At 66.7% G+C, this 81,973-nt stretch carries 74 protein-coding genes, 2 tRNA genes, 1 rRNA gene, 1 pseudogene and 1 riboswitch (1 of these 79 only partly in view); of the genes and pseudogenes, 31 read left to right on the forward strand and 47 right to left on the reverse strand.

The features are described 5' to 3' along the window. On the forward strand, positions 1–1,422 hold the 3' portion of the coding sequence (locus FEZ61_RS20850) for a response regulator (protein WP_173150293.1). It extends 1,353 nt beyond the left edge of the window; the window shows 1,422 of its 2,775 coding nt (coding positions 1,354–2,775); its start codon lies off the left edge, out of view; the stop codon is at positions 1,420–1,422. Here FEZ61_RS20850 and FEZ61_RS20855 read toward each other — a convergent pair. After that, positions 1,406–1,801, reverse strand: a complete 396-nt coding sequence (locus tag FEZ61_RS20855) for a hotdog domain-containing protein (protein WP_017641065.1) — start codon at positions 1,799–1,801, stop codon at positions 1,406–1,408. The two genes, FEZ61_RS20850 and FEZ61_RS20855, sit on opposite strands and share 17 nt — an antisense overlap. A gap of 151 nt (positions 1,802–1,952) precedes the next feature. Continuing rightward, positions 1,953–2,094, forward strand: a riboswitch (S-adenosyl-L-homocysteine riboswitch). Between the two features lie 22 nt (positions 2,095–2,116). Between FEZ61_RS20855 and ahcY the strand changes: the two genes are divergently transcribed. The 3 genes from ahcY to FEZ61_RS20870 all read left to right on the forward strand — a co-directional run bounded on the left by ahcY (position 2,117) and on the right by FEZ61_RS20870 (position 6,474). Next, positions 2,117–3,523, forward strand: coding sequence for an adenosylhomocysteinase (gene ahcY / locus FEZ61_RS20860; RefSeq protein WP_173150295.1), 1,407 nt, complete (start codon positions 2,117–2,119; stop codon positions 3,521–3,523). Between the two features lie 52 nt (positions 3,524–3,575). Further along, complete coding sequence (gene metF / locus FEZ61_RS20865) at positions 3,576–4,412, forward strand: methylenetetrahydrofolate reductase [NAD(P)H] (protein ID WP_017641067.1); 837 nt, start codon at positions 3,576–3,578, stop codon at positions 4,410–4,412. 184 nt (positions 4,413–4,596) lie between these two features. After that, complete coding sequence (locus FEZ61_RS20870; protein ID WP_173150297.1) at positions 4,597–6,474, forward strand: DEAD/DEAH box helicase; 1,878 nt, start codon at positions 4,597–4,599, stop codon at positions 6,472–6,474. A 210-nt stretch (positions 6,475–6,684) separates the two neighbouring features. Here the strand turns inward: FEZ61_RS20870 and FEZ61_RS20875 are convergent, their stop codons facing one another. The 3 genes from FEZ61_RS20875 to FEZ61_RS20885 all read right to left on the reverse strand — a co-directional run bounded on the left by FEZ61_RS20875 (position 6,685) and on the right by FEZ61_RS20885 (position 8,110). Beyond that, the gene (locus FEZ61_RS20875) at positions 6,685–6,972 is read right to left on the reverse strand and encodes a PA4642 family protein (protein WP_017641069.1); all 288 of its coding nucleotides are present in this window, start codon (positions 6,970–6,972) and stop codon (positions 6,685–6,687) included. Positions 6,973–7,088: 116 nt separating this feature from the next. Further along, positions 7,089–7,559 carry a WbuC family cupin fold metalloprotein gene (locus FEZ61_RS20880; protein WP_173150299.1) on the reverse strand — a complete coding sequence of 157 codons (471 nt, stop codon included), beginning with the start codon at positions 7,557–7,559 and terminating at the stop codon, positions 7,089–7,091. Further along, positions 7,556–8,110 carry a hypoxanthine-guanine phosphoribosyltransferase gene (locus tag FEZ61_RS20885; RefSeq protein WP_017641071.1) on the reverse strand — a complete coding sequence of 185 codons (555 nt, stop codon included), beginning with the start codon at positions 8,108–8,110 and terminating at the stop codon, positions 7,556–7,558. The genes FEZ61_RS20880 and FEZ61_RS20885 overlap by 4 nt, the downstream gene beginning before the upstream one ends. Before the next feature lie 257 nt (positions 8,111–8,367). Between FEZ61_RS20885 and upp the strand changes: the two genes are divergently transcribed. Together upp and FEZ61_RS20895 are read left to right on the forward strand one after the other, a co-directional pair. Continuing rightward, a complete protein-coding gene (gene upp / locus FEZ61_RS20890) occupies positions 8,368–9,006 on the forward strand; it encodes a uracil phosphoribosyltransferase (RefSeq protein WP_017641072.1) in 639 nt (212 codons plus the stop codon). Then, a complete protein-coding gene (locus tag FEZ61_RS20895) occupies positions 9,003–10,274 on the forward strand; it encodes a uracil-xanthine permease family protein (protein WP_026083846.1) in 1,272 nt (423 codons plus the stop codon). The genes upp and FEZ61_RS20895 overlap by 4 nt, the downstream gene beginning before the upstream one ends. A gap of 19 nt (positions 10,275–10,293) precedes the next feature. On the opposite strand, the gene FEZ61_RS20900 is transcribed toward FEZ61_RS20895, so the two are convergent. Together FEZ61_RS20900 and FEZ61_RS20905 are read right to left on the reverse strand one after the other, a co-directional pair. After that, positions 10,294–11,349 (reverse strand): ferrochelatase, encoded by a 1,056-nt coding sequence (locus FEZ61_RS20900; protein ID WP_017641074.1) that lies wholly within the window; start codon positions 11,347–11,349, stop codon positions 10,294–10,296. Then, positions 11,346–12,254 (reverse strand): TIGR01777 family oxidoreductase, encoded by a 909-nt coding sequence (locus FEZ61_RS20905; protein ID WP_173150301.1) that lies wholly within the window; start codon positions 12,252–12,254, stop codon positions 11,346–11,348. Before FEZ61_RS20905 ends, FEZ61_RS20900 begins: the two co-directional genes overlap by 4 nt. A 65-nt stretch (positions 12,255–12,319) precedes the next feature. On the opposite strand from FEZ61_RS20905, the gene FEZ61_RS20910 reads away from it, so the two are divergent. The 4 genes from FEZ61_RS20910 (at position 12,320) to FEZ61_RS20925 (ending at position 16,866) form a co-directional block, all read left to right on the forward strand. Beyond that, positions 12,320–13,417 carry an NAD(P)/FAD-dependent oxidoreductase gene (locus FEZ61_RS20910; RefSeq protein ID WP_173150303.1) on the forward strand — a complete coding sequence of 366 codons (1,098 nt, stop codon included), beginning with the start codon at positions 12,320–12,322 and terminating at the stop codon, positions 13,415–13,417. A gap of 125 nt (positions 13,418–13,542) precedes the next feature. Beyond that, positions 13,543–14,514, forward strand: a complete 972-nt coding sequence (locus FEZ61_RS20915) for a DUF523 and DUF1722 domain-containing protein (protein ID WP_093254280.1) — start codon at positions 13,543–13,545, stop codon at positions 14,512–14,514. A gap of 10 nt (positions 14,515–14,524) precedes the next feature. After that, positions 14,525–15,448 carry a MerR family transcriptional regulator gene (locus FEZ61_RS20920; RefSeq protein WP_160924123.1) on the forward strand — a complete coding sequence of 308 codons (924 nt, stop codon included), beginning with the start codon at positions 14,525–14,527 and terminating at the stop codon, positions 15,446–15,448. Further along, positions 15,445–16,866, forward strand: coding sequence for a deoxyribodipyrimidine photo-lyase (locus tag FEZ61_RS20925; RefSeq protein WP_173150305.1), 1,422 nt, complete (start codon positions 15,445–15,447; stop codon positions 16,864–16,866). Before FEZ61_RS20920 ends, FEZ61_RS20925 begins: the two co-directional genes overlap by 4 nt. Before the next feature lie 28 nt (positions 16,867–16,894). Here the strand turns inward: FEZ61_RS20925 and FEZ61_RS20930 are convergent, their stop codons facing one another. The 6 genes from FEZ61_RS20930 to hemA all read right to left on the reverse strand — a co-directional run bounded on the left by FEZ61_RS20930 (position 16,895) and on the right by hemA (position 22,289). Then, positions 16,895–17,422 (reverse strand): acyloxyacyl hydrolase, encoded by a 528-nt coding sequence (locus tag FEZ61_RS20930; protein ID WP_017641080.1) that lies wholly within the window; start codon positions 17,420–17,422, stop codon positions 16,895–16,897. Positions 17,423–17,574: 152 nt separating this feature from the next. Beyond that, the gene (gene murI / locus FEZ61_RS20935; protein ID WP_173150307.1) at positions 17,575–18,366 is read right to left on the reverse strand and encodes a glutamate racemase; all 792 of its coding nucleotides are present in this window, start codon (positions 18,364–18,366) and stop codon (positions 17,575–17,577) included. After that, positions 18,359–19,114, reverse strand: coding sequence for a molybdopterin-synthase adenylyltransferase MoeB (locus tag FEZ61_RS20940; protein ID WP_173150310.1), 756 nt, complete (start codon positions 19,112–19,114; stop codon positions 18,359–18,361). The genes murI and FEZ61_RS20940 overlap by 8 nt, the downstream gene beginning before the upstream one ends. Beyond that, positions 19,108–19,938 (reverse strand): peptide chain release factor N(5)-glutamine methyltransferase, encoded by an 831-nt coding sequence (prmC, locus tag FEZ61_RS20945; RefSeq protein WP_064309303.1) that lies wholly within the window; start codon positions 19,936–19,938, stop codon positions 19,108–19,110. Before prmC ends, FEZ61_RS20940 begins: the two co-directional genes overlap by 7 nt. Positions 19,939–19,941: 3 nt before the next feature. After that, positions 19,942–21,024 (reverse strand): peptide chain release factor 1, encoded by a 1,083-nt coding sequence (prfA, locus tag FEZ61_RS20950; RefSeq protein WP_017641084.1) that lies wholly within the window; start codon positions 21,022–21,024, stop codon positions 19,942–19,944. After that, positions 21,021–22,289, reverse strand: coding sequence for a glutamyl-tRNA reductase (gene hemA / locus FEZ61_RS20955; protein WP_017641085.1), 1,269 nt, complete (start codon positions 22,287–22,289; stop codon positions 21,021–21,023). The genes prfA and hemA overlap by 4 nt, the downstream gene beginning before the upstream one ends. A gap of 245 nt (positions 22,290–22,534) precedes the next feature. On the opposite strand from hemA, the gene FEZ61_RS20960 reads away from it, so the two are divergent. From FEZ61_RS20960 to FEZ61_RS21000, 9 genes are all read left to right on the forward strand, one after another. After that, positions 22,535–24,259, forward strand: a complete 1,725-nt coding sequence (locus tag FEZ61_RS20960) for a tetratricopeptide repeat protein (RefSeq protein ID WP_173150312.1) — start codon at positions 22,535–22,537, stop codon at positions 24,257–24,259. After that, positions 24,259–24,876: a lipoprotein insertase outer membrane protein LolB gene (lolB, locus tag FEZ61_RS20965; protein ID WP_166655919.1), complete on the forward strand. Its 618-nt coding sequence runs from the start codon at positions 24,259–24,261 to the stop codon at positions 24,874–24,876. The genes FEZ61_RS20960 and lolB overlap by 1 nt, the downstream gene beginning before the upstream one ends. Further along, a complete protein-coding gene (gene ispE / locus FEZ61_RS20970) occupies positions 24,873–25,733 on the forward strand; it encodes a 4-(cytidine 5'-diphospho)-2-C-methyl-D-erythritol kinase (RefSeq protein ID WP_173150314.1) in 861 nt (286 codons plus the stop codon). The genes lolB and ispE overlap by 4 nt, the downstream gene beginning before the upstream one ends. 25 nt (positions 25,734–25,758) lie before the next feature. After that, positions 25,759–25,833: transfer RNA gene (locus tag FEZ61_RS20975), tRNA-Gln, on the forward strand. Between the two features lie 41 nt (positions 25,834–25,874). Beyond that, entirely contained in the window at positions 25,875–26,816 is a 942-nt protein-coding gene (locus FEZ61_RS20980; protein ID WP_017641089.1) for a ribose-phosphate pyrophosphokinase, read from the forward strand. A gap of 122 nt (positions 26,817–26,938) precedes the next feature. Next, positions 26,939–27,562 carry a 50S ribosomal protein L25/general stress protein Ctc gene (locus FEZ61_RS20985; RefSeq protein ID WP_017641090.1) on the forward strand — a complete coding sequence of 208 codons (624 nt, stop codon included), beginning with the start codon at positions 26,939–26,941 and terminating at the stop codon, positions 27,560–27,562. Between the two features lie 34 nt (positions 27,563–27,596). Continuing rightward, entirely contained in the window at positions 27,597–28,181 is a 585-nt protein-coding gene (gene pth, locus FEZ61_RS20990) for an aminoacyl-tRNA hydrolase (protein WP_173150316.1), read from the forward strand. Between the two features lie 37 nt (positions 28,182–28,218). Beyond that, positions 28,219–29,319, forward strand: a complete 1,101-nt coding sequence (ychF, locus tag FEZ61_RS20995) for a redox-regulated ATPase YchF (RefSeq protein ID WP_017641092.1) — start codon at positions 28,219–28,221, stop codon at positions 29,317–29,319. A 172-nt stretch (positions 29,320–29,491) separates the two neighbouring features. After that, entirely contained in the window at positions 29,492–30,403 is a 912-nt protein-coding gene (locus FEZ61_RS21000; protein WP_173150318.1) for a LysR family transcriptional regulator, read from the forward strand. On the opposite strand, the gene FEZ61_RS21005 is transcribed toward FEZ61_RS21000, so the two are convergent. Together FEZ61_RS21005 and FEZ61_RS21010 are read right to left on the reverse strand one after the other, a co-directional pair. Continuing rightward, a complete protein-coding gene (locus FEZ61_RS21005) occupies positions 30,376–30,660 on the reverse strand; it encodes a hypothetical protein (RefSeq protein ID WP_064309315.1) in 285 nt (94 codons plus the stop codon). The two genes, FEZ61_RS21000 and FEZ61_RS21005, sit on opposite strands and share 28 nt — an antisense overlap. A gap of 106 nt (positions 30,661–30,766) precedes the next feature. Continuing rightward, positions 30,767–31,954 carry an MFS transporter gene (locus tag FEZ61_RS21010; RefSeq protein WP_173150320.1) on the reverse strand — a complete coding sequence of 396 codons (1,188 nt, stop codon included), beginning with the start codon at positions 31,952–31,954 and terminating at the stop codon, positions 30,767–30,769. A gap of 102 nt (positions 31,955–32,056) precedes the next feature. On the opposite strand from FEZ61_RS21010, the gene FEZ61_RS21015 reads away from it, so the two are divergent. Further along, the gene (locus FEZ61_RS21015) at positions 32,057–32,932 is read left to right on the forward strand and encodes a LysR substrate-binding domain-containing protein (protein ID WP_173150322.1); all 876 of its coding nucleotides are present in this window, start codon (positions 32,057–32,059) and stop codon (positions 32,930–32,932) included. Positions 32,933–33,429: 497 nt separating this feature from the next. On the opposite strand, the gene FEZ61_RS21020 is transcribed toward FEZ61_RS21015, so the two are convergent. From FEZ61_RS21020 to FEZ61_RS21055, 8 genes are all read right to left on the reverse strand, one after another. Then, entirely contained in the window at positions 33,430–33,798 is a 369-nt protein-coding gene (locus tag FEZ61_RS21020; protein ID WP_068385040.1) for a hypothetical protein, read from the reverse strand. Between the two features lie 105 nt (positions 33,799–33,903). Then, the gene (locus FEZ61_RS21025) at positions 33,904–34,812 is read right to left on the reverse strand and encodes a LysR substrate-binding domain-containing protein (protein WP_173150324.1); all 909 of its coding nucleotides are present in this window, start codon (positions 34,810–34,812) and stop codon (positions 33,904–33,906) included. A 68-nt stretch (positions 34,813–34,880) separates the two neighbouring features. Further along, entirely contained in the window at positions 34,881–35,504 is a 624-nt protein-coding gene (ycaC, locus tag FEZ61_RS21030) for an isochorismate family cysteine hydrolase YcaC (protein WP_017641105.1), read from the reverse strand. Positions 35,505–35,552: 48 nt separating this feature from the next. Further along, complete coding sequence (locus FEZ61_RS21035) at positions 35,553–37,148, reverse strand: MFS transporter (RefSeq protein ID WP_173150326.1); 1,596 nt, start codon at positions 37,146–37,148, stop codon at positions 35,553–35,555. 11 nt (positions 37,149–37,159) lie between these two features. Continuing rightward, entirely contained in the window at positions 37,160–39,001 is a 1,842-nt protein-coding gene (locus tag FEZ61_RS21040; protein WP_064309321.1) for an amidohydrolase, read from the reverse strand. A gap of 165 nt (positions 39,002–39,166) precedes the next feature. Then, positions 39,167–39,985: an alpha/beta hydrolase gene (locus tag FEZ61_RS21045; RefSeq protein ID WP_064309322.1), complete on the reverse strand. Its 819-nt coding sequence runs from the start codon at positions 39,983–39,985 to the stop codon at positions 39,167–39,169. After that, on the reverse strand, positions 39,982–40,611 hold the full coding sequence (locus FEZ61_RS21050) for an antibiotic biosynthesis monooxygenase (protein ID WP_064309323.1): 630 nt from the start codon (positions 40,609–40,611) through the stop codon (positions 39,982–39,984). Before FEZ61_RS21050 ends, FEZ61_RS21045 begins: the two co-directional genes overlap by 4 nt. Beyond that, positions 40,608–41,033: a DoxX family protein gene (locus FEZ61_RS21055; RefSeq protein ID WP_017641110.1), complete on the reverse strand. Its 426-nt coding sequence runs from the start codon at positions 41,031–41,033 to the stop codon at positions 40,608–40,610. The genes FEZ61_RS21050 and FEZ61_RS21055 overlap by 4 nt, the downstream gene beginning before the upstream one ends. Positions 41,034–41,320: 287 nt before the next feature. On the opposite strand from FEZ61_RS21055, the gene FEZ61_RS21060 reads away from it, so the two are divergent. Next, positions 41,321–41,728: a DoxX family protein gene (locus tag FEZ61_RS21060; protein WP_064309324.1), complete on the forward strand. Its 408-nt coding sequence runs from the start codon at positions 41,321–41,323 to the stop codon at positions 41,726–41,728. Positions 41,729–41,764: 36 nt separating this feature from the next. On the opposite strand, the gene FEZ61_RS21065 is transcribed toward FEZ61_RS21060, so the two are convergent. After that, positions 41,765–42,685 (reverse strand): LysR family transcriptional regulator, encoded by a 921-nt coding sequence (locus FEZ61_RS21065; RefSeq protein WP_068385054.1) that lies wholly within the window; start codon positions 42,683–42,685, stop codon positions 41,765–41,767. A 97-nt stretch (positions 42,686–42,782) separates the two neighbouring features. Between FEZ61_RS21065 and FEZ61_RS21070 the strand changes: the two genes are divergently transcribed. From FEZ61_RS21070 to FEZ61_RS21085, 4 genes are all read left to right on the forward strand, one after another. Continuing rightward, positions 42,783–44,006 (forward strand): MFS transporter, encoded by a 1,224-nt coding sequence (locus tag FEZ61_RS21070; RefSeq protein WP_173150328.1) that lies wholly within the window; start codon positions 42,783–42,785, stop codon positions 44,004–44,006. A 162-nt stretch (positions 44,007–44,168) separates the two neighbouring features. After that, positions 44,169–44,891, forward strand: coding sequence for a pirin family protein (locus tag FEZ61_RS21075; RefSeq protein WP_173150330.1), 723 nt, complete (start codon positions 44,169–44,171; stop codon positions 44,889–44,891). 80 nt (positions 44,892–44,971) lie between these two features. Beyond that, complete coding sequence (locus FEZ61_RS21080) at positions 44,972–45,562, forward strand: VTT domain-containing protein (RefSeq protein ID WP_017641115.1); 591 nt, start codon at positions 44,972–44,974, stop codon at positions 45,560–45,562. 115 nt (positions 45,563–45,677) lie between these two features. Then, positions 45,678–46,118: an AraC family transcriptional regulator gene (locus FEZ61_RS21085; protein WP_026083850.1), complete on the forward strand. Its 441-nt coding sequence runs from the start codon at positions 45,678–45,680 to the stop codon at positions 46,116–46,118. Between the two features lie 621 nt (positions 46,119–46,739). Here the strand turns inward: FEZ61_RS21085 and FEZ61_RS24715 are convergent. The 19 genes and pseudogenes from FEZ61_RS24715 to iolC form a co-directional block, all read right to left on the reverse strand. Beyond that, positions 46,740–47,432 (reverse strand): annotated as a pseudogene (locus tag FEZ61_RS24715) (winged helix-turn-helix domain-containing protein); the annotation flags it as partial. 181 nt (positions 47,433–47,613) lie between these two features. Continuing rightward, positions 47,614–48,567, reverse strand: a complete 954-nt coding sequence (locus tag FEZ61_RS21090) for a GlxA family transcriptional regulator (protein ID WP_173150332.1) — start codon at positions 48,565–48,567, stop codon at positions 47,614–47,616. A 218-nt stretch (positions 48,568–48,785) separates the two neighbouring features. Continuing rightward, positions 48,786–49,904: a metallophosphoesterase gene (locus FEZ61_RS21095; protein WP_173150334.1), complete on the reverse strand. Its 1,119-nt coding sequence runs from the start codon at positions 49,902–49,904 to the stop codon at positions 48,786–48,788. 98 nt (positions 49,905–50,002) lie between these two features. Further along, positions 50,003–51,295, reverse strand: a complete 1,293-nt coding sequence (locus FEZ61_RS21100; protein WP_173150336.1) for an MFS transporter — start codon at positions 51,293–51,295, stop codon at positions 50,003–50,005. Continuing rightward, positions 51,296–52,213 (reverse strand): aldo/keto reductase, encoded by a 918-nt coding sequence (locus FEZ61_RS21105; RefSeq protein ID WP_173150338.1) that lies wholly within the window; start codon positions 52,211–52,213, stop codon positions 51,296–51,298. Positions 52,214–52,513: 300 nt separating this feature from the next. After that, entirely contained in the window at positions 52,514–53,569 is a 1,056-nt protein-coding gene (uvsE, locus tag FEZ61_RS21110) for a UV DNA damage repair endonuclease UvsE (protein ID WP_017641122.1), read from the reverse strand. A 319-nt stretch (positions 53,570–53,888) separates the two neighbouring features. Beyond that, positions 53,889–55,157 carry a DUF445 domain-containing protein gene (locus FEZ61_RS21115; RefSeq protein ID WP_068385072.1) on the reverse strand — a complete coding sequence of 423 codons (1,269 nt, stop codon included), beginning with the start codon at positions 55,155–55,157 and terminating at the stop codon, positions 53,889–53,891. A 49-nt stretch (positions 55,158–55,206) separates the two neighbouring features. Beyond that, positions 55,207–56,316: a Gfo/Idh/MocA family oxidoreductase gene (locus FEZ61_RS21120; RefSeq protein WP_173150340.1), complete on the reverse strand. Its 1,110-nt coding sequence runs from the start codon at positions 56,314–56,316 to the stop codon at positions 55,207–55,209. 234 nt (positions 56,317–56,550) lie between these two features. Then, positions 56,551–57,576 (reverse strand): ABC transporter permease, encoded by a 1,026-nt coding sequence (locus FEZ61_RS21125; protein WP_133861581.1) that lies wholly within the window; start codon positions 57,574–57,576, stop codon positions 56,551–56,553. A gap of 60 nt (positions 57,577–57,636) precedes the next feature. Next, positions 57,637–59,190, reverse strand: coding sequence for a sugar ABC transporter ATP-binding protein (locus FEZ61_RS21130; protein WP_173150342.1), 1,554 nt, complete (start codon positions 59,188–59,190; stop codon positions 57,637–57,639). Between the two features lie 442 nt (positions 59,191–59,632). Continuing rightward, complete coding sequence (locus FEZ61_RS21135; protein WP_173150344.1) at positions 59,633–60,559, reverse strand: sugar ABC transporter substrate-binding protein; 927 nt, start codon at positions 60,557–60,559, stop codon at positions 59,633–59,635. Between the two features lie 129 nt (positions 60,560–60,688). After that, entirely contained in the window at positions 60,689–60,859 is a 171-nt protein-coding gene (locus FEZ61_RS21140) for a hypothetical protein (protein ID WP_173150346.1), read from the reverse strand. 111 nt (positions 60,860–60,970) lie between these two features. Then, positions 60,971–62,065 (reverse strand): Gfo/Idh/MocA family oxidoreductase, encoded by a 1,095-nt coding sequence (locus tag FEZ61_RS21145; protein ID WP_173150348.1) that lies wholly within the window; start codon positions 62,063–62,065, stop codon positions 60,971–60,973. A 42-nt stretch (positions 62,066–62,107) separates the two neighbouring features. Then, complete coding sequence (locus FEZ61_RS21150; protein WP_173150350.1) at positions 62,108–63,118, reverse strand: Gfo/Idh/MocA family oxidoreductase; 1,011 nt, start codon at positions 63,116–63,118, stop codon at positions 62,108–62,110. 43 nt (positions 63,119–63,161) lie between these two features. Next, the gene (gene iolD, locus FEZ61_RS21155; RefSeq protein WP_173150352.1) at positions 63,162–65,099 is read right to left on the reverse strand and encodes a 3D-(3,5/4)-trihydroxycyclohexane-1,2-dione acylhydrolase (decyclizing); all 1,938 of its coding nucleotides are present in this window, start codon (positions 65,097–65,099) and stop codon (positions 63,162–63,164) included. 13 nt (positions 65,100–65,112) lie between these two features. Then, positions 65,113–66,612, reverse strand: coding sequence for a CoA-acylating methylmalonate-semialdehyde dehydrogenase (locus FEZ61_RS21160; RefSeq protein WP_173150354.1), 1,500 nt, complete (start codon positions 66,610–66,612; stop codon positions 65,113–65,115). Positions 66,613–66,660: 48 nt separating this feature from the next. Further along, positions 66,661–67,476 carry a 5-deoxy-glucuronate isomerase gene (gene iolB / locus FEZ61_RS21165; protein WP_173150356.1) on the reverse strand — a complete coding sequence of 272 codons (816 nt, stop codon included), beginning with the start codon at positions 67,474–67,476 and terminating at the stop codon, positions 66,661–66,663. Between the two features lie 12 nt (positions 67,477–67,488). Next, entirely contained in the window at positions 67,489–68,391 is a 903-nt protein-coding gene (gene iolE / locus FEZ61_RS21170) for a myo-inosose-2 dehydratase (RefSeq protein WP_173150358.1), read from the reverse strand. A 25-nt stretch (positions 68,392–68,416) separates the two neighbouring features. Then, positions 68,417–70,354: a 5-dehydro-2-deoxygluconokinase gene (iolC, locus tag FEZ61_RS21175; protein WP_173150360.1), complete on the reverse strand. Its 1,938-nt coding sequence runs from the start codon at positions 70,352–70,354 to the stop codon at positions 68,417–68,419. Positions 70,355–70,584: 230 nt separating this feature from the next. Here iolC and FEZ61_RS21180 point away from each other — a divergent pair, with 230 nt between their 5' ends. Both FEZ61_RS21180 and FEZ61_RS21185 read left to right on the forward strand, forming a co-directional pair. Continuing rightward, positions 70,585–71,499 carry a MurR/RpiR family transcriptional regulator gene (locus tag FEZ61_RS21180; protein ID WP_173150362.1) on the forward strand — a complete coding sequence of 305 codons (915 nt, stop codon included), beginning with the start codon at positions 70,585–70,587 and terminating at the stop codon, positions 71,497–71,499. Between the two features lie 109 nt (positions 71,500–71,608). Next, a tRNA-Met gene (locus tag FEZ61_RS21185) sits at positions 71,609–71,685 on the forward strand. 422 nt (positions 71,686–72,107) lie between these two features. Here the strand turns inward: FEZ61_RS21185 and otsA are convergent. Both otsA and otsB read right to left on the reverse strand, forming a co-directional pair. Then, a complete protein-coding gene (otsA, locus tag FEZ61_RS21190; protein WP_173150364.1) occupies positions 72,108–73,559 on the reverse strand; it encodes an alpha,alpha-trehalose-phosphate synthase (UDP-forming) in 1,452 nt (483 codons plus the stop codon). A 1-nt stretch (position 73,560) separates the two neighbouring features. Next, positions 73,561–74,319, reverse strand: a complete 759-nt coding sequence (gene otsB, locus FEZ61_RS21195; protein ID WP_173150372.1) for a trehalose-phosphatase — start codon at positions 74,317–74,319, stop codon at positions 73,561–73,563. A gap of 127 nt (positions 74,320–74,446) precedes the next feature. On the opposite strand from otsB, the gene FEZ61_RS21200 reads away from it, so the two are divergent. Then, positions 74,447–74,980, forward strand: coding sequence for a hypothetical protein (locus FEZ61_RS21200; protein WP_068385117.1), 534 nt, complete (start codon positions 74,447–74,449; stop codon positions 74,978–74,980). A gap of 14 nt (positions 74,981–74,994) precedes the next feature. Here FEZ61_RS21200 and rimI read toward each other — a convergent pair whose 3' ends face one another. Beyond that, complete coding sequence (rimI, locus tag FEZ61_RS21205; protein WP_017641143.1) at positions 74,995–75,447, reverse strand: ribosomal protein S18-alanine N-acetyltransferase; 453 nt, start codon at positions 75,445–75,447, stop codon at positions 74,995–74,997. Further along, the gene (locus tag FEZ61_RS21210) at positions 75,444–76,274 is read right to left on the reverse strand and encodes an energy transducer TonB (protein WP_173150374.1); all 831 of its coding nucleotides are present in this window, start codon (positions 76,272–76,274) and stop codon (positions 75,444–75,446) included. Before FEZ61_RS21210 ends, rimI begins: the two co-directional genes overlap by 4 nt. Before the next feature lie 171 nt (positions 76,275–76,445). On the opposite strand from FEZ61_RS21210, the gene mksB reads away from it, so the two are divergent. The 3 genes from mksB to mksF are packed head-to-tail and all read left to right on the forward strand — an operon-like array spanning position 76,446 to position 81,161. Continuing rightward, entirely contained in the window at positions 76,446–77,708 is a 1,263-nt protein-coding gene (gene mksB, locus FEZ61_RS21215; protein WP_017641145.1) for an Mks condensin complex protein MksB, read from the forward strand. Next, positions 77,698–78,363, forward strand: a complete 666-nt coding sequence (mksE, locus tag FEZ61_RS21220; protein ID WP_173150376.1) for an Mks condensin complex protein MksE — start codon at positions 77,698–77,700, stop codon at positions 78,361–78,363. Before mksB ends, mksE begins: the two co-directional genes overlap by 11 nt. Then, a complete protein-coding gene (mksF, locus tag FEZ61_RS21225) occupies positions 78,360–81,161 on the forward strand; it encodes an Mks condensin complex protein MksF (RefSeq protein ID WP_173150378.1) in 2,802 nt (933 codons plus the stop codon). The genes mksE and mksF overlap by 4 nt, the downstream gene beginning before the upstream one ends. 491 nt (positions 81,162–81,652) lie before the next feature. Here mksF and rrf read toward each other — a convergent pair. Next, positions 81,653–81,768 (reverse strand): 5S ribosomal RNA (rrf, locus tag FEZ61_RS21230). Positions 81,769–81,973: the final 205 nt, after the last annotated feature.

Below are 81,973 nucleotides of genomic sequence, written 5' to 3' on the forward strand. Positions count from 1 at the left end.
GAGATCATCGACATCACCCGCCTGGAAAGCGGCCAGATCGAACTGGAAGAGGTCACCTTCGACCTCAATGCCCTGCTCGACGACTGCCTGGACATCTTCCGGCCCCGCGCCGAGGAACACCGCGTCGAACTGCTCAGCTTCATCCAGCCCCAGGTACCCCGGCGCTTCATCGGCGATCCCACCCGCCTGCGCCAGATCCTGCTCAACCTGCTAGAAAACGCCTTCCAGCGCACCGAAGAAGGCGAGATCCTGCTGGTGATCTCCCTGGAAGAGGCCACCGGCCAGGCGCCGCGCCTGCGCATCTCGGTGCAGGACAGCGGCACCCCGCTGGACGCGGCGCTGAGTCGCCAGCTGCTGTCCACCCACCTCAACAGCCGCGACTTCCTCACCGGCGATACCGACAGCCTGGATTTCGGCCTGATCATCGCTCGCCAGCTGGTGCTGTTGATGCAGGGCGACTTCGGCATCCAGAACAACGCCGAGGGGGGGTCGAGCTTCTGGATCAGCCTGCCCATCCCGGCCCAGGCCCTGGTGCTGTCGCGCGGCGACAGCGACTATCCGCTGCAGGACGTGCGGGTGCTGGTGGTCGATGACAACGAACTGTGCCGCAAGGTCCTGCAGCAGCAGTGCAGCGCCTGGGGCATGCAGGCGGTCACCGCAGCCTCCGGGCGCGAGGCCCTGGCCCTGCTGCGCACCCAGTCGCACCTGCGGGAATACTTCGACGTGGTGCTGCTCGACCAGCAGATGCCGGGCATGACCGGCATGCAGCTCGCCGCGCGCATCAACGAAGACGAGAATCTCAACCACGACCTGCTGCTGATCATGCTCACCGGCCTGAGCAATGCGCCGAGCAAGGTCATCGCCCGCAACGCCGGCATCAAGCGGGTGCTGGCCAAGCCGGTGGCCGGCTATACCCTCAGGGCCACCCTGGCCGACGAGCTGTCGCGCCGCGGCCAGCGGGTCAGCGAACCCGAGCCCCAGGAACAGCCCAGCGGCATTCCCAGCGACTTCCGCGTGCTGGTGGCCGAAGACAACAGTATCTCGGTCAAGGTGATCCGCGGCATGCTCAAGAAACTCGGGGTCGAACCTGACACCGTGAGCAACGGCCTGGAGGCCTTCGAAAAGCTCCAGCAGAACACCTATGACCTCATCCTGATGGACTGCGAGATGCCCTTGCTGGACGGCTTCGGCGCCACCCGCCGGCTACGCGCCTGGGAACAGCAGAATCACCGCTCGCGCACCCCGGTGGTGGCCTTGACCGCCCATATCCTCGCCGAGCACAAGGATCGCGCCCAGGAGGCCGGCATGGACGGCCACATGGGCAAGCCGATCGAACTCTCCCAGCTGCGCGAGCTGCTGCTCTACTGGGCCGAGCGGCGCCGACTGGACGTGACCCGTGGGGGGCTCAGGGCGAGTCCTTGAACCTGTCCTCGACGTAGGTGATCCGGGTCTTGCCGTGGGGCACCGGATTGCCTTCCTCGTCCAGGTTGACGAAGACGATCTTGTCGATGGTGAGGATGCTCTTGCGGGTGATCTTGTTGCGCACCTCGCATCTCAGGGTGATGGAGGTACGACCGAACTCGGTGGCGGTGATGCCCAGTTCGATGATGTCGCCCTGACGCGAGGCGCTGATGAAATTGATCTCCGAGATGTACTTGGTCACCACCTTGGGATTTTCCAGCTGCACGATGGCGTAGATCGCCGCCTCCTCGTCGATCCACTTGAGCAGGCTGCCGCCGAACAGGGTGCCATTGGCGTTGAGGTCTTCGGGTTTCACCCACTTGCGGGTATGGAAGTTCATCAGGGCTCCTTGAATTTCCGGGGGGGTTGAGCATCAGATCGGGGTGCGCACGGTAGATTCCGCCGGACCTGAGGCAGAGCGCCACCCTTTGGGTTTATCGCGATCCTCGTTATACTGCCCGCGCATCGCGGCCACCAGGCCGCTCCGCCTTCCGTTCGAGGGGCGCTGCAGCACGCTGCGTTATCCCATCCTAGCCAACCCGCCGCTGGCGCGGACCCTCGGCGGGCATGACGCCAGACGTTGTCAGGCTCGAGCGGAGCGTTATCAGAACGCATCAACGGCGCCCATTCGCACCTAACGAATGGAGACTCTTCAATGAGCGCTGTCCTCACGCCTGCCGCTTTCAACGATTTCAAGGTCGCCGACATCTCCCTGGCCGACTGGGGTCGTCGCGAAGTCATCATCGCCGAATCGGAAATGCCCGCCCTGATGGGTCTGCGGCGCAGGTACGCCGGTGAACAACCCCTGGCCGGCGCCAAGATCCTCGGCTGCATCCACATGACCATCCAGACCGCCGTGCTCATCGAGACCCTGGTGGCCCTGGGCGCCGAAGTGCGCTGGTCCAGCTGCAACATCTTCTCCACCCAGGACCAGGCCGCCGCCGCCATCGCCGCCGCCGGCATCCCGGTGTTCGCCTGGAAGGGCGAGACCGAAGCCGAATACGAGTGGTGCATCGAGCAGACCATCCTCAAGGATGGCCAGCCCTGGGACGCCAACATGGTGCTGGACGACGGCGGTGACCTGACTCAGATCCTGCACGACAAGTACCCCCAGGTGCTGGAACGCGTGCACGGCATCACCGAAGAGACCACCACCGGCGTGCACCGCCTGCTGGACATGCTCAAGGACGGCTCCCTCAAGGTCCCGGCGATCAACGTCAACGACTCGGTCACCAAGAGCAAGAACGACAACAAGTACGGCTGCCGCCACAGCCTCAACGACGCCATCAAGCGTGCCACCGACCACCTGCTGTCCGGCAAGCAGGCGCTGGTGATCGGCTACGGCGACGTGGGCAAGGGTTCGGCTGCCTCGCTGCGCCAAGAAGGCATGATCGTCAAGGTCTCGGAAGTCGACCCGATCTGCGCCATGCAGGCCTGCATGGACGGCTACGAGCTGGTCTCGCCCTATGTCGACGGCCTGAACGACGGCACCGAAGCCTCCGTGGATCGCGCCCTGCTGGGCAGGATCGACCTGATCGTCACCACCACCGGCAACGTCAACGTCTGTGACGCCAACATGCTCAAGGCACTGAAGAAGCGTGCCCTGGTGTGCAACATCGGTCACTTCGACAACGAGATCGACACCGCCTTCATGCGCCAGCACTGGGGCTGGGAAGAGGTGAAGCCGCAGGTGCACAAGATCCACCGCACCGGCCTGACCGTCGATCCGACCAACGACGACTACCTGATCCTGCTGGCCGAAGGCCGTCTGGTGAACCTGGGCAATGCCACCGGCCATCCCAGCCGCATCATGGACGGTTCCTTCGCCAACCAGGTGCTGGCGCAGATCCACCTGTACCAGGAGAAGTTCGCCGACCTGCCGGTCGCCGAGAAGACCGCCAACGTCACCGTCATGGTCCTGCCCAAGAAGCTCGACGAAGAGGTGGCGCTGGAAATGGTCAAGGGCTTCGGTGGCGTGGTGACCCGCCTGACCGAGGCTCAGGCCAAGTACATCGGCGTGACCCAGGAAGGCCCCTTCAAGCCCGACAGCTACCGTTACTGATGGCCAAGCCTCCCGCTCCCCGGAGCGGGAGGCTGCTCACGAGAGAGACGCCGTGAAACCCAGTCTGAGTTTCGAATTCTTTCCCTGCAAGACCGAAGCGGGCCACGAGAAGCTGATCGCCACGGCGCGGCAGCTGGCGGGCCACGGGCCGGAGTTCTTTTCCTGCACCTACGGCGCCGGCGGTTCCACCCGCGACGGCACCTATCGCACCGTGCGCCAGCTCAACGACGAGGTCGGGGTACCGACCGCGCCGCACCTTTCCTGCGTCGGCGACAGCAAGGCCAAGCTGCGCGAGTTGCTGCAGCAGTACCAGGAAGCCGGCATCAACCGCATCGTCGCCCTGCGCGGCGACCTGCCGTCCGGCATGGGCCTGTCCGGCGGTGGCGAATTGCGCTATGCCAGCGATCTGGTCGCCTTCATCCGCGAGGAGACCGGCGATCACTTCCATATCGAAGTCGCCGCCTATCCGGAAACCCATCCGCAGGCGCGCAGCTTTACGGACGACGTGCGCAATTTCGTGTACAAGATGGAGGCCGGTGCTGACCGCGCGGTCACCCAGTACTTCTTCAACGCCGATTGCTACTTCCATTTTGTGGAACGTGTCCGCAAACTGGGAGTCGAAGCCCCGGTGATCCCTGGCATCATGCCGATCACCAACTACAGCAAGTTGGCACGCTTCTCCGATGCCTGTGGTGCTGAACTGCCACGCTGGCTGCGGAAGCAACTGGAAGCCTACGGTGACGATACCCAGAGCATCCAGGCCTTTGGCGAAGAAGTCATGACCGCCCTCTGCGAGCGACTGCTCGAAGGCGGGGCACCTGGTGTGCACTTCTACACCCTGAACCAAGCGGAGCCGTGTATCGCCATCTGGCGAAACCTCGGTTTTTGAAGTCGGCCAGGCGAACTGGCGGCGACTTCGCCCAATCGTGATTACCGCTACCGGTCATCGCCCGACTCTTCATCCAGCGCAGGATGATGAGGGTGGGCGAGACGTCCGAAACCTTTCGGACGTCAACCGGCAGCGCAACCGCGCCCCCACGTCGGCGGGACGCCGACAGAGACAGGAACCCCGCATGTCCTTCATTTCCCTCGGTCTCTCCGAGGCCCTTGCCCGCGCCGTGGAAGACGCTGGCTACACGAATCCCACGCCTGTTCAGCAACGCGCCATTCCGGCCGTCCTGCAGGGTCGCGATCTGATGGTGGCTGCCCAGACCGGCACCGGCAAGACCGGCGGCTTCGCGCTGCCGGTGCTCGAGCGCCTGTTCCCCAACGGTCATCCCGATGGTCACCACTATGTGGCCAAGCAGCCCCGCGTGCTGGTACTGACGCCGACCCGCGAACTGGCGGCTCAGGTGCACGACAGCTTCAAGGTCTATGCCCGCGACCTGCCCATGCGCAGCGCCTGCGTCTTCGGTGGCGTCGGCCTGAAGCCGCAGGTCACCGCCCTGGCCAAGGGTGTCGATGTCCTCGTCGCCTGCCCGGGTCGGCTGCTGGACCTCGCCGGTCAGCAGAGCGTCGATCTGTCCGCCGTCGAGGTGTTGGTGCTGGACGAAGCCGACCGCATGCTCGACATGGGCTTCATCCATGACGTGAAGAAGGTCCTGGCCCGCCTGCCGGCGCAGCGCCAGAATCTGCTGTTCTCGGCCACCTTCTCCAAGGACATCACCGACCTCGCCGGCAAGTTGCTGCAGGATCCCGAGCGGATCGAGGTTACCCCGCCGAACACCACCGTCGAGCGCATCGAACAGCGGCTGTTCCGCATTCCGGCCAACCAGAAGCGCGCCCTGCTCGCCCACCTGATCACCCTGGGTGCCTGGGAACAGGTGCTGGTGTTCACCCGCACCAAGCACGGCGCCAACCGTCTCGCCGAGTACCTGAACAAGCATGGCCTGCCGGCCGCGCCGATCCATGGCAACAAGAGCCAGAATGCCCGCACCAAGGCCCTGGCCGACTTCAAGAGCAACGAGGTTCGCGTCCTCGTCGCCACCGACATCGCCGCCCGCGGCCTGGACATCGACCAGTTGCCCCACGTGGTCAACTTCGAGCTGCCCAATGTCGAGGAAGACTATGTGCACCGCATCGGCCGTACCGGCCGGGCCGGTCGCAGTGGCGAAGCCATCTCGCTGGTGGCGCCGGACGAAGAAAAGCTGCTCAAGGCCATCGAGCGCCTGACCAAGCAGAGCATTCCGGATGGCGACATGCAGGGCTTCGATCCGCAGTCCGTGCCGCCCGAGCAGCCGGAAGTGCGCGCCCCGCGCGAACCCCGTGGCAAGCCGCAGCAGAATCGCCAGAAGAAGGCCGACAAGCCGGCGCGCAGCGAAGGCAAAGGCCAGAATCAGGGCCAGAACCAAGGCAAGGCCGCCGGTAGCGAGCAGTCCGGCGCCCAGCCCGAGGGCGAGCGCAAGGGTCGTTCCCGCAATCGTCGCGACCGCCGCGATCGCGATGACGCCGGTCAGGCCAATGCGCAACCCAGCCAGGCCGTTGTGCAGCAGCCGCGCAATCGTGATCCGGAAGAATTTCTGGATGACGCCTACGACAACTTCGGCAACAGCGTCGACTACGTGAGTCCCTACCAGGGCAAGGGCCGCAAGGGTCCGCGCAGTGGCAACGGCGGCAACGCGCCGCGCGCCGCCACGACCGGCGGCCAGGGCCAGCCCCGTCAGGGTCAAGGCCAGGGCGCTGCCCGCGGTCCGCGCAGCCAGCAACAGCAGCAGCCCGGCAAGCGTCGTGGTCAGAACGGCCAGCCCCGTGCCGCCCGGCCCTATGAAGCCGCGCCCAGCGAGCCACGCGCCTATGCCACGGAAGAGCGGGCGTCGAACAAGCCGCAGCCGAAGATCGTGCACAAGCCGTCGCGTGCCGATCGCCTGCCGACCCTGGAGCAGCTGGAAGAGATGCCAAGCCGGCCGCGCAGCGAGAAGCCCGCGCTGCTGACCCGCAACCGCGACGCCTGATGGCCGACGGGCCGCTCAGGCGGCCCGTTCACCAGGCAAAAAGAAACCCCGCCATGGCGGGGTTTCTTTTTTAGGCTTGCTTGAGAAGTGGCCGAGCGAAGGTCAGGCAAGGCAAAAATCGGCGAGGAAGCGGAGTTTACACAGGGTAAATGAGCATTCCGAGCCGGTTTTTAACGCAGCATGACCGAGCGCAGGCACTTATCAACCGAATCAGGCGTGGGCGGCGCGCAGGGCGTCGATATAGGGCTCGGCCTGACGATGGCTGCGGATCAGTTCGATGAAGTCCTCGCCCTGGTCGTTGCGGGCATCCAGGTCGTAGCCGGCCTCGACGAAGAAGCCGACGAAGCGCTCGAAATCGTCCGGACGCAGGCCGCGATAGGCCTTGACCAGCTTGTGCAGAGACGCGGGGGTATCGTCCGCCGGTTCGACATCGAGGAACAGCCTGATCTGCTCGTCGCTGATCGCTTCACCGATGACCTGCTTTTTATCCTTGCGCATCCTTTGGCTACCTGTGCTGGGGGATTCTTTGGAGAAAAGGAGGACCGATTCTAACCCTGCCCCTCGCCTGCCCGCCAGTGACAAACCGTGGTGATACCGCGACCCTGGTCGAAAGTTCAATCGAATTGAGCGCGCATCCAGCTGCGATAGCGCTTGGCGTCGGGTGCACCCTCCAGCGGGGCCCAGGCCGGTCGTTCACCCTCGCCCAGCGGCACGAAGGGCCCGGCCTTGCATTCGAAGAACAGGCAGTCGCCGTCCAGGGCCACCAGCGCATGGTAGTGCCCGGGGGCGAGATCGACGCCCGGGCAACCGGCGCGCTGGGACAATTCGCGGCGCACCAGCACCTGCCCCTCGTCGCTGAAGGTCAGCAGCCCCAGCCGGCCCTGCAGCACCAGCAGACTCTCGGCCTTACGCGGATCCAGATGGCGGTGGGGCGGTATGTAGCTGTCTTCGCACATCCCCACCACCAGGCGATGGCAGGGCTCATCCATGCTGTGCAGGTTGTGATGGGCGCGCCGTCGCGGGCTGGCCGCCGCCTGCCGGAGCAGGTCGGCGAACAGCGCCTGATCGAACAGCCGCGCGGTCACAGCCCCTTTACGGCATAGATGCCGGGTGCGTTGCGCCAGTAGCCCTTGTAGTCCATGCCGTAGCCGAAGATGTAGCGATCGATGCAGGGCAGGCCGACGTAGGTGGCCTCCAGGCCCTTGACCTTGCGGTCGTGGGTCTTGTCGATCAACACGGCGGTATGGACCTCGCGAGCGCCGGCGTGGCGGCAGAAGTCGATGATGGCCTTGAGGGTGTGGCCCTCGTCGAAGATGTCGTCGACGATCAGCACGTCGCGATCGATGAAGGACACCTCGGGCTTGGCCTTCCAGAACAGCTCGCCGCCGGTGGTCTCGTTGCGATAGCGGGTAGCGTGCAGATAGGACATCTCCAGCGGGAAATTCAGCCGGGTGGCCAGCTTGCCGGTCAGGATCAAGCCGCCGTTCATCACGCAGAAGACCACCGGATTGCGCTCGGCGAGATCGGCGGTGATGGATGCGGCGAGCCGGTCGATGGCCGCTTCGACCTGGGCTTCGTCATACAGGCAATCGGCTTCCTGCATGACCTGGCGGATGTGGGCGAGATCGGCGGACATGGGGCTTCTCCGGGGGGGACGGGGCGCCGGCCTGATGGTTGGCGCGGATAAAAGGCGGCAAAGGTACAGACACCGCGGACCGATCTCAAGCGCCGCCAGGCGGCTACTATTGTCGCAGGGTACTGCCCACCTCGAGTCGGATGCTTTAATGTACCGCGGTTTTTTTGTGCGCCTGCCCTTCCTGCGGCAGGCCTTCGGGCCGCCGGTCGTACCGAAACCGTCCTCGATCCGCTGCCCTACCGTCTCTGGAGAATCCCATGCCCGTTCACGAAATCCGCCATCCGCTCATCCGTCACAAGCTCGGCCTGATGCGGCGCGCCGACATCAGCACCAAGAACTTTCGCGAACTGGCCCAGGAAGTCGGCGCCCTGCTCACCTACGAGGCGACCAAGGACCTGCCGGTGGAAGAGGTGGACATCGAGGGCTGGTGCGGCACCGTCAAGGTGGAAAAGATCTCCGGCAAGAAGGTCACCGTGGTGCCCATCCTGCGCGCCGGCATCGGCATGCTCGACGGCGTGCTCAGCCTGATCCCCAGCGCCCGGGTCAGCGTGGTCGGCCTCGCCCGCAACGAATCCACCCTGCAGGCCCACACCTACCTGGAAAAGCTGGTGGGTGAACTGGACCAGCGGATGGCCATGATCATCGATCCCATGCTGGCCACCGGCGGCTCCATGATCGCCACCATCGACCTGCTGAAGAAGGCCGGGGCCAAGGAAATTCGCGCCCTGGTGCTGGTGGCGGCGCCCGAAGGCATCGCCGCGGTCGAGGAAGCCCATCCGGACGTGCGCCTCTACACCGCCTCCATCGACGAGCGCCTCAACGAGCACGGCTACATCCTGCCGGGGCTGGGCGATGCCGGTGACAAGATCTTCGGCACCAAGCAGAAGGACGCCTGAGCGTGACCGCGCGGGAACCGCTCTGGCGGGAGATCGTGGTGGGCGCCCAGATGCTCTTCGTGGCCTTTGGCGCCCTGGTGCTGATGCCGCTGATCACCGGCATGGACCCCAATGTGGCCCTCTTCACCGCAGGCTTCGGCACCCTGCTGTTCCATCTGGTCACCGGCCGCCAGGTACCGGTGTTCCTGGCATCGAGCTTCGCCTTCATCGCCCCGATCATCGCCGCCAAGGCGGAATTCGGCTTGCCGGCGGTACTGGGCGGGGTAGTGGCGGCCGGCTTCGTCTACACCTTCCTCGGCCTGGCGGTGAAGGTGCGCGGCGTGGGCTTCATCGACCGCCTGCTGCCGCCGGTGGTGATCGCCCCGGTGATCATCTCCATCGGCCTGGGTCTGTCGCCGGTGGCGGCCAACATGGCCATGGGCAAGGCCGGTGACGGCAGCGCCCAGCTGGTGCCCTATGCCACGGCGATGCTGATCTCCATGCCGGCGCTGGTCACCACCCTGCTGGTGGCCATCTACGGCAAGGGCATGTTCCGCCTGGTGCCCATTCTGGCGGGCGTCTTCGTCGGCTACGCACTGGCCTTCGTCTTCGGCATCGTCCATACCGAGGGGATAGCCGCCGCGCCCTGGCTGGCGATCCCGGCCTTCGTCGCGCCGGAATTCCACTGGGGCGCCATCCTGTTCATGGTGCCGGTGGCCCTGGCGCCAGCCATCGAGCATGTCGGCGGGGTGATCGCGGTGGGCGGAGTGACCGGCAAGAACTACCTGAAGCAGCCCGGTCTGCACCGCACCCTGCTGGGCGATGGCCTGGCCACCTCCTCCGCCGGGCTGTTCGGCGGGCCGCCCAACACCACCTACGCCGAGGTGACCGGCGCGGTGATGCTGACCAAGAACCACAATCCGCGGGTCATGCTGTGGGCGGCGGGCTTCGCCATGGTGCTGGCGTTCGTCGGCAAGTTCGGCGCGGCGCTGCAGACCATCCCGGTGCCGGTCATGGGCGGCATCCTCTGCCTGCTGTTCGGCTCCATCGCGGTGGTGGGCCTGAACATCCTGATCCGCCATCAGGTGGACCTGTCCGAGGCGCGCAACCTGGTGATCGTCTCGGTGACCCTGGTGTTCGGCATTGGCGGCATCGTCTTCGGCAACGGCGAGATCGGCCTCAAGGGCATCTCCCTCTGCGGCCTGATCGCCATCGGCCTCAACCTGGTCCTGCCCGGGCACAACGCCTGGAAGAAGGATGCCGAACCGCCAGAGCGTCCGCTGCTCTGACGGCCAGCCCAGGATGCGGTTACGCCGGCATCCTGGGTTGTTCGATGGGCTGCGGCGGCAGTTCCGCCACCTCTTCGCACAGTTCCACCAGCGCCCGGGCCCAGGCCGGGTCGTCGTTGACGCAGGGAATCAGCACCAGCTCCCGGCCACCGGCTTCGATGAACTGCTCGCGGCCGCGATCGCCGATCTCCTCCAGCGTCTCGATGCAGTCGGCGACGAACGCCGGGCACATCACCAGCAGACGCTTCACGCCGGCCTTGGCCAGCTCGTCCAGCCGTGCCTCGGTGTAGGGCTCGATCCACTTGTCCTTGCCCAGCCGCGACTGGAAGGACACCGACCACTTGCCAGCGGGAATGCCCAGGCGCTTGGTCACCAGTTCGGCGGTGCGCTGGCATTGGCTGCGGTAGCAGACGGCCAGGGCCTTGGCGGTGACCTTGCTGCTGTCGGGCGCACGCAGGTCGTGGCTGCGATCCTTGACCAGCTTGCGGATGTGCCGCTCGGGCAGGCCGTGGAAGGACAGCAGCAGGTGGTCGTAGGGCTCCTCGAGATAGGGCTCGACGCTGGCCGCCAGCGCCGCCTGGTACTCCGGGCGATCGTAGAACGGCGGCAGGATCTTCAGCGTCAGCGGCAGCTGATGGGCCTCGATCACCCGCCGCGCCTCGACGATGGCGGTGGTGGTGGTGCTGTCGGCGAATTGCGGATAGAGCGGCGCATAGGTCACCTCGCGGATGCCCTGGCTGGCCAGGCGCTTGAGCACCGACTCCACCGAGGGCTCGCCGTATCTCATGCACAACTCCACCGGACCATGCCGCCAGAGGGGCCGCACGGCCTCCTGCAGGCGGCGGCTGAGCACGATCAGCGGCGAGCCATCGTCCCACCAGATCGACTCATAGGCCTCGGCCGAGGCGGCGGGCCGCTTGATCAGCACCAGGGACACCAGCAGCCGACGCAGTGGCCAGGGCAGATCGACCACATAGGGATCCATCAGGAACTGGTTCAGATAGCGCTTCACGTCGGGGACGTGGGGCGAATCGGGCGAACCCAGGTTGGCGAGCAGCAGAGCGTTGGTAGTCATCGTGAATCCTTGGCGGCGAGCAGGTCGGCCAGGGCCGCATCCAGCTCGGGATAGCGAAAGACATAGCCGGCGGCGAGCAGGCGCTCGGGCCGGGCGCGCTGACCACCCAGCAAGAGGATGGACAGCTCTCCCATCAGGCGCAGGGCGAAGGCGGGAATCAGCAATCGCGCCGGGCGCCGCAAGGCCCGTCCCAGCGCCTCGGTGAAGTCCCGGTTGCGCACTGGCTCGGGGGCACAGAGATTATAAGGACCCTGGGCGTCGCTGCGGTTGAGAAGAAAATCGATGGCCCCGATTTGATCCTGTAAATGAATCCAGGGCATCCATTGGCGTCCGTTGCCCAGGCGCGCGCCCAGGCCGAAGCGAAACGGCGGCAACAGCCGCAACAGGAAGCCGTCGTCGGCGGCCAGCACCAGACCGGTGCGCAGGTTGACCACGCGGATACCCAGTTGCTCGGCCTCGTTGGCGATCTGCTCCCAGGCCAGGCACAGCTCGCCGGCGAAGTCGGCGCCAGCCAGGCTGTCCGCTTCGCTCACCGGCTTCTCGCCGCTGTCGCCATAGAAGCCGGTGGCCGAGCCCGACAGCAGCACCGCGGGCTTCTGGCTGCGCCCACGCAGCCATTCGATCAGCCGCTCGGTAGTGCCGATGCGGCTTTGCCAGAGCTCGGCCTTGCGACTGCGGGTCCAGGGCTTGTCGGCGATGGGCGCGCCGGCCAGATTGACCACCGCATCTAGGTACTCGTCGCCCAGCGCCTCCAATTGAGCGATGCCGCGCACGCCGGGTCCGCACTCACGCGCCACCCGTGCCGGGTCGCGGCTGAGCACGGTGAGTTGGTGCCCGGCGGCCGCCCATTGGCGGCACAGCGCGCGGCCGATCAATCCGGTGCCACCTGTCAGCAGGATATGCATGTCGTCACTTCCTTCTCGTATTGCCCTGCCGCCCGGATGCATCTGAACGAAGGGAAGAGGATTGTTTGGTATGGTCGTGGGTCGAAAGATCCAGAACGGTTGCCAGTCGTAGCCGTAGAGCCCTTGCACGCGCAAACGTTCGACAAGGGCGAATCGTCAGACAAGCGAGGTCCATCATGACTGCCCCCATCGCCATCGTTGGCGCAGGAATAGCCGGACTTGCCGCAGCCCAGACGCTGATTCGCGCCGGGCAGCAGGTCCAGATCTTCGACAAGAGCCGCGGCAGCGGCGGCCGCATGGCCAGCAAGAGAAGCGAAGCCGGGGCCCTGGACCTGGGCGCCCAGTATTTCACCGCTCGCGATCGCCGCTTCATCGACGCCCTCAACGAATGGCGGCGGGCCGGTTGCGCGGCCGAATGGAATCCGGTGCTCTACCAGTATCGCGACGGGCGCCTGAGTCCGTCCCAGGACGAGCAGCCACGCTGGGTCGGGGTACCGCGCATGAGCGCCATCACCCGCCATCTGCTGGGCGACCTGCCGGTCACCTTCGACTGCCGTATCACCGAGGTCTTTCGCGGGGCCCAGCACTGGCACCTGCTGGACGCCAGCGGCGAGACCCACGGGCCTTTCGCCCAAGTCGTCATCGCCATGCCGGCGCCTCAGGCCACGGCGCTGCTCTCCAGCGTGCCCAAGCTGGCGGCCACCGTGGCCGGCGTCAGCATGGAGCCGACCTGGTCGGTGGCCCTGGCCTTCGCCACGCCCCTGCAAACCCCGGTGGAAGGCTGCTTCGTGCAGGACAGCGAACTAGACTGGCTGGCGCGCAATCGCTGCAAGCCCGAACGCGACACCACCCTGGACACCTGGGTACTGCACGCCACCAGCGCCTGGAGCAAGGCGCATCTCGACGCCTCCAAGGAAGAGGTGATCGAACGGCTGCATGGCGCCTTCGCCGAGTTGATCGGCTGCCCGCTGCCGGCGCCGAGCTTTACCCTGGCCCATCGCTGGCTCTATGCGCGACCCGCGCAACCCCACCAATGGGGCACCCTGGCCGATCCCGACATGGGCGTCTTCGTCTGTGGCGACTGGTGCTCCAGCGGACGCGTGGAAGGTGCCTGGTTGAGTGGTCATGAGGCCGCGCAGCAGCTCCTGGGTAGTCTGGACTAAGCGACGAAGCGCATACCGTCTGTAACCTGAGACGAATCTTTTGCCGAAGCCCCCTGTCGAAAGTTGCACCAAACTTGTACAAAGTAAAAATCCTTGTACAAGAAAATACACGACAGGGGATCTCCATGCTTGCCAACGCCTCTTCCAGCCTGCCCCGTCCACGCCTCGGCATCAGTGCCTGCCTGCTGGGTGACGAAGTCCGCTACAACGGTGGACATAAGGAATCCCGGCTCTGCAGCCAGACCTTCGCCGAGCATTTCGATTTCGTCCGGGTCTGCCCGGAGATGGCCATCGGCCTCGGTACGCCGCGCGAGCCCATCCGCCTGGTGGGCGATTCCCAGGCGCCGCGTGCCGTCGGCACCTTGAATCCCAGCCTGGACGTGACCGCCGCCCTGACCGCCTACGGGGAAAAGATGGCGGGCGAGCTCGCCGACCTGTCCGGCTTCATCTTCATGCAGAAGTCGCCCTCTTGCGGCATGGAAAGGGTCAAGGTCTATCACGCCAATGGCCAAGGCAGTGAAACCGACGGCCGCGGTCTGTTCGCCGCCGCCATCATGCGTCTACGCCCGGACCTGCCGGTCGAAGAGGCCGGTCGGCTGAACGATGCGGTACTACGGGAAAACTTCGTCACCCGGGTTTTCGCCCATGCCCATTGGCAGCAACTGCTGCAACAGGGTCTGACGGCGCGGGCGCTCCTGTCCTATCATTCGCGCTACAAGTACCAGCTCATGGCCCACGATGCCCATCGTGCACGGGCCCTTGGGCAACTGGTCGGCAGCATCGGTCAGCGCAATCTGGACGAGCTGGGTCAGGAGTATTTCAGCGGCCTGATGGCTGCACTGAAAAAGTGCGCTACCCGTGGTACTCACTGCAATGTGCTCTATCATCTCTTCGGTTATCTGCGCCGGGTCCTGAGCGACAGCGAGAAGCAGGAAATGCAGCAGCTGATCGAGCAGTACCACGAGGGCATCGTCCCCCTGGTCGTACCCCTGACGCTGCTCAAGCACCACTTCCGCCAGCATCCGGATCGTTATGTGAACGAGCAGGCCTATCTCCAACCGCACCCTGAACGTCTGAGTCTGCGAAATGCCATCTAGCGTCATTCCCTTGCCCTCACCGTCGAATGGCGAGGAGCAGGATTATCAGTCCGCCTTGCACGAAGGCTGGCTGCCCATCCGGGAAATCGCCCGGCGTACCGGCGTCAACGCCGTGACCCTGAGGGCCTGGGAGCGGCGTTACGGCCTGCTGGTCCCCAAGCGCACCCCCAAGGGACACCGGCTGTACAGCGAGGCCCATGTGGTTCGGGTGCAGCAGATCCTCGCCTGGATCGCCCGCGGTGTGGCGGTCAGCCAGGTCAAGGGCCTGCTCGACGACCAACGACCGGCAGCGGTGCCCAGCGATACGCCCTGGCAGGGCATCCACCAGGAGATGATGGACGCCATTGGCCGGCTCGCCTCGCGCGTCCTGGACGAGGCCTACAACCGCGCCGCCTCCCTCTATCCGCCGCGGGTGCTGCTGGATCAGTTGCTGTGGCCGTTGCTGCGGGAACTGGAGCGACTCAGCCAGGCCACCGACGACGGTCGCCTGCAACAGGTGTTTTTCCAGTCCTGGCTGCGCAGCAAGCTGGGTGCGCGGATCTACCACAGTCAGCACAGCCTGCGCGGTGCGCCGCTGGTACTGCTCAATCTCGACGAGACGCCGATGAATGTCTCGCTGTGGCTCTGCGCCTGGCTGATCAGCGCCACGGACTGTCCCGTCGAAGTGGTGGAATGGTCGATTCCCGCGGCTAATCTCGATCGCCTGGTCGAGCAGCTCGACCCGCGGGCGCTGATCCTCTGCCGTGACAGCCGTCCCGACAGCGAATTGCGTCGCCAGCTGCAGACCTTTGCCAATCGCCATGCCCGCCCCTGCCTGACCCTAGGTGCCCTGGGCGAATCCCTCACCGCCGACGCCGCCCCGGCGCGCAGTCCGGGCGAGGCTTTCGATCGCCTGCAGAGTGCTGGGCTGCTGCGTCAGGATCGGCATGCATGAGCCAGCTCGTCTGGTTTCGTACCGACCTGCGCACCCTCGATCACCCCGCTCTCCACGCCGCCGCCGAGCAGGGGCCGGTGGTAGCCGTGTTCCTGCTGAGTCCAGCCCAATGGCAGGCGCACGACGAGGCCGCGGTCAAGGTCGACTTCTGGCTGCGCAATCTCGCCGCCCTGGGCAAGACGCTCAGGTCCCTCGGCATTCCCTTGCTGATCCGCAACGCCGAGCGCTGGGCGCAGGCACCCCAGGTGTTGCTCGACCTGGCCAGGGAACTGGGCATCGAACACCTGCACTTCAACGACGAATACGGCGTCAACGAAGCCGCCCGCGATGACGCCGTGGCAGAGGCCTTCGATGCGGCAGGGCTGGCCGCCCATCGCTATCTGGACCAGACACTGTTCGCGCCGGGCACGTTACTGACCAAGAACGGGGGTTATTTCAAGGTCTTCGGCCAATTCAAGAAGACCTGCCTGGCGCGCCTGGAAACCGGTCTGCCAGCGCCCCTGCCTGCCCCCGGCAAGCAGCGGAAGGGCCCGCTCCAGGCCGACGAGTCGCCCAGCTCGGTCGGGGGCTTCGCTACCCCCTCGCTCGAGGTGCAACGGCTGTGGCCGGCCGGCGAAGAGGCGGCGCTGCAGCGCCTGGAAGCCTTCATCCAGGAGGATCTGGGCGATTATCACCAGGCGCGGGACATCCCCTCAGAACCCGGTACCAGCCAATTGTCGGCCTATCTCAATGCGGGAGTGCTGACGCCGCGGCAGTGCCTGCAGGCAGCGGTTCGGGCCAACGATGGCCTGCTCAGCGGCGGCATGCAGGGCGCGGCCACCTGGATCACCGAGTTGCTCTGGCGCGAATTCTATCGCCACGTGCTGGTGGGCTATCCCTGGGTATCGCGGCACCAGCCGTTCAACCGGGAGCTGACCGCCCTGCCCTGGCGCGACGACCCCGAGGGCCTGGCGGCCTGGCAACAGGGGCGCACCGGCATCCCCCTCATCGATGCCGCCATGCGCCAGCTCTTGCAGACCGGCTGGATGCACAACCGCATGCGCATGCTGACCGCCATGTTCCTCTGCAAGAACCTGCTGATCGACTGGCGCGAAGGCGAGCGCTGGTTCATGCAGCATCTCATCGATGGCGACCTGGCTTCCAACAACGGTGGCTGGCAGTGGAGCGCCTCCACCGGTACCGACTCGGTGCCCTATTTTCGGGTGTTCAATCCCCACACCCAGGCGCTCAAGATCGATGCCCGCGGCGACTATGTGCGCACCTGGGTACCGGAACTGGCCGAGCTCAAGGGCAAGGCCGTGCACACCCCGGGGGGCCGTTACCTCACCCCCCTGGTGGACCTTGGCGAAAGTCGCCAGCGGGCGCTGGCCACCTACCGCGGCATGGCGCGCAAGACGGACACGAAAAAGCCGGACTAGATCCGGCTTTTTTCATATCAGCCCTGGATCAGAGAGTGTGGCTGTAGAACAGCGCATAGGACTCGATGCCATCGTTGGGCTGCTTGATGCCGGCGTTGGAATAGTGGGTCGCACGGATGCCGACGCGCTGGGTGTCGCCGATCTTCAGGCCCAGGCCGATACGGTCTTCGAAGTTGAACGCCGAACCCAGGTCCTGCTCGCCGACCTTGGTGCTGGAGAAGACCGCGACGCCGATACCGGCTTCGACGAAGGGCTTCACATGACCCTGGCCGAATTCGTAGACGAATACCGGGGCGAAGGACAACGAATGCTGATCGGAAGAGCGCCCGTTGTCGCCTTCCCAATAGGTGTAGCCCGCATCCCAGTAACCGGTCAGGCGGCCGGTAGAGCTCTGCCACCAGCTCTTGTCCCAATTCCAACCGGCACCGATGCGATAGGTCATGCCGCTCTGGCTGGTGGCTCCGACTGCCCCGGTGATTTCCACAGCCTGTGCCGACGCCATGCCACCCAGCGAAAGCGCGGCGGCCACTGCAAGGGAAAGCAATTTGTTGTTCATGAGAGTGCCCTTATGGATGTTTCTAGTTTTTACGAACTGCCAGCATTGACCATCAAGACGTGAAGGTGTTCACAGCCTTGGACATTTTTACCTACAGGGTCGGATGCTAGTCGCTGGACGACCGTTTGGCGAGCGAAACCCGGGCAGAAAAGTCAGACGAACGCCTTTACCTCGGCCCCTGCCGGCCAGAGCTGCGGCAGCACCGCGCCTAGCTCGGTGGGTGGGCCAGAGGTCCAGATGCGCGTCGGGCCGGCCGGCCCGCTGGCCAGGCGTCCAGCCAGCGCCAGCAGACTTTGCAAGCGCCGCGCCACGGCGGCGCCGGTATCCACCAGGATGACTTCCTGCGGCACCAGCTCGGCCAGCAGGGGCCGCAAGAAGGGATAATGGGTGCAGCCCAGGATCAGGGTGTCGCACTCCGCCGCCAACAGCGGTTCGAGAAAGCCCTGCAGCAGACGCCGGGTCTCGGGGCCGTGCAGATCGCCGCGCTCGACCTGTTCCACCAGTCCCGGACAGGGCTGGGTCAGCACCTGGACGCCCAGGGCGAAGCGGTCCAGCAGGGCGGCGAACTTGGCGCTCTGCAGGGTACCGGTGGTGGCCAGCACCCCGACCCGGCCATTGCGGGTAGCCGCGGCCGCCGGCTTAACCGCCGGCTCCATGCCGACGATGGGCCACTGGGGATAGCGTTCGCGCAGATCAGCGACCGCCGCCACGGTGGCGGTGTTGCAGGCCACCACCAGCGCCTTTGCGCCCTGGGCGTGCAGCCGCGCCGCGATCAGCTGGCAGCGCTCGCGGATGAAGGCAGGGGTCTTTTCGCCATAGGGGATATGGCCGCAGTCGGCGACGTAATGCAGGGTTTCCGCCGGCAACAGCTGCCGTATCTCGGCCAGCACCGACAAGCCGCCGACGCCCGAGTCGAAGACCCCGATCGGCGCCTCGTCAGCCATGGCGGGCGCCGCACACCGGGCAACCCGGATCGCGCTTGACCCGCAATTCACGGAAGCGGCTGCCTGCCGCATCCACCAGCAGCAGCCGACCCACCAGCGGCTCGCCGAAACCGGCCAGGAGCTTGAGCGCTTCCAGCGCCTGCAGACTGCCCACCAGACCCACCACCGGACCCAGCACCCCGGCTTCGCTGCAACTGAGTTCGGCCTCGCTGCCCTCGCCATAGAGGCAGTGGTAGCACGGACTGTCGGCGCGGCGCGGATCGAAGACGCTGAGCTGGCCCTCCAGGCGAATGGCAGCGCCACTCACCAGCGGCCGCCCCTGGGCCACGCAGGCGGCATTCACCGCTGCCCGGGTGGTGAAGTTGTCCGAGCAATCCAGCACCAGATCCACCGCGGCGACGCGCGCCGCCAGACTGCCGGCGTCCAGCGCCTCGCGCCACGGCACCAGGCGTACCTCGGGATTGAGCGCCGCCAGGCGTTGCAGGGCGGAATCCACCTTGCCCTGGCCGATGCGACTCTCGTCGTGCAGCACCTGGCGCTGCAGATTGCTCAGGTCGACCCGGTCGAAATCGGCCAGGTGCAATTCGCCGACGCCGGCCGCGGCCAGATAGAGCGCCACCGGCGAACCCAGCCCACCGAGGCCGACGATGAGCACCTTGGCGTCCTTCAGCCGCAGCTGGCCGGCGATATCCACCTGGGCCAGCAGGATCTGCCGGCTGTAGCGCAGCAGTTCGCCGTCGCTCAGCATGGCCAGCGGCCTCCACTGATACGCGCGTGACCGCCCAGGTCCTGGCGACTCTCGACCTCGGCGAAACCCTGGCGGACCAGCAATTCGCGCACCACGGCGGCCTGGTCGAAGCCGTGTTCCAGCCACAGCCAGCCCCCCGGCTGCAGGTGCGCGGGCGCCGCCCCGATCAGCTCGCGGATGTCGTCCAGGCCATCGGCCCCGGCCACCAGGGCGCTACGGGGCTCGAAACGCACATCGCCTTCGTCGAGATGGCGATCGCTGCCGGCGATATAGGGAGGATTGCTGACGATCAGCTCGAAGCGCTGCCCGGCGAGTGCGGCGAACCAGTGACTGGGCTGAAAGGTGACGTTGCCCAGGCGCAGGCGCTGGGCATTGCGCTGGGCCAGCGCCACCGCCGCCGGGATGCGATCCACGCCGCTGACCTGCCAGCGTGGCCGTTCATGGGCCAGGGCCAGGGCGATGGCGCCGGTACCCGTGCCCAGATCCAGTACCCGCACCTCGTCGGCCAGGGGCAGCGCCAGGGCGGTTTCCACCAGCACCTCGGTGTCGGGCCGCGGGATCAGGGTGTCGGCGCTCACTTCCAGGTCCAGCGACCAGAAGCCTTGCTGCCCAAGAATGTAGGCCACCGGCTCGCCCTGCCGGCGCCGCTCGAGATCGGCCTGGAAACGTGCCAGGGCCTCGCGTGGCACCAGTTTTTCCGGCCAGGTACGCAGGTAGCTGCGCGGCTTGTCCAGAGCGGCGGCCAGCAGCAGTTCCACGTCGAGACGAGCGCTGGGCGAATCCGGCAACTGGCTTTCGTGCAACAGGGCGCCGATGGTGGCCATGCTTCAGTCTCCCAGCGCTGCCAGCTGGTCAGCCTGGTATTCCTGCAGCAGCGGGTCGATGATCTGCTGGACGTCGCCATTGACCACCTCGCCCAGGGAATAGAGGGTCAGGTTGATGCGGTGATCGGTCACCCGGCCCTGGGGAAAGTTGTAGGTGCGGATGCGCTCGGAGCGATCACCCGAACCCACCAGCAGCCGGCGGGTGTCGGACATTTCCTTGTGCGCCGCCGCATCCTGCTGGTCGTTGAGCTTGGCCGACAGCCAGGCCATGGCCTTGGCGCGGTTCTTGTGCTGGGAGCGCTCTTCCTGGCACTCCACCACGATGCCGGTGGGCAGGTGGGTGATGCGCACCGCGGAGTCGGTTTTGTTGACGTGCTGACCGCCCGCGCCCGAGGAGCGATAGGTGTCGACGCGCAGATCGGCCGGATTGATCTCGATGGCCTGCTGCTCGTCAGGCTCGGGCAGCACCGCCACGGTGCAGGCCGAGGTATGGATGCGGCCCTGGGACTCGGTCTCCGGGACCCGCTGCACCCGGTGCGCACCGGATTCGAACTTGAGCTTGGCGTAGACGTTGTCGCCCTCGACCCGGGCGATGACTTCCTTGAAGCCGCCGTGCTCGCCTTCGTTCTCCGAGAGCACCTCTAGGCGCCAGCCCTGGCGCTCGGCGTAGCGCGAGTACATGCGGAACAGGTCACCGGCGAAGATCGCCGCCTCGTCGCCACCGGTACCGGCGCGGATTTCCAGGAAGACGTTGCGGCCGTCGTTGGGATCGCGCGGCAGCATCATGCGCTGCAGCTCGTCTTCCAGCTCCTGCAACCGCGCCTTGGCGCTGGCGACCTCTTCCTCGGCCATCTCGCGCAGATCCGGATCGCTGTCCTTGAGCAGCGCCTGGGCGCCCTCCAGGTCGGCCTGCACCTTGCGGTATTCGGTGAACGCCTGGCTGACCGGCTCGAGTTCGGCGTATTCCTTGGAATAGGCGCGGAACTGGGTCTGGTCGCTGATGACTTCGGCGTCGCCTAACAGCGCGGTCAGCTCCTCGAAGCGGTCCTGCAGACCGTCGAGCTTGTGCAACAGAGAGGTCTTCATGTCTTGTCCAAACCCTCGTCGAGGGCGAAGAGTTCCTGAGCCAGGGTCAGCGCATCGATGCGCCCCTCGGCGGATAGTTTCTTGAGCTGTACGCTCGGTGCGTGCATCAGCTTGTTGGTGAGGCTGCGCGCCAGGGCCGCCAGGGCTTCCTGGGGATCGGCGCCGTTGGCCAGCTGGCGCTGGGCGCGGGCCAGTTCGTCGTCGCGGATCTGCTCGCCCTGCTGGCGATAGGCGCGGACCACGTCCACCGCGGCGCGCTCGCGCAGCCGCTGCATGAAGTCCTCGACCCCGGCCAGCACCAGCTTTTCGGCGGCCTGGGCGGCGCCCTGGCGACTCTTGAGGTTTTCCGCCACCACCTCGTGCAGGTCGTCCACCGTATAGAGGTAGACGTCTTCCAGCTCGCTCACCTCCGGTTCGATGTCGCGCGGCACGGCGATATCGACCATGAAGATGGGCTTGTGCCGGCGCTGCTTGAGCGCCCGCTCCACCGCGCCCTTGCCGAGGATGGGCAACTGGCTGGCGGTGGAACTGATGACGATGTCGCTGTTGACCAGCTCGTCGGGAATGTCGGCCAGCAGCACGGTATGGGCGCCGAATTCTTCCGCCAGGTGACTGGCGCGCTCCAGGGTGCGGTTGGCGACAACGATGCGCCGCACGCCCTGCTCGTGCAGATGGCGGGCGACCAGGGTGATGGTCTCGCCGGCGCCGATCAGCAGCGCCTGGCTGCGGCTGAGGTCGCTGAAGATCTGCTTGGCCAGGCTGACCGCGGCGAAGGCCACGGATACCGGATTCTCGCCGATCGCCGTGTCGGTGCGCACCGCCTTGGCGGTATTGAAGGTGGCCTGGAACAGCCGGCCCAGCAGCGGACCGACGGTGCCGGCCTCACGCGCCACGGCATAGGCCGACTTGAGCTGGCCGAGGATCTGCGGCTCGCCCAGCACCATGGAATCCAGCCCCGCGGCCACCCGCATCATGTGGCGGACCGCGGCCTCGTCCTGGTGCAGGTAGATGCTGGCGCGCAGGTCTTCCAGGGGCACCCGGTGGTACTGGGCGAGCCAGGCCAGCACGGCCTCAGCCAGACTGGGCTCCAGCTCCAGGTAGAGTTCGCTACGATTGCAGGTGGAGAGAATCGCCGCTTCGCGACTGTGGGTGGCCTGCTCCAACTGGCGCAGGGCCTCGACCGTCTGCTCCGGAGTGAAAGCCACGCGTTCGCGCACCTCAACCGAGGCGGTCTTGTGATTGATGCCGAGCGCGAGAAAGGCCATGGACGCAAGCAGTCGAACGGATTGGGAAAGCCGAACATTGTCCTACGCGCGGGCGGTGGCGACAACCAGCAGCGACGAGACGTCGGACAATCGCCGTCATAGCCTGAGCGAATGAATCTTGCCGGGCAAAAGGCGTCAACAGCCTCGACCACCGCACTTCTCGGCCGGCCGCTGCGCATGCGCAACGCGGCCACGGCGACTCTTGTGGCATGATGGACCGACTGTAAAAAGGCCGCCCCGACCCTATGACCAGATACCTTGCGCTGCTGACGACCGCCCTGCTGCTCGCCGGCTGCCAAAACCTCGGCCGCCAGCCGACGCCCGCTGCCGCCATCCCGCCGCCCACCGCCAAGACCAGCACGCCGCAACCGGCCGGTTCCTTTCGCGAAGACACCCTCTATGACCTGCTGGTCGGCGAGTTGGCCGGCCAGCGCAACCGATTCGACATCGCCCTGACCAACTATGTCGAACAGGCCAAGTCGACCCAGGATCCGGGCATCGCCGAGCGCGCCTTCCGCATCGCCGAATACCTGGGCGCCGATACCCCGGCGCTGGAAACCGCACAGATCTGGGCGCGCAACGCCCCCGACAACCTGGATGCCCAGCGCGCCGCCGCCATCATGCTGGCCCGCGCCGGTCGCTATGACGAGTCCATGGCCTATATGGAGCGGGTGCTCCAGGGCCAGGGCGACACCCATTTCGACTTCCTCGCCCTGTCCGCGGCGGAAACCGACGAGACCACCCGCGTCGGGCTGCTCAAGAGCTTCGATCGGCTGCTGGCCAAGTATCCGCACAACGGTCAGTTGCTGTTCGGCAAGGCCCTGCTGCTGCAACAGGACGGCCGCGCCGACGAGGCGCTGAAATTGCTGGAGCGCAATCCGGCGGCCAAGCGCGAAGTCGCGCCCCTGCTCCTGCGCGCGCGCCTGCTGCAGAGCCAGGACCGCAGCGCCGAGGCCCTGCCGCTGCTCGAAGCCGGCATCCGTCAGCATCCGGAAGACCGCCGCCTGCGCCTGGCCCATGCCCGGCTGCTAGTGGAGCTGGATCGCCTGGACCAGGCCAAGCGTGAATTCGCCGAACTGGTCACTCAGTTCCCGGACGACGATGACCTGAGATTCTCCCTGGCGCTGGTCTGCCTGGAAGCCCAGGCCTGGCGCGAAGCCCAGATCTATCTGAAAGAACTGATCGACCGCGGCAGCCACGTGGACGCCGCGCACCTCAACCTGGGCCGCAGCTACGAAGAACTCGACCAGCCCGAACAGGCGCTGGCCGAATACGCCCAGGTCGGCCCGGGCACCGATTACCTGGCCGCCCAACAGCGTCAGGCGGAAATCCTGCTCGGCAGCGGCCGCATCGCCGAGGCCCGTCAACGCCTGGCCGAGGCGCGCAAGCGCCAGAGCGAATACGCCGTGCCGCTCTATCTGCTGGAAGTCGAAGGCCTGGCCAGTGCCGACCAGACCGCCCTCGCCGACCAGACCGTGCAGCAGGCCCTGCAGCAGTATCCCAACGACCTCAACCTGCTCTATGTCCGCTCCATGCTGGCGGAAAAGCGCGGCGACCTCGGGCAGCTGGAAAGCGATCTGCGCTACATCATCGCCCACGACCCCGACAACGCCATGGCGCTCAATGCCCTCGGCTACACCCTGGCCGATCGCACGCCGCGGCTGGACGAGGCGCGCCAGCTGATCGACAAGGCCCACCAGTTGAGCCCGGACGATCCGGCCATCCTCGACAGCATGGGCTGGATCCGCTATCGCCAGGGCCAGCTGGCCGACGCCGAGCGCTATCTGCGCCAGGCCTACGAGCGCTTCCCCGATGCCGAAGTGGCGGCCCACCTGGGCGAGGTGCTCTGGGCCCAGGGCAAGCGCAGCGAAGCGCGCAAGGTCTGGCGCGTGGGCCTCAACGCCGACGCCGATGACGCCATCCTGCGCAGTACCCTCAAACGCCTGACTGGAAGCGAAACCCTCCGATGATCCGCGTCCGTACCTTCGTCACCCTGTTGCTGCTCGCCCTGCTGGCCGGTTGCGCCAGCACCTCTCGCCAGGAGGCCGTGGAAGGCCAGGGCAACGCCGCCCAATGGCAGGCTCACAAGAAACGTATCGCCGCCCTCGACGGCTGGCAGATCGACGGCAAGGTCGGCATCCGCGCCCCGCGCGATTCCGGCAGCGGCACCCTGTTCTGGCTGCAGCGCCAGGACTACTACGATATCCGCCTGGCCGGCCCCCTGGGCCGTGGCGCTACTCGACTCACCGGGCGTCCGGGCGCCGTCACCCTCGACGTCTCCGGCCAGGGCAGCTATCAGGCCGATTCCCCGGAAGCCTTGCTGGAACAGCAACTCGGCTGGCGCCTGCCGGTCTCGCACCTGCTCTGGTGGGTGCGTGGCCTGCCGGCGCCGGACAGTCGCAGCCAGCTGACCCTGGACGCCGACAGCCACCTGGCGCGCCTGGTGCAGGACGGCTGGACCGTCGAATACACCCGCTACACCGAGCAGAACGGCTACACCCTGCCCGAGCGCCTCAAGCTCACCGGCAAGGACCTGGAAGTCATCCTGGTGGTGAAGACCTGGCAGCCGCGCGAGCTGGGCAAATGACCCCGGCGCCCGCCTTCACCCTGCCGGCGCCGGCCAAGCTCAATCTGTTCCTGCACATTCTTGGTCGCCGTCCGGACGGCTATCACGAACTGCAGACGCTGTTTCAGTTTCTCGACTGGGGCGACGACCTGGGCTTCGCCGGGCGCGATGATGGCGAACTACACCTGCACGATGGCCTGCCGGGCGTCGCCCCCGAGCAGAATCTCATCCTGCGCGCCGCCCGGCTGCTGCAGCAGGAAAGCGGTACCCACCAAGGCGCCGACTTCTGGCTGACCAAGCGGCTGCCCATGGGTGGCGGCATCGGTGGCGGCAGCTCGGATGCCGCCACCACCCTGCTCGGTCTGAATCATCTCTGGGGCCTGGGCGCCAGCCTCGACGACCTGGCGGCACTAGGGCTGCGCCTGGGCGCTGACGTGCCGGTATTCGTCCGCGGCCAGGCCGCCTTTGCCGAGGGCGTGGGGGAAAAGCTCACCCCCGTCGCGCCGCCGGAACCCTGGTATCTCGTGGCGGTGCCGCAAGTCTCTGTAAGTACAGCAGAAATTTTTTCAGATCCGCTGTTGACACGGGACACTCCCGCCATTAAAGTTTGCGCCGTTCTCAAGTGGTCAGGTCGAAACGACTGCCAGAGTACGGTCGAAAGGCGTTACCCAGAAATTCGTAACGCTTTGATCTTGCTAAACAAATTTGTTTCAGCTAGATTAACCGGCACTGGAGGTTGCATATTTGGAAGCTTTCCAAATAAGACCGAAGCTGATACAGTAGCTAGCCAGCTACCAGCATCACTTCCAGGCTTCGTAGCCAAAGGCAGCAACACTTCCATGTTGCACCGGGCGCTGGCAAGCCTGACCAGAGAATGAGTACAGCTAGTACTCTGCAAGATACAGGGGCGTCGCCAAGCGGTAAGGCAGCAGGTTTTGATCCTGCCATGCGTTGGTTCGAATCCAGCCGCCCCTGCCATTTTCCTTCCAAGACCCACCTCAAGCCGCAGGAACTGCAGCGTGTCCAAGATGATGGTCTTCACGGGGAACGCCAACCCCGATCTGGCACGGCGCATCGTGCGCCAGCTGCACATCCCTCTCGGTGACGTCTCCGTCGGAAAATTCTCCGATGGCGAGATCAGCGTCGAAATCAACGAGAACGTACGGGGCAAGGATGTCTTCATCATCCAGCCTACCTGCGAGCCGACCAACGACAACCTGATGGAACTGGTGGTGATGGCCGATGCCTTCCGCCGCTCCTCGGCGACTCGTATCACCGCAGTCATCCCCTATTTCGGCTATGCGCGCCAGGATCGCCGTCCGCGTTCTGCGCGGGTCGCCATCAGCGCCAAGGTCGTGGCCGACATGCTGACCGTGGTGGGCATCAATCGCGTGCTCACCGTCGACCTGCACGCCGACCAGATCCAAGGCTTCTTCGATATTCCCGTGGACAACATCTACGGCTCCCCCGCCCTGGTGGATGACATCGAAGACCAGCGTTTCGAAAATCTGATGATCGTCTCCCCGGACATCGGCGGCGTGGTGCGTGCGCGTGCCGTGGCCAAGAGCCTGGGTGTGGACCTGGCGATCATCGACAAGCGCCGGCCCAAGGCCAACCAGTCGGAAGTGATGCACATCATCGGTGACATCCAGGACCGCACCTGCGTGCTGGTCGACGACATGGTCGATACCGCCGGCACCCTGTGCCATGCGGCCAAGGCGCTGAAGGAACACGGCGCCGCCAAGGTCCTGGCCTACTGCACCCACCCGGTGCTGTCGGGTCGCGCCATCGAGAACATCGACAACTCCGTGCTGGACGAGCTGGTGGTGACCAACACCATTCCGCTGTCCGCCGCGGCTCAGGCCTGCAGCCGTATCCGCCAACTGGACATCGCGCCGGTGGTGGCCGAGGCGGTACGCCGGATCAGTAACGAAGAATCCATCAGCGCGATGTTCCGTTAAGGAACAGCCGCTCTGGAAGCGCCCCGGAAGGCCGTGACGGTCTACCGGGGCTTTTTAGTCGGTAGGGCCGTGGAACTGGTCGCAAGTCCCGGTCTGCCGATTCCTTATCCTGGAGATTCACAATGTCTGATTTCACTCTGAATGCCGAAGTGCGTTCCGACCTGGGGAAAGGTGCGAGCCGCCGCCTGCGTCGTAATGCCGGTAACGTTCCCGCCGTGATCTACGGTGGCGACAAGGCTCCGACGTCCATCACCCTGGTCGGCAAAGACCTGGCCAAGATGCTGGAAAGCGAAGCCGCCTTCGCCAGCGTCATCACCCTGAAGGTTGATGGCAGCAACGAAAGCGTGCTGGTCAAGGCCCTGCAGCGTCACCCCTCCAAGGGCTACGTCATGCACGCCGACTTCCTGCGCGTCATCGCCGGTCAGAAGCTGACCGCTCACGTGCCCCTGCACTTCATGAACCAGGAAACCTCCGTGGGCGTGAAGCAACAGGGTGGCGAGATCCTGCACACCATCAACGAAGTCGAAGTCTCCTGCCTGCCGAAAGACCTGCCGGAATTCATCGAAGTCGACATGGCCAAGGTCGAGCTGGACCAGATCGTGCACCTGAGCGACCTAAACGTCCCGGCTGGCGTCGAGCTGGTGTCCCTGGCCCACGGCAGCGATCTGCCGGTTGCCAGCATCCACCTGCCGCGCATCCGTGAAGAAGCTGCAGACGGCGCTGCCGAAGAAGGCACTGCCGAGTAAGTTCGCGCACGCCTGAAAGAGAAGGGCTCCTGACATGACTGCCGTTCAACTGATCGTCGGCCTGGGTAATCCAGGCCCCGAATACGACCAGACCCGGCATAATGCAGGGGCCCTTTTCGTTGAGCGACTGGCGGCCGCCCAAGGCGCGAGCCTGGCTGTCGAGCGCAAGTATCATGGCCTCGTGGGGCGCTTGCGCCACGCGGGCAACGAGGTTCGTCTACTCATCCCCACCACCTATATGAACCGCAGCGGCCAGGCCGTGGCGGCGCTCGCCGGCTTTTTTCGCATCCCGCCGGCGGCCATTTTGGTGGCCCATGACGAACTCGACCTGCCACCCGGCACCGCCCGCCTCAAGACCGGCGGCGGCCATGGGGGGCACAACGGACTGCGCGACATCATCGCCCAGCTCGGCAATCAGAACGGTTTCCAGCGTCTACGTCTGGGCATCGGCCATCCGGGGCATGCCAGCCTGGTCTCCAACTTCGTGCTGGGTCGCGCCCCGCGCAGCGAGCAGGAGCTGCTCGACACCAGCATCAACGCCGCCCTGGAAGTGGTACCGGAGCTGCTCTCCGGCGACCTGACCCGGGCCATGCAACGCCTGCACAGCCGCAAAGCCTGACCTACCCTCTTCCTTTTCTTCCGCGAGGACACACACCATGGGATTCAATTGCGGCATCGTCGGCCTGCCCAACGTCGGCAAGTCCACCCTGTTCAATGCCCTGACCCAATCCGGTATCGCGGCGGAAAACTTCCCCTTCTGCACCATCGAGCCCAACAGCGGCATCGTGCCCATGCCCGATGCGCGGCTGAACGCCCTGGCGGAGATCGTCAAGCCCGAGCGGGTGATCCCCACCACCATGGAGTTCGTCGATATCGCCGGCCTGGTGGCGGGTGCCTCCAAGGGTGAAGGCCTGGGCAACAAGTTTCTCGCCAACATTCGCGAGACCGATGCCATCGCCCATGTGGTGCGCTGCTTCGAAGACGAGAACGTCATCCACGTGTCGAATTCGGTGGATCCCAAGCGGGACATTGAGGTGATCGACCTGGAGCTGATCTTCGCCGACCTCGATAGCTGCGAGAAGCAGCTGCAGCGCGTCACCCGCAACGCCAAGGGCGGCGACAAGGAAGCCCTGGCGCAAAAGGCCTTGTTGGAACAGCTGATCCCCCACTTCGAGGCCGGCAAGCCTGCCCGCAGCCTGATGAAGGGGCTGGACGAGGAGCAGAAGCGCCTGGTGCGCAGCTTCCACCTGCTGACCAGCAAGCCGGTGATGTACATCGCCAACGTCGCCGAAGACGGCTTCGAGAATAACCCGCACCTGGACGTGGTCCGCGCCATCGCCGAGGAAGAAGGCGCCGTGGTGGTGCCGGTGTGCAACAAGATCGAGGCGGAAATCGCCGAACTGGACGACGACGAGGAAAAGCAGATGTTCCTCGAGTCCATGGGCATGGAAGAGCCGGGCCTGAACCGGGTGATCCGCGCCGGCTACGAACTGCTCAACCTGCAGACCTACTTCACCGCCGGGGTGAAGGAAGTCCGTGCCTGGACCGTCCGCGTCGGCGCCACCGCGCCCCAGTCGGCCGCGGCCATCCACACCGATTTCGAGAAGGGCTTCATCCGCGCCGAAGTGGTGGCCTATGACGACTTCATCGCCTTCAAGGGCGAGAACGGCGCCAAGGAAGCAGGCAAGTGGCGCCTGGAAGGCAAGGACTACATCGTCAAGGACGGTGATGTCATGCACTTCCGCTTCAACGTCTAAGCGACGGCGAACGCCAGAACCCCCTCCTCACCGCAAGGTGGCGAGGGGGTTTTCTTTTGCGCGGAGATCAACTGTCGCAGCGCAAAGGCACGGCTCATAGATCGTCGATTTGGCACAATGACGGTCGCTCGCGGCAACCCGCGAAAGCTTCTTCCGCTGCCTGGATGCCGCCATGAATTTCGATGACCTGCGCCTATTCGTCACCACCCTGAACGAGGGCAGCTTCACCGCCGCCGCCGACAAGCTGGGGCTGTCCAAGCAGTTCGTCAGCCGGCGGACCATGGCACTGGAGGAAAGTCTGGGGGTGCGGCTGCTCAATCGCACCACGCGACGCCTGCAGGCGACCGAACTGGGAATGCTGCTCTATGAGCGGGCGGTGAAGATCCTCGAGGACGTCAACGACACCGAGGAATTGCTCTCCAGCCGGCGGACGGTGCCCCAGGGGGTGCTGAGAGTCAGTGCGCCCATGACCTTCGGCACCCTGCACCTGAGTCCCCTGCTGCCGGATTTTCTCTCGGCCTATCCGCAGATCCGCCTGGAGCTGGATCTCAATGACCGGGCGGTGGATCTGCTCGCCGAGGGCTACGACATGTCGATCCGCATCGGTACCCTGGCCGATTCCAGCCTGATCGCCAAGCGGCTGACCGAGATGCAACTGGTGACCTGTGCCAGTCCGGATTATCTACAGAAGGCGCCGCCGCTGCTGCAGCCGGAGGATCTGGCCGAGCACAGCTGTCTGCTCTATGGCCATAGTCGCCAGGTGGAATGGCGCTTTCAGCGCGGAGGCAAGCCGCTGGTACTGCCCATGCAGGGTCAGCTCCGGGCCAACAACGGTGAGGTGGTGCGGGATGCGGCCATTGCCGGTCAGGGCATCGCGGTGCTGCCGACCTTCATCATCGGCGCGGCGCTGGCCTCAGGGGCGCTGGTACAGGTGCTGGAAGACTTCGCCCTGCCCAGCGCGGCGGTCTATGCGGTCTATCCCCAGCATCGTCAGTCGGCGCGCATCGTCCAACTGTTCTCGGACTATCTGCGCGACCGCCTGACGGTTCAGCCGACTCACGCCACGGCGCCGCGGGTCGGTTGACGCTGGGGCCACTGCTGGAGGGTTCGCTCGGCGCCGTCGGCGGCCAGGGCGCGGCGCGGGTCGAGGCGCTGCTGCTGGCGCTGGATCGAGGGTTGCAGGCTGCGATCGGCACCGTTTTCAGCCAGGGTCCGATCCTGCTGCTGGTGCTTTTCGATCAGCGAACCCAGGGGGCGCAGGGCGCTTTCCTCGGCCTGGGCGGATTGGGCGATGGCGGTGGTGAGCAGGGTGGCAGCGAAGAGGGCGGTGAGGGCTTTCATGGCTAGTACCTGTGTCGGGTGGGTGTGGACTCATTGTCGCCAGCCCACCCCGCGCCTAGAAATCGTCCCGCGGGATAGCGATCATCGACCGCGCTGATGATGACGCTCAGGCCCGCGCCTGACGCTGGCGCAGCAGGAACAGGCACCAGACGGCCAGCGCCGTGGCGGCCAGCAGGCATCCGGCCAGGCTGACGCCGGTCCAGCCGAAGTGCTCGTACAGCCGCGCCGACAGCAGCGAACCTAGGGAGCCGCCGAGGAAGTAGCCGGTCATGTAGCCGGCGTTGAGGCGGCTGCGGGCTTCCGGGCGCAGGCGATAGACCACGTTCTGGTTGCTGACGTGGCTGAGCTGCACGGCGAGATCCAGCACCAGGATGCCGACCAGCAGCGCCGCCAGCGACTGCTGGGCGAAGGCCAGGGGCAGCCAGGCGAGTGTCAGGGAGGCCAGGCCGATGCTGGTGGCGAGACCACCCTTGCCCTGGTCGGCCATGCGCCCGGCCAGGTTGGCCGCTAGGGCGCCCACCGCGCCGGCGAGACCGAACAGGCCGATGGTGCCATCGCTGAAGCCATAGGGCTCGGCGGCGAGCAGAAAGGCCAGGGGCGTCCAGAACACCGCGAAGACGGCGAAGCCCAGACAGCCCAGCAGGGTGCGCAGCCGGTGCAGGGGTTCGTCGCGCAAGAGCACGAACACCGAGCCCAGCAGCCGTGGGTAGCTCAGGCCCGCCGACTGCTGATAGCGCGGCAGCGCCAGGCGCAGGGCCAGGGCGGTGGCCAGCATCAGCCCGGCCGCCACGGCGTAGACGGTACGCCAGTCGCCCAGGGACGACAGCGCCCCGGCCACGGTGCGGGCCAGCAGGATGCCGAGGATGAGTCCGCTCATGACGGTGCCCACCGCCCTGCCCCGCTGCTCCGGCGCGGCCAGGGTCGCGGCGAAGGGCACCAGCACCTGGGCCACCACCGAGAAGAGTCCGGTCATGGCGGTGCCCACTAGCAGCCAGGTCAGGCTGGTGGCGGTGGCACTCAGGGCCAGGCCGGCGGCGGCGATCACACTCATGGTGACGATCAGCCGGCGGCGCTCCAGGAGATCCCCCAGGGGCACCAGCAGCAGGAGACCGGCGGCATAGCTGAGCTGGGCGGTGGTGACGATGCTGCCCGCCTGGGTATAACTGAGGTCGAAGCGCTGGGCGATGGTGTGCAGTAGCGGCTGGTTGTAGTAGTTGCTGGCCACGGCGATACCGGTGGCGACGGCCATGAGCAGGGTCAGCCAGCGGCTGAGAGGAGGCGTGGGAGTCGACATCCGCAGGTTCCGGCAAGAGAGAGGCTGGTCAGTATCGGACAACGGCAGCCATCGGTTAAATGAATCGTTAAGATGGTTTCGATCTCATTTCAAGATAGCGCCATGAACCTCAAGCAACTGGAATTCGCCGTCGCCCTAGCCGAGGAGCGCCACTTCACCCGCGCCGCCGAGCGTTGTCATGTGGTGCAGTCGGCGCTCAGTCACCAGATCGCCCGCCTGGAAGCCGAACTGGGCGCTACCCTGTTCGAACGCCTGCCGCGGCAGGTGCGCCTCACCCCCGCCGGCGAGGCGCTGTTGGTCCAGGCGCGGCAGGCGCTGGCCGTGGTGGAAAGGCTGCAGCAGGACGTGGCCGCCGCGGTCGGCGCCATTCGCGGCACCCTGACACTGGGCCTGATCTCCTCGGTGCCCCGTCTGGATATCGTCGAGTTGCTGGCCACCTTCCATGCCCGCCATCCCCAGGTGGACATCCGGCTGCGCCAGGACAAGAGCGAGACGCTGCTGGCGGCGGTGCGCGAGCGACAACTGGATTTCGCCCTGATCGGCCTGTCGCGCCAGGTGGCCCTGGAGGCGGTGGCCAGCCGCCTGCTGCTCAGCGAGGAACTGGTGGCGGTGCTGCCCGCCGCGCACGCCCTGGCGGGGCGGGAAAGGCTGTCGCTGCACGAACTGGTGGATCTGCCGCTGGTGGACCTGCCCGCCGGCAGCGGCGCCCGGCGGCAGACCGACGAGGCCTTCGCCGCCCTGGGTCTGCCCCACCGGGTGCGTTTCGAGACGGGCAACATGCAGTTGCTGGAACGCTTCGTCCGGCGCGGGCTGGCGATCGGTCTGGTGCCTGACAGTATCGCCAGTACCTTTGCCGGCCTCGCCCGGGTGCCGGTCAGCGATGCGCCCCAGCGTAACGTCCATGCCATCTGGTCGCCGCTGCCGACGCCGGCGACGCGGGAATTCCTCAAGGTGCTGGAAGAGGCCCTGGCGGAGTAGCCTTCGCCGCTGCGGCCGCGCCTACGGCGCCCTCGTAGGTTGGGTTGAGCGCATCGACGCCCAACATTGCCCAAGGCTGAGCATCCCTGTTGGGCTTCGACGATGGAGCCGTCTCAACCCAACCTACGGTCTGACCGCCGTCCGCGCGCATGGTGGTCCGCCGATGCGGCTACGGCTAATAGCCCGCGCAGGTGGGGTTGAGCGCAGCGACGCCCAACATCGCCTAAGGCTGAACATCCCTGTTGGGCTTCGACGCTGGAGCCATCTCAATCCAACCTACGATCTGACCGCCGTCCGCGCGCTTTATAGCGGCGCTGGTGGTCCGCCGATGCGCCGCGCCTACGGACACTCGTAGGTTGGGTTGAGCGCAGCGAAGCCCAACATTGCCCAAGGCTGAGCATCCCTGTTGGGCTTCGACGCTGGAGCCGTCTCAACCCAACCTACGGTCTGACTGCAGCGCCACAGCCTGGAAAACGCGGCAGCCCGCTGAGCTACCCTTAGCCCTCGCTCACCGGTAGCCGGCGCACGAAGTTGCCCACTCGCCAGGCCAGTTGTTCGCCCTGACACTGCACCAGCAGGTTGCGCACCGGATAGGACTGGCCGGCGACGCTGGCCTCGGCCTGGGCTTCGCTGGCGCCGTCCAGGTGGTTGCGGGCAAGGACCTGGTAGCTGCCGGTGGGGCAGCGTGCGGCCGCCTCGCCGGCGCAGCCGGACCAGCGGCCGAAGACTCCGTTGCACTGCACCAGGTAGGCCGTGCTGCCATCCTTGAGGTAGGCGTTGTGGGAGTTGGCGCAGCCGCCCAGCAGGGCGAGGAAGCCGGCGCAGGCCAGCAGGCGGAGGGCGTTGCGGAAGGTGGCGAGGTTCATGGGCGTGGCTCCGGAAGACATGCAGCCATCCTAGAAAGCCAACCCCCTCGCCAATAAATCGTACCGGCGGATAGCGCATATCGACGTGGCTGATAGCCCAGTTCGCTAGGAGGTCTCGCCCATGAATCTGACGATCTCGCCGCGCAACCAGCGCTCGCCGGGATCCTGGTCCTGGGCGGCGCGCCAGACCAGCGACAGCTTGGCCGGGACGATGGGAAACGGCGGCTCCTCGATGCGCAGGACGCCGCTGGCGGCCAGGGCTTGGGCGGCGTAGTCGGGCACCGTGGCGAGCAGGTCGCTGCCCGCCAGCAAGGCGCCGAGACCGTTGAAGTGGGGCACGCCCAGGGCCACCTTGCGGCTGCGCCCAAGGCGCGCCAGGTCGTCGTCGATGTTGCCGCAGAGATCGCCGGACATGGACACCAGCACATGGGGCCGCGCGCAATAGTCGTCCAAGGTCAGGGGCGCGGGATCGGCGTCGGCGCGCACCACCAGGGCGCGGATGTGCCTCAGGGTGCGGCACTTGGCATTGGCCGGCAGCTGGGTGGTGTAGCTGATGCCCAGGGAGACTTCGCCACTGGCCAGCAGGCCGGGCAAGAGCAGGAAGTTGGCGTTGCGCACCACCAGCACGCAGTGCGGCGCCACCTCGCGCAGATGGGCCAGCAGCGGCGGCAGCAGACCGCATTCGACATCGTCGGACATGCCCAGGCGAAAGACCGCACGGCTGGCGTCGGGATCGAAGTCGTCGACCTCGCTGAGGGCATTGGACAGACCGTCCAGGGCCGGTTGCAGGCGTGCGAGGATGGCTAGGGCGCGCGGCGTGGGTTCCATGGTGCGGCCACTGCGCACCAGCAGCGGATCGTCGAAGAATTGCCGCAGGCGCACCAGGGCGGCGCTGATGGCCGGCTGGCCGAGAAAGAGTTTTTCCGCGGTGCGGGTGAGATTGCGCTCGTGCATCAGGCTTTCGAACACCACCAAGAGGTGCAGGTCGATGCGGCGCAGGTCGTTGCGGTTCACGGCGTCCCTCCGCGAAGGTCTGGCAGGGATGGTCCGGCGCCGAGGGAGGCGCCGGACCATCGTTCCCCTTACTTGGCGGACAGCTTGGCGTAGCTGGTCATCAGGTTGCGGTAGTTGGGGATGTGGTTGGACAGCAGGGCACCCAGGCCCTCGATGTCGTTGCGCCAGTCGCGGTGCAGTTCGCAGGCGACGCTGAACCAGTTCATCAGCTGCACGCCAGCGGCGCTCATGCGCGCCCAGGCGGCCTGCTGCACGGTCTTGTCGAAGGTGCCGGAGGCATCGGTCACCACGAAGACGTCGAAGCCTTCGGCGATGGCCGCCAGGGCCGGGAAGGTCACGCAGACGTCGGTCACCACGCCGGCGATGATCAGCTGCTTGCGGCCGGTGGCCTTGATGGCGGCGACGAAGTCTTCGTTGTCCCAGGCGTTGATCTGGCCGGGCCGGGCGATGTACGGCGCCTCGGGGAACAGCTCGACCAGCTCGGGCACCAGCGGGCCGTTGGGGCCCTGCTCGAAGCTGGTGGTGAGGATGGTGGGCAGGCCAAAGAACTTGGCGCTGTTGGCCAGGGCCAGGACGTTGTTCTTGAAGTCGCTGGGGGTGAAATCCTGGACCAGCGAGATCAGACCGGCCTGGTGGTCGATCAGCAGGACGACGGCATCGTTCTTGTCGAGACGGTTGTAGGGCTTGCTCATGGTGGAGTCCTCAGGGAGTGGTTTGGGGGTTGCGGGTGAAGGGCGGCATCAGGCGCCGCCCAGGAGATGGCGAATGGCGATGGGTACGCCGGGGGTCTGGTACTGGCGCGCTGCCGCTTCCAGGCGCTGTTCGCCCTGGGTGACGCGGTGGTGGTGGCGCAGGTGTTCCAGCCAGGATTCGTCGCAGAAGAATTCCTGCCAGCGGCGCGGCTCGGCGCTGTCCTGCAGCAGGGCCCAGGAGAAGGCGCCGTTGCGTCGGCGCATGGCACCAACCGCCTGCATGGCCTGGCGAAAGGCCGGACCGTGTTCGGGAGCGATGTCGTATTCCAGGGTGACCATCACCGGGCCGCGCTCGCGATCCAGGGAGTCGTCGAGGATCGGTGTCGGCCAGTGCAGTGCGGGGGCGATATCGGCCGCCGGGGTGACCGGCAGGCGCAGGCGCCAGGTCAGCCCGATGCCGGCCAGCAGCACCCCGGCCGCCGCGCTCAGGGCCACGCTCAGGGAGAAGTGGCTGGCCAGGGCGCCCCAGAGGAAGCCGCCCAGGGCGCTGGTGCCAAAGAACACCAGGATGTAGACGGCCAGGGCACGGGCGCGCACCCAGCCGGGCACGGCGGTCTGGGCAGCCACCTGCAGACTGGAGAGCACGGCGATCCAGGCCAGGCCGCTGGCCAGCATCACCGGCAGCAGCCAGGCGAAGTCACGAATCCAGGCCAGGCCGAGCAGGACCAGGGCATAGAGCGCACTGGCACCCGCCACCAGCAGGTCGCTGGACAGCCGTTCGCGCAGCCGCGGCAGGAGCATGGCGCCGGCGATGGCACCCAGGCCGACGCACCCGAGCAGGATGCCGAAATCCAGGGCGGTGCCCTGCAGGGTTTGGCGTACCAGTAGCGGCAGCAGGGCCATACCGGCGCTGGCGCCGAGGAAAAACGCGGCGGTCCGGGCCAGCACCACCTGCAGCTGGAGCGAGCTGCGGGCATAGCGGAAACCGACCCGGACGGCGCCCAAGAGGCGCTCCGCGGGCAGCACGGCGGCTGCAGGTTGGCGCCGCCAGGTCAGGAGCGCGACGATGACGGCAAGGAAGGAAACGGCGTTAAGGGCGAAGGTCAGCCAGGGACCGGCCAGGCTGACCAGCACCCCGGCCAGGGCCGGCCCCAGGGCACGGGCCACGTTCATGCCCAGGCTGGACAGGGCGATGGCCGCCGGCAGCTCGCGCTTGTCCACCAGCTCGGGGGTGAGCGCCGACCAGGCCGGCAGCATCAGCGCCGTGCCCACGCCCATGGCCAGGGTCAGCCCCAGGAGCAGCGGTACGGTCATCCAGCCGGCCAGGGTCAGCCCGGCCAGAGCCAGGGCCACCGTGGCCATCCATAGCTGTACGCCGAGCAGGTAGCGGCGGCGGTCGACGATGTCGGCCAGGGCGCCGGCTGGCAGCGCCAGCAGGAACATCGGCAACGCCCCCGCCACCTGGACCAGGGCCACCGCCAGGGGGCTGGCGGACAGCGAGGTCATCAGCCAGCCGGCGCCCACCTCGTGCATCCAGGTACCGATGTTGGACGCGATGCTGGCCAGCCACAGCCAGCGGAAGGTGCGCTGACGCAGTGGCTGCCAGGGCGAGGCGGCGTTGGGGTTCAAGGCGGCGGCGGTCATGGTGGCGGTCCTCAGAAGCTGAAGCAGGAGCAGCCGAAGGCGCCCCAGAAGCCGCTGAAGTCGCTGACCGGTACCTGGCTCTGGCGCGCCCGCTCATGGCCGTGGCCATGCACGGAACAGGCGCCGGCGCACTGGTGCACGGCAGCCTGCAGGGGCGCGCCGGGCTTCCAGTGACCGGGCACCTTGACCACGGGCGACCAGTCCGGCGTGACCGGCAAGGGCGCCGGGCCGAGGCGATCGAATTCCTCGGCGCCATGGACGATGCGGCCGCCGACCACGGTCAGCACCGACTCCAGGTGCTTGATGGCCTCTTCATCGACGGTGAAGAAGTCCGCCGAGAGCACTGCCACGTCGGCCAACTGGCCCACCCGCAACTGGCCCTTCTTGCCCTGTTCCGAGGAGAACCAGGCACTGCCCTGGGTGAACAGCTGCAGGGCGGTGGCCCGCGGCAGGCCCTCCTGATAGAGCGCCAGGCCGCCGACGGTGCGGCCGCTGACCATCCAGTACAGTGAGGTCCAGGGGTTGTAGCTGGAGACGCGGGTGGCGTCGGTCCCCGCCCCTACCGGTACGCCTTCGGCGAGCATCCGCTGGATCGGCGGGGTCTGCTCGGCGGCCTTGGCACCATAGCGGTCGACGAAGTATTCGCCCTGGAAGGCCATGCGGTCCTGGATGGCGATGCCGCCGCCGAGGGCCTTGACCCGCTCGATGTTGCGCGGACTGATGGTCTCGGCGTGGTCGAAGAACCAGGGCAGCCCGTTGAAGGGCACGTCGCGATTGACCCGCTCGAAGACGTCGAGCATGCGTGAGATGGATTCGTCGTAGGTGGCGTGCAGGCGGAACGGCCAGCGTTGCTCCACCAGGTGGCGCACCACGGGCTCCAGATCGGCTTCCATGCTGGACGGCAGGTCCGGGCGCGGTTCAAGGAAGTCCTCGAAGTCGGCCGCCGAGAAGGCCAGCATCTCGCCGGCGCCGTTGTGGCGGAGGAAGTCGGTGCCCTGGTGCAGGGTGACGCTGCTGGTCCAGTTCTTGAAGTCGGCCAGCTCTTCCTTGGGCCGCTGGGTGAAGAGGTTGTAGGCGATGCGTACGGTGAGCTGGTCGGCATCGGCCAGCTCCTGGATGACCTGGTAGTCGTCCGGGTAGTTCTGGAAGCCGCCGCCGGCGTCGATGGCGCTGGTCAGGCCCAGGCGATTGAGTTCACGCATGAACTGGCGCGTGGAGTTGACCTGGTATTCCAGCGGCAGCTTGGGCCCCTTGGCCAGGGTGGCATAGAGGATCATGGCGTTAGGCCGGGCGATGAGCATGCCGGTGGGCTCGCCCCGGGCGTCGCGCTGGATCTCGCCGCCTGGCGGATTGGGCGTGTCCTTGGTGTAGCCCACGACACGCAGGGCGGCGCGGTTGAGCAGGGCCCGGTCATAAAGGTGCAGGATGAACACCGGGGTGTCCGGCGCGGCCTGGTTGAGCTCCTCCAGGGTCGGCAGCCGGCGCTCGGCGAACTGGAATTCGTTCCAGCCGCCCACTACCCGCACCCACTGGGGCGCAGGGGTACGCTCGGCCTGGTCCTTGAGCATGCGCAGGGCATCGGCCAGCGAGGGCACGCCCTCCCAGCGCAGTTCCAGGTTGTAGTTCAGGCCACCGCGGATCAGGTGCAGGTGGGAGTCGTTGAGGCCCGGGATGGCGCGGCGACCGCGCAGGTCGACCACCTGGGTGCCCGGGCCGCGATGGGCCATGACGTCGCTATCGCTACCCACGGCAAGAAAGACGCCGTCCTTGATGGCGACCGCGGTCGCCGCGGGGCGCTCGGGATCGACGGTGTGGAGCTTGCCGTTGTGCAGGATCAGATCGGCGTGTTGCATGGTGCCTCCAGAGGCAGTGTCGGCGCGTCCGGCCAGGGGCAGGACGGACCAGAGCGCGCCGGCGGCGCCCAACAGAAGGGCGCGGCGGCGTTGAGGGTCCAGGGGTTCTTGGCTCATAACCGTACTCGCGACCCGGGCAGCGTCTGCTGCTGACCGGGCGGGTGGTCAGCGGGCGACGAAGGCCAGCAGGTCCTGGTTCAACTGCGCGGCGTGGGTCACCGCGAAGCCGTGGGGGGCGCCGGCGTACACCTTGAGCTCGGCGCCACGGATCAGCTCGGCCGCCAGCTTGCCGGTGGTCGCGAAGGGCACCACCTGGTCGGCGTCGCCGTGGATCACCAGGGTCGGCACGTCGATCTTGGCCATGTCCGGACGGAAGTCGGTCTCGGAGAAGGCGGTGACGCAATCCAGGGTGCCTTTCAGCGAAGCCAGCAGGGCGATGTTGAGGGTCTGGGTGAAGACGCCCGCGGAGACCGTCTGGCCCTGGTTGGTGCCATAGAACACTGGCGCGAAGTCGGCGAGGAACTGGGCGCGGTCTTGCAGCAGACCGCCGCGGATGCCGTCGAAGACGCCCTGGTCGACGCCCTGGGGGAAGTCCGGCTTCTGCCCGAACAGCGGGGTGACGGCGCCGAGCAGCGCCAGCTTGGCGACCCGCGCCGAGCCATGGCGCGCCAGGTAGCGGCTGACATCGCCACCGCCCATGGAGAAGCCCACCAGGGTGACGTCGCGCAGATCCAGGTGCTCGATCAGCTCCTTGATGTCGTCGGCGAAGGTGTCGTAGTCATAGCCATTCCACGGCTGGCCGGAGCGCCCGAAACCACGGCGGTCGAAGGCGATGGCGCGATAGCCGTGGCTGGCCAGGTGGTGCATCTGGTACTCCCACATGTCGGCGTCCAGCGGCCAGCCGTGGCTGAACAGCACGGGCTTGCCGCTGCCCCAGTCCTTGAAATAGATCTCGACGCCATCGCGGGTGGTGAAGGTGCTCATGGTTGTTCGCCTCTAAGGGTGGAAGGAGTGGAAAAGGCGCCCGAGCGGGCGTTGAGCCAGGGCGCGCACAGGCGGCTCACCCTCGGCATGATCAGGAACACCACCAGCGGCACGATGCACAGGGTGATCAGCAGGTTGCTCGGCACCGGGCCGGCCAGCAGCGGATAGCGCGCGAACAGCGGCTGCCACAGTGGTGGGATCAGCATGGTCAGGGGCGCGATCACCAGGTAGGTCAGCACCGCCTGCTTCCAGGCCGGTGGCTGGCGCACGCCGGGGCGCGGCGGGTTGAACCAGAACTCGGCGTCGGCATGCACCTCGGGCGCATCGGCCTCGCGGAGCAGCGGTGCCACCTCGGCGATCAGCGCCTGACGTTCCGGCGAAGCCAGCCAGGCCTGCAGCCGCTCGACGTCGGCGAAACGCACCAGGGTGGTGAAGGCGGTGCCTGCCTCGGCCGGCGGGATGACATCCACACCGAGATGGCCACAGGCTTCACGGGCAGCGGTGACCGCGCGCTGCAGCCAGCGCTGATAGGCGTCCTGCTGGCCGGCCAGGGGCTGGTGGCGGATCACCAGGGTGACGATGCGACTGTGCGCCTGATGCAGGTCCTGCCCGCGTGTGGCGCTCATGACAGGGCCCTCGCGAAACCACCCTGAGCGGCGTGACGCCTGACCAGCCGGGCTTCCAGTGAATAACGACCGGGCCCGGTGAGCGCCAGGGTGCCGAACAGCACCAGCAGCAGCCAACCGAACTGACCCTGCTCCAGAGACCACTCGGGGTGCACCACCAGCAGGGCGATCAGCAGCAACCCGAGGATCGGCAGGCAGGCCAGGCGCGTCGCCCAGCCCAGGGCGATCAGCAACGGACAGAGCACCTCGGCGAAGACGGCGAAGCCCAGCGTCGGCCAGGCGCCCAGGTGCAGCGGGTCTTCGATCAGGCCAAGCTGCTGGCGAAAGTGCAGCGCCTTGGGCAGACCATGCACCGCCAGGAGCAGCCCGGCGCCGCCCAGGCGCAGGAACAGGAGTCCCAGATCCAGCCTCACGCTTCCCATGACCCATCCCCCTGATGAAAGAGTCGGCTGCGAGAGAGACCTCGCGCCGTCGATGGAGCGAACTTTCGCCCGGACGACGGCGGACGGCCTTGGACGTCTGTGCTGGTTTTTGTACGCCTGTGCTGTGGCGTGTAGCTGAAAGGATTCAGGTTGCAGCAACGGGAAGATAGTCAACCTGAGGGTGACTGTTTAACACCCCAATACTACTTATTCGGAAATCGAGTGGACAGTAAGCTTGCCCCATCGCATCCAAGCCGGATGCCAGACCTGGAAAAGGACAGTCAACGATGAACACCCAAGCCCTCACCGCCACCACCGGCCGCCTGCTGCTCGCCAGCCTCTTCCTGTTCAGCGGCGTGGGCAAACTGCTCGCCCCAGCAGCCACCAAGGGCTACATCGCCGCCATGGGCCTGCCCTTCCCGGACCTCGCCTACCTGGGCGCCCTGGTGGTGGAGCTGGGACTCGCCAGCCTCCTGCTGATCGGCTACCGCACTCGCCCGGTGGCCCTGGCCATGGCCGCCTTCACCCTGGTGACCGCCCTGGTGTTCCACAGCCAGTTCGCCGATCAGAACCAACTGATCCACTTCCTCAAGAACATCGCCATCGCCGGTGGTCTGCTGCAGGTGGCGGCCTTCGGCGCCGGCGCCCTGAGCCTGGATGGTTGGCGGCCGGTGCGGGCGGCCCGACTCGCCTGATTGCCCTCGCTCGTGGCGCCCGCCTGATCCTTGAGGTCAGGCGGGCGCCGTCACATCCAGCATCCTGGCGCAGGCCTCGCGCACCAGTTCGAGGAACAGGCGCAGCCGCGCCGGGTAGACCCGGGCGTAGGGATAGATGAGATAGATTGGCAGGGGCGCGGCCTGCCATTCCGGCAGCAGGTGCACCAGGCGTCCCGCGGCGACGTCCTCGCGCACCATCCAGTGCGACAGCGCCGCGCAGCCCAGACCACGCACCGCGGCATGACGGGCGACGAAGAGACTCTCGGTGGCCAGCCGCGGGCGCAAGGGGATCAGTCGGCTTTCGCCAGTGGCGCCCAGCTGCAGGCGCAGTTCGGTCTGGTAGAACTGCGTCATGGCGATCCAGGGCAGTGCCGCCAGCTCCTCGGGTGCTTGCAGCGTGCTCGCCAGCTCCGGCGCCGCCACCAGGATGCGCTGCACATCACCCAGGCGCACCGCCACGGTATCCGGATCCTCCACCACCCCCACCCGAATGGCGCAGTCGACGCCATCGGCGACGAAATTGGGCGCCCGGTCGCTGAGCACCCAGTCCACCTGCATGCCGGGATAGCGCCGCAGATAGGTCTCCAGCGGATCGAGCAACTGCTCCTGGCCGAAGGCATGGGGCATCACCACCCGCAGCCGTCCCTCGGGCTCGGCATGGGCACCGTGCAAGGCGGCGGCGAAGGCCTGCCAGTCGCCGAGCAGTTGCTGGGCCTGGCGATAGCAGCGCTGGCCGTCCTCGGTCAGGCGCAGGGCGTGGGTCGAGCGCTGTACCAGGCGCACCTGCAGCGCCCCCTCCAACGCTTGCAGACGTCGGCTGACGGTGGGCTGGGTGGTGCCAAGCTGGCGCGCGGCCGCCGACAGGCTGCCGGCCTCGACGATACGCACGAAGGTTTCCAGCAGGTCGAGACGGTCATGGGTAAAGGTGGTGTTCATACGGCCTACGTATACCCCCTGTACCCCGCATTCGGCTACAGGCAGCGACCACTCTGGCGAAGAATGCGCTCATCGTCTTCCCACCCGGAGAATCGCCATGACCGACATTCCACTCTCGCATAGCCAGACCTCGCCTCACAGCGGCAGTCTATCCCCTGCCCTGCTTGGCCTGCTGGCCACCGGCGCCGGCCTCAGCGTAGCCAACCTCTATTACAGCCAGCCCCTGCTGGGCACCCTGGCCAGTGCCCTGCCCGCGCCCGCTGCCGACGTGGGGCTGATCCCCACCCTCACCCAACTCGGCTATGCCCTGGGGCTGCTGCTGCTCGCGCCCCTGGGTGATCGCTTCGATCGCCGCCGCATCATCCTGGCCAAGCTGGCCGTGCTACTGCTGGCGCTGCTCGGCGCCAGTCTGGCGCCGGGGTTGCACGGGCTGCTGGTGGCCAGTCTGGTCACCGGCCTGGCCGCCACCGTGGCCCAGGACCTGGTGCCCGCCGCCGCGACCCTGGCGCCGCCGGCCGAGCGCGGGCGCATCGTCGGCACGGTGATGACGGGGCTGCTGCTGGGCATCCTGCTGTCGCGGGTGGTGAGCGGCCTGGTGGGCGAGTGGCTGGGCTGGCGCGCGGTCTATCTGTTCGCCGCCCTCAGCATCGCCGCCATCGCCGTGGCGGTCTGGCGTGGTCTGCCGGCCTTCGCCGCCACCACCCGGCTCAGCTATCCGGCCCTGCTCGGCTCCCTGGGTGCCCTCTGGCGCCAGCATGCCGCCCTGCGCCGGGCGACCCTGGCGCAAGGGCTGCTGTCCGTGGGCTTCAGCGCCTTCTGGTCGACCCTCGCCCTCTATCTGCATGCCGAGCCCTTCCAGTTGGGCAGCGCCGCCGCCGGCGCCTTCGGCCTGGCCGGTGCCGCCGGTGCCCTGGCCGCGCCCTGGGCCGGCCGCCTGGCGGATCGCCACGGCTCGGAATGGGTGACACGCCTGGGCATCGGCCTGGCGGCCCTGGCCTTCGCCAGCCTGCTCCTGCTGCCCTGGCTGCCGGGCGTGGCCGGTCTGGTGCTGGTGGCGCTGGCGACGGTGGTCTTCGATCTCGGCGTCCAGGCCACTCTGATCGCCCACCAGGCCCAGGTCTACGGCCTGGAACCCGAGGCGCGCAGCCGCCTCAACGCGGTGCTCTTCACTGGCATGTTCATCGGCATGGCCAGCGGCGCGGCGCTGGGCAGTCTGCTGCTGGCCCACCTGGGCTGGAATGGCGTTGCCGGCCTGGCGCTGGCGACCGCCCTGCTGGCTCTGGCGGTACGGCTCTGGCCTGCCCGTCCGCGCCTGGAGTAACGATCACGGTAAACAGCACGGCACCCTTTGGCTGAAGGCATCGTCAACCAGAACAGGACGACCATTCTCCTTCCAGCTCGTTAATCAAACCGGGGCGCCACAGTAGGATGACTTCCATGGCGTCGGAACAGACCGCGCCCCACTCAGACAAGGAGCCTCATCATGCTGGCCATTCGTAAAGCTTCCGATCGCGGCGCCGCCAACCACGGCTGGCTCAAGTCCTTCCACACCTTCTCCTTCGCCAGCTACCGCAATCCGGCGGAACAGGGCTTCTCCGACCTGCTGGTGATCAACGACGACACCGTGACCGGGGGCCAGGGCTTCGGCGAGCACCCGCACCGCGACATGGAGATATTCTCCTATGTGCTCGAAGGCGCACTGGAGCACCAGGACAGCCTGGGCACCGGTTCGGTGATCCGCCCGGGCGACGTCCAGCTGATGAGCGCCGGCAGTGGCGTCAGCCACAGCGAGTTCAACCATTCCGAGCGCGAGAGTGTGCACTTCCTGCAGATCTGGATCGTGCCCAACGTGCGCCGCGCCGAACCGCGCTACCAGCAGCAGCACTTCAGCGCCGAGGCCAAGCGTGGTCGTCTGGCCCTGATCATCTCGCCGGACGGCGCCGAGGGCTCGCTGGAAGTACGCCAGGACGCCCGGGTCTACGCCGGTCTGTTCGACGGCAGCGAAGGCGCCAGCCTGCAACTGGCGCCCGAGCGCCATGCCTATGTGCACGTCGCCCGCGGCAGCCTGGAGCTGAACGGCGTCCTGCTGCAGGCTGGTGACGGCGCAAGGCTGCGCGGCGAGCGCGAGCTGCAGCTGGCCCACGGGACCGATGCCGAGGTGCTGGTGTTTGATCTGCGGCCCAACGAACTGCCGCAAATGCCCTGACTACGATTTGCTCGCTAAATCGTAGGCTTAGTTTGCGCTAGGAGGCCGCTCCCACGGCCTCCCCTTGCCGAGAACGCGCCATGAGCACCCAAGCCCTGACTTCCCTGGTGGCCGGTAACGCCACCCTCTGGCTGACGCTGAACGTCTTTGGCGAACAGCTGGGCCTGCCGGTACCGGCCTATCCGTCTTTACTGGTGATGGGCGCCGCGGCCGATGAAGCCGAGTTGCTCCTGGCGCTGCTGGCCAGCGTGGCGGTCACCGGCGTGGCCGATCTGCTCTGGTACTGGGCCGGTCGGCGCCATGGCGCCTGGCTGCTGCGCCATCTGCCTGGCCAGCATGTCCCGGCCGCCACCCGCCTGCCCAGCTTGCTGCTGGTGGCCAAGTTCATCCCCGGCGCCGCGGCCCTGGCCACCCTGAGCGCGGGCGCCAGCGCCATGCCCCTGCGGCGCTTCCTGGCCTATGACCTGGGCGGCGCCACTCTGTGGATCGGCTCCGGCCTGGCCCTGGGGCGGTTGTTCGAGGCGCACATCCTGGCCCTGCTCGACGCACTCCAGGCCTATGGCCCGGCGCCCCTGCTGCTCGCCGGACTGCTCGGCCTCGCCCTGCTGGGCTGGCACCTGCTGGCTCGCCGCCACGGTCGGCCAAGCCCGGCGCGACAGTATTGCGCCTAGGCCGTTGCCGGCTTAACGCTAATTAACGATAGACAACTCGCACGTCAGGCAACTGCAGGGAATCATTCTCAGCCAGGCCAGCGCGCCACACGGCTGGTTTGACAGGGAGAGCGCCATGTCCATGACCGTCGATAGCACCCTGGCTCTATCCAATACCCGACTGGTCGGCTTGGCCGCCTGGCAGGAACGTCTGGCCAAGGAAGTCCTGCTGCAGCATCTGGAGCGCGGCATCAGCGTCAGCCAGGTCGCCTCCGTCTGCGGCCTGTCGCGCAGTCACTTCACCCGCCAGTTCAAGCTCAGCGCCGGACTCGCCCCACTGGAATGGCTGCGCCAGCAGCGCATCGACCGTGCCCGGCAATTGCTCGCCGAGCGCCGGCTACCCCTGGCGGCGATCGCCCTGGAATGCGGCTTCTTCGACCAGGCGCATCTGAGCCGGGTATTCACCCGCGCCGTGGGGATCCCGCCGCTGGCCTGGCAGCAGCAGGCCCTGGAGCGGCGGTTGCTGGCGGAACTGGCGCAGGTGCAGGCGCAACATGGCCAGCAGGCGGTAGCCTAGGGTCGCCCCGCTGCCTTCCACCAGGATCAGCGACTTGTCCACCAATTGTCCCAGGAGGGGGATGAACAGCGCCTCCTCCAGCCCGCGCTGCGCCGCCAGTCGCAGGGCCTCCTGCCGACTGAAATGCTCCCCGGCCTCGGCCAGGGTCGCCAGCACGGCGAATTCCGACTCGCTCAGGCTGTGCAGACTCCAGTCGAGCATGGCGCGGAGGCTGCGCTGGCGTTGCGCCGCCGTGCGCCGCCCGGCCACGCTCAGGTAATAGCCGCCATCGAGTTGCGCCAAGACCCCCGCCAGCCCCAGTGCCGCCACCTGCTCGGCCAGGATCTCCAGCGCCAGGGGCACGCCTTCGCTGCGGCGGCAGATCTCGCCCACCAGCTGCACGTCGGCTGGCCGCAACTGCAGCCCCGGCAGGCGCGCCCGGGCACGCCGGACGAACAGCCGAAAGGCCGGCTGGCGCATGGCCTCGCGCAGCCGCCGTGTGGGTGGATTCACGACCGGCAGCGGCGCCAGGCGCAACACGGCCTCCCCTTCCACCCGCAAGGCCTCGCGACTGGTGACCAGCACCCTGAGCTGCGGACAGCCTTGCAGCAGGTTTTCCACCAGCCAGGCCGCGGGTTCGATCAGCCGCTCGGCATTGTCCAGCACCAGCAGCAGGCGCCGCGTGGCCAGGGCTTCCTGCAGCGCCGGCAAACCACTGCCACTGGCGAGTCCCAGGTCGCTGGCGAGCCGATCCACCAGCGCCATCATGTGGCCCAGTGCCGCGAGATCGAGACTCTGTATCCCGTCGGCAACGTCTTCCGCCAGCGCAGGCAGCAGATGCTGGACCAGCAGCGACTTGCCGACACCGCCGGTACCCACCACCGACACCAGACGGCGTTGCGCGAGCAAGCGGCGTAGTTCGACCAGGCTGGTCTCGCGCCCCTCCAGGGGCGTCAGGGGCAGTGGCGTCTCGGCCAGCGGCGTGAGGTCTTCCTCGCTCAGGCGCTCCACCGCCAGGGCGAAGCCGTAGCCGCGATGCCGGGCGCTGAGGATGGGATCCCGATCGCTGTAGGGGCGCAGTACCCGGCGCAGGGCCGAGATGTGCACCCGCAGGTTGATGTCCTCGACGACCGCGCCAGGCCAGACCCGGGCCATCAGGGTCTGCTTGCCGACCAGTTCGCCGGGGTGTTGCAGCAGCACCCGCAGGATGTCCAGGGCCCGTCCGCCGAGGGGCAGCACACGCTCGCCATCCAGCAGCAGGCGCCGACGTGCATCCAGGACCAGGCCGCAGAAGCGGAAGGCACTGGCGTCTTCCAGGGACTTGAGCTCTTGCATGACCGTGTCGCGCCACCTTGCCTCGGGTTCTGCGGGCACCAGGCTCCGCAGTCCCTCGACGGTGTGCGCCTCTCCTTGCCGATAGGTACGACCATTCTGGCTGCTACCCAGGCAAGCCGTATGACGATATACGGCCAGAAGCTGCCATCGATGGGCGTGATACCGCCATCAGAGGCCGATTTCAGCTGAATTGGTAACGGTATTGCGCCGGAGTCAGCCCCAGATGGCTCTGGAAGGCGGCGCGCATGCAGCGGTCGCTGGCGAAGCCGCTGCGAAAGGCCACCGTCTTCAGCGGCAGTTCACTGGTCTCCAGCAATTCGCGTGCATGATCGATGCGCGCCCTGAGCACGAACTCCAGGGGCGTCATGCCGGTGTCGCGCTTGAACACCCGGGCGAAGTTGCGGGTACCCATGGTCGCCAGCTCGGCGAGCCGGCTGATCGAATAGGCCTGGTCGATATTGGCCAGCACATGATGCTGCACCCGGTTGATCGCGGTGGTGGCTTCCGGCTCGTCGAGCAACGGGCTGAACTGCGCCTGCTTGCCCTGCCGCTGGGTCACCACCACCAGCACCTTGGCCACCTCCCGGGCGATGAGCTTGCCGTGATCCTCGGCCACCAAGGCCAGCGCCAGGTCGATGCCGGCAGTGACCCCAGCCGAGCTCAGCAGCGGGCCATCGCTCAGGTAGATGTCATCGGCGGTCACCTGGGCGCGGGGAAAGCGTCGCGCCAGTCGCTCGCGATAGTTCCAGTGGGTGGTGACCCGTCGGCCATCGAGCAGACCGGCGCTGCCGAGCAGGAAGGTGCCGGTGCAGACCGCGCCGTAGCGGGTGCACTGCGCGGGCACCTGCCGCAGCCAGGCCGCGACGTCCGGATGGGGCTCCAGGTAGGCCCCCGGCCCACCGGGCACCAGCAGCAGGTCATAGCTCCCCGGCGGCTGTTGGGTGGTGAGCTCCGTGCGTATCGTCATGCCATTGGAACAACGCAGGGTCCGCCGCCGCCCCGCGGCGATGGTCACGATGCGATAGTGGTCGGCCGTGGGCAGATAGCGATTGGCGATGGAAAACACCTCCACCGGCCCGGCGAAATCCAGCATCAGCACCTCGGGGACCAGCAAGAAAGCCACTGTCCTCGTCATGGCGATACATCCTTATCCGTGTTGCAGTTTGTCCTTGGGTGCCGGGGCGTCCGGGTCAAGGTAGGGACGAGGATAGAGAACTGTCTCGAAGGGACAAGCACTGGCAAAAGGCCATCTATCTGTCTTTTTATGGTTTCCACTGAGGCTTGGCCGAACGCAGGGCCTCTGGTGCGGGATTCTTGGCGAACTCAATGCCGTTGCTGACGTTTCTCCTGCCGCTACCCCTTTCGCAACCTGATCAGGGTGATCTCGCTTGGCGCGCCAAATCTCAGTGGTGGCCCCCAGTAGCCGGTGCCGCGGCTGATGTAGACGGTCAGCCGACCCAGGCGGTGGATGCCGGCCACCCAGGGTTGCTGCAGGCGCACGAAGTGCATCCAGGGCCAGAACTGGCCGCCGTGGGTGTGGCCGGAGAGCTGCACATCGGCACCGGCCGCTTCGGCCTTGGGCGCCGAGCGCGGCTGGTGGGCCAGCAGCAGGCGGAATAGTCCTTCCGGGGCACCGGCGAAGGCAGCCGCGGCGTCGCTGCGGTGGCTGGGCACATAGAGCGGCGCCGAGTAGTCGGTGATGCCGGCCAGCACGAAGGGCGTGCCCTGGTGCTGCAGTACCACATGCTCGTCGAGCAGCAGGGTCAGGCCCTGCTCGCGCCAGGCGCGCACCCAGGCCTCGGCGCCGGAATAGTATTCGTGGTTGCCGGTGATGGCATAGGTGCCCAGGCGCGCCTTGAGTCCTTGCAGCGGCAGGAATTCGTGCTGCAACTCGGCCACGCTGCCATCCACCAGGTCGCCGGTGATGGCCACCAGATCGGCGTCCAGACCGTTGACCCGGTCGACGATGCGCTGCAGGTAGCCGGCCTTGATGGTGGGGCCGATGTGCAGGTCACTGAGCTGGACGATACGCAGCCCGTCCAGGCCGGCAGGCAGCGTCGGCAGGGCCAGTTCCACGTCCTTGACCCTGGCCGTGCGGCGGGCGTTGTAGACGCTGCGCAGGGCCACCAGCAGCACCAGACCCAGCACCGCCCAGGCACTGCCGGTACGCCAGGCGGCGTCCAGCGGTTGCCCGACGAGGCTGGCGAGCGCCACCACCAGCCCGCGCAGCAGACTGAACACCGCCAGGCTGGAGAACACGCCCATGGCGATCAGCGCGGCCCAGGCCAGCAAGCGCGAGTTCATGTCCCGTGAGCGAAAGCCCAGGGGCACCAGGACGAAGGACAGCAGCAGCAAGATCCAGAACGGCAGCTGCGCAGCGGGCGACAGCCCGAGATCGCCGATGACGCTGAGGCCGATGAACAGATGCAGGGCGAAGAGAACCAGATACATCATGGCGCGGGAGCGGAACATGGAGGGCCCAGAGGCAAGGAGAAGGGCCTACCTTAGCACCCCGTCGGTCGCCCCTCGGAGCCCCGGGTTGTTTCCGGCTACAACGATTCAGCCGGCATTCAGCGCCGCTCCGCTTCGTCCGCCAGGGCTGCCTGATCTGCGCGGCGGCCCAGATAGAAACCCAGGCAGGCCCAGAGCGCCGCGCAACCGGCACCGACGAGGGCCGGCAGCCAGGCGCCGTGGCCGAGCAGATCCAGCAGACTCTTGGCCCAGCCGCTGGCGGCGTCACCGGCGCGATAGACCACGGTGTCGATGAAGTTCTTGGCCTTGTACTGAGTCTCGGCGTCCAGCGGCGCGAAGAGCATCTCGCGCCCCGGGCGGATGAAGGCGTATTCACCGATCCGCCTGACGATCATCAGCCCGGCCAGCATGGCGAAGGTGGGCAGCAGCGCCAGTCCGAGGAAGCCGATACACATCAGCAGCGGCACCCCGGCCAACAGCACCCGTACCCCGAGCCGCTGGGCCAGGCGACCGGTGATCAGCACCTGGCTGACCAGGGCGCCGGCCTGGACCACGAAATCCAGCAGGCCGAACACCTGCACCTGACGGGCGCGATCGGGAAACAGCTCGGCCACCAGCCGCGCCTGCTCGAAGTAGAGAAAGGTGCTGACCGTGGCCAGCAGGATGACGAAGGCGCTCACCGCCAGCAGATAGGGCGAGGCCAGCACCCGGGTCAGACCGCTGAAGGGATTACCGGCCACCGGGCGGCGCGGGCTTTCGGTCGGTGGCGCCCCCGGGCGTCCGGCGCCCCGGGTCTCGCGCCAGCCCATCAGATAGGCCTTGAGCCTGAGCGCCAAGAGCAGCAACGCCGCGGCCAGCAGCGCGAGGCCCGCCTCGCCGATCAGCGGGGCCAGGACGGCGGCCAATACCGGGCCGAGCAGCCCACCCACACTGGCCCCAGCGGCGATGAAGGCGAACAGCCGCCGCGCCTGAGCGCCGTCGAAGACATCGGCCATCAGACTCCAGGCCACCGAGACCACGAAGAGGTTGTAGACCGAGATCCAGACATAGAAGGTACGCGCCAGCCAGACGCTATCACCTAAGCTGGCGAAGCAGGCGGCGAAAGCCAGCAGGTTGAGGGCGAAGAAGCCGTAGACCCAGTCGACGAAGCGAATCCGCGCCACCCGCGAATTGAGCCAGGCGAACAGTGGCACGGCGAGCAGCATCACCAGGAAGGTGGCGGTGAACAGCCACTGCAGATTGTCCACGCCACCGGCGATGCCCATGGCCTCGCGGATCGGCCGCAGCATGAAGTAGCCGGCGAACAGGCAGAGAAACAGCGCGAAGCCGGCCAGGGCCGCGGGCGACTCACCGGCGCGGGCGTCAAGGACGCGACCGAGCCAGTCCTTCATCTAGGCGAACAGCCCGGCGATGGCCTCACGCTGGCGCGCATCCGGCAGACGCCCGCGACCGGCCTGGAGGTTGTCGATCATGTAGCGCGGATTGCTGGTGGCGGGAATCACCGCGGTCACCGCCGGGTCGGCGAGGATGAACTTGAGCAGCAGCTGTGCCCAACTGGTCGCGCCCAGGTCGGTAGCCAGCGGCGGCAAGGGTTTACTGCGGGTGCCGGAGAGCAGATTGCCGCGTTGGAAGGGCCGATTGATCAGCACGGCGATGCCCTGATCGCGGCAATAGGGCAGCAGGCGCTTTTCCGCCTCGCGCTCCCCCACCGAATAGTTGAACTGCACGAAGTCGACCTTTTCCTGCTTCAGCGTGGCCAGCAGATCGTCCAGCGCCGCCTCGCGATAGTGGGTGACGCCGACATAGCGCACCCTGCCGGCCTGCTGCTGTTCGCGCAGTAGGGCCAGCTGGTTGGCGGTGTCCTGCAGGTTGTGCACCTGGACCAGGTCCAGGCGATCGGTCTGCAGGGCCTTGAAGCTGGCGGCCAGTTGCGCTGCGCCGCGCTCGCGGCCGGTAGCCGATACCTTGGTGGCGAGAAAGACCCGCTCCCGGGCCTGGGCCCGCTTCACCAGCTCGCCGGCCACCCGTTCGGAGTTGCCATAGCTGGGCGCGGTGTCGATGAGGCTGCCACCGCCGTCGAGCAGCGCCTTGAGCACCTCCTGCAGCGGCGCCAGGGCGGCGTCGCTTAGATCGACATCGAGATTGCCCGAGGTACCGAGACCGATGACGGGCAGGGCCTCGCCACTGCGGGGGATCTTGCGGGTCAGCAGCGGCTCGGCGGCCTGGACGCTCTGCCATAGCCAGGGTGCGGCGGTCACGGCGGCGGCCAGGGCGGTGGTGGTCTGCAGGAAATGGCGACGGGTCGGCATGGCGGGCCTCGCGACGATCGTTTCGAAAGGATGACCCTTGAGTTAAGCGGCTCTTCCAGCCTGTCGCCCGCCAGGCTCATTGCGGCATGTTGCAGTGAGAGCCGTTTTCGTAGGTTGGGTTGAGCGCAGCGAAGCCCAACAGTGCCAAGGTCGAACACCCCCGTTGGCCTTCGACGATAGAGCCGTCCCAACCCAACCTACGTGACGAGACAGTAGGTTGGGTTGAGCGCAGCAAAGCCCAGCAGTGCCAAGGTCGAGCACCCCCGTTGGGCTTCGACGATGGAGCCGTCTCAGCCCAACCTACGAAAGAATGCCGTGATCCGCCGGCGGCAGACTGCCGTCGCCGCCCAGGTAGCGGTCATAGAAATGCCGCACCGTGACGTTCTTGTGCTTGGCTTCGAACATGATGTCGAAACGGTCGAGGAACTGGCAGGCGTAGCGGTTGCACCAGTCGTTCCACATCATGTCGCTGTGGGCATAGAGCACCCGCTTGCTGATCTGCTGCAGCAAAAACTTGATGTCGATCCGCTCGGTGGGCGAGACGCCCATTTCCATCAAGGCCTCCGGCGGCTGGGAGTAGTGCATGGCCGGACGCACCCCGCGCCAGCTGTCGAGGATACGCTCCACGCGCGGCTCCCAGGGGTCGATGTAGGCTTCCTCGTGGATCCAGCAGTGGTGGATGTCCAGTACCACCGGAGCTAGATCGGCCAGCTGCAGGCAGTCGTCGACGCCGTAGGTCTTTTCATCGTTCTCGAAGGTGATGCAGTTGCGTGCCTCGGTGGAGAGACGCGGCCAGATCGCGCGGATGCCAGGCACGCCCAGGCGGCCGGCGATGTGCACGTTGCACTTGAAGTCCTGGAATTTCTGGCCGTAGCCCATCAGCCGGATCATGTCGGCGTGGTATTCGAACTCCTTCAGGCTGTTTTCCACGACCTCGGGGCGGTCCGAGCCCAACACGCAGAATTGCCCGGGATGCAGCGACAGCCGCACATCGCGGCGGCGGGCCAGTTCGCCCAGCCGACCGAAGCGATCGGCCAGCAACGCCTGGAGCTCCTGGGAACGATAGAAGTAGGCGAATTCGGCGTGGCTGTAGAAGGGCAGCAGATCGCTGCTCAGGCGCAGCATGCGCAGATTATCCGGCAGGTCGGCGACGTGCTCGACGAATCTCAGCTGGGCATCCAGGTTGTGAGTGACCACGTCCAGCAACTTGGCCTCGGCGGCCGCGCGCTCGACGCTGCCCAGCCAGCGCAGGGTGGTGGTACGGGTGTTGAAGGCCCGCTCGACCTGCTCCAGTGCCTTGAGCGAGAGACTGCGCTCGGGATGACGGTACATGCAGGCAAAGCCGATTCGATACATGGGACGCTCGGGACAGGGACTATGGGCTTTAGTCCGCGCGGCGCCGCTTGGGTGCGGGTGGGGTGATGGGTGGAGGGGGCCTTGGCGTTTGGCGTCAAGGCTTGTCCTCACCCAGGCCCTCTCCCGGAGGGAGAGGAGGAGTCAATTGCGGCCATGGCGGTCCGACGATGCGGCCGCTCCTACGGGCCGCGGTAGGTTGGGCTGAGCGCAGCGAAGCCCAACATCGCCTCGGGGCCGCCAATGTTGGGCTTCGACGATGGAACTGTCTCAACCCAACCTACGGTCTATCGCGGCCTTGGTCGCGATGCACTCTTGCGCCCTACCCCGGCCCGAACCACTGCGTTAGGGCATGCAGCACCAGTCCCACCAGGCCGCCCACCAGAGTGCCGTTGATGCGGATGAATTGCAGGTCCTTGCCGACGCTCTGCTCCAGTTGCTGGACCAGTTCGCCGGTATCCCAGGCGGCCACGCGGGCGGCGATGTAGTCGCCGATGCGCTGGCGGTTGCGGTCGATGAAGGGCGGTGCCACCGCCATCAGCTGCTCGTTGATCCAGCGCCGCATGGCTTCGTCGCGACTCAGGGTCTCGCCCAGCTCGGCCAGCAGCCGGCCCAGGCGGCGGCGGATGCGCGAATCCGGAGCGGCGAGATCGGCCTGCAGCCAGTTCACCAGTTCGTCCCACAGCTCCTGCAGATAGCCGGCCAGCGCCGGATGCGCAAGCAGTCGATCACGTAGTTGCTCGCCGCGCAGGCGAAAGGCCGGGTCCTCTTTGAGGCGCTCGATGAAGCCGACCAGATAGCCATCGAAGTGACGGCGTAACTCGTGTTCGCGGTCGTGGCTGATCTCGCCGATCAGGCGCGACACCGCCTGCACCACCTTGATCGCCGACCAGCGCCCGACCCGCTCGTCCAGCCCCAGGTACTTGAGGGTGCGCAACTCGCCGCCGATGGTGCGGGCGATCAGCGCCTGGGTGTCCTCGTCCTGCAACAGCCGGTCGATCTCCTGCAGCACCTCGTCGAGCACCGCCTGGTGACGGTCGTCGGCGGTCAGCATGTCGAGCAATTCGCCGGACAGCGCCGCCACGTCCAGGCGTTGCAGCCGCTCCACCGCCACCCGGCGGATGAAGGCCTGCACCCGCACCTCGCGCAGGGCTTCCAGGGAGTAGCGGGCGACACCAGTGGCCTGGCTGGCCACCGCGGCGGCGTTGTCCGGCTGGCGCAACCAGCCGGCCAGGCGTCCGGCCGCGTCCAGTTCTTCCAGCTTGGCCAGCACCTGGGGCGTGGCGAGGAAGTGCAGGCAGATGAAGTCCGACAGCTTGCGCCCGACCCCGGCCTTGTTGCGCGGGATGATGGCGGTATGGGGAATCGGCAGGCCCAGCGGATGACGGAACAGCGCGGTCACCGCGAACCAGTCGGCGATGGCTCCGACCATGGCCGCCTCGGCGAAGGCGGCGGCGTAGCCCCAGGCCGGATGGCGGGCTTCGAGGGCGGTGGCCAGGCAGTAGAGCGCCGCCGCCAGGAACAGCAGCAGCAGCGCGATGAGCTTCATGCGCCGGACCGGGGTGAGGCCGTCGCCGGAGAGTGTGGTCATGGAAGAGGGACAATCCTCGCGCGGGATGATCCCGGCATCCTACCCCAGACTAGAGCCTGACCCAGCGCTCCTCCTGGGCCGATTGCCGCGCGGCCTGGGCCAGGCGCTCCACTTCCCAGGCCTCCTGGAAGTCGACGCCGGTGTGACCGGGGTTGCCGCCCAGGGCCTCCAGCAGCGAGCGGACCTCCAGGGTCTTGAGTTCGTTGTAGCCGAGCTGGTGGCCGGGTGCCGGGCAGAAGGCGGCGTAGTCCGGCAGGTGCGGACCGGCCAGCAGGGTACGGAAGCCGCCCAGGCCCGGACGGTCGCCGACCTGGTAGAGGCGCAGTTCGTTGAGGCGCTCCTGGTCGAAGCCAAGGGTGCCGCGGGTGCCGCAGACCTCGAAGGCCAGGCGATTCTTGCGCCCGTGCTTGAGCCAGCTGGTGGTCAGAGTGCCGCGGGCGCCACTGGCGAAACGCAGCAGCAGATGGGCCTGGTCGTCGATCTCAACCGTCCGGGTGCCGCCCTGGTGGGGCCGCTGGCCATGGGCGGTGTGCAGATCGGCGCAGAGCGCCGCCACCGGGCCGAGCAGGAAGCGCGCCAGCGACAGGATATGGCTGCCCAGATCGGCCAGGGCGCCGCCAGCCTGGTGGGTCTCGCAGCGCCAGGTGAAGGGCCCCTGGGGATCGCCCATGAAGTCTTCGCTGAATTCGCCGCTGAAGCTGACGATCTCGCCCAGTTCGCCGCTGTCGATTAGCTCACGCGCCTGCCTGAGCATGGGATTCTGCAGGTAGTTGTAGCCGACCCGGTTGACCACCCCGGCCTGGCGCGCGGCGTCGCGCATTTGCGTCGCCTCCTCCAGGCTCACCGCCAGGGGCTTTTCGCAGTAGACCGCCTTGCCCGCCGCCAGGGCGGCCAGGGCCATGGGCGCGTGCAGCAGATTGGGCGTGGTGATGGCCACCAGCTCGACCTGGGGATCGGCGATCAGGCTTTCCCAATCGCAGCTGCGGGTGAAGCCCCAGACGTCGGCGCAGCGAGCGGCGCGCTCCGGATCGGCGTCGGCCAGGGCCACCAGCCGCGGGCGGACCGGGAGCGCGAAGCTGCTCGCCGCGTGATGGAAGGCCTGGGCATGGGCATGACCCATGAAGCCGGTGCCGATCAGACCGATGCCGATGTCGCGCATGTCGTTCTCCGTGAGGGGTGTAGAAAGACCCGGCCGGCCAAGCCAGTAGCCGACCGGGTGAAAGGGATGGCTTTGGAGTGGGGGCGCCCTCACCCCAGCCCTCTCCCAGGGGGAGAGGGGGAAAAACGGTCAGGTGCTGGCTCGGCCCCTCACCCCGGCCCACTTCCAGCGGGAGAGGGGAAAGCAATCGGGTGCTGGCTCGCCCTCTTCCAGGGAGAGGGGAAGGCGCCAGCCCTAGCGCTTGGCCTTGCGCTTGTTGCGGTACTGGTCGATGACCACGGCGACCACGATGATCAGGCCCTTGATGATGTCCTGGACGTAGGCGTCCACCCCGAGGAAGGTGAAGCCGCTGGCCATGGTGCCGAGGATCAGGGCGCCGATCACGGTGCCGGTGATGCGCCCTACCCCGCCCGCCAGGCTGGTGCCGCCGATCACCGCCGCGGCGATGGCGTCCAGTTCGTAGGACATGCCCATGCCCGCCTGGCCGGTGGCGGCGCGGGCCGAGGCCACGACGCCGGCCAGCCCGGCCAGCAGGCCGGCGATGCTGTAGACGATGATCAGGTGCTTCTTGACGTTGATGCCGGAGATGCGCGCGGCCTGCATGTTGCCGCCGATGGCATAGGTGTACTTGCCGTACTTGGTGTAACGCAGGGCGATGTGGAAGATCACCGCCACCACCAGGAAGATAATCACAGGCATGGCGCCGGCGCCAATGGCGGTGTAGTTGTCGGACAGCATGCTGATCGGCTGGCCTTCGGTGTAGTAGCGCGCCAGGCCGCGGGCCGAGACCATCATGCCGAGGGTGGCGATGAAGGGCGGGATGCCGGTGACGGCGATGATGCTGCCGTTGATGGCGCCGGCCAGTAGCCCTACCCCAAGGCCGGCCATGACCGGCACCCAGACCGGCAGGTCGGTCAGCGAGGGAAACACCGCGCGGCCGAAGTCCGAGCCCTGGGCCAGACTCGCCGCCACCATGGCCGACAGCGCCAGCACCGAGCCGGAGGAGAGGTCGATGCCGGTGGTGATGATCACCTGGGTCACGGCGATGGCCAGCAGGCCGATGATCGAGACCTGCAGGATCATCAGCACCAGGCGCTGGGAATTCATCAGGAAGCTCTGGTCGCGCAAGACCCAGCCAAAGGCTTCGAAGGCCAGGCCGATGCCCAGCAGCACCAGCAGGATGCCCAGCTCGGTGGGGATGCGGCGCCGCGGGCGCGCGCTGGGTAGCTCGGCGGTTTTCTTGTCCAGGAGGGCACTCATCTTGTTCTACCTCTTGTATGCCGGGAGCGATGGGTACGGGCCCATCGTACGAAAGATGCGCTAGTGCAGTACGGGATTGCCCGAGGCCAGGTGCATGACCCGCTCCTGGGTGGCTTCGCCGCGATCGAGAAAGCCGGTGACGGTGCCTTCGTGCATCACCATCACCCGGTCGCTCATGCCCAGGACCTCGGGCAGCTCGGAAGAAATCATGATCACCGCCAGGCCCTCGGCGGCCAGCTTGGCGATCAGCCGGTAGATCTCGGCCTTGGCGCCGACGTCGATGCCGCGGGTGGGCTCGTCGAGGATGAGGATGCGCGGGCGGGTCATCAGCCAGCGGGCGATCAGCGCCTTCTGCTGATTGCCGCCGGAGAGATTGGCGATGCACTGGTCCAGCGAGGGGGTCTTCACCCGCAGTTGCTGGCGCATTTCCTCGCAGAGCTGATCGAGGCGCTGCTGCTGCACGAAGCCGCCGCTGGCGAAGCCGTTCAGCACCGCCACCTCCATGTTTTCCCCCACCGACAGGCAGGGAAAGATGCCGGTGTCCTTGCGGTCCTCGGTAAGCAGCGCCAGGCCTTTCTGGATCGCCAGGTGAGGATCGCTCATGCGCACCGGCCGGCCGTCGATGCGGATCTCGCCCGCCGTGGCCGGGGTCACGCCGAACAGGGTCTCGGCGACGTTGGTGCGGCCCGAGCCCATCAGCCCGGCGATGCCCAGCACCTCGCCGGCGCGCAGGTCGAAGGAGACGCCGGAGAACACCCCGTCCAGCCCCAGGTCGCGCACCGACAGCAGCACCTCGTCACGCGGCGCCGTGCGTTCCGGGAACAGCTGGGTCAATTCGCGCCCGACCATCATGGCGATCAGGCCGTCGCCGTTCATGCTGTCGGCGCGCTGCAGGCCGATGTACTCGCCGTCGCGGAACACCGCGACCTCGTCGGCGATCTGGAACACCTCGTCCATCTTGTGGGTGATGTAGACGATGCCCTTACCCTGGGCCTTGAGGTCGGCGATGATCGAAAACAGGTGCGCCACCTCGGTCTCGGTGATGGCCGAGGTAGGTTCGTCCATGATCAGCACGTCGCTGTCGTAGGACACCGCCTTGGCGATCTCCACCATCTGCCGCCCGGCGATGGACAGGCTGCCCACGCTGTCTTCCGGGTCCAGGGCGATGCGCAGTCGATCCAGCAGCGCCTGGGTCTGGCGACGCATCTTGCCGTGGTCCACCAGGTGCAAGGCATTGAGTGGTTCGCGACCCAGCCAGATGTTCTCGGCGATGGTCATGAAGGGCATCAGGTTGAGTTCCTGGTGGATCATGGCGATCCCCGACTGCAGCGCCTGCAGCGGCGTCTCGAAGCGCACCGGCACGCCGCGCAACCGCACCTCACCGGCATCGGGCTGGTAGATGCCGGCGATGATCTTCATCAGCGTCGACTTGCCCGCGCCATTCTCGCCCATCAGCGCCAGCACGGTGCCGGGACGCACCCGCAGCTGCACGTGGGACAACGCCTTGACGCCGGGAAACTCCTTGGTGACGTCGACGATTTCCAGCAGGTATTCGCCGGGCGCGGCCGTGGCCGCAGTGGCGGGAGCAGCGGCAGGGATAGCGGGACTGAGCATGATCACGATCTCCTCGCGGGCGCCGACCGGGCGGCGCGGGCCGCTGGTCAGTGAGGGGTGCGGGGCGACGGGCTGGCCGCGACGGCGTTCGCCAGGGGCGGGCGGGTGCCCGGCGGACAGGAGATCGGAGACCCATGCAGGGACAGGAAGCGGGATGGCATGACGGCACCTTTTATTCTTGTTGAAGGGCGCACTCGCCGGGGCAAGCGTGCCGCTGTACGTCTTGGCTTGCCCTCGACTCTATTGGAAAATAAATTCCAGTCAATATCTTTTTGGAATTTTTAAGTGATAACGATCGCCGGTCTTCGGTCCGGTCGACACCGGGTGGAAAGGCCCCGGATAGACGAAACGGGCAGTCCGTTGCCGGACTGCCCGTTTCGTGTGGAAAGCCGTTCTGGCATCGCGCCCCGCCCTCCTTCCAGGACGGCGCAGGCGCCTCAGGTCATTTGGTCATGGCCTGGAATTCGGCGACGTTCTCAGGGGTGATCAGGCGGAAGGGAATCAGCACGTTTTGCTCGCCCGGGGTCTTGTTGATCATCTTCAGCGCCGCATCGAGGGCGCCTTCCGCCTGGCCCTTGGCGTCCTGGAACACCGAGACCGTCACCAGGCCGCGCTTGATCGCGGCCAGGCCGTCGGGCGTGCCGTCGACGCCGGTGACCAGCACGTCCTTCTTGCCGGCCTGGCGCAGGGCCATGGCCGCGCCGATGGCCATCTCGTCGTTGTTGGCGAAGATGGCGCTGAGCTCCTTGCCGGCCAGCAGCCAGTTGCTGGTCAGGTCCATGGACTTGTCACGCTGCCAGGCCGCGGTCTGCTCCTCGACGATCTTGATGGCCGGGTACTTGGCCAGGACTTCCTTCACCCCGGCGGTGCGGTTGTGGGTGGAATTGTTGGCCAGGTCACCCAGCAGGATGGCCACCTGGCCCTTGCCGCCGAGCTTGTCCGCCACGTACTGCGCCTGCAGGCGGCCGGCTTCCTTGTCGTCGGAGGTCACCGCCACCACGCCGGCCGGCAGGGTGGGATCGTCGGGTCGGCGGTTTATATAGACGATGGGCACGCCGGCCTTGGTGGCGGCCTCCGTCAGGGTCCGGGTCGCGGCGGTGTCCACCGGATTGACGATGACCGCATCGACCTTCTGGCTGATGAAGCTCTGCACCTGGGTGAGCTGCTTGACCACGTCGTTGCGGGCGTCCTCGAACTGCAGCTGCACGCCGTCGGTCTTGGCCTTCTTGGTCATGTATTCGCGCACATAGGTGAGGTAGTTGTCGTCGAACGACGACATGGTCACCCCGACCTTGAGGTCCGCCAGGGCCGCGCTGCTGCCCAGCAGCAGCGACAGCGCCAGGGTGGCAAAGCGAGTTTTTTTCTGCATGGTTCAGGCTCCATTCGTGGGGTGACGATCAGCGAGGGGATCAGGCGAGCGCAACGGCCAGGCGCACCTCGGGCGCCGCGCGGTCGTGAACCGGGCGGAGCCTGGGCGGACGCCGGAAAGACTCGGGAATCAGTGCGGGCGGTAGAGCACCGCGGCGCCGGGCGAGGCGCAGAGCACGGCGCCGCTGCGCTCGTGGCAGAACAGCCGGCCGAGCAAGGCGAGCAGACGGGAGGGACGCTGCGCCTCGAGGCGGTGCACGGTGGCGACGGTGAGACGGAAGGAATGCGTGGAGTGGTTCATGTGACGGCACCTATTATTGTTGTCGGGGCGCACGGCCCTGGTGACTCGTTTCTGCAACTGCTCTCGACTCTATTGGAAATTTAATTCCACAACAAGAGAGAAATAGAAATTTCATTCGACATGTACGAATGACCGCCGCGCTCGCCCCTGGGCACCTGCCCGCGACCGCTCCGTCGCCTCTGCGAGGCCCTCTACCGCCAGGCTTTCACCCGTACGGGCACTCTGCCGCGCCACCTCCAGAATCGCCTGGCAGGCCAGGGTTTCCTGCGGCGTGACCGGCAAGGGCGCGCCCTGGGTCAGGGTCGCCAGCCAGCCCTCGTAGAACAGATCCCAGCGGCCCCGTTCGCTGGGCACCCGCGCGCGCTCCTCGCCCACGCTCAGCCAGCCCCAGCGCTGATGCTCCTCGGCGCCCCAGCTGGCCTTTTCGCTGCGCGGGGTACGCCCCTGGCGCAGGGCCGAGGCCTGGCCATCCAGGCCATCGACGCTGTAGACGCCCCGCTCGCCGACCACCCGCAGGCGCTGCGGACAGCACTGCAGGCCGCTGCCCGAGAGGTGCGAGACCACCCCCGAGCGATGGCGCAGGGACAGAAAGAATTCCCGCTCCCGCGCGGGATCGCCACGGTGGAACTGCGCCTCGGCATAGACCCGCTCGACCGGCCCGAACAGCAGCAGCGCCTGGTCTACCAGATGGCTGCCCAGTTCGAGGAGCAAGCCCGCCTCGGTGCCCAGGCCCGCCGCGGCCAGGTCCGTCAGTTGCAGGCGCGACTCGAAGAGGCGTACCCGGCCCAGGCGCTTCTCGCGCAGCAGGCGGGCCAGGGTGAGCAGATCCGAATCCCAGCGGCGCGGTTGATGGACGCAGAGCGGGACGCCGCGTCGTTCGGCCAGCGCCAGCAGCTCCTCGGCCTCTGCCAGGGTCCTCGCCAGCGGCGCCGCGCAGACCACTGGCAGACCCTGTTGCAAGGCCTCCCGCACCTGCGCCGCCCGTTCGCCGAGAGGCGTGGCGATCACCAGGCTGTCCACCCCGGCGGCGATCAGCCCGGCCATGTCAGGATGGCCGGTGACGCCGGGATAGGCCCTGCTCAGCTCGGCGCCTGGCGCCGGCGAGCCGGTCACCACCCCCACCAGCTGGGCGCCCGGGGTGCTGGCGATCAGCGGCGCCTGCAGCAGGCGCCCAGGGCCGTCGTAGCCGACCAGTCCGATTCTCACGTCCGAGGCCTCCCCTGCAGGCAACGCATCCCCGCGGGCGACCTAGTCGTAGAAGGCCGGTCGGCTGGGCAGGGTCACCGGCTCGATGGCGCCGCTGTCCTGGGCCTTGACGCAGGCATCGGCGGTGACCGCGGCGATGTAGCCGTCCCAGGACGACGGCCCGGTCAGCTGGCCGGCGGCGAGGTCGTCGATGAAGGCCTGCAGTTCCACGTCGTAGGCGGCGATGAATCTGTCCTTCCAGTCCATGAGGATCTCGTTGGACAGCCGCGCCTCGCTGCGCAGCTGCACCGAGGTCGGCTCCGGCAGGCGGGCGATGCCGCGCTCGCCGACGATCTCGCACTGGATGTCGTAGCCGTACTGGCAATTGACGAAGACCTCGACGTCGATGCGCACGCCCTTGGCCGTTTCCAGCAGCACCACCTGGGGATCGCGCAGGTGCTCGCGCGCCGCCGGCGCCTTGCGCGGAAAGACCACCTGGGCGGACACATAGTGATCGTCCAGCAGCCAGGCCAGCACGTTGATCTCGTGGATCAGGGTGTCGGTGATGGCCATGTCGGTGCTGTAGTGCTCACTCACCGTGGGATTGCGGTGGGCCGCGTGGATCATCAGCGGCGCGCCGATGCGATCGGCGTCGACCACCGCCTTGAGCTGGCGATAGCCGGCGTCGTAGGGCCGCATGAAGCCCACCTGCACCAGGCGCTTGCCCTGGGCCTGCTCGGCTTCGACGATGCGCCGGCAGCCCTCGGCGGTGGTCGCCAGCGGCTTTTCGCAGAATACCGGCTTGCCGGCGGCGATGGCGGCCAGCACGTATTCCTCGTGGGTCGGCCCCCAGGAGGCGACCAGCACCGCCTGGACGTCCGTCGCGGCAATCAGCGCATGGCCGTCGGCATAGACCTCCGCGGTGATGCCCAGCTCCTGGACCACCCGGGCGGCCTGTTCGGCGTTGATGTCGGTCACCGCCACCACGCGACTGCCCAGCAGGGTGTGGCTCAGGCGGCGGATGTGTTCGCGGCCGATGGCGCCGGTCCCGATGACACCGATGTTCAAGGTCATGACTTCATTCTCCGATTTGGACTTGTTGTGGAGTGAGCGGCGTTCAGTACTGGCGGGCCTGGGCGGCTTTTTCCCTGAGCACCCGGGCGACGGCGGCGATCTTTTCGCTGGTGGAGACCTCGGCGCCGCCGACCCGCCACCAGGACAGGTAGCCGTGCAGCATGGTCTTGGGCAGCACCTTGATGTCGATCAGCGTGGAAACCGTCTGCCGACGGGCATCGGCCAGGGCCGCTTCCAGCTCCTCCAGGGTGCGCACGCTATAGGTCTTGCAGCCGTAGGCGGCGGCGCTCATGGCGAAGTCCACGGGCACGAAGTCGCCGTCGAGCCGGCCGGTCTCCGGGTTGCGGTAGCGGAATTCGGTGCCGAAGCTGCCCATGCCATGGCCGACCTGCAGGTTGTTGATGCAACCGAAGGTCATGTTGTCGAGCAGCACCACGTTGATCTTGCGCCGTTCCTGGATGGAGGTGGCCAGCTCCGAGTGCAGCATCTGGTAGGAGCCGTCGCCGACCAGCGCATAGACCTCGCGCTCCGGTTCGGCCAGTTTCACGCCCAGGGCAGCGTTGATCTCGTAGCCCATGCAGGAATAGCCGTATTCCAGGTGATAGGTATTGACCCCCTTGCTGCGCCAGGCGCGCTGCAGGTCACCGGGCAGGCTGCCGGCGGCGGCGACGATGATGGCGTCGTCGTCCAGCCGTGCGTTGAGGCGGCCGAGCACCTGGCTCTGGGTCAGGGACGAACCGGTCAGGCGGACGAATTCCTCCAGCACCGCGCGCGGCAGGTCGTCGTCGATCTCCGGCACGAAGTCGGCGCCGGTGTAGCCCAGCGCATAGACCCGCTCCACCTCCTGGCGATAGCGCTCGCGCGCCGCTCCCACCTGGCCGCCCCAGCCGGCGCGGTAGTCGGTGGCACCCAGGGCCTCGGTCAGGGCGCCAAGGGCTTCGCGGGCATCGGCCACCACGGCCAGGCCGTCGAGCTTGCCGGCGTCGAAGGCGGCCACGTTGAGATTGAGGAATTCCACCTCGGGATGCTGGTAGAGCCACTTCGAGGAGGTGGTGAAATCGGTGTAGCGGGTGCCCACGCCAATGATCAGATCCGCTTCCCGGGCCAGCAGGTTGGCAGCCAGGCAGCCGGTCTCGCCGAGGCCGCCGACATTGAGTTCATGGCTGGAGACGATGGCGCTCTTGCCGGCCTGGGTCTCGGCGAAGGGAATCTCGAAGCGCTCGGCGAAGCGCTGCAGGGCCTCGGCGGCACCGGAATACTTCACCCCGCCACCGCAGATCAGCAGCGGCTTGCGCTTGCGCCTGAGCAGCTGCACCGCGTCTTCGATGGCGGCGGCCACCGGCGGCCGGCGATCCAGGCGGTGCACCCGCCTGGCGAAGAAGTAGTCGGGATAGTCGTAGGCCTCGCCCTGGACATCCTGGGGTAGCGCCAGGGTCACGGCGCCGGTCTCGGCCGGATCGGTCAGCACGCGCATGGCGTTGATCGCCGCGCTCATCAGCTGCTCGGGGCGGTTGATGCGATCCCAGTACTTGCTCACCGCGCGAAAGGCATCGTTGGTGCTGATCGACAGGTCGTGGAATTGCTCGATCTGCTGCAGCACCGGATCGGGCTGGCGACTGGCATAGACGTCGCCGGGCAACAGCAGCAGCGGGATGCGGTTGGCGGTGGCGGTGGCCGCGGCGGTCAGCATGTTGGCCGCGCCCGGACCCACCGAGGAGGTGCAGGCATAGATCTGCCGACGCAGCTTCTGCTTGGCGAAGCCGGTGGCGGCATGGGCCATGCCCTGTTCGTTGCGCCCCTGGTGCACCACCAGGTCACCGGCCTCCTGCTCCAGCGCCTGGCCGAGGCCGAGCACATTGCCGTGGCCGAAGATGGTGAAGACGCCGGCGATGAACTTGGTTTCCACGCCGTCGACGCTGAGGTACTGGTTGTCGAGAAATTTCACCAGGGCCTGGGCCATGGTCAGACGTTGGGTGCTCATGGCTTCTCCCCGGTCACTTGGCGGTGGGCATGCTGAATTCGGCGCCCTTGGCGATGCTGTCGGGCCAGCGCTGCATCACGCTCTTGTAGCGGGTGTAGAAGCGCAGGCCTTCCTCGCCATAGGCGTGGTGATCGCCGAACAGCGATCTCTTCCAGCCACCGAAGGAATGCCAGGCCATGGGCACCGGGATGGGTACGTTGATGCCGACCATGCCCACCTTGATGGTGCGGGCGAAGGCGCGGGCGATGCCGCCGTCGCGGGTGAAGCAGGAGACGCCGTTGCCGAATTCGTGGGCGTTGATCAGGGCCACCGCGCTGGCGAAATCCGGCACCCGCACGATGCCCAGTACCGGACCGAAGATCTCTTCCTTGTAAATGGTCATTTCCGGAGTCACGCCATCGAACAGGGTGGCGCCAACGAAGAAGCCGTTTTCGGCGCCGGGCACCTTGAAGTTGCGGCCATCGACCAGCAGCTTGGCACCCTCCTCCACACCTTTCGTGATATAGCCCTCCACCTTGGCCTTGTGCTGCCCGGTCACCAGCGGCCCCATGTCGGCATCGGCTTCCACGCCGTTGCGCACCCGCAGGGCATCGATGCGCGGCAGCAGTTTCTCGATCAGGGCATCGCCCACCTCACCCACCGCCACGGCGATGGAGATGGCCATGCAGCGCTCGCCGGCCGAGCCGAAACCGGCGCCGATCAGGGCGTCGGCGGCCTGGTCCAGGTCGGCGTCGGGCATCACGATCATGTGGTTCTTGGCACCGCCCAGGGCCTGGACGCGCTTGCCGCGGCGGGTGCCTTCCTGGTGGATGTATTCGGCGATGGGAGTGGAGCCGACAAAGGAAATGGCCTCCACGTCCGGATGCTGCAGGAGGGCGTCGACCGCCACCTTGTCACCCTGGACCACGTTGAACACGCCATCGGGCAAGCCGGCCTGCTTGAGCAGCTCGGCCAGCAGCAGGCTGGCGGACGGATCGCGCTCGGAGGGCTTCAGGATGAAGGTATTGCCGGTGGCCAGCGCCATGGGAATCATCCACAGCGGCACCATCACCGGGAAGTTGAAGGGGGTGATGCCGGCGCACACACCCAGCGGCTGGCGCAGGTTCCAGTTGTCGATGCCGCCACCGATGTTATCGCTGTAGCTGGTCTTGGCCAGGTGCGGCGCGCCGCAGGCAAATTCCACCACCTCGATGCCGCGGGTCACCTCGCCCATGGCGTCGGACAGCACCTTGCCGTGCTCGCGGGTGATCAGCGCCGCCAGTTCCTCGTGGTGCTGGTCGAGCAGCTCCTTGAAGCGGAACAGGATGCGCGAACGGCGCAAGGCTGATTGCTCGGACCAGGCAGAAAAGGCCGCCTTGGCCGCCGCGACGGCCTGCCCCACGGTCTGCGCCGTAGCCTGGGCGACCCGTGCCTGAACCACGCCTTCGGCCGGATTGAAGACGTCGCTGAAACGCTCGGCCTGGGCCACGATCTCGCCGTTGATGTAATGCCCGATGACGGGGGTTTCGCTCATGTGCTGCATCCTTGTGTCTGAGCCGCCGTGCGGCTGATAAAGGGGGACTTACCGCTCCAGCAGCCACTCGTGCTGCGGATCGTTGTGGAATTTCCAGACGCGCTTGGGGCCGGCCATCACATTGAGGTAATAGGACTCATAGCCATAGGGCACGCTGACCGGGTGATAGCCGCGCGGTACCAGCACCACGTCGTGGTCTTCCACCGCCATGGCCTGATCCAGGTCGCGCTCGTCGGTGTAGACGCGCTGGAAGATGAACCCCTGCCCCGGATCGATACGGTGGTAGTAGGACTCCTCCAGCAGACTTTCCGAAGGCAGGTTGTCGCGGTCATGGCGATGGGGCGGATAGCTGGAGGAATGCCCGGATGGAGTGCGCACCTCCACCACCAGCAGCGAATGGGCCGCCACCGTATCCGGCAGGATGTCGCAGACATAACGGGTATTGGCGCCCTTGCCACGGGTGGATCGCTGCATGCTCGCCGGCTCGATCAGCCGCGGTGGCAGCCGGTCTGCCACCGCCGGATTGCCGGGCGAGGTGCAGACGGCCACTTCAGCGGCGCTGTCGGCGGTCACCCGCGCCTCGCTGCCGGGCGGCAGGTAGGCGGCATAGGGCGAGACGTCCTCGAAGACGCTCTGGCGACCGGCCAGTCCGCGCCAGGCGAAGTCGCCCAGTTGCGGATGCCCGCCTTCGATACTGGCGCCGCCGCTGAGCAGCACGATGCAGACTTCCAGGTCACCCGCCACCACCGGCAGGGATTCCCCCGGTTGCAGGCGGTGGGCGGCGAAGCCGACGTAGTCAAGAGCACCGTCCGGGACATTGACGATGTCGCGGGCGCTCCGGTCGGCTTTGACGAGCAGATTCATCGCAGTTCCTCCTCAGGCAGTGGCCTGCGCCACCAGTTGGCGCAGATGGTCGTAGCCTTTCTTGGCGTATTCGTAGGCCGGCGCCACGGCCGGGTCCTGCTCGGCTTCCACCACCAGCCAGCCTGAATAGCCGGCGGCCACCAACACCTTGAGCAGCGCCGAGAAGTCGATGTCGCCATCCCCCGGCACGGTGAAGGTGCCGTTGAGGATGCAGTCCGGAAAGCTCCACTGGTTGTTGCGCGCCAGCTGTACCACGTCCTTGCGCACGTCCTTGAAGTGCACGTGACAGACCCGGTCGATGTGTTGCTGCAGCACGCTCAAGGGATCGCCACCGCCCATGTAGCAGTGACCGGCATCGAACAGCAGGCCGACGTCCGGGGAGGTCAGTGCCAGCAACCGGGCGATGTCCTCGGGCGATTCCACGTAGGCGCCCATGTGGTGGTGATAGGCCAGGCGCACGCCCTGGCTCAGGGTGAAGGCGGCCAGCCGATCGAGCTTCTCGGCATAGGCCTGCCAGGCGGCGTCGTTGTGGAAGCGCGGCCGTTCGATCAGCGGCACCCGCTGACTCTGAATCGACCCGGCCACCTCGCCATAGACCAGCACCCTGGCGCCGTTCTCGGCCAGCAGCCGGCAATGCGGCCGGATCGCCTCGATCTCGGCCTCGACCTCACGGTGCGCCAGACCACTGGAATACCAGCCGGACACCAGTTCCAGGTCGTGCTGGCCGAGCACCTCGCCCAGCGCCCTGGATTCGCTGGGAAACTTGCCACCCAGCTCGAAGCCCTGGAAGCCGATTTCCTTGCCCTCGCGCAGGATGGTCGCAAGCGGGGTGTCACCACCCAGGGCCGGCAGGTCGTCGTTGGCCCAGGAGATGGGATTGATGCCGATCTTGAGTTGTTGTTGTTGTGCAGTCATGTCAGCCCTACTCATTGGATAGCGATCAGGCGCGAGCGGCGCGCCAGGCCTGGATCAGGAATTCGAAGGTGGCGCGCACCTGGGCGATCAGCCCGGCATCGTCGATCTCACCGGCGAGCCAAGCCCGACTCGGTTGGCCGAAGATGGTCCGGCCCACGGCAAAGCCGCGGCAGCGGGTACTGGCACTGGCCTGACGAAAGCCTTCGGCCAGTTCCTCGGCCGGGGCGTTGAGGCCCAGCAGCACTACGCCTTGGCAATGGGGATCGCGTTCGGCGATCAGGGCGTCGAGTTGCTGCCAGACACCGGCCGGCTGGGCCTCGATCTTCCACCAGTCAGGGTAGATGCCCAGGTTGTACAGCCGCTTGATGGCGCGATAGAGCACGTCCGGCCGGCTGGAGGCATGGTTCTTGGGTGGGATGACCTCCAGCAGGAGCTCATGACCACTGGCCTGGGCCGCCTGGTACAGCCCCTTGAGCTGGGCTTCCTGCTCCAGGCGCAGCAGCGGCTCGTCATCGGGGTGGAATTGCACCAGGCACTTGATGATCTGCTCGCTCGGCCAGCTCAGCAGGGTGCTGCCCACCGAGCGGCCATGCTCGAAGGCCAGCGGCCGCGAGTTCTGCAACTCCACCGGCCGGGCGATCCACCAGCCACGGCCGCTGGCGGCATTCAGGGCGTCCTGGCCGAAGCGCTCGTCGGCCAGCAGCCCGACGTCGGCGGCCACGCCCTGCCCCGCCAGCGCCTGCTCGACCTCGGCGATGGCCTGGACGAACAGCTGCTTGAGCGCCGGAATCCGCGCCGGGTCGGCGCCCACCTGCTGGGCGCTCTCCACCAGCTGGTAGCGGTGATCGAAGGCGAAGATGAACAGCGGCTGCCAGGTGCGGCGGCGGACGCTGACCCGGTGCAGCCGAGTGAGCACGGGATCGAGGTCCGGCCGGGTAATGGGCACCGGACTGTTGTTGAGGTAGTCCAGCTCGGCCAGGGTCGGCATGGCCGGGGCGCAGCCGTGGCGCGACACCACCAGCCCGCCGCAGGCATTGGCCAGCCGGCAGCATTCGGCATCGTCGCCACCGGTCAGCCAGCCGCGCAGGAAGCCGGACATGAAGGCATCGCCCGCGCCCAGCACATTGAGCACCTCGACGCGGATGCCGCGATGGATCTCGCCTTCCTCGAGACGCGCCGGGATGGCGCCGTGGATCACCGTGCAGCCCTGGGCGCCGAGCTTGACCACCAGCGTCGCCGCGGTCACCTCGCGCACCCGGCGCAGGGCGGTGAGCAGGTCTTCGCTACCCCCGGCGATCTGGAATTCCTCCTCGGTGCCCACCACCAGGTCGAAGCGCGGCAGGATGCGCTGCACATGGGCGCTGACCTCGGCGCTGGCGATGAAGCGGGTCTCGCCATCGGCCTTGCCGGTCAGCCCCCAGAGCACCGGGCGGTAGTCGATGTCCAGCACCCGCTTCACGCCGTTGCGCTCGGCATAGTCCAGCGCCCGGCTGCTGGCCTGGAACACCCCCTCGGTGGAGAAGTGGGTACCGGTGATCAACAGCGCCTTGGCGCTGGCGATGAAGGCCTCGTCAATGTCGTCCGCGCCCAGCGCCATGTCGGCGCAATTCTCGCGATAGAACACCAGGGGAAAGGTCTCGCGATCCTTAATGCCCAGCAGCACCAGGGCGGTGAGGCGCTCGCGATCCACCTGGATGCCGCGGGTGTCGCAGCCTTCCTGCGCCAGCGTCCGAGTCAGGAAGCGGCCCATGTGGTCGTCACCGACCCGGGTCAGCATCGCCGACTTCAGCCCCAGGCGCGCGGTGCCGAAGGCGATGTTGGCGGAGGATCCCCCCAGGTACTTGGCGAAGCTGCTGACGTCTTCCAGCGGCGCCCCGATCTGCTGCGCATAGAGGTCGACGCCCAGTCGCCCCAGGCAGATGACGTCCAACTGGCGCCCGCTGGCGAAGAAATGATCACCCATGGGTGGCTCCTGCTTATTGTTATCGGCCAACCGCGCGGACCCGAGGGGCCGAACGTGTGAGTGAGCTCAGGCTAGAACGACACCGCGGACAAATCAACAAATTTTCCACATGTGATTTTATGGAATTTAATTTCCATAAATGGCGTACACTGCGCCTGCCGCCCCACTTCGACGCCGCCCGGCGAATGGGTTAAGTTGCCGGCACAAGACTCCCTACCGCGAGATAGCCCATGTCCTCCGACTCCCCGGCCGACGACCCCCTCAGCAGCGCGCCGCTGGCCGACCCGCCCGGCAACGTCGAGCAGTTGCTGACCTGCATCGCCCGCGACTACGAGGCCCTGCCACGCCAGCTGAAACGGGTGGCCGCCTATGTCAGCCAGCAGAGCGACAGGGTCATGGTCGATCGCATCAGCGACATCGCCGGACAGTGCGAGGTGCATCCCTCGGCCATCGTGCGCTTCTCCCAGCGCTTCGGCTTCAAGGGCTTCAGCGAGATGCAGGCGTTGTTTCGCGAGGCCTACACCCACAAGACCACGCCGGTACAGAACTACCAGCAGCGCATCCGCAGCATGATCGCCAACAAGAGCCAGCGCGCCAGCAGCGGCGATCTGGCCCGCGAGTGCATCAACGCCACCCGCTCGGGCCTGGATCGACTCGGCGAGGAACTGGACGACGCCGCCTTCGACAAGGCCGTCGACCTGCTGGTGAACGCCGAGAACATCTATGTGGTGGGGGTGCGCCGCTCCTTCGCCGTGGCCGACTACCTGGTCTACAACCTGCAGCACACCAACAAGCGCATCCACCTCATCACCGGCCTGGGCGGCGGTTATCGCGAGCAGATGCGCAGCATCGCCCAGGGCGACCTGCTGATCGCCATCAGCTTCAGCCCCTACGGCAAGGAAAGTCAGCAGTGCGTGCGCATCGCCCAGCACCACAAGGCCAAGACGCTGATCATCACCGACAGCAATCTCTCGCCCCTGGCCAAGCGCGCCGATGCCCTGCTGCTGGTCAACGAAGGCAGTGCCTTCGCCTTCCGGTCGCTGAGCGCCACCCTCTGCCTGTGCCAGGCGCTGTTCCTGGCCCTGGGCTATCGCCTGGAGCTGAAGATGGACGAGATCCAGCTGCCGCTGGACGAAGACGACTAGCCGAGCAAGTCCCGGCAGGGCCGCGCAAACGCTTGATCGACAAACAGAAATTTCTTGAACGGAAGGCTTGACAGCCACCGGCGCCTTGCCAATAATGCGCGCCTCGGATGGCTACGTAGCTCAGCTGGTTAGAGCATAGCATTCATAATGCTGGGGTCCGGGGTTCAAGTCCCTGCGTAGCCACCACCTATTTCCAAGGGTCAGCGTAAGCTGACCCTTTTTTATTGCCCACGAAAAAGCCCACCGCGGCACCGCTTTTAGTCCCCTCTCCCTCCGGGAGAGGGCTAGGGTGAGGGCCCCGCCCCGCTCTCCCCCCGGACAGCCTTCCCGCCCACGGAAAAGTCCAGCAAAAGCAGACCCAAGCCACAGCTAGCACCGCTCTTCGTCCCCTCTCCCCTCGGGAGAGGGCTAGGGTGAGGGCCCCGCCGCTCCCCCTTTGGACAGCCTGCCCGCCCCCGCACAAGCAGACCCAAGCCACAGGTAGCACCGCTCTTCGTCCCCTCTCCCCCCGGGAGAGGGCTAGGGCGAGGGCCCCTTCACAACCAAACCTCATCCACGCCCCATGAAAAAGCCCGGCCTAGGCCGGGCTCCCTCACCGCGCGAGAAGCTTACAGCGCGACCTTCTGCTTGCTCTCCACCTCTTCTTCAGCCGCCGCGTCCTGGGTGTCGATGGACTGCACCAGCGACTTGGAGCTGAAGGCCCGCAGGTCGCGCAGGAAGTTGTCGCGCCAGGAGGCCAGGTCGGCCTGGCGGATCACCCGCATCATGTCTTCGTAGCGCGACTTGCGCTCTTCCAGCGGCATGCGCAGCGCCCGGTCCAGCGCCTCGGCCATGCCGACATGGTCATAGGGATTCACGATCAGCGCCGAATTGAGTTCGCGCGCCGCACCGGCGAAGCGCGACAGCACCAGCACGCCCGGATTTTCCGGGTCCTGGGCCGCCACGTATTCCTTGGCCACCAGGTTCATGCCATCGCGTAGCGGCGTCACCAGGCCGACGTCGGAGGAGCGGAACAGTCCCATCACCGTGCGCCGGTCGTAGCTCTTGTTCAGGTAGCGGATCGGCGTCCAGTCCAGTTCGGAGAAATGGCCATTGATATGACCGGCATGGCTCTCCAGCTGACGGCGGATGTTCTGGTAGGAGACCACGTCCGCCCGCGACGAAGGCGCGATCTGCACGAACTGCACCGCCCGGTGATGCTCGGGGAAATGCTCCAGCAGTTTCTCGAACGCCTGGAAGCGCTCCACCAGCCCCTTGGAATAGTCGAGGCGGTCGACGCTGACGATGGTCTTGTAGGGCACGCCCTCGATGCTGCGCGAGATGAACTGGCGCCGCGTGCGATAGGACTCGGCCTGCTTCTGGATGACGTCCGGCATCACACCGATAGGATAGACGCCCACCCGGAAGTTATGTCCGTAGGCGGTCAGGCTGCCGTCCTTCTCCAGCACGCCGCGCACCTCGCGGGTGATGTAGTCCTGGAAGGCCAGCTGGTCGGTGTCGGTCTGGAAGCCGATCAGGTCATAGAAGCACAGGGTCTTGAGCAATTCGTTGTGCGGCGGGATGGCGGTGAGGATCTCCGGCGCCGGGAAGGGAATGTGCAGGAAGAAGCCGATGCGGTTGCGAATGCCCAGCATGCGGCAGGCTTCGGCGAACGGGATCAGGTGGTAGTCGTGCACCCAGATGATGTCATCGGGCTTGAGCAGCGGCTTCAGGCGTTCGGCCATGGCCATGTTGACGCGCCGATAGCCGTCGTACTCTTCACGGTTGTAGCGCGCCAGGTCGATCCGGTAGTGGAAGATCGGCCAGAGGGTGGCGTTGGAAAAGCCGCGGTAGTAGTGGTCGTAGTCGCGCTTGGTCAGGCCGAAGGTCACGTAGTCGATGTTGTCCTTGGTCTGGGTCTTGGCCGGCCCGTTTTCCTTGACCGTCTCGCCATTCCAGCCGAACCAGATGCCACCCGACTTGCGCAGGGCATCCAGGACACCCACTGCCAGACCACCCGCGGTCGCCTTGCCTTCCTCGATCGGGGCCACCCGATTCGATACCACCACTAAACGGCTCATCCTAATCTCCTTGCTTATAATGTGGCGCGAGGTCACGGCTCAGCTGCTGCAGCCAGAGGGCTACCGCTTCCACCGAAGGCAGGCGGGTCTTGGCGACCGTCTCCCCCTCTCCTACCTTGACGGTCAGACCGCCTCGCGCATTGACGACAGTGAACCCCTCTTCATCGGTACGATCGTCACCGAGAAACACCGGCAGGCAGCCGGCAAAGGGTTCCAGTTCGAGAAAACGGGCGATGGCCTCGCCCTTGCTCGCCGCAGCGGGCTTGAGTTCGAAGACGCACTTGCCCGGCTGCAACTTGAATTCGGGATGGTCGGCCGCGATGCCTTCGGCCAGTTCGCGTACCAGGGACTCCTTGTCCGGCGCCTGGCGATAGTGCAGCGCGAAGGCCACGCTCTTGCGCTCCAGCAGCAGGTCCGGATGTTCGGCCAGGGCCGCTTCCAGGCGGGCGCCGACCTGCGCCAGTACCGCGGCGTCCAGGGTCACCCGATGGATCTCGCCCTGGGGATCGCGCCATTCGGCGCCATGGACGCCAGCCGCCGGCAGTTGCAGCGGCCTGGTGAATCCGTCGATCTCCGCCAGCGGCCGCCCGGAGACCACGGCGACGCCATGGTGGCGCGCCAGCTGTTCAAGGGCAGCAAGGGTTTCGGCGGGAATGAAAACCTGTTCCGGACGTGGCTGCAATTCTGCCAGGGTGCCATCCAGATCGAAAAAGAAGGCCAGTGGCTGGCCCGATGAGGTGAGGCTGTCGAGGTCGATCATGGAAGGTACGACTGCCGGGTCACCGTATGGTTCGTTCACACCTTCCGGCGGTGCCGAGGAATTCCCCTTGCCGACGCGTAGTCGGATTCAGGGAGATGCTCTAGCAGCCCTGCCTTTGGAGACCACCATGAACAAGCCCGACATCACCAAGACCCCCGAAGAGATCGATGACATCCAGGACCGCATGGGCGACATGCGCGAACTCGACTTCAGCGAGCGTAAGGACGAGCGCGGTGGTCGCATCGGCGACGAAATGGACGAGCGCGACTATGAAGGCCAATTCCCCGAGGAGCGCGTGCGCCAGGCCGGCATGACCGGTGGCGAAACCCTGGATCATCAACCGACCATGGACGACGCCAGTCCGGAAACCCTGCTGGACGAGACCGGCGCCCGTTCGCCGACCGACTACGGCGATGCCTGGCCCAATGACAAGGAGCTGAGCGTGGTCGAAGACACGGACATCGGCGGCGGCTCGGGCCAGGACGAAGCCGAATTGGGTCGCAGCCATCCCCTGGACGGCCAGGCGTGGGACGGCGAGGCCGACGAGCCCAACGAAGCCGAAACCCAACGGGACGCCCGCTACGCCGATCTGGACGCCAACGACGAAGACCTCGCCGGTGACACCAGTCTGGATCTGGACGAAAAACGCGCCGATCACTAAAAACCGCTGACGGCCTAGTCGAGCAGCGTACAGGCCATCACCAGCGCATCTTCCCGGCCGCCGACCGCGGGATAATAGTCCCGCCGGCGGCCGATCTCGTTGAAGCCATAGCGTTCGTACAGCCGGTAGGCCGACTGATTGCTGGCGCGCACCTCCAGAAAGCACTCGTTGGCCTTGGCCTTGCGCGCTTCCTGCAGCAGATGCTCCAGCAGGCGCAGACCGAGACCGCGCCCCTGGCTTTCCGGCTTGATGGTGATATTGAGCAGATGAGCTTCGTCGAGAATGACGTTGATCACTCCATGCCCCACCTGCTGCTCGCCGGCCGTCATCACCCAGCAGTCGTAGGACTTGAGCGCATCCAGGAAGATGCCGCGGGTCCAGGGGTGGCTGAAGGCCTGATATTCGATCTTCAATACCGTGTTCAGATCGGCTTCGGTCATCCGCCGAAAGCTCACCGCATCGTTCATTGCTGTTCCATCCAGCGGCGCCGCTGCGGGCGCATGGCTTGCCAGAGCCTGGCCTTGGCAGCCGGCTCTTCCATCAAGATATCCAGCCCTGGCACCAGCCAGGCCGGTCCCAGGGCGGTGTCCTGTTCCACACCGGTGAGCTGCGCATCCTCGACGCCACCGCAGCGCCGCGCCGCGCCGCCGATCAGCCAGAGCCCCAGGCCCTCGCCCAGGCGCTCCTGGTGCCCCGAGACGAAGCTCTGCACGAATTCGCAGGCCGCGGCCGGCCCCTGGTCGAGTTGACCGCTGTTGAGCAGCGGCCAGCGAATGGGTTCTTCGCTGACGATCCGTGGCGTATCCGGCAGGCCAGCAGCGCGCAGCAGATCCCGGAGCAGCAGGTAGGCCGGATCCCGCACCTCCAGGGTATCGCCGGTAGGCAACTCCAGCAGCAGCAGGCAGCGCCCGGCCTGCAACAACTGCAAGGCAAAACGGGGCGCCGGCTCCCGCGCTGGCGGCGGCGCACGTTCCGGTTCCGGCTCGGCCACGGGGGGCGCAGCCGGCTTCAACGCCGCAGGTCGCGGGATCTCGATGCGCGGCCGATTCGCCCGCGGTGCCTCGGCTACCGCAGCGGCCGGCGCGGTCTTGGCCACCGGCTCCGGGCGTACCACCCGAGCCACGACAGGCGCCGCTTCCGGCTCCTCGACCCACAGGGCTTCCGGGCGCGAAGGCGCGGCGAAGGGCAACACCGTGCGCGGCACCCAGACATCCAGCTGCAACGCCTGCAGATAGGCGCGACGACGCGCCTCGGCGGCAAGCGAGGGGCTGGTGGAAGGGGTGGGGTCGGACATGGGCGGATCCTAAGAGCCTGCGCTGTTACGCGGCGGGATTATGCGGGGCGGCATTGTCGCGCGGATCGCCGCGGATCGAAAGGCCGCCCTGCCCATCGGTCCCACCGCGGTCACATCGAAGGCTCTGGCGTCTGGAGTACAATGGCGCTTTTGTCTGGTGCGGTCCCCGCCATGATCGACCCCAAACGCGTCCTGCGTACCCTTGCCGAACACTGGCACCTCATCGACCCGCTGTGCACCCACTTCGACAGCGGTACCCTGGGCCTGGCCGAACTGCGCGCCCGCCTCGCCGAGCAGTTGCCCGAGCGCACGCCGGCCGACCTGACGGCCCTGCTGGACACCTGGATCCGCCTCGACATCCTGGTGCCGGTGGCCAAGAGCCCCAACCGCTTCGAACTCAATGGCCAGATCCACGACTTCCTCGGCTACCTCAGGCGCGAACACCGCTTGGGCCTGTGCCTGGAAATCGAGGCCTACCTGCGCCACCTGGAACGCCTCGCCGGCCACATCCGCGAAGCCTTCGACAACCGCGACGGCCCCGATCTCGTTCGCCAGCTGCGCCTGCTGGACATGCGCGTGCGCGACGTCCTCAAGAAGCTCGCCAACGATGGCCATGCCCTGGAAGGCGTCGCCGAACGCGCCAAGACCAGCGACCGCCAGATTCCCCTGCGCCAACGCTATGCCGAGGTGCTGGCCACCTGGGACGAATACGTCGAGCCGATGATCCAGCTGGTGGCCGCCGATGGCGCCTTCGAGCGTGGGGTGCATCGCGTCGAGCAGGTCCTCCTGCACCTGCTGGGCGAACAGCAGCGCCTAGGCCAGCTGGTCGACGACGACCTGCTACTGCGCACCCAGGCGCGCATCCTGGAGATGCACAACGCCGCCCAGCTGGCGCTCAGACGCGCCCGCGAATTGCTGCTGCCGCTGCGCGAGGAAGCGCGTCGGCACAACGCCGTGACCCGCGGCGCCGCCCTGGCCCTGGCCACCATTCGCCGCAAGGGTCTCGACGCCGTGCCCCAGGCCGCCTTGCCGCTGTTCAGCCGGCCGCAGAGCGTCTTCCTCGGCACCACCGCCCAGGTGGAAAGCTATGTCTACGCCCTGGCCCGCTTCGAGCCCAAGCCGGCGCGCTTCCCCAGCCAGACCAGTCGCCCGCGTGACAGCGAACGCCCGGCCGCGCCCCGTACCGCCCGCGAGATGCTCGATCTCTGCCAGGACGCCCTGCCGCTGCCCGACCTCATGGCCTGGCTGCTGGAACAGGAGCCGGCCGGCGACACCGACGAGCTGCTCTACTGGTTCTCGCGCCTGTCCCGGGATACGCGCTTCCAGCGCCAGCGGCTGGATCGGCGCCACTACGACACCCTCGAACACCGCGTCAGCCTATGCTCCTACGCCCTGACCGCCCGATCTCTCGCGAGCGACGCCCATGCAACTTGATCTCAATGAAATGACCCAGCTCGCGCCCATCTTCCGCGAGTTGTTCAAGGGCTATCACCTGTCCCGCAGCGAGCCCGAGAGCTACGCCCAGCTCAGCCAGCTGCAGGACCAGTACCGCGCCCTGTTCCGCGCACTCGGCTTCGAACTGGTCTGCGATCCACGCGGCTTCTACTATTTCGTCCCCGAGCAAATGGGCGCCCAGGTCAACAAGACCGCCCAGCGTCTGGCGCTGTTCACCTTCATCCTGGTCGAGCACCTGGCCGACCAGGGCCGCGACCCCCTGGCCGTGCTCGACGGCGGCACCCTGGGTCGGCACGAGTTGCCGGCGCTGCTGGACAAGTACCGCGATCTCTTCCTGCAGGCCGAGGTGACCACCCAGGAAGAACTGGAGGAAAAGATCCTGCGCCGCCTGACCCAGCTCGGCTTCGCCCTGGACAGCAACGGCACCTACCGCTTCCTGCCGCCCATGCACCGTTTCCTGGATGTCTGCCTGACCGTACAGCAGGACCGCGACCTGGCCGCCGCCGGCCTGCATGCCAGCGACCTGCCGCTGCCGGCTCCGACCCTGGCCAGCGACGAGGAGAGCGCCGACGAGGATGACGAAGAGGCCGCCCTGGCCCGCGCCATCGCCGCAGAACGGGAGTTCGACCTATGATCCGCTACGGCATCAGCCGCTTCGCCCTGCTCAATACCGCCGGCTACAGCCTCGGCCTCTTCCCGCTGGAACAGCCGCTGTCGGTCTATGGGGCCAACAACCTGGGCAAGAGCGCCTCGATCAACGCCCTGCAATTTCCCATTCTGGCGCGGCTCTCCGACATGAGCTTCGGCAAGTACAGCAACGAGCAGTCGCGCAAGTTCTACTTCGCCACCGACACCAGCTACATCCTCATCGAGCTGCGCCTGGCCCACGGCCCCCACGTCATCGGCGTGGCCGGTCGCGGTCCGGGGGGCGGCTTCGGTCACCAGTTCTTCGCCTATGCCGGCGAACTGGACCTGGCCCATTACCAGCGCGACGGTGCCTGCCTGCGCCAGCGCGAACTCTTCGCCAGCCTGGAGCGTGCCGGCCTCAAGGCCTACGAGGTCAAACCCGAGGAGTTGCGCCGCCTGCTGGTCGGCGGCCACACCAGCATTCCGCTGGACCTGACCCTGATTCCGCTCCGATCCACCAGCGAACAGAGTCTCAAGACCTTCCGCGCCCTGTTCATCAATCTGCTGCACATGCGCGAGATTACCGCCGCCAAGCTCAAGCAGCTGTTTCTCGACGCCTTCGAGCACAGCCTGAGATCCGGCAGCGTCGACTACATCGCCGCCTGCGAGGAAGCCTTCCGCGACGTGCGCCGCATGGAGCAGGACTACCAGTCCCTGGTGGCCGCCGGCCCGCTGGTGGAAGCCCTGGCCAAGGGCGTCGAACAGCGCGATCACCTGAGAGGCAAGCTGCATCGCCTTTCGCCCCTGCTCGACAGCCTGCTCGGCACCTGGCAGCACTACGCGATCGACCATCGCGACGAGCTGCTGGCCCAGACCGAGCACTATCGCCAGGAACAGGACGGCCTGCAGCAGAGCCAGCGTGACGGCACCAGTGAGCTGATGCGTCGCGAGCGCGAGATCAGCAGCCTGCAACGCTGGCTCGCCGACCTGGCCCAGCTCAAGCACCGCTTCGCCCTGGTAGACTCCACCGCGCCCCTGGAAGCTCAGCTGCTGGCGGCCAAAGACGCCCACGACGAACTGGCCGGCGCCCTCTCCCAGGCCCGTCAGTTCAGCAGCGAAGACCTCGACCAGCGCGTCCGCGAACTGGAACAGCGCCTCAAGGGTATTCGTCAGCAACTCGATCACGCCGACAACAACAGCTACGCCCGCCTGCGCGAGGAATTCAGCCAAGCCGACGTCGATCGCCTGATGCGGCTATTCAACGGCCAGTTGTTCAGCCTGCCACTCGGCCCCAAAGGCGTCGAACTGGCCGAAGACGGCAGTTGGGTTAAGACCTTCGAAGGCATCCTGGCACGTTTTCAGGGCGATCACCTCGAACTGCCGGGCCTGTCCCTCGACCTTTCGGGGATCGAGCCGCCCACCCTGCAGGCCCTGGCCGACCGTACCGCCTTGCGCGACCAGAAGGACCGCCTGGAGCGCGAACTCAAGCAACTCAAGGCCCAGCAGGGCGTCAGCCTTGACCGCCAGGCCAGCAAGGCCCAGGCCGAAGCCCTCTACCAGCAGGTCCTGGATGCCCAGAAGGCCCTGGAAGATTTCCGCCGCTGCCAGACCCTCGGCGCCGAAGAAAACGAAAAACTCGAACAGCTGGCCCAGCTGGAAGCCGCTCAGGACGAACTGAGGCGTGCTGGTGACGCCTTCACCGAACGCGTCCAGCAACTCTCTGCCAAGCTGCAGCTGATCGGCCGCCAGCTGGCCGACCTGGAAGCCAAGGACCGCACCCTGGCCGACGCCCTGCGCCGCCGGCAGCTGCTGCCCACCGACCTGCCCCAGGGCACGCCCTTCATGGAAGCGGTGGACGATTCCCTGGAGAACCTGCTGCCGCTGCTCAACGACTACCAGGACACCTGGCAGGCCCTGCAGCGCGCGGACACCCAGATCGAGGCGCTCTATGCCCAGGTCCGCCTCAAAGGTGTCGCCAAGTTCGATAACGAGGAAGACCCCGAGCGTCGCCTGCAGCTGCTGGTCAATGCCTATGCCCATCGCCAGGACGAAGCCCTGACCCTGGCCAAGGCCCGCCGCGCCGCCGTCACCGATATCGCCCGCACCCTGAGAAACATCCGCAGCGACTACGACAACCTGGAACACCAGCTGCAGCTGTTCAACCGCGAGATCAACCGCAAGCAGGTCTCCAACCTGGAAAGCTTCCGCATTGTCCTGGCGCCCAATAAGGAAGCGCTCAAGCACATCGACCAGATCATCCACAGCGCGGGTCAGTACGAGGAAGGCGAGACCCTCTCGGTGTTCGATCTCACCCAGGACAGCAGCCAGGACCAGAAGAACGAGGACGCCAAGGAATACCTGGCACGCCTGGTGGCCGCCAACGGCAACCAGCTCGGCCTCAAGGACCTCTTCGAGTTGGCCTTCGAGATCACCAAGCAGGGCGGCCAGCCGATCCTGCACACCGACATCGACGGCGCCGCGTCCAATGGCACCACCATGACCATCAAGGCGCTGACCAACATGTACCTGTTGCTGCACCTGATGGACCGGGAGCAGGCCGCCAAGATCCGCCTGCCCTACTACCTGGACGAAGCCGCCGACATCGACGAACGCAACCAGCAGGCCCTGATCGAGACCAGCCAGCAACTGGGCTTCGTGCCCATCCTGGCCAGCGTCAAACCCCAGGTCAGCGCCCAGGTTGCCATCGACCTCGAAGGTGGCAGCGGCCCCGGCGGTATCTACATCGACGAAGCCGACTGGAAGTACATCGCCAAACGCGACCTGGCCCTGCCCGACCCCGCTTGAGCCCTTCCAGAACGCAAAAAGCCCGGCACACGCCGGGCTTTTTATTGCTCGCATAACGCTGTCGTAGGTTGGGCTGAGCCTAGCGAAGCCCAACACCTGGAAGCCAACCTCGCCTCCTCGACGCTCCGCCGCAGTGCGCTTGATCCCTGCAGCAGACCTGATCGTTTGGCTTCGCTACGCTCAGCGCCAACCTACACCGGCCCCTTGCTGCGCTTCAAACACGACAGCCCGGCGTAGCCGGGCTGTCGGTGCTCTTGCAGACCTCAAGCCGCACCTGATGCAGCAAGCACAGCTCAAGCCTCAGCCGCACCGCCCCCGTCCCCTCTCCCCCCGGGAGAGGGCTAGGGTGAGGGCAACCTCAGCCGCATGACTGCCCGGCTTCCGCTGGCAGGGCTATCGGCCCAAGTGCCTTGGCGTCCAGCCAAACTTTTCCGACCCCAAAGACAACACCCCCGCCAGAGTGAACTGAGCGGGGGTGCTGGGTGTTAGGCGCTTGACGATGACCTACTCTCACATGGGGAAACCCCACACTACCATCGGCGATGCATCGTTTCACTTCTGAGTTCGGGAAGGGATCAGGTGGTTCCAATGCTCTATGTTCGTCAAGCAATTCGGTTGGCTGGCCAGGCGTTGAAGCTTACCTGGCTGGCCCAATTGGGTCGGTGATCGAAGTAGACAACTCGTCTTGGGTCTTGCGAACCCACGCGCCGTTTTCGGCGTCGTCTTCCTCACGCTCTGACCTGCGGTCAGATTGTTTGGGTGTTATATGGTCAAGCCTCACGGGCAATTAGTATCGGTTAGCTCAACGCCTC

It is taken from the genome of Pseudomonas sp. MS15a(2019), from assembly GCF_013277805.1.
GTDB lineage: Bacteria > Pseudomonadota > Gammaproteobacteria > Pseudomonadales > Pseudomonadaceae > Chryseomonas > Chryseomonas benzopyrenica.

Excerpts from the sequence above, each read along its gene's own strand:
- FEZ61_RS20855 (WP_017641065.1), bottom strand. The coding sequence starts at position 1,801 with ATGAACTTCCATACCCGCAAGTGGGTGAAACCCGAAGACCTCAACGCC.
- ahcY (WP_173150295.1), top strand. The coding sequence starts at position 2,117 with ATGAGCGCTGTCCTCACGCCTGCCGCTTTCAACGATTTCAAGGTCGCC.
- FEZ61_RS20870 (WP_173150297.1), top strand. The coding sequence starts at position 4,597 with ATGTCCTTCATTTCCCTCGGTCTCTCCGAGGCCCTTGCCCGCGCCGTG.
- FEZ61_RS20875 (WP_017641069.1), bottom strand. The coding sequence starts at position 6,972 with ATGCGCAAGGATAAAAAGCAGGTCATCGGTGAAGCGATCAGCGACGAG.
- FEZ61_RS20885 (WP_017641071.1), bottom strand. The coding sequence starts at position 8,110 with ATGTCCGCCGATCTCGCCCACATCCGCCAGGTCATGCAGGAAGCCGAT.
- upp (WP_017641072.1), top strand. The coding sequence starts at position 8,368 with ATGCCCGTTCACGAAATCCGCCATCCGCTCATCCGTCACAAGCTCGGC.
- FEZ61_RS20900 (WP_017641074.1), bottom strand. The coding sequence starts at position 11,349 with ATGACTACCAACGCTCTGCTGCTCGCCAACCTGGGTTCGCCCGATTCG.
- FEZ61_RS20905 (WP_173150301.1), bottom strand. The coding sequence starts at position 12,254 with ATGCATATCCTGCTGACAGGTGGCACCGGATTGATCGGCCGCGCGCTG.
- FEZ61_RS20915 (WP_093254280.1), top strand. The coding sequence starts at position 13,543 with ATGCTTGCCAACGCCTCTTCCAGCCTGCCCCGTCCACGCCTCGGCATC.
- FEZ61_RS20925 (WP_173150305.1), top strand. The coding sequence starts at position 15,445 with ATGAGCCAGCTCGTCTGGTTTCGTACCGACCTGCGCACCCTCGATCAC.
- FEZ61_RS20930 (WP_017641080.1), bottom strand. The coding sequence starts at position 17,422 with ATGAACAACAAATTGCTTTCCCTTGCAGTGGCCGCCGCGCTTTCGCTG.
- murI (WP_173150307.1), bottom strand. The coding sequence starts at position 18,366 with ATGGCTGACGAGGCGCCGATCGGGGTCTTCGACTCGGGCGTCGGCGGC.
- FEZ61_RS20940 (WP_173150310.1), bottom strand. The coding sequence starts at position 19,114 with ATGCTGAGCGACGGCGAACTGCTGCGCTACAGCCGGCAGATCCTGCTG.
- prmC (WP_064309303.1), bottom strand. The coding sequence starts at position 19,938 with ATGGCCACCATCGGCGCCCTGTTGCACGAAAGCCAGTTGCCGGATTCG.
- prfA (WP_017641084.1), bottom strand. The coding sequence starts at position 21,024 with ATGAAGACCTCTCTGTTGCACAAGCTCGACGGTCTGCAGGACCGCTTC.
- hemA (WP_017641085.1), bottom strand. The coding sequence starts at position 22,289 with ATGGCCTTTCTCGCGCTCGGCATCAATCACAAGACCGCCTCGGTTGAG.
- FEZ61_RS20960 (WP_173150312.1), top strand. The coding sequence starts at position 22,535 with ATGACCAGATACCTTGCGCTGCTGACGACCGCCCTGCTGCTCGCCGGC.
- ispE (WP_173150314.1), top strand. The coding sequence starts at position 24,873 with ATGACCCCGGCGCCCGCCTTCACCCTGCCGGCGCCGGCCAAGCTCAAT.
- FEZ61_RS20985 (WP_017641090.1), top strand. The coding sequence starts at position 26,939 with ATGTCTGATTTCACTCTGAATGCCGAAGTGCGTTCCGACCTGGGGAAA.
- pth (WP_173150316.1), top strand. The coding sequence starts at position 27,597 with ATGACTGCCGTTCAACTGATCGTCGGCCTGGGTAATCCAGGCCCCGAA.
- ychF (WP_017641092.1), top strand. The coding sequence starts at position 28,219 with ATGGGATTCAATTGCGGCATCGTCGGCCTGCCCAACGTCGGCAAGTCC.
- FEZ61_RS21000 (WP_173150318.1), top strand. The coding sequence starts at position 29,492 with ATGAATTTCGATGACCTGCGCCTATTCGTCACCACCCTGAACGAGGGC.
- FEZ61_RS21005 (WP_064309315.1), bottom strand. The coding sequence starts at position 30,660 with ATGAAAGCCCTCACCGCCCTCTTCGCTGCCACCCTGCTCACCACCGCC.
- FEZ61_RS21010 (WP_173150320.1), bottom strand. The coding sequence starts at position 31,954 with ATGTCGACTCCCACGCCTCCTCTCAGCCGCTGGCTGACCCTGCTCATG.
- FEZ61_RS21015 (WP_173150322.1), top strand. The coding sequence starts at position 32,057 with ATGAACCTCAAGCAACTGGAATTCGCCGTCGCCCTAGCCGAGGAGCGC.
- FEZ61_RS21020 (WP_068385040.1), bottom strand. The coding sequence starts at position 33,798 with ATGAACCTCGCCACCTTCCGCAACGCCCTCCGCCTGCTGGCCTGCGCC.
- ycaC (WP_017641105.1), bottom strand. The coding sequence starts at position 35,504 with ATGAGCAAGCCCTACAACCGTCTCGACAAGAACGATGCCGTCGTCCTG.
- FEZ61_RS21035 (WP_173150326.1), bottom strand. The coding sequence starts at position 37,148 with ATGACCGCCGCCGCCTTGAACCCCAACGCCGCCTCGCCCTGGCAGCCA.
- FEZ61_RS21040 (WP_064309321.1), bottom strand. The coding sequence starts at position 39,001 with ATGCAACACGCCGATCTGATCCTGCACAACGGCAAGCTCCACACCGTC.
- FEZ61_RS21045 (WP_064309322.1), bottom strand. The coding sequence starts at position 39,985 with ATGAGCACCTTCACCACCCGCGATGGCGTCGAGATCTATTTCAAGGAC.
- FEZ61_RS21050 (WP_064309323.1), bottom strand. The coding sequence starts at position 40,611 with ATGAGCGCCACACGCGGGCAGGACCTGCATCAGGCGCACAGTCGCATC.
- FEZ61_RS21055 (WP_017641110.1), bottom strand. The coding sequence starts at position 41,033 with ATGGGAAGCGTGAGGCTGGATCTGGGACTCCTGTTCCTGCGCCTGGGC.
- FEZ61_RS21060 (WP_064309324.1), top strand. The coding sequence starts at position 41,321 with ATGAACACCCAAGCCCTCACCGCCACCACCGGCCGCCTGCTGCTCGCC.
- FEZ61_RS21065 (WP_068385054.1), bottom strand. The coding sequence starts at position 42,685 with ATGAACACCACCTTTACCCATGACCGTCTCGACCTGCTGGAAACCTTC.
- FEZ61_RS21070 (WP_173150328.1), top strand. The coding sequence starts at position 42,783 with ATGACCGACATTCCACTCTCGCATAGCCAGACCTCGCCTCACAGCGGC.
- FEZ61_RS21075 (WP_173150330.1), top strand. The coding sequence starts at position 44,169 with ATGCTGGCCATTCGTAAAGCTTCCGATCGCGGCGCCGCCAACCACGGC.
- FEZ61_RS21080 (WP_017641115.1), top strand. The coding sequence starts at position 44,972 with ATGAGCACCCAAGCCCTGACTTCCCTGGTGGCCGGTAACGCCACCCTC.
- FEZ61_RS21085 (WP_026083850.1), top strand. The coding sequence starts at position 45,678 with ATGTCCATGACCGTCGATAGCACCCTGGCTCTATCCAATACCCGACTG.
- FEZ61_RS21090 (WP_173150332.1), bottom strand. The coding sequence starts at position 48,567 with ATGACGAGGACAGTGGCTTTCTTGCTGGTCCCCGAGGTGCTGATGCTG.
- FEZ61_RS21095 (WP_173150334.1), bottom strand. The coding sequence starts at position 49,904 with ATGTTCCGCTCCCGCGCCATGATGTATCTGGTTCTCTTCGCCCTGCAT.
- FEZ61_RS21100 (WP_173150336.1), bottom strand. The coding sequence starts at position 51,295 with ATGAAGGACTGGCTCGGTCGCGTCCTTGACGCCCGCGCCGGTGAGTCG.
- FEZ61_RS21105 (WP_173150338.1), bottom strand. The coding sequence starts at position 52,213 with ATGCCGACCCGTCGCCATTTCCTGCAGACCACCACCGCCCTGGCCGCC.
- uvsE (WP_017641122.1), bottom strand. The coding sequence starts at position 53,569 with ATGTATCGAATCGGCTTTGCCTGCATGTACCGTCATCCCGAGCGCAGT.
- FEZ61_RS21115 (WP_068385072.1), bottom strand. The coding sequence starts at position 55,157 with ATGACCACACTCTCCGGCGACGGCCTCACCCCGGTCCGGCGCATGAAG.
- FEZ61_RS21120 (WP_173150340.1), bottom strand. The coding sequence starts at position 56,316 with ATGCGCGACATCGGCATCGGTCTGATCGGCACCGGCTTCATGGGTCAT.
- FEZ61_RS21125 (WP_133861581.1), bottom strand. The coding sequence starts at position 57,576 with ATGAGTGCCCTCCTGGACAAGAAAACCGCCGAGCTACCCAGCGCGCGC.
- FEZ61_RS21130 (WP_173150342.1), bottom strand. The coding sequence starts at position 59,190 with ATGCTCAGTCCCGCTATCCCTGCCGCTGCTCCCGCCACTGCGGCCACG.
- FEZ61_RS21135 (WP_173150344.1), bottom strand. The coding sequence starts at position 60,559 with ATGCAGAAAAAAACTCGCTTTGCCACCCTGGCGCTGTCGCTGCTGCTG.
- FEZ61_RS21140 (WP_173150346.1), bottom strand. The coding sequence starts at position 60,859 with ATGAACCACTCCACGCATTCCTTCCGTCTCACCGTCGCCACCGTGCAC.
- FEZ61_RS21150 (WP_173150350.1), bottom strand. The coding sequence starts at position 63,118 with ATGACCTTGAACATCGGTGTCATCGGGACCGGCGCCATCGGCCGCGAA.
- iolD (WP_173150352.1), bottom strand. The coding sequence starts at position 65,099 with ATGAGCACCCAACGTCTGACCATGGCCCAGGCCCTGGTGAAATTTCTC.
- FEZ61_RS21160 (WP_173150354.1), bottom strand. The coding sequence starts at position 66,612 with ATGAGCGAAACCCCCGTCATCGGGCATTACATCAACGGCGAGATCGTG.
- iolB (WP_173150356.1), bottom strand. The coding sequence starts at position 67,476 with ATGAATCTGCTCGTCAAAGCCGACCGGAGCGCCCGCGACATCGTCAAT.
- iolE (WP_173150358.1), bottom strand. The coding sequence starts at position 68,391 with ATGACTGCACAACAACAACAACTCAAGATCGGCATCAATCCCATCTCC.
- iolC (WP_173150360.1), bottom strand. The coding sequence starts at position 70,354 with ATGGGTGATCATTTCTTCGCCAGCGGGCGCCAGTTGGACGTCATCTGC.
- FEZ61_RS21180 (WP_173150362.1), top strand. The coding sequence starts at position 70,585 with ATGTCCTCCGACTCCCCGGCCGACGACCCCCTCAGCAGCGCGCCGCTG.
- otsA (WP_173150364.1), bottom strand. The coding sequence starts at position 73,559 with ATGAGCCGTTTAGTGGTGGTATCGAATCGGGTGGCCCCGATCGAGGAA.
- otsB (WP_173150372.1), bottom strand. The coding sequence starts at position 74,319 with ATGATCGACCTCGACAGCCTCACCTCATCGGGCCAGCCACTGGCCTTC.
- FEZ61_RS21200 (WP_068385117.1), top strand. The coding sequence starts at position 74,447 with ATGAACAAGCCCGACATCACCAAGACCCCCGAAGAGATCGATGACATC.
- rimI (WP_017641143.1), bottom strand. The coding sequence starts at position 75,447 with ATGAACGATGCGGTGAGCTTTCGGCGGATGACCGAAGCCGATCTGAAC.
- FEZ61_RS21210 (WP_173150374.1), bottom strand. The coding sequence starts at position 76,274 with ATGTCCGACCCCACCCCTTCCACCAGCCCCTCGCTTGCCGCCGAGGCG.
- mksB (WP_017641145.1), top strand. The coding sequence starts at position 76,446 with ATGATCGACCCCAAACGCGTCCTGCGTACCCTTGCCGAACACTGGCAC.
- mksE (WP_173150376.1), top strand. The coding sequence starts at position 77,698 with ATGCAACTTGATCTCAATGAAATGACCCAGCTCGCGCCCATCTTCCGC.
- mksF (WP_173150378.1), top strand. The coding sequence starts at position 78,360 with ATGATCCGCTACGGCATCAGCCGCTTCGCCCTGCTCAATACCGCCGGC.